This is a genomic window from Pseudomonas sp. MAFF 730105 (assembly GCF_055380705.1).
In genome coordinates, this window is the sequence record NZ_AP018438.1 from 4,502,706 (window position 1) to 4,615,980 (window position 113,275).

A 113,275-nucleotide genomic window follows, 5' to 3' on the forward strand; every position below is an offset into this window, starting at 1 on the left:
CACTGGCCAGCGGCTCGCAGGACGGCGTGCTGGAAATCTGCGTGCGCAAACACAACGGTGGCGTGTGCTCGGAGTTTCTTCACGGCCTGGACATTGGTGCGTCGATCGAAGCGTTTATCCAGCCAAACCCGCAATTTCGTCCGGCGTCGGGCACGCACCCGGTGATCCTGATCGGCGCCGGTACCGGCATCGGCCCCTTGGCCGGTTTCATCCGCAACAACACGGCCCGCCACCCGATGCATTTGTATTGGGGTGGACGCAACCCGGCCTCGGACTTTCTCTATGAGCCGCAGCTCAACCAGTACCTGGCCGACCGCCGCCTGACGGCACTGCGCGCCGCCTTTTCTCAGGTTCAGGACCGCAGCTACGTGCAAGACCGACTGATCAGCGATGCCCTGGCCCTGCGTCGACTGATTGAGAAAGGCGCCCAGGTGCTGGTGTGTGGCAGCCGCGAGATGGCCAAAGGCGTGATGCAAGCCCTCGATGAAGTATTGGCGCCTCTCAATCTGGATGTTCTGACCCTCAAGGCACAAGGACGCTACCGTGAAGACGTCTACTGAGTTGCTGCGCTTCAGCCTGAGCGGCGAAACCATGGGCGCCCGCTACACCGCCCTGTTCTACGCCGGGGCCGGGATCGACACCGACGAAGTGGCACGTCACCTAGCCTGTGCCGTAGCCCGGGTGGACCAGCAAATGTCCACCTGGAAACCCGACTCGGACCTCAACCGCCTCAACGCGGCGCCCGAGCAGCAATGGATTGCCGTGCCACAGGAACTGGCAACAGTGTTGTCTGCGGCACTGCGTGTGAGTCAGCAATCCGGTGGTGCCTTCGACGTCGCGGTGGGTGACTTGGTTAATGCCTGGGGATTCGGCCCCGGAGAACAGACAGTCACAGAGCAGACGCTCGCTACAGTGCCTCCCCCCCGGCTATCAGCCAGCGCCGCGTTGGTGGTTGATCCTTTACGCAAACAGGTGCGCAAACGCGCACCGCTGCAGCTTGATCTGAATGGCATCGCCAAAGGATTTGGCGTCGATGAACTGGCCCGTTGCCTGGACGGTTTTGGTATCACTCGCTACCTCGTCGGCATCGACGGCGAGATGCGCGCCCGGGGCGTCAAACCCGACGGTCAGTGCTGGGTCGTGGCGGTGGAAAAACCTGAACGGGGCGTGCGTGAAGTCATGGGTGTGATGGAACTGGGCGATGCCGCAATCGCGACCTCCGGGGACTACCGACACTGGGTCGACGTGGCCGGTCAAGCCTATGCCCATACCATGAATCCGGCCACCGGCGCGCCGCTGTGCAACAGGCTCGCCGCTGTCACCGTGGTGGCCGCTTCGTGCATGCTCGCTGACGCCTGGGCCACAGCGCTGATGGTGTTGGGTGAAACCGAAGGGCCACGTCTGGCTCAGGAACGCGGGATGGATGCGTTGTTCGTGCTGCGCGACGAACAGCGATTCAAGGAAATATCCATTGTCGGCGGTCGGTTGCAGGCGCAGATTGAAACCCGTCCGATGTGAAACGCTTTGTCGGATCGCTGTTCGCAATGGTGGCTCATGAGGCGTACGTTCTCTTGTCGCCAACGCTCAATGAAACTTTACCCAGCCAGCAACCGCCAGCATTGCCAAACAGATCCAGCGTGAGAAAAGCCAACGCCACACGAGCATCCGCGGAACAAATCCCACACCTCTCACAAAAGCCACACTCATGGCTGCGAACAATGCAGTCGCCAGAGCATGGTCCGGCCTGCCGTCGGGAGCAGCCATCATGGGAGGATAGAGCGTACATGCAAGCATGATTGCTATAGCGATAACCAGACTCGGCAAACGAATCTGTGAGATCGGTTGTGGGTCAGCGACACGCGGCATCATGGCCGTGCCTCCTCGTTGTCACTCGAGGCTCGGCCGACTTCGTTCTCGCCCCACATCGCATTGAGAATAGCCAGTAGCAACGCAAAACCGACACCCAGCATCCAGGCGAAGTACCACATGTTCATGACTCCTTTGCCGGCATTAATAGGCCGAATGTTCGTTGGCTTTGATCTGCGCGATGGTTACCTTGCCCCGCATGACGCGGTAAGCCCAAGAGGTATAAAGCACAATCAGTGGCATGAAGATCAGCGTGGCCCAGAACATGATGGCCAGGCTCAAGTGACTGGAGACGCTGTCCCACACCGTAAGACTCGCTGCAGGCATCGTGGATGACGGCATAACAAACGGAAACATCGATATACCCGCCGTGCTGATAACACCGATGACCGCGAGCGATGATGCGATAAACGCTGAAAGTGTATGCCGCCCCCTCAACAACAAAGCGGCACCTGCTGCGCCACTCAACCCCAGCGCGGGCAGTAACCACAGCAAAGGATAATGGCCATAGTTGGCCATCCAGGCTCCAGCTTCGCGTACCACGGATTTGCCGAGAATGTCAGGTAATCCCGCCGTATCGACCACCGACGTGATGCGATAGCCATCAATCCATTGCAGCCAGATGCCGGCAGCTATAAAGGTACAGACCAGCACGACCGCTGCACCCACCGCGCCTTTGATTGCCCTTGCCTGGATAGCGCCCTCAGTGCGATGTGCCAGATAAGCACCACCTTGCAGGGTAATCATTGCGCTGCTCACAACGCCGGTAAGCAATGCGAAGGGATTGAGCAGTTGCCAGAAATTGCCGGTATACGTCGACACCAGAAAATTGTCGAAGTGGAAAGGTACACCTTGCAGCAGGTTTCCAAACGCAATCCCGAACACCAAGGGTGGCACGGCCCCTCCCACGAAGAGTCCCCAATCCCAGGTGCTACGCCAGGTGGAGTTGTGGATCTTGCTGCGGTAGTCAAAACCCACGGGGCGGAAGAACAACGCCCAGAGGACCAGAATCATCGCCCAATAGAAACCGCTGAACGCTGTGGCATACACCACAGGCCATGCCGCGAACAATGCGCCGCCCGCAGTGATGAACCATACCTGGTTGCCGTCCCAATGCGGACCGACGGTGTTGATGATGACGCGACGCTCCATGTCATTGCGGCCAACAAAAGGCAACAAGGTGCCAACCCCCATATCGTGGCCATCCATGATGGCGAAGCCGATCAGCAGCACACCGACCAGCGCCCACCAGATAATTTTCAGCGTGAAGTAATCAAGCATGGATGAGTTCCTTCAAATGGGCATCGTGAACGTAACGACCGGTACCCAGGCTGCCTGGACCTTGACGGGCAAACTTGACCATCAGGAACACTTCAACCACTAGCAACACGGTGTAGAAAACGATGAATCCCGCCAGCGAGCCATAGAGGTTGTTGACGCTGAGCGTGGATACGCTCATGTGGGTTGGCAGCACGCCGTAGATGGTCCAAGGCTGGCGGCCGTATTCAGCGACGAACCAGCCAAGCTCACAGGCAATCCATGGCGCAGGCAGCATGCAGAGCGCCCAACGCAGTAACCAGCGGCGGCGCGTACAGGTCGATTTCAGGGTGCTCCAGAAGGCCAGTCCGAAGAGCATAAGCATGGCAAAACCGAGACATACCATGATCCTGAACGCCCAGAACATCGGCGTCACGCGCGGCACCGTATCGTTTACAGCCTTTTCGATAATGGCCGGCGTGGCCTGGTTGACGTCCTCGACATACTTCTTGAGCAACAGGCCGAAGCCCAGATCGGCCTGGTATTTCTCGAATGTATTGAGCGCTGCTGAATCGGTGCGATTGGCCCTGACGGCTTCAAGAGCATTGACGGCGGTAATGCCTCGCAGAATTCGAGCGCGGTTCTTTTCTTTAATCTCGTGAATGCCTGGAATCTGCTTGCTGACTGATCGTGTGCCAATGAGTCCCATCAACCAAGGCACTTCGACTTCCCAGTTATTTTTGGACTCGGCTTCATTGATACTGGCCACCAACGTCAGGCCTGCCGGTGCAGGCTTGGTTTCCCACATGGCCTCCATGGCAGCCATTTTTGTTTGCTGTGCCTCACCCACCGTGTAACCAGACTCATCACCCAGTACGATCACACTCAGCACCGATGCCAGGCCAAAGGCTGCCGCCACCCGGAAGCTGCGTTTGGCAAACTCGACATCACGATTCTTGAGCAAATACCAACTGGAAATCGACAGCACAAACATCGAGCCAGTGACGTAACCGGCTGAGACGGTGTGTACGAACTTGGCCTGCGCCACTGGATTGAAAACCACCGCCCAGAAATCAACCACCTCCATGCGCATGGTGATGTAACTGAATTCTGAACCCACCGGGTTCTGCATCCATCCATTGGCGATCAAAATCCACAACGCTGAAAGGTTTGTGCCAATCGCCATCAGCAACGTGACCAGTAAATGGTGCTCTTTCTTCAGACGATCCCAACCAAAGAAGAACAGACCGATCATGGTCGACTCAAGAAAGAACGCCATCAAGCCTTCGATTGCCAGCGGGGCTCCGAAAATATCGCCGACGTAATGCGAGTAGTACGCCCAGTTGGTACCGAACTGAAATTCCAGAGTGATGCCCGTGGTCACCCCCAAGGCAAAGTTGATACCGAACAGCTTGCCCCAGAAACGTGTCATGTCTTTCCAGATGACATTACCGGTCATCACATAGACACTTTCCATGATGACCAGCAGCCAAACCATGCCAACGGTGAGCGGTACAAAAAGAAAATGGTAAAGCGCGGTGGCTGCAAACTGCAGCCGAGACAAATCCACCAGGTGTTCTGAAATCACTTGCTTGCCCCTTGAGTCGTGGTGGGTACGCCGAACCTGTCGCCGATAGTGTTCGAGTCGACGCTAACGCGCGAATCCCGGATGAACAGCCACCACAACACTGTCAGCACCAGTAGTTTGATCACTACTGCCGTGAGCAGATGGCGTCGCAGTCGTTTGTCGGGAATGGTCATGACTATGCAGATAGCACAGGGCATGCCAAGGGCAAGGGGTTGGATTTTATCTTTTTAAAACAGTCAGTTAATCACTAGACCGGTGATACGCGAGATGCCTCGGCAGGGCTAGTACACTGCCAATCTGCCAGGGCTGGCAGTCATTGGCAGTCTTGAGCTTGAACACTCGTTACTAGGCCAGACCTTGCTCTTTCAATCGTCGGTACAACGTCCGTTCGCTAATACCCAGGTGCCTGGCCAGCTCACTGCGAGTACCTTTGAAAGTTGCCAGTTCCTGTGTCAGCGAGTTGCCGTCGAGAGCAGTTGAAGGAGCGGACTGAGCAGACGCCGCCACGGATACCGAGGGCAAATGTACGGAGCGGATCACCCCATCGTCAGCAAACAGACTGGCTCTTTCCAGAACGTTGCGTAATTCACGAATATTGCCGGGCCAGGCGTACCGCTGCAATTGCATCAAAGCATCTGCATCTATCGTCAGTCGGCGCTTGCCTGTACCGGCACGTTGCAGAAATGAATTTACAAGCAGACCAATGTCTTCCACTCGGTTACGCAAGGGCGGTAGTTGAATTGGAAAGGCGCTGATGCGGTAGTACAGGTCCTGTCTGAACTCCCCCTTCTCCATCATCTTTTCCAATGGTTTGTGGGTCGCAGCAATTAACCTGAAATTGGCATGAAGGGTTTCGACACTCCCGACACGGCGATAAGTGCCCGACTCGATCAGGCGCAACAACTTCACTTGCATCGCCAGTGGAACATCGCCAATTTCATCGAGGAACAATGTGCCGCCTTGGGCAGTTTCAACCAGGCCAGGCTTACGCGTGGTGGCACCGGTGAATGCTCCTTTTTCATGGCCGAACAGTTCGCTCTCGAATAACGTTTCGGTCAATCCAGAGCAATCAACGACGACAAAGGGTCCAGTGGCCCGCTCGCTGGTTTCATGTACGGCGCGGGCAAACAGCTCTTTGCCCGTACCGGATTCGCCCAGCAACAGCACTGGCAGCATTGATGGTGCCACCCGCTGCAGCTCCGACAGGGCACGGTTGAAGGCGAGTGAGCAGCCGACAAGCCCCTCATTGCTGGGTCGTGCATAGGCACTGCGGACCAGGGTGAGACGCTCCACGTAGGCAGTAATAACACCGTGCTCATCCAGAATCGGACGCAACTCGACGTCGACATGCTCAGGCCCGCGAGGCGTATGGTGAATGTGCAGGACACGATCCGGTCCGCGCATTTCCTGCGCTTTCTTCATCGGGCAATTCTCACCCGCCTGATCACAAGGTACGTCGTAATGGTGTGAGATTTGATAACACTTATGACCGATAAAGGGTTTGTCAGCGCTGCCAAACTGCCGTTGATAGGCCGTGTTGGCAGCCAGGATGTTGTAGTCCGGATCGAGCACGATCATTGGCTGGGGTTCGTGCTCAAGGAACGAAACCAGTGACTGCACTTGTTCCGAGTGCGGCAGCGATTGGGTTGGTGTGGGCAGGATAGTTTTCATCGTGGCTCCAGAGAGTCACCCCATCCTGTAGTGGCACTGCCACCTCTGTCAACACGGACTGCCAATGGCAGTAAATCCACGTGAAAATGGAAAGAATCAAACCATCCCAATCAAAATAAAAATAAATAAAATCATGTAGATAAATCAAAACCTACAAGAAAACCCTGCCTGGCAGATTTATTGCTGTGTCAGTCCTTAGTGTGAGCGGCTTGGTAAAAGCCCCCTAAGGAGACAGATCATGAGCATAAAACTTCACGTCGAAGGATTCTTCGATTCTGCCACCCATACCGTCAGCTATCTGGTATTGGATGAGACCACCCACCACTGCGCGGTGATCGACAGCGTACTTGATTACGATCCCAAGTCCGGCCATACCGCCACAACGTCTGCCGACAAATTGATTGCGAGAGTGAACGAACTCAATGCGAGGGTCGACTGGATCCTTGAGACCCACGTCCATGCGGACCACCTGACGGCCGCGCCATACCTGAAGGAAAAGCTCGGTGGAAAAATAGGAATCGGTAGCCAGATTTCGACGGTGCAGGAAGTGTTCGGCACGCTGTTCAATACCGGTCGCGGCATGGCCCGCGACGGAAGCCAGTTCGATCACCTATTCGTTGATGACGAACCGTTTGCCATTGGCACGCTGCAATGCCATGCGCTCCATACACCGGGCCATACACCAGCCTGCATGACTTATTTGATCAGCGATGGGACCGAAACGGCCGCATTCGTCGGCGATACCCTGTTTATGCCGGACTACGGTACTGCACGCTGTGACTTTCCCGGGGGCAACGCGCGTACGTTATTCCATTCAATCAACAAGGTGCTGAGTCTGCCGGCCAACACCTTGTTGTACATGTGCCACGACTACCAGCCTGGTGGTCGCGAAGTGCAGTTCGTCAGTACCGTTGCCGACCAGCGCGCCCACAACGTCCATGTGCGTAATGGCATCAGTGAGGAGGAGTTCGTGGCGATGCGCACCAAGCGTGATGCGTCGATGGACATGCCAACACTGATCCTGCCATCCGTTCAGGTCAACATGCGCGCCGGGCACTTGCCTGAGCCTGAGGCGAACGGGACGCGCTACCTGAAAATCCCGCTCAACGCCGCCTGACGTTGCCCCTCCCCCTAAAAAATCAGAAGAAAAATACCCTTGACGGAGACCCTTATGGACATTCGTTGCCTTGCACCTGGACTGTCGGTATCAGAACAGATTTTTCCCAATCAATTGGCAGAACTGAAAGACGCCGGTTTTCGCGCCATCGTGTGTAACCGTCCCGATGGCGAAGGAGGCGACCAACCCCTATTTGCCGAAATCAAACGAGCCGCCCAAGCCCTTGGCCTCGAGGCGCACTACCTTCCCGCGGAATCAGGCAAAGTCACCGACGAGCAAGCTATCGCCTTCGGCAAGCTCCTTGAAACACTGCCAAAACCGGTGTTGGCCTATTGCCGTTCCGGTATGCGCTCGACAACGATGTGGGCGCTGTCACAAGCGGGGCAACAATCCCTGCCCCACATCGTCGAGACCGCCAAAAAAGCCGGGTTCGATATGAAAGGCGTCATTCGCAGGATTGTGAATCAGGGGCGCACGCCGGTCGAAGTCGCTGAGGCGCAGCACACTGTGGTCATCATCGGGGGCGGTGCGGCAGGTATTGCGGCGGCATCCAGCTTGCTGGCACGTGCCCCAGGACTCGACGTTGCCATCATCGACCCGGCAGATGTGCACTACTATCAGCCTGGCTGGACACTTGTCGGCTGTGGCGTCTTCGATGCGCCCCAAACTGCCCGCACGATGGGTACGACCATCCCCCGCGGTGTGCATTGGATCAAGTCGGCGGTCGCCGCTTTTGAACCCGAAAGAAATGCCGTCATTCTTGATGGATGCAGAGTCGTCAAATATGAGCAACTGATCGTCTGCCCTGGCCTGAAGCTCAATTGGCATGCAATCGAGGGGTTGTCGGACACCCTGGGTCGCAACGGCGTGACTTCAAACTACCTGTATCACCTTGCGCCTTATACGTGGGAACTCGTGCAGCAACTGAATGGTGGACGAGCCATCTTCACGCAACCGCCCATGCCAATCAAATGTGCCGGGGCGCCGCAAAAAGCCATGTACCTGTCTGCCGATCATTGGAAGCGTACCGGTGTATTGGATAACATCGAGATCGAGTTTTGCAGCGCCGGCGCGGTGCTGTTCGGCGTTCCCGACTATGTGCCTGCATTGATGGAATACGTCGCGGCCTATGGCATCGACCTGAACTTCGGCAACACCCTCACCAGCGTAAATGGACCCGCACGGACTGCAACGTTCAACTGTGTCAATCCGGATGGCAGCGCCCATCTTGTTAAGCGCGACTTTGATCTCCTGCATGTGGTGCCGCCACAGATTGCGCCGGATTTCGTTCGGATCAGCCCTCTCGCAGACGCGGCTGGCTGGATTGATGTCGACGCTGCCACTCTGCGTCATAAAACCTGGGCAAATATTCACGCACTGGGAGACGCCACCAACTCCAGCAACGCGAAAACCGCGGCAGCAGCACGTAAACAGGCACCAGTCGTTGCCCATAATGTGTTGGCAGCAATGGGGAAAGCGAAAGGCAGCGCCCATTACGACGGGTACGGCTCCTGCCCGCTGACGGTTGAACGCGGCAAGATCGTACTGGCTGAATTCACCTATGGCGGCAAGGTTGCCCCCAGTTTTCCATCCTGGCTGATTGACGGTACCCGGCCATCGAGGCTGGCATGGCTGCTCAAAGAGCGGATTCTTCCACCGCTGTATTGGAAGGGAATGCTCAAGGGCCATGAGTGGATGGCGAAACCTGAGATGGCTGATTTATGAAATCAGGACTGAAGGCAAGGAGACTGGGATGATCGTGGTCTTGCTGCTCGGGCTTACCGTAGGAATCATTCTGGCGCTGACCGGCGCTGGCGGAGGAATACTGGCCGTTCCACTACTGGTGTTCGGCGTCGGGTTGAGCATGGCCGAGGCGGGCCCCATTGGCTTACTGGCTGTCGGTTTAGCTGCGACCCTGGGTGCCGTGATGGGACTCAAGAACGGCACCGTCCGCTATAAAGCGGCGCTGTTGGTGGCAGGCGCGGGGATCGTCTGTTCTCCCCTTGGTCTTTGGCTGGCGCAGCGCACACCTAATCGCCCGTTGACGATCATGTTTGCCTTCGTGCTGATGTACGTTGCGTTTCGGGTCTATCGACGATCCCTCGCGCCCTCCACTGAGTCGAAGCCCTTCGTCACATCCAAACCACCACCTTGTCTGTTGGACGTCAACCGAGGAAAGCTCAACTGGACCGGTCCGTGTGCATGGGCACTCACCGTCTCCGGCATTGTCGCGGGGGGATTGTCTGGATTGCTCGGCGTGGGCGGAGGCTTTGTGATGGTGCCGGCGCTCCAGCGATACACCAATTTGACCCCGCAGTCAGTGCTCGCAACGTCTCTGGCCGTGATCGCGCTGGTTTCGATTTCCGGTGTTGCCGCAAGCTCGGCAGCCGGCCACCTGCAGTGGGCAGTGGCCATTCCGTTTTCCATCGGAGCATTGGCTGGAATGGTGTGCGGACGCCTGATCGCGGCCCGGCTAGCGGGTCCATACTTACAGAAAGGCTTCGCCGTAGTTTCCGTGGTAGTTGCGGTGGCGTTGCTGGTGAAGGCGATTTAGTCATGTGCATAAGCCGCCGTCACGCAAAGCAGGTGTTCTATCGCATCCGGAGCCCCGCAGCATTGGTTGTCATCCAGAACCTCTATCAACAGTTTCGCGCCGGAGAATCCTCATGAATGTCGACTGGCTCAACTTCACACCCTGGTCGTCCCTTGCCGGAGGCGCATTGATTGGCCTGGCCGCCAGTCTATTTGTCGTTGCCAATGGACGTATCGCAGGCATCAGCGGTCTGATCGGCAGCCTTTTGCAGCGCGGGAGCGAGGGGGTGAGTGAGAAAGCTCTTTTTCTCCTGGGCCTGCTCATCGCGCCGCTTATCTGGAGCTTGTTCGCCACGCTGCCACAGATCGAGTTCAAAAGTGGCTGGTTCGGACTGGCCGTCGCCGGTGTATTGGTGGGCATTGGCACACGATACGGGTCAGGTTGCACCAGTGGCCATGGGGTATGCGGCCTATCGCGCCTTTCGCCGCGATCGATGGTCGCCACTGTTTGTTTCATGTTCAGTGGTTTCGCCACAGTGTTTGTCCTGCGTCATCTGCTGGAGGGGTGGACATGATCAAACTGACCGCATTCATTGCTGGCCTGCTGTTCGGCTTGGGTCTGCTTCTGGCAGGCATGGCCAACCCGAGCAAAGTACTCGCTTTCCTGGATCTGGCTGGTGCCTGGGATCCGTCCTTGGCGTTGGTCATGATCGGGGCCATTGGCACAGCCGTTGGCCCGCTAACCTGGGCGCGACAACACACCAGTTCGCTGCTGGGAAGGCCCATGCAGCTACCGATCAAACGTGAATTGGACCGGCGCTTGATTGGCGGGAGCCTGTTGTTCGGCATTGGCTGGGGAATAGCGGGCATCTGCCCTGGCCCCGCAGTCGCAATTCTGCTGACTGGACGCTGGCAGATAATTGTATTCATGTTGGCCATGCTGGCCGGCATGTTGTTGTTTACCGCGCTGGAGACCCGGCGCAGCCATTGATCGGGAGATCGCCATGAAAGCAAACATCGGAACCATTGACCGTGGCCTGCGTATCGTCGTCGGTCTGCTTCTCATTGGCCTCAGTCTATCCGGTGTGATCGGCGTATGGGGCTGGATAGGTTTAGTGCCGCTGGCAACCGGCATTTTCCGTTTCTGCCCCCTCTACGCGTTGCTAGGCATCAAAACCTGTAACCGTCGCTGAACGAAAACCGTTGCACATCAGGTACGCAGCGCTGATCACGGTTCCTTACAAACCGTTGGCAGATCAGCACTGCATTCGTGTATCGAAAAGAGAATTCCATCATGAAATCCCATGTAGAAGCTTTTTTTGACTCCGCTACGTATACCTACAGCTATGTTGTCAGTGACCCAACTACAGGCCGCTGCGCCGTTATCGACTCTGTGCTCGATTACGCCCCCGCATCAGGTCGCACCTCCTGCAAAAGCGCGGAACGTTTAATTACCTATGTGCGCAAGCAGACGCTTACGGTGGATTGGTTACTGGAGACCCATGTACATGCGGACCATCTATCCGCGGCTCAGTATCTAAAGCGCGAGTTGGGCGGCCAACTGGCCATCGGCGATCAGGTCAGCGTGATTCAGAATACTTTTGGTAAGTTGTTCAACGTCGGCAGCGAGTTTGCCACCGATGGTCGTCAATTCGACCGGCTGCTGAAAGACGGTGAGCGCTTTTGGGTCGGAGGAATCGAAGCGCACGCCATCCATACGCCGGGACATACACCGGCCTGCATGACCTATCTAATCGGAGATGCTGGCTTTGTCGGCGACACACTGTTCATGCCTGATTACGGCACGGCCCGATGCGACTTTCCCGGCGGCGATGCGCGAAAACTCTTCCAGTCCATTCAAAAGTTGTTCAAGTTGCCCGACGATACCCGTTTGTTCATGTGCCACGACTACAAGGCCCCGGGTCGAGATGACTACCGCAATGAAACCACCATTGCTGAGCAACGTGCCCACAATATTCATGTGCATGAGGGCACGGGAGAAGCGGATTTCGTAGCTATGCGCCAAGCGCGGGACGCTACGTTGGGCATGCCGACACTTATCCTGCCATCCGTGCAAGTGAACATGCGAGCAGGTCATCTGCCTCCACCTGAAAGCAATGGCACTTGTTACCTGAAAATCCCTCTCAATGTGCTCTGAGAGGTTCGCCCGATGATTGATTCGCTCAGTGCTCAACCAGACGTGGTCATTATCGGCGGGGGGCAATCAGCCCTGGCTACAGCGTATTTTCTGCGCCGCACACCTCTTTCGTTCATCATCCTCGACGCAGAGAATGAACCGGGAGGTGCCTGGCGGCATGGCTGGAACTCGTTGCGTCTATTCTCGCCTGCCACCTGGAGTTCGATACCTGGCTGGATGATGCCCCCCACGCAAGATGGCTACCCTTCACGAAATCATGTGATCGAATACCTCACCCAATACGAACAGCGCTACCATTTCCCGGTGAAGCGTCCGGTTCGGGTCACTTCTGTTGAGCGAACGGAAACTGGCCTGCGGGTACATTCTGACGACAAGCATTGGGATACCAAGGTTGTTGTCAGCGCTACAGGCACCTGGAGCAATCCTTACGTTCCCCACTACCCCAATGCCGAGCTATTCGCCGGTCGGCAGTTGCATTCCGCCCACTATGTCGAAGCACAAGCATTCGCGGGCAAGAAGGTGTTGGTGGTAGGAGGCGGTAATTCAGGGGCACAGATTCTGGCCGAAGTCTCAAAAGTCGCCGAGACCACATGGGTCACTCCCGTTGAACCAATATTCCTGCCTGACGATGTGGATGGACGGGTCCTGTTCGAGCGAGCAACCGAGCGTTGGAAAGCCCAACTGGAGGGGCGTCTCATTGAGCAGCCAGTGGGTGGGCTAGGCGATATTGTCATGGTTGCGCCAGTTGTCGAGGCCCGAGAGCGCAACGTCCTCAAGTCGGTACGACCTTTCAAAAGCTTCACTCGCAACGGAGTTATCTGGGCCGATGGTTCTGAATCTGCGGTAGACGCGGTGATTTGGTGCACCGGATTCAGGCCGGCCTTACAGCACCTGGATTCACTGGGAGTGGTCAACGCCGAAGGCCGCGTTGAAGTCGAAGGCACCCACTCGACCAGAGAGTCAAGGCTATGGCTTGTCGGCTACGGCGAATGGACAGGTTCGGCCTCCGCCACACTGATCGGCGTGACACGAACAGCACGCAGCACAGTCAGTGACATCGTGGCGTTTCTCGTTGATTAGGCCGTCTGAGGGTGGTCGGGACGGAGTGATTCAAACACCTGAGCCCTAGCACCCTATGCTTGAAGGGGTTTATGGCAGCAGTTATAGACATTATGGTAACTCTCCAAAAAGGTCAGCCGTCTATCTGTCTTGGCCCATACAAGTGACGTAAACTCCGCGTCTCAAGATTCAGGACAGCGTGCGTCATGCTTTTCACTTCGTTCGAATTCATATTCGCGTTCCTACCGGTTGCATTTCTGGGTTTTTTTCTGCTCGCACGTTTCTGGGGGCGAGAAGCTGCGGCGATATGGTTGGCAGCGGCATCTTTGTTTTTCTACGGATGGTGGAGCACGACCTATATTGCTCTCTTGCTATCTTCCATCCTGTTTAACTACTGCATTGGGTATCTGATCTGCAAAAATCAGGAAGCAAACATACACGTAGCCAAAACAGCCTTATACGTGGGAATAGTCAGTAACCTGGCCTTGCTTTGCTACTACAAGTACACAAACTTTTTCCTTGGAGAAATCAGCAGACTCACAGGTGCCCACATCCCCTCCCTGAGCTTGATTCTGCCGTTAGGCATTTCGTTTTTCACATTTACACAAATTGCTTTTTTAGTAGATACATGGAAAGGCAAAGCGAAAGAATACAACTTTTCGCACTACATACTGTTTGTAACTTGGTTCCCCCACTTGATAGCCGGTCCGATTCTGCATCACGGACAAATGATGCCCCAGTTCAAAGACCCGGCAATTTACAAACCCAACTCAAGAAACATAGCAATAGGGATCGCCTTATTCGCCGTAGGCCTTGGAAAAAAACTTTTACTTGCAGACCCGATCAGCACCTATGCGGATCCACTATTCCACGCAGCGGCTACTGGACAGGCAATCGGAACAATGGTCGCGTGGGCAGGCGCAATGGCATACACCCTGCAAATCTATTTCGACTTCTCTGGCTACTCCGACATGGCTGTGGGGCTCTCCTTGCTTTTCGGAATACGCTTACCTGTAAACTTTAACTCGCCATACAAAGCCAAGAGCATCATTGAGTTCTGGCGACGCTGGCATATGACGCTATCTCAATTTTTGAGAGACTACCTTTACATCCCATTAGGTGGAAACCGTAAAGGTGAAATTCGTCGCCTCGTGAATTTGTCGCTTACTATGCTACTCGGTGGTCTATGGCACGGTGCGAGTTGGACTTTTATCATTTGGGGAGGGCTCCATGGCGCATACCTATGTGCTAACCATATCTTCCAAAAACTGCCTCGTTCATACTTATCGGAGTTGATTCCTCGATTCGCAACCAATGCGATTTGCGTGGTAATGACATTCGCTGCAGTCATTTTTGCCTGGGTTTTCTTTCGCGCAGAAAACATCCATTCTGCCATCGCGATAGCTCATGCGATGCTAGGTTCTGAACAAGCTGTCTCCTGGGATTCTATTTTCAAAAATCTCAGCTTTATCACCTATGCAAGCTATTTTCTTGTGTCGATGTTTATCATTTGGGCGCTACCTAATATCTATGAGGTCATTGATCTGTTAGAAAATCGAGTTGCCGTTAACGATCAAGAAGGTCAGAGGATAAGCTCCACAGTATGCGTAGCTGCGGCGATGACCTGCGTGGCAATTGTGGTGACCAGCCTGCTTTCCACATTTGGAAACAACACTATCAGCCCTTTTCTGTATTTTCAATTTTGACTATGAACTTGTATAGAAAATTCGTCTTGACAGCGGCCTTAAGCCTAGCCGCTTGCATAGTGGCTTATATTGCACTTTTCTTTTACCAGTTCGGAGCGCCAATCGCATCGGGTTATGACGCCGCCAACTGGATAACTTATAAAGAGCTTGTAGGGAACAACACCGAAGGTAAACGCCTGTTGCTGTTTGGAGATTCAAGCACGGTCTTCGGAGTAAATAGCAAAACCCTGTCAGAAAAGCTCGGCGTCCCTGTTGCCAACTTAGCATTGCATGGAAACCTTCCATTAGACGCCATCACGGAATCAGCCATCAAAAATTCTCGCGCAGGTGACACTGTCGTCCTGGCACCTGTGTGGATATATTATCTCAATGATTACAGAGTCCCCAAGGATTGGATTCTGCGAGAAATGGTTGCATGGTACAGCGATTATTTCTATGGCCTTCCTTTAAAAACAAAATTGAAATATATTTCGGCAATAGATGTCAAAACGCTTTCCGTGAATGTGGATGCAAAATTTCGCAGAGTCGCCATACTGCAAGAATTTCCAAACCGCAGGGCGCTCACAGCCCAAGAAGTTAAAGATCAACACGCTAAAATAGACTGGACCGTCCCGCAACCGTTTTCATACACATTCTTGAACATGAACGAGTATGGGGATATGCAAGGAGCATGTGGTAACCAGCCTGGCGCTACAATAGCCAGCGTTCCAGTCGCCCTGGAACCTAAAGTAAACCCTCAAGTCTTGAAGCTTTTGAAACAAACCGCCCAGAGACTCAACGATAAAGGTGTGAATTTCTATATCATGCCGAGTGTTACAGTTGAGGACGAGCGCTCTGTGCAGCAGTGGTACCACCTAGCGCTGGGAAGTATCATGGACCAAATCAGAAAAGCGGGAATACCAGCCGTGGGTACGCCAGAAGACTTCTTCTTTCCAAAAACAAGCTTTTATGACACGTCTTTCCATATAAACTGCGAATCAACTCCAGAGCGCACATCGAGAATATATAACATCCTCAAGGACGTCTTACATAAAGACACATAACTTTCAGTTTTATCACTGTCTGTCAGGATCTTTCAGGCGTTTGGTAAGGCAAGAGCCCTCATGACTTGCCTTACACTTTAGATATATTGCCATTAGACGTTTACCATTCCCAGGGCATGGGACTTTCTTAGGTAAATGTGATACCCCAAGATCAGCGCCGTCTTCGCGTCACTCACGCATTTCGGCGCTGCCGGCATCGTGGTTGCGTAATAGCGTGTAGCGCCGCCGGTTGGCGCCGGACAGATACGACTGATTCGGATCGCCCTTGTTCCTTCCGCCGAATACCGGTTGAGCCCCGGCCAGATCACACCCCGATGTGGACGAAACCGCGGCCTATAACCGCCCACCTGCATAAGGCATGAAACAGAGCAAAGTGAGCAAGCGAGACAATTACTTCGCAGTGATGAACCCATCACAGAGACCGTCCAGCAACCCTTGGCCGCCTTTTGAGTTGAAGAATTCAGTCGACTGCTTCACCTCCATTTCGTACATGGGGTTTGTAGCGACATCACGGATGTGTTTCGCCATCTCGTCAGTTATGTCCGCTTTCTGTTCTGTCAGGAACTTTTCTAAAGTGATACCTGCTTCTGGATGTTTTTTTGCGCATGCTTGGGTGGATGCGACAGCCATAACCGCAATGGTGTGGTCTGTGACGACGTCCGTGGCAGCCGGAGCTGGAACGGCATAAGCAAGGGCAATCACCGCGATGGCTGCACCACTGCGAACTTTACTTAGAAACATTCAGATCTCCAGATCTCAAGTATTTGGCATTAATGCCAAGACGTATCGGTCAAGCTCGCTGGTTCTTTAGCGATTTGGCCGCGCACCTCCGACGCCACCCGAATGCACTTTCCGCCACGCCCAACGGCGCCGGAACTACTTGAATCCAGCGGGTGGCAAGCCGGTCACAACCGGACAGTGAACATCGCGCTTCAGCGGGTCATCAGGGTGTTGGACCTTTGCGCGCGCAAGTGGCGCGATGAGGAGCGCCGGCCATTACTGAACGTGGTGCCGATGATTTCCCTGCTGGACGAGAAGACGAACAGCCGAAAGCCCTACCCGCTTTCATGGGAAGAGCCGTCGATCCTGTTCACGGAGCTTCCGGCGCACCTTCAGACCATGGCGATGTTCAAGGTCAACACCGGATACCGGAGCAAGAGGTCTGCGGGCTTCAGTGGAACTGGGAGATTGCGTGCCAGCCTGGCATGAAAAACCGAGACGAGCGTCTGGCCGTGATGAACGACGTTGCCAAGTCAGTGATCGAGAAGCAGCGCGGCAAGCATCCGCCCTACGTGTTTCAGTTTGGCAAGCCTGATGGCGAAGGGAATGAAACAACAGTTCACCGCATGAACGACTCTGCCTGGAAAAAGGCTCGGGTTCGGGCTGCGAAGAAGTGGCAGAAGAAAATTCTTGCGGCCGGCTCATGACGGCTTTGCCAGGATCCGCATTCACGACTTGAAGCACACCTTTGGGAAGATTGCGTGCTGCTGGTGTGACTGAGGAAGATCGGAAAGCACTGCTCGGCCACAAGAACGGAAGCCTCGCCAGTCACTACTCAGCGACGGAACCGGATCAGCTCATTGCGGCGGCAAATAAGGTATCAGCAACGGACTCCGGGAGCCGATGTTGACGATTCTGAAGAGGAAGGCAGGATGAAGTCCCGAAAAACTCCCCACCAATGAAAAAGCCCAACTGGCTAGAGTTGGGCTAAGTCATTGAAAAATATGGTCGGGACGGAGTGATTCGAACACTCGACCCCTAGCACCCCATGCTAGTGCGCTACCGGACTGCGCTACGCCCCGACTAGGCGTGAATCTTGTTCCGCGTCTCAGCGGAACGCTCAGGAATATAACGCAAGCTTTTGAAAACTGGAAGTATTTAAAAGCAGAATTTTATTTCTTGAGCACCACCAGCACATCTTCAAGCTCGGCGATCATCTGGCGGATCATCTGTTTGTACTGGGTGGTATCGTCTTTGGCCTCGTCACCGGAGAGGCGCAGGCGCGCGCCGCCGATGGTGAAGCCCTGGTCGTACAGCAGCGCGCGGATCTGCCGGATCATCAACACGTCTTGTCGTTGATAGTACCGGCGGTTTCCGCGGCGCTTGACCGGGTTGAGTTGAGGAAACTCCTGCTCCCAATAGCGCAGCACGTGTGGTTTTACCGCACACAGCTCGCTGACTTCACCAATGGTGAAGTAGCGTTTGCCCGGGATGACGGGTAGCTCGTCGTTATGACTTGGTTCCAGCATAAGCCTCAACTCGGGCCTTCAACTTCTGCCCTGGACGAAAGGTGACCACACGGCGAGCCGTGATCGGGATTTCTTCTCCCGTTTTCGGATTGCGGCCAGGCCGCTGGCGTTTGTCCCGAAGGTCGAAATTGCCGAAACCGGACAATTTGACCTGCTCGTTGTCTTCGAGAGCGTGCCTGATTTCTTCGAAAAACAGTTCGACCAATTCTTTGGCCTCCCGTTTATTCAGGCCCAGCTCCTCATACAGACGTTCCGCCATCTCAGCTTTCGTCAGAGCCCCCATACGTCACTTCCTTAACGTGGCGTTCAACCTGTTTTCGAGCGAGGTGAGGATATTCTGCGTTGCGGTATTCACCTCATCGTCATTAAGAGTGCGCGATGGATGCTGCCAGGTCAAGCCGACTGCAAGGCTTTTTCTATGCGGATCAATGCCTTTACCCTGATACACGTCAAAGAGCCTTAGGTCCGTCAGCCATTCGCCTGCATTTTCACGGATTACGTCCAGTACAGCGCTGGAAGCAACGTCGCGGTCCGCCAGCAACGCCAGGTCACGGCGCACTTCAGGAAAGCGCGATAACTCCTGGAATTTCGGCATTTTCCCCAGTGCCACTTCGGCCAGAACCAGCTCGAAGACGAACACTGGACGATCGAGGCCCAGGGTTTTCGACAGTTCAGGGTGGATGGCGCCGACATAGCCGACTTCACGCCCGTCTCGCTCGATGCGCGCGGTCTGACCCGGATGCAGGGCTGGATGCTTGCCCGGCACGAAGGTGAATGCGTCAAGGGCACCGGCGAAGCCGAGTACCGCTTCCACGTCAGCCTTGACGTCAAAGAAGTCGACGACATCGCGACCTTGCGCCCAGCCTTCCGGCAGGCGGCTGCCGCAGACGACGCCGGCGAGCATCGGCTCCTGCTTCAAGCCGTCCAGTTGGCCAACGAAGCGCAGGCCGCTTTCGAACAGGCGCACGCGGTCCTGCTGACGGTTCAGGTTGTGTTGCAGCGACTTGACCAGGCCTGGCCACAGGGACGAGCGCATGGCCGCCATGTCGTTGGAGATCGGATTGGCCAGCAACAGCGGCTCGACACCCGGGTTGAACAGTTCGGACTGGCGCGGATCGATGAAGCTGTAGGTAATCGCTTCCTGATACCCACGAGCCACCAGCAGGCGGCGCAGCTCCGGCAGGTCGCTGCGGGCTTCAGCCTTGGCCTGTGGGGCCAGGCGAGCCTGCGGGTAGCGAACCGGTAGACGGTTGTAGCCGTACAGGCGGGCCAGCTCTTCGATCAGGTCGACTTCCAGGCTGATGTCAAAACGATGACTTGGCACTTCGACGCGCCACTGCCCTGCTCCATCGGCACTGACATTCAGGCCCAGGGCGCTGAGTAGACGCTCGACTTCGGCGGCGTCCATGTCCATGCCCAGCATCTGGGAAATGCGTTGGGCACGCAGGGTGACCGGTGCGATCTTGGGCAGGTGCTGTTCGCTGACGGTTTCGATGATCGGGCCGGCTTCGCCACCGGTGATTTCCAGCAGCAGGCCGGTGGCGCGCTCCATGGCTTCACGGGCCAGTTGCCAGTCCACGCCGCGCTCGTAGCGGTGCGAGGCATCGGTGTGCAGACCGTAGGAGCGGGCCTTGCCAGCGACGGCGATCTGATCGAAGAACGCGCTTTCGAGGAATACGTCCCGAGTCGACGTGGATACGCCGCTGTGCTCGCCGCCCATCACGCCGGCAATGGCCAGGGCGCGGGAGTGGTCGGCGATCACCAGGGTATCGCTGCGCAGAGTGACTTCCTGGCCGTCGAGCAGGACCAGCTTCTCGCCTTCCTCGGCCATGCGCACGCGGACGCCGCCGTTGATTTCGGCGAGATCGAACGCGTGCAGGGGTTGACCCAGCTCCAGCATCACGTAGTTGGTGATGTCGACGGCAGCGTCGATGCTGCGCACGTCGGCGCGGCGCAGGCGCTCGACCATCCACAACGGCGTCGGCTTCGACAGGTCGACGTTACGGATCACACGGCCCAGGTAACGCGGGCACGCTGTGGGTGCCAGGACCTCGACCGAACGCACTTCGTCATGCGCTGCCGGAACCGGCGCGACTGTCGGGCGAGTCACCGGGGTGTCGTACAAGGCGCCCACTTCCCGGGCCAGACCGGCCAGGGACAGGCAGTCGCCACGGTTCGGCGTCAGGTCGACCTCAATGCTGGCATCGTCCAGGCCCAGGTATTCACGGATGTCCTGGCCCACCGGCGCATCGGCCGGGAGTTCCATCAGGCCATCGTTGCCTTCGCCGATCTGCAGTTCGGCCTGGGAGCACAACATGCCGTTGGACTCGACGCCACGCAGCTTGGCCTTCTTGATCTTGAAGTCGCCCGGCAGCTCGGCACCGATCATCGCAAACGGGATCTTCAGGCCCGGGCGCACGTTTGGCGCGCCGCAGACCACCTGAAAGGTTTCCCCGCCATTGCTGACCTGGCAAACCCGCAATTTGTCAGCGTCCGGGTGTTGTTCGGTGCTCAGCACCTCGCCCACTACCACGCCGCTGAATTCACCGGCGGCCGGCGTCACGCTATCGACCTCAAGACCTGCCATCGACAGGCGAGCAACCAGCTCGTCCCGGCTTACCTGCGGGCTAACCCAGCCGCGCAGCCATTGTTCACTGAATTTCATCCTGCTCTCCTAATAGATTCGTTACGGACCGCGACCTAGCGAAATTGCGCAAGGAACCGCAAGTCGTTGTCGAAGAACAGGCGCAAGTCATTCACACCGTAACGCAGCATGGCCAGACGCTCGACGCCCATGCCGAAAGCAAACCCCGAGAACTCTTCCGGATCGATCCCGGACATACGCAGCACGTTCGGGTGAACCATGCCGCAGCCCATGACTTCCAGCCAGCCAGTCTGCTTGCAGACCCGGCAGCCCTTGCCGCTGCACATCACGCATTCCATGTCGACTTCAGCCGATGGCTCGGTGAATGGGAAGTACGAAGGGCGGAAACGCACGGCCAGCTCTTTCTCGAAGAACACCCGCAGGAACTCTTCGATGGTGCCTTTGAGGTCGGCGAAATTGATGTCGCGATCGACCAGCAGGCCTTCGACCTGGTGGAACATCGGCGAGTGGGTGATATCCGAGTCGCTACGGTACACACGGCCTGGGCAGACGATGCGGATCGGCGGCTTTTTCGATTCCATGGTGCGGACCTGTACCGGCGAGGTATGGGTGCGCAACAGCATGTTCGCGTTGAAATAGAAGGTATCGTGCATCGACCGGGCCGGGTGATGGCCTGGGATGTTGAGCGCTTCGAAGTTGTGGTAGTCGTCTTCGACCTCAGGGCCCTCGGCAATGCCATAGCCGATCCGGGTGAAGAACTGCTCGACGCGTTCCAGGGTCCGGGTCACCGGGTGCAGGCCACCGGAGGTCTGGCCACGGCCAGGCAGGGTCACGTCGATAGACTCGGCGGCGAGCTTGGCAGCCAGATCCGCCTCCTCGAACAACGCCTTGCGCGCATTGAGGACTTCTGTGACACGTTCCTTGGCGACGTTGATCAGCGCACCGACCTGCGGACGCTCTTCGGCCGGCAGGTTCCCCAGGGTCTTCATCACCTGAGTCAACTCGCCCTTCTTGCCAAGGTAGTGAACCCGGATTTGCTCCAGGGCATTGATATCTTCAGCGCTTTGCACAGCCTCTAGTGCTTGAGAGACCAGCGCATCCAGGTTTTCCATGTACAGACTCCAGATACAAAATAGGGGAAGAGCTTTAAGGCTCTTCCCCTATTTATGACGTTTAACACCTGGGCCCACAGAGGTGGACCCCGGTGACTGCCGGGGGTACTTAAGCCAAGGTGGCTTTAGCTTTCTCGACAATCGCAGCAAACGCCGCTTTTTCGTTCACTGCCAGATCAGCCAGAACCTTACGGTCGATCTCGATGGACGCCTTTTTCAGGCCAGCGATCAAACGGCTGTAGGACAGACCGTTGGTACGAGCACCAGCATTGATACGAGCGATCCACAGAGCGCGGAACTGACGTTTTTTCTGACGACGGTCACGGTAGGCGTATTGGCCTGCCTTGATTACGGCTTGCTTGGCAACACGGAATACGCGGGAACGCGCACCGTAGTAGCCTTTAGCAAGTTTCATAATTTTCTTGTGACGCTTACGGGCAATGACGCCACGCTTTACACGAGCCATGAGTTACTTCCTCTATATCTTGATCCAAAAATTAACGAAGGCGCAGCATGCGCTCGACTTTTGCCACGTCAGACGGATGCAGCAAGCTGCTACCGCGCAGTTGACGCTTACGCTTGGTCGACATTTTGGTCAGGATGTGGCTCTTGAAAGCGTGCTTGTGCTTGATGCCGTTAGCAGTTTTCAGAAACCGCTTAGCAGCACCACTTTTGGTTTTCATCTTTGGCATGTTCGGATACTCCGCATTCAGTTGATAAACATAATCGCAAGGCCTGCCGTGCCCTGGTGATTACTTCTTCTTTTTCGGGGCGATGACCATGATCAGCTGGCGTCCTTCCATCTTAGGATGCTGTTCGACCGAACCGTACTCGAGCAGGTCTTGTTCAACCCGCTTGAGGAGTTCCATCCCCAGCTCCTGGTGGGCCATCTCACGGCCGCGGAATCGCAAGGATACCTTGGCCCTGTCCCCGTCACTCAGGAAACGTACCAGGTTGCGCAGTTTTACCTGGTAATCCCCTTCCTCCGTCCCTGGACGAAACTTGATTTCTTTTACCTGAATCTGCTTCTGGTTTTTCTTCGCCGCAGCAATCTGTTTCTTCTTCTCGAAGATCGACTTGCCGTAGTCCATCACCCGGCAAACGGGTGGGACTGCGTCTGCGGAAATTTCCACCAGATCAAGCTTGGCTTCTTCAGCAATACGAAGCGCTTCATCAATCGAGACGATGCCAATCTGCTCGCCGTCAGCGCCAATTAACCGAACCTCGCGTGCCGAGATATTCTCGTTGATCGGGGCCTTCGGTGCAGCTCGTTTATCTTGTCTCATTTCACGCTTAATAATAATTACTCCGAATCTGGGCGACCACGCCGGGAAACCGCTTGCGCGAGGAACTCGGCGAATTCGGCGACGGGCATCGAGCCCAGGTCAGCACCTTCACGAGTACGCACAGCGACAGTCTGCATCTCGACCTCCCGATCTCCAATAACCAAGAGAAAGGGAACCTTGAGCAAAGTATGCTCGCGGATTTTAAAGCCGATCTTTTCATTTCTCAAGTCAGACTTGGCACGAAATCCGCTTTGGTTGAGAGTTTTTTCGACCTCAGCGGCAAAATCTGCCTGTTTATCAGTGATATTCATGATCACTGCCTGGGTCGGCGCCAGCCACGCAGGGAACGCGCCCTCGTAATGCTCGATCAGGATCCCGACGAAACGCTCGAAGGAACCGAGGATCGCACGGTGAAGCATGACCGGGTGCTTGCGACTGTTGTCTTCGGACACGTATTCGGCGCCCAGACGGATCGGCAGGTTGAAATCGAGCTGCAAGGTACCACATTGCCAGACGCGACCTAGACAATCTTTCAGGGAGAATTCGATCTTCGGACCGTAGAAAGCCCCTTCCCCCGGTTGCAGGTCGTATGCAAGGCCCGCGCTATCGAGGGCGGCCGCCAATGCGGCTTCGGCGCGATCCCACAGCTCGTCGGAGCCCACGCGTTTTTCCGGACGAGTGGACAGCTTCATCTCGACTTCGGTGAAGCCGAAGTCGCGGTAGACGTCCATGGTCAGCTTGATGAACGCAGCGGATTCAGCCTGCATCTGCTCTTCGGTGCAGAAGATGTGCGCATCGTCCTGGGTAAATGCACGCACGCGCATGATGCCGTGCAACGCACCCGACGGTTCGTTACGGTGGCACGCACCGAACTCGGCCAGACGCATTGGCAGCTCGCGGTAGCTTTTCAGGCCCTGGTTGAACACCTGCACGTGGCATGGGCAGTTCATCGGCTTGATGGCGTAGTCGCGGTTTTCCGACTGGGTGGTGAACATGTTGTCCGCGTAGTTGGCCCAGTGCCCGGATTTCTCCCACAGGCTGCGGTCCACCACTTGCGGCGTCTTGATCTCCAGGTAGCCGTTTTCACGCTGGACCTGACGCATGTACTGCTCGAGCACCTGGTACATCGTCCAGCCGTTAGGGTGCCAGAACACCATGCCCGGGGACTCTTCCTGGGTATGGAACAGGCCCAGGCGCTTGCCGATCTTGCGGTGATCGCGCTTCTCGGCTTCCTCGATGCGCTGGATGTAGGCCGCCAATTGCTTCTTGTCAGCCCAGGCAGTGCCGTAGACGCGCTGCAACTGCTCGTTCTTCGCGTCGCCACGCCAGTAGGCACCGGACAGCTTGGTCAGCTTGAAGGACTTCAGGAAACGGGTGTTCGGCACGTGCGGACCGCGGCACATGTCGACGTATTCTTCGTGGTAGTACAGGCCCATGGCCTGCTCGTCCGGCATGTCTTCCACCAGACGCAGCTTGTAGTCCTCGCCACGGGCCTTGAAGACTTCAATGACTTCGGCGCGCGGGGTGACTTTCTTGATGACGTCGTAATCTTTCTCGATCAGCTGCTGCATGCGCTGTTCGATAGCGGCCATGTCGTCCGGGGTAAAAGGACGCTCGAAGGCGATGTCGTAATAGAAGCCTTCGTCGATGACCGGCCCGATGACCATCTTCGCGCTCGGGTACAACTGCTTGACCGCATGGCCGACCAGGTGCGCGCAAGAGTGACGAATGATCTCCAGTCCCTCTTCATCCTTGGGGGTGATGATTTGCAGCGTGGCGTCGCTGTCGATGACATCACTGGCATCGACCAGTTTGCCGTTGACCTTGCCGGCCAGGGTGGCCTTGGCCAGGCCAGCACCGATGGATGCGGCGACCTCGGCTACGGATACCGGATGATCGAATGAACGTTGACTGCCGTCGGGAAGAGTAATAGTTGGCATGGCGCCTCCTCTCCTAGTGGTGACCCCTACCAAAGGTCACGTGGGTTGGGATGAGCCAGTACAAGATCCAGTCCAGGCCATTCAATCATGAACGCCTGCCTTACAGCGGCAGGAGCCTTACGGCCAACCGGGAAACCGAACCAGAGTGACTGGGATTCAAATCAGGGTTATTCGAACATTTGCCGCTGCCGGGACCTGTCGTCATCCGGTGCCTGAAAATACCCGAGCCCGGCATGCTAGCACAGATGAACGGTCATCGCCGTGCTCGAATTGCAGCCTGTGGGAGCAAAGCTTGCTCGCGATCAGGTATAACAGCCGACCACAATGTTTCAGGCCCGCCCTACTATCGCGAGCATCGCGAGCAAGCTTTGCTCCCACAGGCCCTGCTCGCACCAAGCGTAAACCCCTGGTTTTTATGCCAGAGTGCTGAACTGAAACGCCCCGCAATACCTCTGATAACAAGACATCGACCCAAAAGGAGCATCCCAGCATGCGTCTGAACACGTTATTGGCAGCAGTCGCCCCCTTCGCCCTGCTACTCCCGCTGACCGCCCACGCCGATTGGCCAAAGGGCGAGCGTGAGAAATACATGGCCCAGTGCACTCAGGCGGCCACACCTCAGATCGGCGCGGCAGCAGCCAAGTCCCACTGCGCCTGTGGCGCCGATGCGATCAAATCCTATCCGGTCGCCGACATCCAGGCCCTGATGGACAACAAGGCGCCCGTGGAATTGCAGCAGAAGGCACTCGGACAGATCGCCAAATGCAAGGCTGATCCCTCGAAGAAAAAATGAGCAAACAGGCCTTTGAAGACCGCCTTGAGCCCATGAAAAACTCCGAATTTGCCTTTTTTCAGACGAATTTTGCAGGTTTTACAGCTTTTTTTATCGCCTTTACACTTGGCTGAAAGCCTTTAAAACCGGGGCTTTCAGCGGGTCAAGGCAGTAAAGAAAAGACGACTGTTCGGCAAACAGCACGTCCGGGGGGCTCCCAAATCGAACATTTCGACTATGATACCCAGGTGTGCCCAGTTGGCCTGAGCAGCACAGCACTACTGAAAATATATGTTTCTTGGAGATACACCATGTCTAATCGCCAAACCGGCACCGTTAAATGGTTCAACGATGAAAAAGGCTTCGGCTTCATCACTCCTCAAGGTGGCGGTGACGACCTGTTCGTACACTTCAAAGCTATCGAAAGCGACGGTTTCAAAAGCCTGAAAGAAGGCCAAACCGTTTCCTTCGTGGCTGAGAAAGGCCAAAAGGGTATGCAAGCTGCACAAGTTCGCCCAGAGTAATTTCTCGGCGCGCTAAAAAAACCCCGTCCATGTGACGGGGTTTTTTATGGGCGGTTGAAAACGGCGGCTCAGCCGCAGTTCACCCGATTGACCACCAGGTTGGCATCGGTATTGAGATTCAGGCGATCGGAGCGGTACTCAAGCGTCACCATGTCGTTGGGCTTGAGGATCCGGGCAATCTGCGCGCCGGACCGGGTGCGGGCCTGTTCCAGCAATTGCGGCGAGGCCTGTTTGCCGATGGCAAATTCGGCGGCCTTTGCTTCGCAGCGGTCGTAATGGGTCTCGGCGGCAACCGGATCAGGGGACGATTCAGCGCTGCTGCAACCGTGCAAGAACCCGGCGGCCAGCAAAATACCCAATGACGCGAGCTTCCAAGGCATGAAGCCTCCTTTCTTTGATCAATAAACAGAGAGCGTGCGACAACCCAAACGAAGCTTGGTTTCAACGGAAGGGCCGCTCTAGCGCTCCCACCTGGAAAACCGGCAGTTTGCCTGAGCCGACACCTCTGGTCAGACATGAATCGTGACTGAATATGTTCGACGCTCAATAAACGTCAATGTAGTCGAAAGGTGGATTCGGCCAATTGTCTTTCAGGGCATTGTAGATCTGCATGACCCAGACCTCGTCACTGGCAGCGACCCGTCCGACATATCCCGAGCCCTTTGCCCACGTTTCGAGCCGAAACAGCAAGCCATCGATGTCGGTCCCCCCACCACACCCGAAGACAGATAGGCGATACCGCCCTTGGTCACGCGCAATTGCGTGTGTTCGTCGTCGCTGGCCGATGCCAGCAACTGGCGAACGGCGTCGAGGGTCAGCCCGTCAGGCGCGTTCAAATCGATCTGCACGGCGAACTCCTTGAACAATTAAAGAAACAAGTGTCGCACAGCCCTTACCCGATGCCTAAGTCGCAGTGCCAAACCCTGGGCAAAAGTGGTTAACTCAACCTACAGACCTCCCAACCCGCGAGTCCTGCCATGAGCATCATCAGCATCGAAGCCACCATCAATGCCAAATGGTCGGAGGGCCACAGCTCCTATAGCCCTGGCAGCCCCGAGGAACTGGCAATCATTGGTATAGAGCTGTTGGTGAAGGAATTGGGCACGGAGGTGGCCCGGAACTTCATCCAGCAAGCATTCGAACGCTACCCGAGCGCCATCGATGCCGTGAAGTGAGGCGACACCAGGAACCGGTGGGAGCCGAGCTTGCTCGCGATGGCGGCGGACCAGCCAACATTATTGTCGACTGAAAATCCTATCGCGAGCAGCTCGCTCCCACGGGTCTTGTGCTTGAGGCGGATTACTTGAGACGAGCCAGACGCTCGGTCAACAGGTCAAAGAAGCCCTGGGCATCGCCGTTTTCCACCCAGAATGCATTCTTGGGCGCCTTCAGGCCGTCGTACCAGTCCACGATGGTCTGCCCGAAGGTCGGTCCCTCGCGGCTGTCCACCACGACATTGACCGAGCGACCGGTGAACAGCTGCGGCTTGAGCAGGTAGGCAATCACCGTCGCGTCATGCACCGGCCCGCCCGACATGCCGTAGTGCTCCATATCGCCCTTGACGTATTCGTTGAGGATATCGCCCACCAGCTTGCTGGCATTGTTGTTCACGGCCGCGATCTGCTTGAGGCGAGCTTCGCTGGTGAGGATCTTGTGGGTCACGTCCAGCGGCAGGTAGGTCAGCTTCACACCGCTTTTGGCGACCACCTCGGCGGCCTGCGGGTCGGCGAACAGATTGAATTCGGCCACCGGCGTGATGTTGCCGCCATTGAAGTGCGCGCCACCCATGACCACCACTTCCTTGATGCCCTGGACGATGTCCGGCTCCTGGATCAGCGCCAGGGCCAGGTTGGTCTGCGGACCGAGCATGGCAATGGTGATGCTGTGGGGTTTGGCCGTCTTGAGGGTGTCGATCAGGTAGTTGACGGCGTTGCCCTTGGCCAACCCTTTTTTCGGCTCATGGACGGTGACACCCGACAGGCCTTCCTTGCCATGGATGTTTTCCGCGTAGATCGGGGTGCGCATCATCGGCTTCGGCGCTCCGGCGTATACCGGCACGTCTTCGCGCCCAGCCCATTCCCGGGCCAGGCGAGCGTTGCGCGAGGTCTTGTCCAGGCGCACGTTGCCCGCAACGGTGGTCAGCGCACGGATCTGCAATTCTTCGGGGGATGCCAGGGCGAACAACAAGGCGACCACGTCGTCGGCCCCGGGATCGGTGTCGATGATCAGATCGATTTTTTCCGCCGCCTGGGCGCTCGTAGCGGTGATCAGTGACAACAGCAGCAGACTCCGGAACAGTTGATGCATTTTCTGAGCATAGCGGTGCATGGTGCACTCCTTGTGCGGGGTTTTAGAAGGTGACTCCAGCAATCAGTACAACGTTGCAGTACGGAGAGCATTCTCCTGTGCGAACAATCGCCCGAGCTTGTCGGCTGAGGACCTTGAATTGCTCATGACTGACCAACTCCCGTGCCCCCATTGCACCTTCGGCCTGCAACGATTCCAGCGTCGACAGGGCCGAGGGTTGCTTATCGAAGATTTCAGTCGCCAACACATGGCTTTCCACCTGCATTTCGCTGAGCACCACTTTCAGGGTACTGACGAAATCGGGAATGCCGTGGGTCAGGGCCAGGTCGATCAACTCGACCCCGGGAGGGACCGGCAGCCCGGCATCACCAATGACCACCTTATCGCCATGACCGAGGGAGGCGATCAGTCGTGAGAGGGCCACATTCAACAAGGGTGTCTTTTTCATGATTGGAAAGCCTGTACTTCCAGCAATGTGGGGATGGAGGGCTGGGCCCCGACACGGGTGACCGACAGCGCCGCGGCGACCTGACCGAAACGAATCGCCTCGACTTCGGTTTTTCCATTGGCCAGGGCCGCCGCGAAGCCACCGACAAAGGTATCCCCCGCCGCCGTGGTGTCCACAGCCTTGACTCGCGGCGCCGGGAAGTGTTCGAAGCTAGAGCCGTTGGCGAACATCAGCCCTTGGGCGCCCAGCGTCACGACCACCTTGCCGGCGCCGGCGGCGATCAACTGCGCCGCGGCCGCTTCGGCGGTTTCCAGGGAGTCCACCGCCAGCCCGCTCAGCATGGCCGCTTCGCTTTCATTGGGAATCAGGTAGTCGACACACGCGTACCAGTCGGCTGGAAGCGCACGGGAAGCCGGTGCCGGGTTGAGAATGACGATCTTGCCCAGCTCGCGGCCGCGCTTGAGTGCATGGCCGACCGTGGCGTCGGGCACTTCGAGCTGGCAGATGATGACATCGGCGTCTCGCAGCGCCTGGTCGAAACCGTCCAGGACCTCAGGCGTGAGGGCACCATTGGCACCGGCGACGATGACAATCGCATTCTGGCTGTTGTCATCGACCACGATCAACGCCACGCCGCTGGCCCCCTCCACGACGCTGACCGCCTGGCAATCGATGCCCTCGGCCAGCAGCGCGCCTCGCAACTCCTGGCCATAGGCATCACTGCCCACGCACCCGACCATGGACACTTGCGCGCCGAGGCGCGCGGCAGCCACCGCCTGGTTGGCGCCCTTGCCCCCCGCAATGGTGGAGAACGACTCGCCGATCAGCGTTTCACCGCCCCGGGGCAGACGCGGCGCGCGCGTCACCAGGTCCATGTTCAGGCTGCCAATTACCACTACTTTTGCAGACATACGTCACTACTCATCCATTCGGTTCAGCGGTACTGGGCGAATGCGCCGGACAGCGGCGCAGTCGACTCTCGCAAGACAATGCTGGGCGTCACGATCCGTTGATCAGTGGCAAGCCCGGGCGCGGCGATCCGCCGCAACAACACTTCCGCCGCCATTTCGCCAAGTTGCAGGATCGATTGCCCCACCGTGGTCAGCGCCGGATAGACATAGCGGCTCATCTGGATATCGTCGAAACCGATGACCGACAGTTCGCTGGGCACCCGCACATTGCGCTCGGCGGCGGCTCGCAGTACACCGATGCCAATCATGTCGTTGGCCGCAAAAATCGCGCTGGGTGGCTGGCGTTCAAGCAACTCGGCTGCGGCGCGGTAACCGCCCGTGCTGGTGAAATCGCTTTCGAGCATACGCTCGACGGGCAGTTCGATCCCCGCCTCTTTCAGCGCACGGCAGTAACCGGCCAGGCGCATCTGCGCCACGCTGGTGTCCGCCGGCCCGCCGATAAAGGCGATATCGTGGTGCCCCAACTCCAGCAGGTGCCGGGTCGCCAGGTACGCGCCATATTCGTGATCGATGCGCACCAGGTCCGCATCGACGCCGTCCAGCCCACGGTCGACGATGACCATGGGCGTGCGCACGCCGGCCAGTCCCTGAGCCAGGCCGGCGTCGCCACCGGCGGAAGCGACGATCAGGCCATCAATGCGTTTTTCCAGCAGCACCCGCAGGTAACTGCGCTGCTTGTCCGGGTTGTCGTCGGAGTTGCACAGGATCACGCAATAACCGTTGCGCTCGCAGTAATCCTCGATCCCCCGGGCCAGTTCGGCAAAGTAAGGGTTGAGGCTGTTGGGCACCAGCAGGCCAATGGTCGCCGTGGTCTTGGCCTTGAGGGAACGGGCTACCGCGCTGGGAACATAGTCGAGGCGCTTGATCGCCGCCTCGACCTTGAGCCGCACCTCTTCGCTGACCGGCCGGGTCTTGTTCACGACATGGGACACCGTCGTATAGGAAATCCCCGCGAGCGCCGCTACATCCTTGATCGTCGCCATGGCTCAGGACCGCCGACTGGCGCGTTGGCTGCGGTAGGTGTCCAGCACCACCGCGACCACGATCACCGCACCGGTAATGATGCGCTTGGTCGGCTCGGTCGCGCCGATCTGCGCCAGGCCCGCCGCCAGCACGGAGATGATCAACACGCCAAAGAAGGTACTGATGACCGAACCGCGCCCGCCCATCAGACTGGTACCACCGATCACCACGGCGGCAATGACCTGCAGCTCGAGCCCGGAACCCGCATTCGGGTCCGCTGCCTCCAGACGGGAAATCTGGAACAGCGCCGCCACACCGGCCAGCAAGCCCATCAGGCTGAATACCAGGATCTTGTAAGGCTTCGGATTGATACCGGCCAGGCGCACCGCTTCTTCGTTGGTGCCGATGCCGATCAGGTAGCGACCGAACACCGTACGGGTCAGAACGGCCTGGGCAATGAAGATCACCAGCAAGGCAATGATGAAGGACGGTGAAATACCGAACGCAATCGGGTTGGACAACCAGGCGAAGGAGTCGCCGATATAAGCCGTCCGGGACCCGGTCATCTGGTACGCGAGGCCGCGGGCCATCTCCAGCACGCCCAGGGAGACGATGAACGATGGAATCCGCCAGGCCACGGTAATCGAACCGGTGACAGTCCCCGCCAGCGCCGCCACGGCCATGCCCAGCAAGGCCGAGGGCCAGACGCTCCAGCCCCAACCGAGCACGGCGACGCTGACCGTCGAGGCCGCCAGCGCCAGCACCGAGCCCACCGACAGGTCGATGCCGCCGATGATCAGGATGAACGTCATGCCGACCGCCAGCACCATGAGGTCGGGAATCTGGTTCGCCAGGGTGCTGAACGTGTCATAGGAAAGGAAGTGGCTGCTCAGGACCGAGAACAGCGCGACCATGGCCAGCAGCGCGCCGGCCAGGCCCAGGTAGGTGCCGAGGCCATAGAAGTTGCCACTCGGCTTGCTGACGGCAGATGCGGTTTTCATGAAAATTCCCTAGGCGCCGCTTCGTTGAGCAACGCGTCACGTTTCTGGTAGCCGGCGAATGCGGCGGCAAGCAAGTCATCCTGGGTCCAGCTGTCGCGCTCGAAGGTGTCGATCAGGCGTCCGGCGGACAGCACGCCGATCCGGTCACAGATCAGCATCAGCTCCCGCAGATCGCTGGACACCACGACCAGCGCCTTGCCCTGGCGGGTCAATTCGCCAAGCAACGCATAGATGTCGAATTTCGCGCCGACGTCGATACCACGGGTGGGCTCGTCGAACAACAGCACCGAACAATCGCGTTCGAGCCAGCGACCGATCACCACCTTTTGCTGATTGCCACCCGACAATTCAGACACCAGCTGTGTCGGGCTGGAACTGCGGATGCGCATGGCATCGATCTGCCGCCGGGCCAGGGACAGTTCGTCGCTGCCGTTGACGATACCGGCACTGGAAATCTCCGGCATGTTACCCAAGGCGATGTTGGCGGCAATGGATTGGGTCAACAACAAGCCCTCGCCCTTGCGATCCTCGGTGATCAAGGCAATGCCATGGGCCACCGCATCGGCCGGCGAGCGTATATTGGCGACGGTGGCGGGTGAACCCAACGCCACGGTCCCGCTGTCGGCCGCATCGGCGCCGAAGATCAGCCGCAGCAGTTCGGTACGCCCTGCCCCGATCAGGCCGGAGATGCCGAATATCTCGCCACTGCGGACTTCGAAGGACACATCGCGGACCTTGTCGGAGCGACTCAGGCCCTTGACGGTCAGTGCCGGCGCGCCGATCTGCCGCGGACCCAGGTCGATGTGCTCGCCCAGCTCCCGACCGACCATCAGCGTCACCAACTGCTCGCTGTTGTAATTGGCCATCGGCTCGACGCAGACCAGGTTACCGTCGCGCAGCACCGCAATGCGCTGGGCGACCCGTGCCAGCTCTTCGAGGCGATGGGAAATATAAATGATCGAAACGCCCCGGGCCTGCAAGCGAGTGATCTGTTCGAACAACATCTCGACCTCACGCGCCGTCAGCATGGCGGTCGGCTCGTCGAGAATCAGCACATGGCAATCGCCAATCAGGTTGCGGGCGATCTCGACCATCTGCTGGTGACCGATGCCCAGCTCGCCGACCAGGGTGTCGGGATCGATTGCATCGAGCCCTACCTGCGCCATGGCTGTCATCGCGGCCTTGCGCAACTGCTTGCGGCTGATCCAGCCGGCACGACTGGGCAGGTTGTCGAGGAACAGGTTCTCAGCCACGGACAGGGTCGGCAGCAGGTTGAGTTCCTGCATGACCATCCGCACGCCCAGCTCTTCGGCCTGGGTACGGCTGCCGGGGCGATAATCCTGTCCCTGGAATTGCATCTGCCCGGTAGTCGGTGTCACCAACCCACCGATGATCTTGGACAGGGTACTTTTACCGGCGCCATTTTCACCGGTCAGTGCCAATACCTCACCACGCATCAACGTCAGGTCGATGTCGGTCAGTACTGGCTGGGCATAGGTTTTACCGATGCCACTGACAGTCAGGACAGCGTTCGGGTCGGAAACGGACATAAAGACTCTCCATGTGCTCGCCCGAATGGGCGAGCACCACTACATCGCCAGGACGATTACTTCGTAACCAGCTCGACCGGCGTTTCGATCACACCGTTGGCGCCGCTGTCGACTTTCTCGCCCTTGAGGATCTTAAGGGCCGTCTCGATACCGAAGACCGCCTGCTTGGCGGCAAACTGGTCGGCGGTCGCCAGGACACGACCATCCTTGAGCATGGGTTTGATGGCGTTGATGTTATCGTAACCGACCACCTGCACCTTGCCTGCCTTGCCGGCGGCACGCACCGCGGAGACCGCGCCCACCGCCATGCTGTCGTTACCGGCCAGCAACGCCTTGATGTTCGGGTATTCGCTGAGCATCGACGCGGCCACCTGGTTGCCCTTGTTGATTTCCCAGTCGCCCGATTGCAGGGAAACGACCTTGACCTGCGCCGCCTCCATTGCATCCTTGAAGCCTGCGGTCCGCGCCTGAGCGTTGGTGGTGGTGGACACACCTTCGATGATGCCGACCTCGTCACCGGCCTTGAGCTGCTTGGCGAGGTATTCACCGACCAGGCGCGCACCCTTGCGGTTGTCGGGGCCTACGAACGGCACGTTGATGTTCTTGCTCTTGACCACGGCGGGGTCGAGTTGGTTGTCGATGTTGATCACCGTGATACCGGCGTCGACGGCTTTCTTGATCACCGGCACCATGGCCTTGGAATCGGCGGGCGCGATGATGAGGGCGTCGACCTTGGACACGATCATCTGCTCGACGATGCGGATCTGGTTGGCGGTGTCGGTTTCATCCTTGATCCCGTTGGAGATCAGGTCGAAATCGGCGGAGTGTTCCTTCTGATAGGCCTTGGCGCCGTCTTCCATGGTCAGGAAGAATTCGTTGGCCAGGGATTTCATGACCAGGGCGACCTTGGGTTTTTCAGCGGTCTGGGCGAATGCCGAGGAGAACGGCAACGCAGTGGATGCGGCCGCGAGCATGGCGACAGCGAGAAGGCGTCCAGCGAATGGCAACTTCATGGGTTCACTCCGATCTTATGATTATTGTGAGCAAATCAGTGCACGGAACGCCGCGCAAACGTTTGCGTGAAGTGAACTATGGTAAGGCTTTGGGGATTTGTCAACGTTGCGGTTGCGTTCACAGGGTCTAGTGATCACGCCACCGCTTCGAACCCATAGCGCTGGACAGCGTACCTGAAGTTACCGCTGTCAGCTTTTCAGTCTTAGCGATAAATAATCATTTTTTCCCACACCAAAACGTCAAAAGCGCTGTCAGACGATTTTCTTGAATTTTAAGCAGTTGCGTAAATGCCTACGGTTAAATACTGTATGCACGTACAGCTTAATAAGGATAATCCTGTGGCCACGCCCTCCGCTGCAACTACCCCCTTAGACTCCTATACAAAACTCGGCCTGCGGGTCTCGAAAATCATCAACGCCCCCACCGCACAAAAAGCCAAGGCAGCCCTGATCTTTCGCCTTCCCGACGAACCCATGGAGGAATGGGAGCGCCTGCTGGAAGAAATCGACGAGAACGACAACGTGACCCTCGCCTATCGCGACGATGGTGGTGTGCAGGTTTTCTGGGTTGTGCCGAAGGAAGATTGAGTCCGATGAAAGTCCGCTGTGTTGCTTTACTGCTTGTGCTCATCGCCACAGGCGCCCAGGCCGGGGCCCCTCGTACCTTCAACGAAGCCAAGAAAGTCGCCTGGAAACTCTACGCCCCGCAATCCACCGAGTTCTATTGCGGCTGCAAGTACACCGGCAATCGCGTCAACCTGGCGGCTTGCGGTTATGTACCGCGCAAGAACGCCAGTCGCGCCGCCCGTATCGAATGGGAACATATCGTTCCGGCGTGGCAGATCGGTCATCAGCGTCAGTGCTGGCAACAAGGCGGGCGCAAGAACTGCACCCGCTACGACCCGGTCTATCAACGGGCCGAAGCCGATCTTCACAACCTGGTGCCCAGCATCGGGGAAGTGAACGGTGATCGGAACAACTTCAGCTTCGGCTGGCTGCCGGTGCAAAAGGGCCAATACGGCTCATGCCTGACCCAGGTGGATTTCAAGGCGAAGAAAGTCATGCCACGGCCGTCCATACGAGGAATGATCGCCCGAACGTATTTCTACATGAGCAAGCAATATGGCCTGCAACTGTCGAAACAGGACCGGCGCCTGTACGAAGCCTGGGACAAGACCTACCCGGTGGAAAGCTGGGAACGCCAACGCAACCAGAGCGTGGCCTGCGTCATGGGGCGTGGTAACGAGTTCGTGGGCCCGGTGGACCTGAAAGCCTGCGGCTGACCTGTATTTGTGAACAGCACAAAGCAACTGTGGGAGCGATCCTGCTCGCGATAGCGGTATGTCAGTCACTTCAGCATCGACTGATTCACCGCTATCGCGAGCAGGCTCGCTCCCACAGGTTTGTTCTATCCGATCATTGAGCCGCCGGGAAATCCACCACCTGCGTCTCGATGTTGCGCTTCTTGGCCCGAACCAGGGCGGCAGTGACCTGCTCCTGCTTGGCCTCGGCCTCGGCCTTGGAGCTGAACGGTCCGACCAGGACCCGCTCCTTGCCATTTTCCCTGACCACGCTCGACATGAAGCTGTGCTCGATCAGCCATCCGGTCAGGTCGCTGATAGCCTGCGGCGTCTCGCCCCGAACCTCGACCCCCCATTGCGGCGCAGCAGCGACTGCCGGTGCGGAGGACGCGGATGGCTTCGGCTTCGGTGCTTCGACCTCACGCCCCTCACCGCATCCCGCCAGCATCAACACCGCGATAACCCAAGCCAATTTGCGCACAACGTTTCCTCTGGAAGACATGAGGGAAAGATTTTAGCACTCACATCCACCAAGAACCCCGCAAACAGTACGCAAAACACGAGAATCCTGCCCGGTCTCTCTGTATAGTCGCACCCTGGGAATTAATGCTGCATCTGCACGTCAGAAAGAGGCACCCACATTGTGCCACTTAGCACTAATCTATAAGCAGTACCGACATCTGCACTGTCTGAATCAGGTGCCCTAATAAAGTAATCAAGGAGAACACCATGCTGATACTCACCCGCAAAGTCGGTGAAAGCATAAACATTGGTGACGACATCACGATCACCATTCTGGGCGTTAGCGGCCAACAGGTCCGTATCGGCATCAATGCCCCGAAAAACGTCGCCGTGCATCGCGAAGAGATCTATCAGCGCATTCAGGCGGGCCTCACTGCCCCCGACAAGCCGCAAACTCCCTGAGCCTTGCAGCAGTCCGTAGCCAGCCCGTTTGCATCATCGCATTGGCTGGCTAAAGATTCGGGCCGTCCGTGCCTCCCTCCGCGTCACCCCGCCCCTGCTTCTGCGTCCACCCCGTGACACCGATATTAATGCCATGACTCGTAGCATGGCTGTCGGACGTTTCGTTTTAATGGTGATGAAGCGGGTGTTCGTGCCAGTCAGCTCATGCTCACGCCCCGGGCCATGCCAGTGGCGGCGACCACCATCAATACCATCAGCAAGGCTTCGATGTGACTGATCCGGGCCAACCGACCGGCTCTTGAAGCATCGACCGTCGCCCCTTTGCCCAGCGCCACCCGCCATTTGATCAAGGTGATCATCGGCACGAGTTCGAGCAGCAGGATCAACAGGAGCAAGGTCATCTTCAGGTGAAACAAGGGTTGATGCAGGTAATAGTCCGTGCCTTTCTCATAGCCGCCGAAAGCGCGCATCCCGCCGGTCACCAGCAGGACCAGGGCCGACAGGCCCCACACGGTATCCGCCATCAATACGTTTCGAACCGCATCCGCACCACCGGCCAAGCGTCGCAGCGCCGTACCGCGCGTGAGCACTGCCCACAAGCCGAGGGCGAACGCCAGGAGATGAATTGCCGCGAGAGACCAATGAGCCAACATGGAAGGTACCCGTCAGAGAGAACGTCGAATCGACCTGACAGTACTAGCTCATAAAAGAAAGATCGGTAGGTTGGACACAAAAAATTGTGGGAGCGAGCTTGCTCGAGATAGCGGTTCAGCACTCAACGAAGGTGTTGATTGATCTGACGCTATCGCGAGCAGGCTCGCTCCCACAGAGATCGGGGATGTACATGGGTGCCGGGTTCACCCGGAACAATGTGGGAGCGAGCCTGCTCGCTCCCACATGAAGGCCTTAGTCAGCCAAGCGCCAGGTTGTCCCGCCCTTCCCGTCTTCCAGCACTACGCCCATGGCGGTGAGCTGGTCGCGGATGCGGTCGGATTCGGCCCAGTCCTTGTTGGCCCGCGCGTTCAGGCGCGCCTGGATCAATGCCTCGACCTCGGCAGCGTCCACACGGCCTTCGGCACCGGCCTGGAGGAAGTCGTCTGCCTCGAGCTGCAACACACCCAGCACGCTGGCCAGTTCCTTCAAGCGTGCCGCCAGGCCCGCCGCTGCATTGAGATCGCTCTCACGCAAGCGGTTGATCTCGCGCACCATCTCGAACAGCACCGCGCACGCTTCCGGCGTACCGAAGTCGTCGTTCATCACCTCGGTAAACCGCGCCACGAATGCCTCGCCACCGGCGGCCGGCACGTTCGGCAGGCCTTTCAACGCATGGTAGAAACGCTCCAGGGCGCCCTTGGCGTCCTTGAGGTTGTCTTCCGAGTAGTTGATGGCGCTGCGGTAGTGACTCGACACCAGCAGGTAACGCACGACCTCGGGGTGGTACTTGTCGAGCACGTCGCGGATGGTGAAGAAGTTGTTCAAGGACTTGGACATCTTCTCGCCGTTGATCCGGATCATGCCGCAATGCATCCACGCGTTGGCGTAGGTCTTGCCGGTGGCTGCTTCGCTCTGGGCGATCTCGTTTTCGTGGTGCGGGAACTCCAGGTCGCTGCCGCCGCCATGAATATCGAAGGTCTCGCCCAGGCAGCAGGTGGACATCACCGAGCATTCGATGTGCCAGCCCGGACGGCCCTTGCCCCACGGCGAATCCCAGCTCGGCTCACCCGGCTTGGCAGCTTTCCACAGTACGAAATCCAGCGGGTCCTGTTTCGACTCGCCGACTTCGATCCGCGCGCCGATGCGCAGGTCTTCGATCTTCTTGCGCGACAGCTTGCCGTAGCCCATGAACTTGCCGACGCGGTAGTACACGTCGCCATTGCCCGGCGCGTAGGCATAACCCTTGTCGATCAGGGTCTGGATCATCGCATGCATGCCAGGGATATGATCGGTGGCCCGCGGCTCCATGTCCGGCTTGAGGATATTGAGGCGCGCCTCATCCTCGTGCATCGCCGCGATCATGCGCTCGGTCAACGCCTCGAACGACTCGCCGTTCTCGTTGGCACGGTTGATGATCTTGTCGTCGATGTCGGTGATGTTGCGTACATACGTCAGGTCATACCCACTGAAACGCAGCCAGCGGGTCACCAGGTCGAAGGCGACCATGCTGCGGCCGTGGCCCAGGTGGCAGAAGTCGTACACGGTCATGCCGCACACGTACATGCGCACCTTGTTGCCATCCAGCGGCTTGAAGACTTCTTTGCTCTTGGTGAGCGTGTTGTAGATCGTAAGCACAGGGTTTCCCTTAAGACTTGATCACTGACCCCAGGAATCGCGCAAGGTCACGGTACGGTTGAATACCGGGCTACCTGGTTTCGAGTCCTTGATATCCGCGCAGAAGTAGCCTTCGCGCTCGAACTGGAAACGGTCCTCCGGCAGTGCGTTGCCCAGCGAGGGTTCGGCACGACAACCAGTAAGCACTTGCAGGGAGTCAGGGTTGATGTTGTCCAGGAAGCTGGCGCTGTCTTCGGCCTTTTCCGGGTTCGGCGAGCGGAACAGGCGATCGTACAGGCGCACTTCGCACTCGACGCTGGCGGCGGCCGGCACCCAGTGGATCACGCCCTTGACCTTGCGACCCTCCGGGTTCTTGCCCAGGGTGTCGGGATCGTACGAGCAACGCAGCTCGACGATATTGCCGTCGGCGTCCTTGATGGCTTCGTCGGCACGGATCACGTAGCTGCCGCGCAAACGCACTTCACCGGCCGGCTCCAGGCGCTTGTAGCCTTTTGGCGGCTCTTCCATGAAGTCTTCACGGTCGATGTAGATTTCCCGGGCGAACGGCAGGACGCGCACGCCCATGTCTTCTTTCGGGTGGCGAGGCAGCTCGAGGTTCTCGACCTGGCCTTCCGGGTAATTGGTGATGACGACCTTCAGCGGACGCAGCACGCACATGGCACGCGGAGCGCTCTGGTCCAGGTCCTCGCGGATGCTGAATTCCAGCATGCCGAAGTCCACCACGCCGTCGGAACGGTTGGTGCCGACCATCTCGCAGAAGTTGCGGATCGATTTCGGCGTATAGCCACGACGACGGAAGCCCGACAGCGTCGACATGCGCGGGTCGTCCCAGCCGTTGACGTGCTTTTCATCCACCAGTTGCTTGAGCTTGCGCTTGCTGGTGATGGTGTAGTTCAGGTTCAGACGGCTGAATTCGTACTGGCGCGGGTTGGCCGGCACCGGCAGGTGCTCGAGGAACCACTCGTACAGCGGACGATGGCTTTCGAACTCCAGGGTGCAGATCGAGTGGGTGATGCCCTCGATGGCGTCCGACTGACCGTGGGTGAAGTCATAGTTCGGGTAGATGCACCACTTGTCACCGGTCTGGTGGTGATGGGCGTGACGGATGCGGTACATGATCGGGTCGCGCAGGTTCATGTTCGGCGAGGCCATGTCGATCTTGGCCCGCAGCACCCGCGCGCCGTCCGGGAACTCGCCGGCGCGCATGCGGGCGAACAGGTCCAGGTTCTCCTCCACGCTGCGATCACGGAACGGGCTGTTCCGGCCCGGCTCGGTCAGGCTGCCACGGTATTCCCTGGCCTGCTCCGGCGTCAGGTCGCAGACATAGGCCTTACCGGCCTTGATCAGCTCGACCGCCCAGTCGTGCAGCTGGTCGAAATACTGCGAGGCATAGCGCACTTCACCGGACCATTGGAAACCCAGCCACTTGACGTCGCTTTCGATCGCGTCGATGTATTCCTGGTCTTCCTTGGCCGGGTTGGTGTCGTCGAAACGCAGGTGCGTGACGCCACCGAACTCCTCGGCCAGGCCGAAGTTCACGCAGATCGACTTGGCGTGGCCGATGTGCAGGTAGCCGTTGGGCTCCGGCGGGAAACGGGTGACGATCTGTGTGTGCTTACCCGAATCCAGGTCCGCCTGGATGATCGGGCGCAGGAAATTGACCGGTACGGCCGGGCCGGTCTTCGAATTCGAGGTAGGGTCGACAGTGGGCTTGCTCATAGGATCCTTGAACTTACAAGTGCGCGGCCGGGTGCGGCCTGATAAATCAAAGCCCGTATCATAGCCGATGCTGTCAAGCCGCTGACAGGCCAGGCCGGCAAACGATTGAATTTAATCGGCCGCCGGGTGAAAAACCGCCTCGAATTTCGTGCCTGGCACGCTAAACTGCCCAACCTGGCCGATTGCAGCCAGACCGGTTGCGGGCTTCCGGGCCCCGAAACCCACGAATTCCTAGAAAGAGTAGTCATCATGAGCAAAGTCAAACTGACCACCAACCACGGCGACATCGTCCTGGAACTGAACGCCGAGAAGGCGCCAAAGACCGTTGCCAACTTCATTGAATACGTCAAGAAGGGTCACTACGAGAACGTCGTGTTCCACCGCGTGATCAAGGGTTTCATGATCCAGGGCGGTGGTTTCGAGCCTGGCATGCAGGAAAAGAAGGACAAGAGCCCGAGCATCCAGAACGAAGCCGACAACGGCCTGCCGAACAAGAAATACTCCATCGCCATGGCGCGCACCATGGATCCGCATTCGGCATCGGCCCAGTTCTTCATCAATGCCAGCGACAACAGCTTCCTCAACCACACTGCCAAGACCGCTCAGGGCTGGGGCTATGCGGTATTCGGTGAAGTGATCGAAGGCCAGGACGTGGTCGACAGGATCGAAGGCGTTGCCACCACCTCCAAGGCCGGCCACCAGGACGTTCCAAAGGATGACGTGATCATCGAGAAAGCCGAGATCATTGAGTGATCCTACTGATTTCAGATTTGCATCTGGAAGAGGAGCGCCCGGATATCACCCGGGCGTTTCTGGATTTACTCGCCACCCGCGCCCGCTCGGCGCAGGCGTTGTACATTCTCGGCGACTTCTTCGAAGCGTGGATCGGTGACGATGCCATGACGCCGTTCCAGCGTTCCATCTGCCAGGCCCTGCGCGAACTCAGCGACAGCGGCACGGCCATTTTCCTGATGCATGGCAATCGCGACTTCATGCTGGGGCAAGCCTTCTGCAAGGCGGCTGGCTGCACCCTGATCAAGGACCCGAGCGTTGTGCAATTCAATGGCGAACCGGTGCTGCTGATGCATGGCGACAGCCTCTGCACCCGCGACGAAGGCTACATGAAGCTGCGGCGCTGGCTGCGCAACCCGGTCACGCTGTTCATCCTGCGCCACCTGCCACTGGGCAGTCGCCAGAAGCTGGCGCGCAAGCTGCGCAGCGAAAGCACGACCCAGGTGCGGATGAAAGCCAACGACATCGTCGACGTCACCCCCGAGGAAATTCCGCGGATCATGCAGCACTATGGCGTGAAGACCCTGATCCACGGCCACACCCACCGCCCCGCTATCCATAAGTTGCAACTCGGCGAACACGCCGCCCGGCGCATCGTGTTGGGGGATTGGGACAAGCAGGGTTGGGCGTTACAGGTGGATGAACAGGGGTTTGCGCTGGCACCGTTTGGGTTTGCCCCACCACCATTGCTGGCAGCCCCCACCGACTGACAGACACAGCCCCCTTGTGGGAGCGACCTGTGGGAGCAAAGCTTGCTCGCGATGACTATCGCCGCCAGCATGGATGTTGACTGACACACCGCTGTCGCGAGCAAGCTTTGCTCCCACAGCGGATTGTGTTTCAGGTCCCGGTCAGTGCCCGCTGGCCGCCGGCCCCGCCTTCGCCGCAAATGGCGGCTTCGCCAGCCACACCAGCACGATCAAGCCCATGAACGCCCAGCCCAGCAGCGTGAAGTAATCCACGGTGGAGAGCATGTACGCCTGGCTGGTCAGAATGTGATCGAGCTGCGCATAGGCCGGCGGGCTCGCGCCGCCGAGCTGGTTGAGCGCCTCGCGGGTGGCCGGGTCGAAGGTGCTGATGCTCTCGCTCAGGTACGCATGGTGCTGGTCCGCCCGGCGGATCCAGATCCAGGTGGTCAGGGACGCGGCAAAGCTGCCCCCCAGGGTCCGCAGGAACGTGGCCAACCCCGCGCCGTCGGCAATCTGGTGCGGCGGCAGGTCGGACATCAGGATGCTCAAGGTCGGCATGAAGAACAGTGCCACCCCGATCCCCATGAACAGCTGCACCAGGGCGATGTGCTGGAAGTCCACTTCGTTGGTAAACCCGGCGCGCATGAAACAGCTCAGGCCGATGGCCAGGAATGCCAAGCCGGCCAGCAGGCGCAGGTCGAATTTATGGGCGTACTTGCCGACGAAGGGTGACATCAACACCGGCAGGATGCCGATGGGCGCCACGGCCAGCCCGGCCCAGGTGGCGGTATAGCCCATCTGCGTCTGTAACCATTGTGGCAGGATCAGGTTGATGCCGAAGAACCCGGCATAGCCGCCCACCAGCACGATGGTGCCGATGCGAAAATTGCGATAGGCAAACAAGCGGAGATTGACCACCGGGTGACGGTCAGTCATTTCCCAGATCACGAACACCGCCAGGGCAACCAGCGAAATCAACGCCCCAATAATGATGAAGTTCGACTCGAACCAATCCAGGTCGTTGCCCTTGTCGAGAATCACCTGGAGCGCGCCGACGCCGATGATCAGTGTGATCAGCCCGACGTAATCCATCGGCTGATAACTGGTCACCACCGGCCGCGCCTTGAGCTGCTGGCGCACCACCATCACCGCGAATACCCCGATGGGCACGTTGATAAAGAAGATCCACGGCCAGCTATAACTGTCGGTAATCCAGCCGCCCAGGATCGGCCCGGCAATCGGCGCCACCACCGTGACCATCGCCAGCAACGCCAGGGCCATCCCCCGCCTGGCGGGCGGATACACCGCAATCAGCAAGGTCTGGGTCATCGGGTACAGCGGCCCGGCCACCAGGCCCTGGAGCACGCGGAAGCCGATCAACTCCGGCATCGACGTGGAAATGCCGCACAGGAACGACGCAAGCACGAACAGCATCGTTGCCCATAAAAACAGCTTCACCTCGCCAAACCGACGGCTCAACCAGCCGGTCAGCGGAAGCGCGATGGCGTTGCTCACCGCGAACGAAGTGATCACCCAGGTACCCTGCTCCGAGCTGACACCCAGGTTGCCGGAAATGGTCGGCAAGGCGACGTTGGCAATGGTGGTGTCGAGCACTTGCATGAACGTCGCCAGCGACAGCCCGATGGTGCTGAGCAACAGGCTGGGCGGCGAGAAAGACGCGTTATTGCTCATTGCGAAATCCTATGAAGCGAAGATGGCAAAGCAGAGGCAAGCCAGGTAAGACCAGCCCCCTGTGGCGAGGGGATTTATCCCCGCTGGGCTGCGCAGCAGCCCCTGGATTGAATGCGTTACCCCTGACACACCGAGTCGCAGGGCTTTGGGGCTGCTGCGCAACCCAGCGGGGATAAATCCCCTCGCCACAAGGTTCTGCTGCAACACTGCCTTAGCGCTGCGCAGTCTTGCTCGCGGCAGCGCTGTTTTCGTGGATCAGGCGCGTGATCATCGCGTCGGCATCGGCCAGTTGGCGGTCATAGACCTGGGTGCTGAACGAGGCTTTCTGCGGAGGTTGCTGGGCCAGGACCGGACCGCTCTGATCCCGCAGGTTGACGCTGACCACGGTGGACAGCCCGACCCGCAACGGATGCTTGGCCAATTCCTGGGCGTTGACATGAATGCGCACCGGCACCCGCTGGACGATCTTGATCCAGTTACCGGTGGCGTTCTGCGCCGGCAGCAAGGCAAACGCGCTGCCCGTTCCCGCGCCGAGGCTGTCGACGGTGCCGCTGTACTTCACATCACTGCCGTAGAGGTCGGTTTCGATCTCTACCGGCTGGCCGATGCGCATCTCACGCAGCTGGGTTTCCTTGAAGTTGGCGTCGATCCACAGCTGATCCAGTGGAATCACGGCCATCAGCGCCGTGCCCGGCTGCACCCGTTGCCCCAGTTGTACGGTGCGCTTGGCGACATAACCGGTGACCGGCGCAATCAACGTGCTGCGGGCGTCGGCCAGGTAGGCCTGGCGCAACTGTGCGGCGGCGGCCTGCACGTCGGGATGGGACGACACCACGGTGTCATCCACCAACGCGCTGGTGGTCTTGAGTTGCTGGCGGGCATTGGCGAGGGCGTTCTGCGCCGAGGTCAGGTCATCCCGGGCGTGGGACAGTTCTTCCTGGGAAATCGCCCCGCCGGCCGCCAGGTTACGGCGTCGGTTGTAGTTCTCCTGGGCCTTCTGCACTTCGGCCTCCTGCGCATTGACCTGCGCACGCATGCCGTCGACATTGCTGTACAACCCACGCACCTGGCGGACCGTACGGGCCAGGTTGGCCTGGGCGCTTTGCAGGCCGACTTCGGCGTCGTTCGGGTCGAACTGCACCAGCACCTGGCCTTCGCGCACCAGGTCGCCATCGTCGGCACCGATGCTCACCACCGTGCCGTTGACCTGTGGCGTGATTTCCACCACGTTGCCGTTCACATAGGCATCGTCAGTGCTTTCGCTCCAGCGGCCGTACAGTTCATGCCAGGCCCAGACACCCAGGCCGGCGAGAATGACGATCACTGCCAGCGCCAGCAGCATCACCTTGCGCTTGCGTGGGTTGTTGTCCTGTTGGTTTTCGGATGCTTGAGTATTTTCTGCGGTGGCCATGACAAATACCTCGAATCAGTTATGCGGCGTGGCGGAAACCGCCGTGGCCGAAGCCAGGGTGTCGGTCTCGAAACCGCCACCGAGGGCTTGCATCAATTGGATCGACAAATCGATCTGCTCGGCGTTCAGGGTCGCCAGTTGGCGCTGGGCCTGGAGCAGTTGCTGCTCGATGCTCAGCACGTCCAGATAATTGCCGATGCCCGAGCCGTAGCGCTGGACCACGGTGTCGTAGGAACTCTGGGCAATATCGGTGGCGTGTTGCTGGGCACCGATCTGCCGGGCGATGTCGCGCACCTGGTTGATGGTGTCGCTGACATCCCCAAGGGCCGTGACCAGGCTCTTGTTGTATTGCGCCACCGCCAGGTCATAGTCGGCATCCCGGGCATCCAGGTCCGCCCGCAGGCGACCGCCGTCGAAAATCGGCAGCGACACCGTCGGCGCCACGTTGAAGAAGCGGCTGGCCGAACCGAACATCGCGTCACCCAACAAGGACTGCACCCCCGCCGCCGCGCTCAGGTTGAGGTTGGGGTAGAAATTGGTCTTGCCGGCTTCGATGCTCTTGCTCGCCGCCTCGACCCGCCAGCGTGCCGCCACCAGGTCCGGGCGACGCCCCAGCAACTCGGCCGGCAGGTTCGACGGCAACGCGACGGCACTGGCTTGCAATACATTGGGCCGAGCGATTTCGTTGCCACGGTCCGGGCCCTTGCCCAGCAGCACTGCCAAGGCGATCTTGGCGCTTTGCAGGCGTTTCTCCGTGTCGATCAGCGTCGCACTCGCGCTGGCTTCCAGGCTCTCGGTCTGTTGGAACTGGTATTCGCTGTCGATCCCGGCAGTGAGACGACGCTTGCTCAGATCAAGCATTTGCCGGGTGCGCTTGAGGTCTTCAGCGGCCAGGTCATGAATGATGTGGGCTTGCCCCAGGTCGCTGTAGGCCCGGGCCACGTCGGCGGCCAGGGTCAACTGCGCGGCCTGGCGGTCAATTTCCGCCGCGCGAGCCTGGCCCAATGCAGCCTCCCAGGCCGCCCGCTGGCCGCCCCAGAGGTCGAAGTTGTAATTGAAATCCACGCTCAGAGAACGCAGGGTGCTGTACGCACCGCCCTGCCCCGCCGGGTCCTGGTCACGGGCCAGCCGCGAACGGCTGACACTGCCGCTGGCATCCAGGGTCGGCAAGCGCGCCGCGTTGGCGGCGTAGGCAGCGGCACTGGCCTGATGCACCCGAGCGCCGGCGATCTGCATGTCCGGGCTGTCGCGCAGGGCTTCACGGATCAGACCGTCGAGTTGCGGGTCGCCCAGGCTGGACCACCAGTCGCTTTTCGGCCATGAAGCCGGCGACAGCTTGACGCCATTGAGGGATTGCCCGGCCTTGAGGTTCTGGGCCTCGAGGCTGACGCCTTCAGTCTTCAGGCCACTGTAGCTGGCACAGCCCGCGAGGCTCATGGCCAGCAGCACCAGGCTCAACCGGGTACGCAAGGTTTTACGCTTCATTTGTCCCCCAGTCGCAACACAGTGATGGGATCACCGGCAGCGAGCAGTATTTTCTTGAGGATCTGTTCGAGGGTCTGCAACTCCTCGCGGCTGATGGCGCCAGCGAGTTGATTCATGGCATCGGCACCGATGTAGGGCAGGCGATCGGCGAGCCCCTGGCCGGCTTCGGTCAGCACCAATCGCACCTGCCTGCGGTCCTCGGCCGAACGCTGGCGAACCAGGAAACCCTTCTGCTCCAGGCGATCGAGCATGCGCGTCATCGAGCCGCTGTCCAGGGACAGGTAACGGCACAGTTCGGCCGGCGTATCGATGCCGTGCTGGGCCATGATGATCAGCACCTTGAACTGCGCAGCCGTAATGCCGACCGGCTCCATGTGCGTGTCGATGATCCGGTCTTTGAGCAGCGCGGCCCGTCCGAGCAGCATGCCGAGGTGACAGTTGTGGAATTCGTCTGGAGTGAAATGCTTCATCAGGACACCGTTTGCTGCCTAGGCAGTGAATGTATGTCGAGATATTACTGCTTAGGCAGCAAATGTCAAACAAATCGTTAGCAGGCTACATAAAAGTCCGACGAACGCAGAAAAACCTGTGTGAGCGAGCCTGCTCGCGATGGCGGTGTGCCAGTCAGTGATGAGTTGACTGATAGACCGCTATCGCGAGCAGGCTCGCTCCCACAGGGGATATGGGGGGGTTAGAAATCGCGCTTGTAGAAGATGTCCAGCGAGCTGGCGACGCCGCTGGCGGCTTCGAGGTAGACCTTTTTGCTGAGCTTGTAGCGCAGGGCGATGGTGTTGGCCGGTTCGAACACCCCTACGCCATAGCGCAGGCTGAGTTTTTCCGACAGGTTGCCGCTGGCGACCACACTGGTGGCGTCGCCACTGCCCTGGGTGTCGAGCTGGAAATCCTTGATGCCCAGATCACTGGCCAGGCTGGTGGTCACCCCCGAACTGCCCATCAAACCCAAGCCCAGTGCCGCCTGGGCGAGCATGTTGTTGTCCTCGCCGGTGGTGCTGAGCGGTCGCCCCAGCACCAGATAGGACAGCGCCTGCTCCTGGCTCATGGCCGGTTCCGAGAAAATTTGCGTGACCGGCTGCTCGGCGCTCCCGCTCAAGCGGATGCCGGCGATCACATCATCGGTCTGGCGAATCGCCTCGATGTCCAGGTAGGGCTGGTCGATGGGTCCGGCGAACAGCAGCCGCGCCCGCCGTACCGTCAGCCGTTGCCCGTAGGCCCGGTAACGACCGTCGTTGAGCCAGAGTTCGCCGCGGGTGTCCATATTGTCACCGATGTGTACCTGGCCCTGGACGTTGGCCGTCAGGCCGAAGCCGGAAAACGCGAGTTTCTCCTGGCCCACGATCACATCGATGTCCATCGCCACGGCCATCGGTGCTTTGCCCTGTTCGGTCTGGTGGCCGACGATCACCGTGTCGTCCGAGACCTTGACGGTGGAGGGCGGCAATTCGCGGACGGTGATCTCGCCCTTGGGCACCAGCACCTTGCCGGCAATCGACAACCGCTCGCCGTGCAGCGTGATGTTGAGATCCGGCGCCATCTCCAGCACCGCATAGGGTTCCACGGTGACCGGCAGTTGCGACCCCTTGAGCGCCAGGTTCATGCTCAAGGCCTCGCCCCAGCCCAAGTTGCCGCTCAGGCTGCCCTGCCCGCTCTTGCCACTTTTCCAACTGCCGTCGAGGCGTACCGTTTCACCGGCGATCATCGCCCGCATCTGCAAGGCTTCGAGGCTGACCGGCAGTTCCGGCCCGGACACCTCGCCATCGCTGAGCACGAGATTGCCGTTGACCTGGGGCGCCAGCAAACCGCCGGACAATGTGCCGCTGCCGTTGAGGTGACCGGTGAGGGTTTCCACCATCGGCACGAACGGCCGGACCACGGACAGGTCCACGCCGGTCAGGCGGAACGAGCCGTTGAGGGGTTTGCTGGCGGGCAGTGGGTTGATCTGTGCCTGCACCATCAGTTCGCCAAGCCGGGCGCCGACAAAATTCAGCTCAGTGTCGATGCGCTTGGGGGTCAGGCGGCTGTCCAGCTTCAGGGTCTGGTAGGGAAAATCCAGCCACTGTTCCTTGTCTCGAATCCGCAGCGTGCCGCCGCTGGCGTCCACCAGAACCCGCCCGTTCGGACCGCTGGCCGGCAGGTCCAACTGCAGATCGGCGTTGAGCCGGCCCTGCCAGGCAAAGTCCTTGGGCATCCACTGGGCGAGGCTTTCAATGGGGAACTGCTGGAGGTGATAGCGCAGCTTCGGTTCCGGCATCAGGCGCTGGTCTTCGCCGCACAGGCTGGCCTGGCCGGAACGCCAACAGTGGGCGCCGAAATTGAGCGTGCCGTTGGCCAGGCGCTCCAGCTTCGCCGGGGCTTGCAGCCGCCAGTCCTGACCGCCGACCTGTAGATCGCCACTGTTCAGGCGCCCGCGCCAGTTGCCTTGATCCAGTGTGCCGTCGAACCCCAAGGCGGTGTTCAGTTGTGGTCCTTGCAGATTCAGGCTGAGTTTCTGCTGCTTGATATCCCCTGACCGCTGACCGTCAGCACGCCCAATGCAGTGTCGCCGGCGCGGATGTCGCTGGCCTTGAGATCGACCTTGCCCCGCTGCGCGCTGTCGAGGGTGGCGTCCAGGTTCAGGCTCTGCAGGCGATTGTTCTGGAAGGCAAGCTGAGTGCCTTGCAGACCGAGCTTGCCTTGGGGAGCCTTGAGGGTCCCGGCCACATCGATACGGCCGTTGAGCTGACCGCGCAGTTGCGGCCAGAGCTGGGCCAGTCGCGCGAGCTTGATGTCGATCTGGCCGGTGAGTTTCTGTTGCAGGCTGGCGCTGCCGTTGATGCGGTTATCCCCCAGGCGGATGTCCAGCGCGCCGAGGTTCCATTGCTCACCGCTGCCGCTGGCCTTGGCCTGGAACAGCGCCGGCTGCCCGCGCAGCTTGCCCTTGAGGTCCAGGTCCGCGTCGAGGTTAAGGGTGTCGTTTTTCAACGACCCTTTGCTGCGCAGTGGTCCGGCCAGGGTGCCGGGCAGTTCGCCGAGCCAGTAGGCCGGGTTGATGGCCGACAGGTCCAGCGCCGTATCCCAGGCAATGCCCTCGGCAAATTGCAGGTCCAGGTGCCCTTCGGCCTTGCCTTGCCCCGCCGCGAGCTGGAGCTGCGGCAAATGGATCTGCGTCAGGTCGCCACTGAACGGGCTGCCCAGGCTGAAGGCCCCCGCGGGGCCGTCCAGCGCGGCCTGGAAATTCCCCAGGTACTGACCGTCGGTGTAAGAGACTTCACCGTTGAAGTTGCGCAATGTCACCTGCGGCTCGTCGATCAGCGGATAGAGGCGATGCCAGGGGAAATCCAGCCAGGCGATTTTCGCGTCGGCACTCAGACCTTCGCGCCAGTCCACCTGCCCGGTCACGTTCAAACTCTGCCGGTCACCGGCGTTCAGGTCCACGCCAGCGATCTGTGCACCACCGGCGTCCACCTTGCCTTGCAGCGACAGCGCCACCGGTCCCTGCTCGGCGGGCAGCGTGGCCTTGCCAAGCAGTTGATAGCCGTTTTTCAGGTCACCTTCACCGGTCAGTTCCAGTTGATTGAGCAGCAGCGTGTCCGGTAGATCGGCGCTGGCCTTGAAGCCGTCGGCGGTGATGCGCACCTTGGCGGGCAGGTTGTCCGCCAACGGTTGCAGCTCGCCGGCCAGCCGACCTTGCAGGTAGCCGCTGCTGTCGGCGTTGACGTTGAGGGTCTTGAGCAGGTCGCCGTCGACGGTCAGGTCCAGCGCCCACGGCGTATCGCCCGGCGCCGGCAAGGTCAACCTCCCCTGGGCTTTCAGCGGCCAGTTGCCTGCGGGTTTCAACAGCCCGGAAAGCTTCAGGCTCAGCTCATCACGCTGCAATTGCACCGAATCGATCTGCAAGCCCGACGCGGTCCAATGGGCAACCAGTTGCAAGCCCTTGAGCTGTTCGCTGCCGTTGAACGTCAGACTGCCGACCTGTACCTCTCCCAACTCGATGGCGACCGGCAAGTCCAGGTCCGGCAAGCTCAGCGGACCACTGCTCGGCGCGTCGACCGAGGGTGGCAGTTGCAGGCTGGCTTTATCTACCTTGAGCTGTTCGATGCACAAGGTCATGCGCGCCAGGCACAGCGGCGACCACGCGAATATCACTCCATCGAGTTCCACGCGGCGGCTGTCCTGCTGCCACAAGAGGTGGTCGGCGCTCCACTGTCCGCCCAACCGCCCCTGGAAGTTTTCCACGCTCAGCCCCGGCACCAGACCCAGCATCCAACGGCTACCCGGCTGCGTGCCCAGCAGGGTGCCCAGTGTCAGCACGACCAATGCCAGCAACGCAGCAAGCACAAGCAGTGTTCTCTTCAAACCACGACTCACAACTCAGGCCCCATGGAAAAGTGCAATCGGATACCGCCCTCGTCGTCCAGTGCATGGGCCAGGTCGAGGCGGATCGGACCGACCGGCGACACCCAGCGCACGCCAACACCCACGCCGGTCTTGAGACTTGGCAGTTCAAGGCTGTTGAAGGCGTTCCCCTGATCGATGAAGGTCGCGACCCGCCATTTTTCCGCAATCGAGTACTGGTATTCGAGGCTGCCGGCGACCATGTAGCGACCGCCGATGCGATCGCCTTCGTTGTTTTCCGGCGACAGGCTCTGATAATCGTAGCCGCGCACGCTCTGGTCGCCGCCGGCGAAAAAACGCAGGGATGGTGGGATGGATTTGTAGCCATTGGTGGCGCTGCCGCCCACCTGGGCCCGAGCCAGCAGACGATGCTTGTCGAACACCGTGGTCAGGCCCTTGACCATGGCCGTGCCGTAGACCACGTTGTTGTCCGACCCCAGCCCCTCCTTGGCAACCTTGGTGTCGAACTGCAAGCGATAACCGTTATGCGGATCGATACGGTTGTCGCTGCGCAGGTACGAATAGCTGACGCCCGGCATCAGCAGCGTGCTCAGGCCCGAATCATCCCCCAGGCGATACTCCTCGCGCTGCCACTTGAGCGATATCACCCGCTGCCAGCCACTGGGCAACTTGCTGTGCCACTCGGGCCCCACGGTCAGCAATTTGCTGAGGCTGTCGGTATCGGCCAGCTCTTCATACTGATAACCACCGGCGTAGCGCAGCTTGTCGGTCAGTGGCGGGTCCAGCGGCACGTCGTACCACAGGCCGACGTTCTGCCGGGGTGCCGACACTTCCGTCTCCCAGCCGTAGCTGTGGCCCTGGGGATTGACCCAGTGACGCGTCCAGTTGGCCTTGGCCCGCGGGCCGACGTCGGTGGAGAACCCCAGGCCCAGGCCCATGGTGCGCGGCTTGCGGGTGTCGAGCTTGACGGCGACCGGGATCACGTTGTCCGTCGCGGCGGTGGGCGCCGCATCCACGCGCACCCCTTCGAAGTACCCGCTCGATTGCAGGGCCTGGTTCAGTTCGGCGATCAACTCGGAGTCGTAGGCCGTACCGGCCTTGAAGGGCACCATACGTCGCAGCAGGTCTTCGTCGAAGGGTGTATCACCCTCGAAACTCACCGCCCCCAGGGTGTAGCGTGGTCCACTGTTGTAGATCAGCTCGATATCGGCGACGCCGGCTTGGGGGTCCACCTGCAGTTTCTGGCTGACGAATCGCCCGCTGAAGAAGCCATAGCGCGAAGCCTGGTTCTGGATCGTCCGCTTGGCGTCTTCGTAGCGGCCATGATTGAGCACCGCGCCCGGCTTGAGGGCGGCGTTGTCGGGTACGCGAAAGGCCTTGAGTGAGGCCGCCGGGCCGTCGATGCGCACGGTGACGTTGCGCAAATGCACCGGCTCGCCGGGGTCGATGCTCAGGATCAGGCGAGGCTGCTTGCCGCCCTTGACCTCGCTGTCGATCCGCGGCTGATAGTAGCCCAGTGCCTGGGCGGCTTTGCGCGCCTGCTCCTCGGCGCCACGACTGAAGCGCAGCAAGGCCTCCTCGTCACGATCACCCAGGCCACCGATGTAACCTTCGACGTTGGCCTTGAGCGCATCATTGGACGGTTTGACCCGTACATCCAATTCACTTTGTGCCAGCACCGCGCAGCTGAGAGACAGCAGGAGCGCGCCACTGGTTATTCGTCCTGGGAATTTCATGGCGCGGATGCTAACACGGGCTTGGAAGCCTGATAGAACCGGACATGTCTCAAAAGTTCGCAGACGGGAGCAGGTTCAGGCCGTTGCGCTTTGCAAAACCTGGGGATTGGGGTGAAAAAACACGTGCTCGCGGATCGGTCCTACCGCAATCTCGCCGATTTCCTCATACCCCTGGCGCTTATAGAACTCCAGGTATCGCGGGTTACCGGTGTCCAGGACCACGCCCTGGGAGTGCTCGTCCACCGCGCACCAGTTGTGCACCGCCTCGAGCAACTGCTCGCCGAAGTGCTTGCCTTGAAACTGTGGATGCACCCCCAGCAGCGGTAGCACATGGACCGCATCCGACGGCAGGCAACCCGTCACAGCCGCGTGGTATTCCAGGTAGCGCCGGGTGCAGCGAAAACCGGTACTCAACACCATGCGCAGGCGCCAGGCCCAGCTTTCGGTGATGCCCAGGCGGCGTTGGGGGGGAGCGATCAGGGCGATACCGATCAGCCGGTCATTGACCAACAAGCCAATGGCGGGCAACTCCTGGAGAAAATGCTGCTTGACCAACTCCCGTACCGTCGCCCTCACCCTCTGCTCGTAACCCGGGCGCTCGGACTCGAACAGGTAGCTGAACGTCGGCTCATGGCGATAGGCCTGGTACAGCAACGAACGGGCTTCGCGGGAATAGCCGCTGTCGAGCATGTGGATATCGGCGATGGCGGTTTCAGGCATGGTGGGGAATCTCCTGGGCGGGCTTGGTGAGGCCTGGGCGGGGGCTTTGTGGGAGCAAGGCTTGCTCCCACAGTTTGCTCCCACAGAGCCCTCGCTACAGGACATTAGCAGTGCATTTGTCCTACTGCCACGCTGGCTCCTCTCCGACATGTCAGCTAGCATCGCAGTTTTGCCAGGACAGCCGACCATGAAGATCGTCTCCTTCAACATCAACGGGCTGCGCGCCCGCCCCCATCAGCTGGCGGCACTGATCGAGAAGCATCAGCCGGACGTGATCGGCCTGCAGGAAACCAAAGTCCACGACGAACAGTTTCCCCTGGCCGAAGTGCAAGCCCTGGGTTACCACGTGCATTACCACGGGCAAAAAGGCCATTACGGCGTCGCCCTGCTCTCCCGCCAGGCGCCGCTGAGTTTGTACAAAGGTTTCGAGGGCGACGATGAAGACGCCCAGCGGCGCTTTATCTGGGGCACGTTCGCCGATGCCAATGGCGTGCCGGTGACCATCATGAACGGCTATTTCCCACAAGGTGAAAGCCGCGATCATCCGACCAAGTTCCCGGCCAAGGAACGTTTCTACAGCGATTTGCAGCACCTGCTGGAAAGCCGCTTCAGCAACGACCAGCCTGTGGTGGTGATGGGCGATGTGAATATCTCCCCGGAAGACTGCGACATCGGCATCGGCCCGGACAACATGAAGCGCTGGCTGAAAACCGGAAAATGCAGCTTCCTGCCGGAAGAGCGCGAGTGGATGGCCCGCCTGAAGAACTGGGGCTTGGTGGACAGCTTCCGTCACCTGAACCCGGACGTCACCGACCGCTTCAGCTGGTTCGACTACCGCAGCCGCGGCTTCGAGGACGAACCCAAGCGCGGCCTGCGCATCGACCTGATCCTGACCTCCCACGGCCTGCTGCCACGGGTCAAGGATGCCGGTGTGGACTATGAACTGCGGGGCATGGAGAAACCTTCGGACCATGCGCCGATCTGGCTGCAATTGAGCTGATCGGCCAAGCAGAAAGGCTCGCCGTTGCGGCGAGCCTTTGGGTCAGAGGGCACCCAGTTGCTTGAACAGGGTCAGGTTGTCCTCGATGTGCCAGTTGGCGACGATTTTGCCTTGCTCCACCTGGTAGATGTCCGTGGCAATGAATTCGACCGCTTGGCCCTGCCCCTTGAGCTGGTCGAAGGTGCCGCTGAAATGGCCACGAAACCGCAGGTGCACCACCACCCTATCCCCCACCACCAGCATTTGCTCCACCGTGCACGTGAGGTCCGGCACCGCCTGGCGGAAGGCACGGGAGGCCAGCAACGGGCCCTCCGGCCCCTGTTTGCGCCCGGCAGGCGGGGTCTTGTCGATGAAGGTCGGCGCCAGCGCTTCCCGGGCAAACGTTTCGTTCCCGGTGTGCCAGAAGGTGTCATATCGCCGGGCCGCCAGGATCGAGGCCGATGCCTGTTCCGCAGACAGGCTCCGGTCGACAATCAGGTTCTGGGGCTCGACCAGCGCATCAGTGGCGGCCGAAGCGCCCAGTGACAGGCCCATGGACAGGAGAAAACCAGCCAGGCGTGGACCGCCGGGTATGGCAAGGGACGAGAAGAGCATGATGGGTTCCTTTCGATAGAAGGACCGGGCGATGAGCCACAGTCAGGGTCAAGACATCAGAGGGTTTCGGCTTCACGGACCGTCAGGGGGCTGGCCAGGGCGTAGCGGGCAATGTCGTCCTTGCGCATGAACGCCACGCCCGGGTGACGCTTGGCGTAACGCAGGAATTCGTCCCAGACCCTGACCATCTGCGGCGTGCCACTGATGCGGTCATGGGCACTGATGGACATCATTCGCCGCCGGGTGCCGGCTTCTTCATAAAGCTGATCGAAATCGAGCTTCACCTGCTCCAGAAACGCCTGGGGGGAGTAATGACGACCTTCGATCAGCACAATGTCGTTATTGCGCAAGGTATAGGGCACCACCACGAAATCCTTGCCATTGACCGACTCGATGAAAGGCTCGTCGCGGCTGACATCGTCGATGTGATAGAGGTAACCCAACTCCTGCAACAACCCCAGGGTATTGGGCCCACGGCGCAACCAATTGCAGTTGTAGCCGGTGACCGGTTGCCCGGTGGCCTCTTGCACCATACGCGCGGCCTCGCGCAAGAAGGTGCGCTCCTCATCGCGACTCATCGCAAACTGCGAACTCCAGCGTGGCCCATGCCCGGCGGCTTCGTGACCGCGGGCCACGATGTCCCGGGCCAGGGACGGATGGCGGCGCGCGGCCTCGCCGATCATGTGAGACGTGACCTTGACGCCATGACGATCCCACAGATCCAACAGCCGTGGGATCCCTTCCCTGTACCCGTAGGCAAACCAGGTATTGGTGGCCGGATCGCTAGGAACGCTGTCCGGAAAATCGACCGGAGGAAACGGACTGTCGGTGCCTTTCGGGGGTTGCCCGCCGGCCTCGAACTGCATGGAAATCGAAATGACCAACCGGGTACTGCCCGGCCAGAAAGCGCCCTTCGCGGCGCCGGAAGTTGCGGCGGGGACACCAGCGTATGCCGGCCCTGGTGCCAGCAAGTCACCGGCGGCCAGCAGCGCGGCCCCGACTCCCGCCTGGGCCAGAAAGGTCCTGCGCTCGGGGTTGTGGATATCAGTGGGTGCCTCGGGAACGGCCATGGCGGACTCCTGGGAAAACGCTGCGGTGTGATCAAGTGGGTGCTAAGGTAGGCCTTGCGGGTTTTCCTGATAATTGAGCCGCTTACGAAAATACATTTCGGAAACTCCGAACAATGTTTCTCAAGAACCTCGAACTGTTTCTACTCATCGTTGAAAAAGGCGGGCTGTCTGCCGCGGGCCGGGAAATGGGGCTGTCCCCGGCTTCGGTCTCGGAACGACTGGCCACGCTGGAAAGCTACTACGGTGCCAGCCTGCTCAATCGCACCACGCGGGCAATCAGCCTGACCGACGAAGGCAGGCTGCTGGTGGAAGGCGCGCGCCGATTGCTGAACGAAGCCGGCGAGCTGCACGCCAATATCCGCAGCGGCACCCAGCACCTCAGCGGGCCGATTCGCTTGAGTGCCCCACAGGATCTGGGACGCCAATACATCGAACCGATCCTGTCGCGCTTTCTCGACGAGCACCCCAACGTCAGCCTCGATTTGAACCTGGGGGACGGCTACGTGGACCTGGTCAGCCAGGGGCTCGATTTCGCCATCCGCTACGGCGCCCTGGCCGACAGTTCGCTACGAGCCAGGCCGCTGGGGGAAAACCGTCGGGTGGTCTGTGCCGCGCCCCGCTACCTGGAACGTCACGGCACGCCCACCCATCCCTCGGAACTGGCCGGGCACGAATGCCTGGTGATGCGCCTGGGCATCAACACCGCGCGGGAATGGACGTTCAGCCGGCACGGCGAGGTTCACCGGGTGATGGTCCAGGGTCGGCGGATCGCCAATGACGGCGGCCTGGTGCGCCAATGGTGCCTGGAGGGGCACGGCATCAGCCTCAAATCGATCTGGGATGTGCGCGACGATCTCAAGAGCGGACGGTTGGTCGAGTTACTGCCGGATTTCACCGCCGGCAGCACCCTGCTGCAGATTGTCTACCCGACAGCCCGCGTCCAGCCCAGCCGCGTGCGCGCGCTGATCGAGCGCCTGGTCAGCGAGCTGGCGGCCACCGAGACGGCCGTTTAAGACGCAATCGCCCTGTCATCTTTCAGACATCTGCCTGACTTATTCTCCCCCGCATCGTCTTGGGTTCTTAGGGTGTCGACATGCGGCAGTGCGTTGCCTGGCTATTGGCGTTATGGCTGCCATTGACGATGGCAACCGAACGCTTGCCCGTTCCGGAAGCCGGCCCGGCCCTGCGCATCCAAGGGTCCAATACCATTGGCGCGATGCTGGGGCCAGCCCTGGCCAGAGGGTTGATGGAGGATCAGGGGCTGCTCAAGGTCAGCAGCGAAATTACCGGCCATGACAACGAGCAGCGTATCGTCGGCCAGACCGCCGATGGCCGGCGGGTGGAGATCGACATCGCCGCCCATGGCTCCAGCACCGGATTCGCCGCCCTCAAGCAGGGCAGCGCCGATCTCGCCGCCGCTTCCCGGCCGATCAAGGACAACGAGCTGAAGGAGCTGCTGCCCCTGGGGGATCTGAAAACTCCTACGGCCGAGCAGGTCATCGCCATTGATGGCCTGGCGATTATCCTTCACCCACGCAACCCGCTGCGTCAGCTGAACACGGTGCAACTGGCAAAGATCTTCAGCGGCGACGCGAAGACCTGGGAGTCGGTGGGCAGCGTCGGCGGACCGATACGGCTTTACGCCCGGGACGACCAGTCCGGCACTTACGACACCTTCAAGGAACTGGTGCTCAACCGCCAGGGCAAACGACTGGACCCCGCCGCCCTGCGCTTCGAATCCAGCGAACAGTTGTCCGATGCCGTCAGCCAGGATCCCCAAGGCATCGGTTTCATCGGTTTGCCCTACGTGCGCCAGGCCAAGGCGCTGGCGATAGCCGACGGCGATTCCCAACCCATGTTGCCGTTGAACAACCTGATTGCCACGGAAGACTACCCGTTGTCCCGGCGCTTGTTCTTCTACCTGCCGCCCCAGGCGAGCACCCCATGGGCCGAGGCGCTGGTGGCGTTCACCCAAAGTGACAAGGGCCAGGCCATCGTCGCGGCGAACGGGTTCATCGCCCAGACCGTGCGGGCCATGGCCGTCACGCCCAATGCGTTGATGCCTGAGGGCTACCAGTCCTTGAGCCGCCACGCCCAACGCCTGACCGTCAACTTCCGCTTCGCCGAAGGCAGCGCCAGCCTCGACAACAAGGCCCGCCAGGACCTGAGCCGCGTGCTCGACTACCTCCGGCAACACGGCAAAACCGAACGGCACGTCACGCTGGTGGGTTTCGGCGACGCCAAGGATGATCCGGCGCGAGCGGACCTGCTGTCCAAGTTGCGGGCCATGGCGGTGCGACGTGAGCTGGTCAGGAACGGCGTGACCCTGCGGGAAGTGCGTGGGTTCGGCGCACTGATGCCGGTGGCGGCCAATAGCGAGGATGAGGGCCGGATCAGGAATCGGCGGGTGGAGGTTTGGGTGTACTGAAATGTTCCAACCGCCCCCTGTGGCGAGGGGATTTATCCCCGCTGGGCTGCGAAGCGGCCCCAAAACCAGCCACCGCGATGCAACAGGATGAACCGTGTCAGCCGATTGGCGACTGCTACGCAGCCGAGCGGGGATAAATCCCCTCGCCACAATAGCCTTGTGTTTACTGGATTCGTTCCGGCGTAGGCCATAACCACATCGCCTTGCGCCATTGCCTACAACTACGCCAGAATCCGCCGGCTTGTGCGCCTTGGGGGCCCGGCTTTATCGTTTTCCGGTCGCTGACGAATCAGCGATCGGGTTTGGTAGCCCAGGTAAACTAAGGCGCACAGCTTCGGCAAATGTCCGTTGACGATTTTCGTCGGCAGATTGTTATGGCGGCTGTGCGCAGGGCACCCTTGTGGTGCGCTGGGTTGCCTTGGTACCCGGTCTACCAACCTGCGTATAGCCGCCACCTAATGTTTGGTAGCAATAGGTTGCGGCTCCATTTACCAAGGAGTTTCAACCATGTTCAAAGTAACCCCCAACCCACCGAACACCGATCCCAACGCATCGGAACTCGACAAAGCCGCCAAGCGCGCCCTCGACTTCTACCTCAAGCCCCACCCGACCGAAACGAAGACCGATCCAGGCCAACTCTTCACCGTGGTCAACGGCGTCGACACCGAGTGCCTGCTCGCCAACCTCAGCGAAACCCTGTCCTCGGCCAACGCCATGGTCAGCGACCTGGCGTTCGAGCTGGATGGCTCGCGGCGGCATGTGGCCCTGGGCATCCAGCAATTGATCGAACTGAGTGGATTGCTGGCGAACCGGGCGCTGGATAACGTCGACCCGCGCTAGCTAATTCCACACACCCCTTTGTGGCGAGGGGACTTTGTGGGAGCAAGGCTTGCCCGCGATACAGACCACCAGGTTCCAAGGTAAATCGAGTGAACTTCATCGCGGGCAAGCCTTGCTCCCACAAAAAATCCCTCGCTCCAGGAACCCGGTGTTTACTGGATTCGTTTCGGTGTAGGCCCCAACTACATCGCCTTGCGCCATTGCCTACAACTACGCCAGAATCCGCCGGCTTGTGCGCCTTGGGGGCCCGGCTTTATCGTTTTCCGGTCGCTGACGAATCAGCGATCGGGTTTGGTAGCCCGGTTTTCCTGGCGCATTGTGCAACCGGGTGCAGGGGACGTTTTTGTCTTCTATTTGATGGTGGTCATGCGTAGGGCGTCCTCGGACGCGCCGGGTGCCAGGTAACCGGTCTACCAACCTTCGTATGGCCGCCACCCTTCGTTTGGTAGCGAGAGAGTGATGGCTCCAATTTAATTACCTGGAGCTTCAACCATGTTCAAAGTAACCCCCAACCCACCGAACACCGATCCCAACGCATCGGAACTCGACAAAGCCGCCAAGCGCGCCCTCGATTTCTACCTCAAGCCCCACCCGACCCAAGCCAAGACCGACCCAGGCCAACTCTTCACCGTGGTCAACGGCGTCGACACCGAGTGCCTGCTCGCCAACCTCAGCGAAACCCTGTCCTCGGCCAACGCCATGGTCAGCGACCTGGCGTTCGAGCTGGACGGCTCGCGGCGGCATGTGGCCCTGGGCATCCAGCAATTGATCGAACTGAGTGGATTGCTGGCGAACCGGGCGCTGGATAACGTCGACCCGCGCTAGCCAATTCCCCCTTTGTGGAGAGGGGACTTTGTGGGAGCAAGGCTTGCCCGCGATACAGGCGCTCGGTTACCCGGTCAATCGCGTGAGCTTCATCGCGGGCAAGCCTTGCTCCCACAGGATTCCTCGCCACAGGGGGTATGCCTTAACCCACTGGGGATTGCCCCTTCACAGGATTTTGCACTGGGTCCTGATGGCTACCGTCCCGCCAACTCCATGATCATCCGCGACAGCAGGTAAACCCGTGGCACGACGCTTTCCACTTCCGCGTATTCCTCGGGCGTATGGATGTTGCCGCCGACGATCCCGAAACCGTCCAGCGTCGGCGTGCCGACCCCGGCCGACAGGCTGGCGTCCGCCGCGCCGCCGCTGCCCTCTTCGGTGAGTTTGCGTCCCAGCTCGCCATAGATGCCCTGGGCCATGGCCATCAGGCGATCCGACTCCGCCGTCTGCGGCATTGGCGGCAGGCCACGTTTCAGGCTGGTGGTGACCTCGGTGTCGGCGATCAGTTTGTCCTGGGACACACGGGCCAGGTCTTTTTCGATACGGTCGAACTCTTCCGGCACAGCGGCCCGCACGTCAGCCTTGGCGGTGGCCTTGTCGGGGATCACGTTGGTGCGGTCGCCCGCGTTGAGCACCGTGAAGTTGATGGTGGTTTTCTTGTCCGCGTCGCCGAGCTTGCCGAGCTGAAGGATCTGGTGCGCCGCTTCCATCGCCGCATTGCGCCCCAGCTCTGGTGCCACACCGGCGTGGGACGCCTTGCCTTTGACCTCCACCAGCGCCGTGGCACTGCCCTTGCGCCACACCACCAGGCCGTCGGCCGGGCGACCCGGTTCCAGGTTGAGGGTCACGTCGTGGGCCTTGGCGGTTTTCTTGATCAGATCGGTGGCGGCGTCCGAGCCGGTTTCTTCGCTGGCGTCGAGCAGGAAGGTGATCTGCGCGTAGTTCTTGAAGTCCAGGTTCTTGAGCACCTTCAACGCATAGATGCCAGCGACGATGCCACCCTTGTCGTCCATTACGCCAGGCCCGTAGGCGCGGCCGTCCTTGATATGAAACGGACGCTCGGCAGCCGAGCCTTCCTTGAACACCGTGTCCATGTGGGCCATCAGCAGGATCTTCGCCTTGCCGGTGCCCTTGAGGGTCGCCAGGATGTGCTGGCTGCCATCGGAATTCGGCACTTTTTCAATGCTGGCGCCCAGCTTCTTCAACTCATCGATGGCAATGTCACCAACCTGGGTCAGCCCCGGCACGTAGCCGGACCCGGAATCGATATTCACCAGTTTTTCGAGCAGTGCCAGGGCCTCGCCTTTGTACTGTTCGGCATCGGCGAGGACCTTTTGATTCGGCTGTGCGAAAGCGGCGGGCGCCAAGGCACCGAGGACCAGGCTCAGGCCGAGACTCACGGCCAGACGGGAGCGCAAAGCGGTAATCATCATGATTCATCCTTGTTCCGTAAAGAAAGACTGCAGGGGCACCCTAACCCGAGCCCATGGGCAACCGCCACCCGAAGGCGGGTGATTTAATTCCTGTAGTCCCCGGCAGATTTTGGCTATACATGACAGGGGTAGCAGCAAACAAGTACCGTCTGCCCCATCGGCCCTGGCTGGCCAAACACATTCCGTTGTCGTTCATGGAGAGAAGGCATGCTGTTGTTGTGGGTGATCCTTGCTGTATTCGTTGTCTGGAGCTGGCTGACCTATCCGAGCATCGGCCAGGTGCTGTTCGACCTGAGCATGGCCGTGGAGACGCGTCTTTCCCGGTTGCACAAGATCACCGTGCCCATCAGCGAAATGACAGTGTCCACCTTGCAAGGCGGACCTTACGAAGCGTCCGGCTGCATCCTGATGCTGCATGGCTACAGTGCCGACAAGAACCTCTGGCTGCGGTTCGCCCGGCCCTTCATTCGTGACTACCGGGTGCTGATCCCCGACCTGCCCGGCCATGGTGATACCGGCTTCAAGGCCGGCGGCGGCTATGACATTCCGACCCAGGCCCGGCGGGTGATCGAGTTGCTCGACGCCTGTGGCCTGGACAAGGTCCATGTGATCGGCAACTCCATGGGCGGTTACCTGGCCGCCTGGCTGGCGGCCACTTCGCCGGAGCGGGTGCTGACCCTGGCGCTGCTCAATCCGGCCGGCGTGACGTCGCCCCAGCCCAGCGACATGGACCGCCAGGTGGCTGCCGGGCGCAACCCATCCCTGATGCGCTCGCGCAGTGATTTCCCACCGTTCTACGCGATGACCATGGACTCACCACCCTGGGTGCCGAAAGTGGTATTGGCAGCGGTGGCCGATAAATACGTCAGGTGCCGGGAGGAACTGGCGGAGATCTATACGGACTTCAACGCCAGCCCGCCAATGGAGCCGCGCCTGGCCGACATACGCGCGCCGTCGCTGCTGCTCTGGGGCCGCCAGGACCGGATGATCGACGTCAGCTGCGTGCCGGTATGGAGCAAGGGGATCGCCGATCTGCGGGTGGAAATCTGGGACGGGCTCGGTCACCTGCCGCCCATAGAAAAACCGGAACGGACAGCGGCGTTGTATCGGGGGTTTCTCAAGGGGTTGGGACAGTGAACGTCCTGTGGGATCAGTCCCTGACAGAATGAAGTCCTGAAGATTCTTCGTTTGCGGGGGCTGGAGAAGGCTGCGATCTTTCGTTCCACTTTCACTCCCAATTCCCACAGCCCGAACCAGGAATTCCCACCATGAGCTTCGTCAGTCCCGACCTGATCCGCCAACGCTTCTCCAGGGCGATGTCCGACATGTACCGCGACGAGGTGCCCCTGTACGGCACGCTGATGAACCTGGTGGAACAGACCAATGCCCAGGTGCTGGTCAACGATCCGCAACTGGCGGAACACCTGGACAGCACCGGCGAACGCGAGCGCCTGGACCTCGAACGCCACGGCGCGATCCGCGTTGGCACGGCTGCGGAGCTGGCGACCCTGAGCCGGCTTTTCGCGGTCATGGGCATGCAGCCGGTGGGCTATTACGACCTCACGCCCGCCGGGGTACCGGTGCATTCCACGGCCTTTCGCGCCGTGCATGAAAGCGCCTTGCAGATCAGCCCGTTCCGGGTGTTCACCTCGTTGCTGCGCCTGGAACTGATCGACAACAGCGAGCTTCGGGCGTTTGCCGAATCGGTGCTGGTCAAACGGCAGATCTTTACGCCCCAAGCCCTTGCGCTCATCGACCTCGCTGAACGCCAGGGTGGCCTGACGCAAGCCCAGGCCGACGACTTCGTCCTGCAAGCCCTGGAAACGTTTCGCTGGCACCACAGCGCCACCGTCACCGCCGAACAGTACCGTCAACTCAGCGCCCAGCACCGCCTGATCGCTGACGTGGTCGCCTTCAAGGGCCCGCACATCAACCACCTGACACCGCGCACCCTGGACATCGACATTGTCCAGGCGCAGATGCCCGTGCATGGCATCACCCCCAAGGCGGTGATCGAAGGCCCGCCCCGCCGCCAGTGTCCGATCCTGTTGCGCCAGACCAGTTTCAAGGCGCTCGACGAACCCGTCGCGTTCACCGACCAGCCCCACGCCCAAGGCAGCCACAGCGCCCGCTTCGGTGAAATCGAACAACGGGGCGCCGCCCTCACGCCCAAGGGTCGTGCGCTCTACGATCAGTTGCTGAATGCGGCGCGGGATGCCTTGGGGGAATTTCCCAACGAGGCCAATGCCGCGCGCTACAACACCTTGATGACCGAACACTTTGCGCCGTTCCCGGACAGCCACGATGAGTTGCGCCGGCAGGCACTGGCGTACTTCCGCTATTTCGTGACGCAAAAGGGCCTGGCCGCCAAAGGCACACTCGAGCCATCGACGTCGCTGGAACACTTGGTTGAACAGCGATACCTGCGCGCCGAACCGCTGGTGTATGAAGATTTCCTGCCGGTCAGCGCCGCCGGTATCTTCCAGTCGAACCTCGGCGATGACGCCCAGAGCCGTTACGCTGGACAATCCAATCGTCAGGCCTTCGAAGCCGCGTTGGGACGAACGACGATCGATGAGCTGGGGCTGTACGCCGAGACGCAACAGCGCTCCATTGATGAGTGCAGGATGGCGTTGGGTTTGTAGAGTGCCCGCTCCTCTGCACGCCTGGAAAAATTCCGTGCTGTGGACTGATTGTGGCGAGGGGATTTATCCCCTCGCCACAAGAGCTTATGGCGCTTTTATTTCTCTGAGCTGACCCGCATCAGGCTGCTTCGCAGGCCGGTGGGAGTGTCTCTGCCACAAGACCGTGACTGGCAAAAAATGCACACCTGCTTTCGCCATGAAACCCATCATTCGAGTCGTTGTGTCTGTGCTCACGGGCTCACAACCGTTGCGCAAGAAATTGCACGACACTGCGCAGGCCATTGCGCACATCGTGTCCAAATGACCGGAGAAACACTCGACAACTGTTGAAAAAACTCAATAACCATTTGAAATAACGAAGTTTTTTAGGCAATGGCATAGCTCTTGATAACCCTTCCGGCACCTCGGACGATCCCGTCCGGGGTCCTTTAGTTATCCAGCAAGGAGAGCATCCATTGGCTACCCCCGCGTACATGTCCATCGAAGGCACCAAACAAGGTCTGATCACCGCCGGCGCGTTTACTGCCGACTCGGTGGGCAACACCTATCAGGAAGGTCATGAAGACCAGGTCATGGTGCAGGGCTTCCAGCATCAGGTCATCATCCCGCGCGATCCACAGTCCGGCCAGCCAACCGGCCAACGCGTGCATAAACCGCTGGTCATCACCAAGGTCTTCGACAAGGCCTCGCCGCTGTTGCTGGCGGCCCTGACCTGCGGCGAACGCCTGACCAAAGTTGAAATCCAGTGGTATCGCACTTCTGCTGCCGGCACCCAGGAGCATTACTACACCACTACATTGGAAGACGCGATCATCGTCGATATCAAGGACTACATGCTCAACTGCCAAGACCCGGCGAACGCACACTTTACCCATCTGGAAGATGTGCATTTCACCTATCGCAAGATTACTTGGACTCACGAAGTCAGCGGAACGTCGGGCTCCGATGATTGGCGCTCGCCGGTTGCCGGGTAATACCGGGACAGCCGTTCATGCATCGGCCGGCTCGGCTGGTCGATGTGGATAAGTATGAGGAAGTTTTCAGACGGTGTTCGCCCAGTGTGACGGCCTCGGCATTCCATGCACTGGTAAAGAGCCAGACACTGGGCGAACGGGCTCAATCATAGTGGAACTTTCGAGCCGTGTCCGCCAGCTGTTATAAATAATTATTCACTATTGAGTTATTTTTTTATTGGCAGCCAATACGCACTCATCCATTCAATTAATCGTTTGACTGACTTTCAGAACTTGGATCCCATCAATAGCTCTACACCTGTTAGATGAATGCAACAGCTCAGTACAACTATCCCCCCAACAAAAGCCATGTAACGCGTTACATCAGCCTGACAATAGTTATACATCGCCGTTCTTATTGGACCGAGATGACGGACTCGCGGGATAGCGTCCGGCTTTTTGCGCATCGGTCTCGCCCGCTCCGGGGTTACCCTCCTGCTGCTTGCGCTTAGCCGGATCGTTCGGACGCAGGGCATCGTTATCGCGCTCCACTTCGCCAGGCAGCGCCGGTTCGTCGGGGTTCTGAGTGGTGTGATCGGGGTTGTCCTTCATGGCTACTCCTGGCGTGTTCGGGCTCACAGATCAGGCATCGGGGTCGGCGACTTCTTCGGCGACGTTGGCGTCCGGGGAGCGCTGGTGCAGTTGTTCGGCCCGGGCCTTGAGCTCCTGCCACTGCGCCAGGTCGATAGCCCCTTGGCCGAACAGGTCGTTGGCCACCTGCATCAACTCGGTGAAATGAGCGTCAGGCGACTGCTGCCAATAGGCCTTGTCGTCGAACAATCGCTGCCAATCGGCCAGCGCCGGGGGTTTGAGGTCGTCGCTCATGACGGGCTCCTATCAGGCCTTGTCCGGGCATTCATAACGTATGAGGGAGCCGCTCCCCGGGAGTTCCGACGATCTCAATAACCGGTCATTTCCAGGTAACCGCTCCCTCCCTGGCTGCCGCTCACTTGCACCGGCCCTTCCCAATAGGGAATGCGCAGGGCCATCCAGGCATTGGGGTTCAGGGCGCGAGTGGTGATCTCGACCTGCTTGCCGGGGATGTTGATGGACCAGCGAACCGGCATCGAGCGTCCGGCGACCTGGGCCGTGTCCAGCGGCACCAGCTCGATGTCGGCGGCGTGCAGGGGTTGCGCTTGGCCCTGGGCATCAATCCAGGTGCCGGTGAGATACGGCGACCCTTCCTTGTGACGCATGCGGTAGAGCATCACATGCTCGCCACTGTCCAGATGCAGGGAGAACCAGTCCCATCCAGTCTGGTTCGCGGTCAGCGGTTGGCTGCTCCATTCGCGATCAAGCCAGGCCGAGCCACTGACCGTATAACGCTGACCGTCGATTTCCAGCTGACCACTGGCCTGGAAGAACGGCTGGCTGTAGTAGTACGACGCCTGCCCCTGTTCGGATTTCTGGCTAAAGCCTTTGTCGCCCTGCAAGACAAGCGGACGGGCCGACGTGAGCCGCAGCTCATAGCCAAAGTGTGGGTCGCGGGCCTTCAGTTGCATGTCGGCCAACGGGTCGGTGCCGCTCGCTTGGGTCGTGAATTGCCAATCGTCGATCCAGGCCTCGAAGGGCACCGCCCGCACCCCGGCCTGCCCCACCCCGCCCCGGGCGTAGCGCTCGGCGGCATGATGGACTGTCGCAGAGGTGACCGCGGCGTGACCGAGCCAGATCGTTTGGTTGCGCCAGCCATCCGCTTGGGGCCCGGCGCTCAAGGCGCTGCGAAACAGCGTCCACTGCACACCAAATTCATGCCCCTCGGCATCCTTGAGATTGGCGGTGACATACCACCATTCGATGCGATAGCCCTGGTGAACGCCGTGATCCGCAGGAAAGCCGAACACCCGTCCCGGCACTACCGGTGTGAAGGCAACGGCCTCGCCCCCCAGGCCGGCAAAGCCTTTTGGAGGTTCCGCCGGTTTGTCACAACCGCTGAGCAGCGCCAACAGCAGCAGGCCGATCCTGATTCTCATGAGCGGTCCTCCTGGGAAAAGCGCCTGAGCAGATCCGCAGGCTGGGTGCGGTACAAGGCGTACAGCGGCCAGGCGGACGCCAGCAACGTGGCGAACATCGCCAACGCCAGCAGTTGCGCCAGTTGCACCGGGAACACCCGCAACGGCAAGCGCCAACCGAACGCCTGCACATTGATCACCGCATCCAGGCACCAGGCCAGGGCGACACCCAGCGGCACGGCCAGCACCAGGGTCAGCAGCGACAGCAGCCAGGTCTGGCCAAGGTTGAGCAGCATCAGTTGCCGACGTGTCACGCCCAACGCCCACAGCGGCGCCAACTGGCCGAGGCGGCTCTGGCTCTGGGTCAGCAGGCTGATGAACAGCGCTACCCCAGCCACGGCCAGCGTCAGGCCGTTCAGCGCGGCGGTGGCGGCAAAGGTGCGTTCGAACACCTGGGTCGACCAGCCCTTGAGCCGGGCCTGATCGACGATCCGGCTGTCGTCCAGGTCGAATCGGCTTTGCAGCGCCGCCAGCAGTGTCGGCATGGCGGACGGCTCGATCCGCAGGTTGAAGCGATACGGCGTCAGTTGCGGCCAATGGACGAGCAGGTGGTCGGCATTGACCAGCACGTGGCCCTTGGGATTGCCGTAGTCGGCGTAGATCCCGACGATACGCGGCGTCCATGGCCCTTGCGGGGTCGGCAGGGTGAGTTGATCGCCAACCCGAACCTTGAGGCGGCGAGCCAACTGTTCGCTGAGCATCAGCGTGTCGGCGGCGGCCAGTTGTTCCCAGGGTCTGTCGGCGGATTCCAACAGCGGCCAATGCTGGCGATAGAGGGGGTGATCGATGACGCCGAAGACATCCGTCGGCCAGCCTTGCAGCGGCACCGAGACTTGCCAGTTGGGCAGTATGGCGGTCACGGTCGATTGCTGTTTGAGCCAGGCGTGCAGCTCGCCGGCCTGGGCCGGGGTCTGCGGGCTGACGTACAGTTCCGCGGTCAGGCGCTGTTCGAGCCAGTGGGTGAAGGTCAGGCGGAAACCTGCGGTCATGCTGCCGGCACCGATGTTTGCCGCCAACGCCAGCAACAAGGCCATCAACGCCAGGCTCAACATCGGCAGTTGTTGCCGGCAGTCGGCGAGAAACCATTGTCCGAGCACGGAACGGCTGCGACGCAGCAACAGGTTCAGCGCACGATTGAGCACCACCGGCAAGGCCAGGGCCGCGCCCAGCAGCAAGGCCGTCATCAGGACAAAACCGCTGGCCAGGCTGTCGCCCCGAATCAACGCAAACACGGCAATCAGCGCCGCCAATGTCGCCACCCAGCCCTGACGGCGCAACCAGCGCGCATGGGCCTGGTGCCAAGCCTGGGGGTTGGCCAGCGCCAGCAACGGCAAGCGCGCCGCCCGCAGCAAACTGTCGGCGCCGGCCAGCAGCGCGCCGAGCAGGCTCAGGCCAACCCCGCTCAGCCACCACCACGGGCTGAGATTCAATTGCCCGGGCACCTCGGCGCCGTACAACCCTCGCAGGCTCGCCGCGACATCCGGCAACAGCAGACTCGCCAGCCAATAGCCGCTCAGTACCCCGGCAACGCCGCCCAACAACGCCAGTGCCCCCAGCTCGACCGTCAGACTGGTGACCAGCATCCGCGCACTGACGCCGCACGCTCGCAGGGTTCTCAGCAAACTGCGGCGTTGTTCCAGGGCCAGGCCGATCGCCGCATGAACAATGAACAACCCCACCACAAACGACAGGAAGCCCAGGGCATCGAGGTTCAGGTGAAAGCTTTCGGTCAGGCGCGACAGATTGTTTTCTTCATCGGCGCGCTTGAACTGCAAACGACCGTTGAACGGCTCGGGCAACGCCGCGGTGAATGTGGCGGGCAGTAGCAATCGCGACAACCGCTCCGGCAGCCCGAGCACTTGCTGGGCGAAGCCGATGTCCATCAGCAGCATGCCCGGCGCCATGTCCGCCTGGGTGTGCAGGGCCGGCAAGGTGTGTCCATCGGTGGTCAGAGGCCGGTCGCCCTCACCCAGTCCCAAGGCATGCAGGGTTTGCGGAGCGATCCAGGTACGGCCGGGTTCGGTGAAAAACGCCACCACCTCGCTCATCTCCCGCGCCTGCCCCGCCAGCGCCGCACCGGGGGCAGCGACACCGGTTCGATGCCCATCAGTTGCAGGCGCTGGTCTTCACGCCCCTTGAGCGTCACCCTGGCCTGCAACACCGGCGACACCGGCCAACCCTGGCGGCGCAGATCGACAAACCATTGCTGGGGGAAAGTACCGCCGCCGGGGGCACTGAGGCTGGCCTGGGGTTCGCCGCCAATGAGCCGGCTGGCCCGGGCGTAACTGTCCCGGGCCTGACTGTTCAAGGCTTGCACACCGGTCAGCAGGCTGGTGGCGAGCCAGAGGCCGGTCAATACACTGAAAAACTGCACCGGGTGCAGGCGCCAATGGCTGAGCAAGGCCTTGAGGGTCTGGCGAAAGATCATCAATCCTGGCCCACCTGCGCCAACCGCCCACCGTGCAACACCACGCGTTCAGCCAGACGGGCCGCCACCCGTGGACTGTGGGTGACCATCAGCAGGCTGGTGGAACTGCCGTCCAACAGCTCCAGCAACAGGTGCAGCACTTCATCGCTGGTGGCTTCGTCGAGGCTGCCGGTGGGTTCGTCGGCCAGCAGCAAAGGCGGACGCGAGGCCAGCGCCCTGCCCAAGGCAACCCGTTGCTGCTGGCCGCCGGAAAGCTGTTCGGGATAACGTCGCAGCAGGTCCCCAAGCCCGAGTCGCTGTATCAGATGGGTCTGCCAGGCAGGGTCATGACGACCACACAATCGCGCCTGGAACCCCAGGTTGTCTTCGACCGACAAGCTGCTGATGAGGTTGAACTGCTGGAACACCAGGCCAATTTCCGTTCGCCGCCAACTCGCCAACTGGCTTTCGCTCATGCCGTCGAGCCGGTACTCGCCACAGCGGATGCTGCCGCGATCAACCTTATCCAGCCCGGCGACCAAGTGCAGCAGCGTACTTTTGCCGCTGCCGGATTCTCCCATCAGCGCCAGGCTGCTGCCCGGCGCCAGGGTCAGGTCGACGCCTTGCAGCACCGGCAACGGGCCCTGAGGAGTGACGTAGCTTTTGAACACATCGCGGACTTCAAGCATGGAAAGGCTCGGATGAGACACAGTGAGGCTCAGGATAACGGAGTTGAGTACAGACCCTATCGCTGGATCTGCGCAAGGGCAGTAACCGCTTGTCAGCATGAAGCGATATTGGATCCGATAATCTTGTGCGGAACCTATTTTCAGCTATTAATCAATCAGTAATTCACGCCGCTTCCAGGCTGTCGGCGAAACCGTCATGAATATGACGACCCTTGACGATCTCGCATTCAAGGACGATCACCGACATGTCTCACAGCGACTATCGCCACGATATCGACGGGCTTCGCGCCGTTGCAGTCTTCGCCGTGCTCATCCATCACCTCAACACCAACCTGCTCCCGGGCGGGTTCGTGGGCGTCGACATTTTCTTCGTCATCTCGGGTTTTCTGATCACCTCCCAGGTATTTTCCGAGATCAAGCACAACCGCTTTTCGGTGAAGCGTTTTTATCAGCGGCGCATCAACCGCATTGTTCCCGCATTGGTAGCGGTATTGCTGGCGAGCGTGATCGCCGGAGCTGTCATCCTTTCTCCGGCCGACCTGACCCGGTTCAACGTCAGTGCACTGTTCTCCCTGCTGGGGGTTTCGAATATCTACATCTGGGTGAAGTACGGAAATTACTTCGCGGCGGACGCCAGCGAGGCCCCGTTGTTGCACACCTGGTCGCTGGGTATTGAAGAACAGTTCTATGTGATCTGGCCACTGCTCATCCTGGCGATTCATCGGCTGGCGCCGCGTTATGTGCTGGCCGTGCTGGGGGTGGGCATTATCGCGGCGACTGCTTTTTCTGAGTACGCCACGAACGTCTTCGTCACCGCCTCCTACTATCTGCTGCCCACGCGCTTTTTCGAGTTGATGGTGGGCGGGGTGCTGGGCATTTATCTGTATCGGCCAAGGCCGCTCGACAAGCGGGCAGCCTTGGGTTTCGCGTTGGTAGGGGCCGGGTTGATCGGTTTTTCCTTGTTTGCCCTGAGCCCCGACGCCCCGTTCCCCGGCCTCAATGCCTTGATGCCTTGCCTGGGCGCTGCGCTGCTGATTCTGGCCGGCAGTGCAGGCGTTCAGTCTCGCTTGTTGAACAACCGGCCCATGGTCTTCATCGGCCTGATCTCCTACTCGCTTTATCTATGGCACTGGCCATTGATTGCCTATCTGAATTACCTGGGCATTGCCATTACCCTTCCCGTGGGGATTTCACTGTTGGGGTGTCGATCGCCCTGTCCTGGTGTTCCTGGCGCTATATCGAACGCCCCTTTCGACGGACCGGAGCACAATTACCGTTTGCACACGTATTCACTCGACGATTCATCGCTCCGGCCCTTGGGCTCGCCGTGCTGGCTGCGCTGAGCCTGCAGTTGCACGGTTTTCCCCAGCGCTTTGCGCCTGAAGTGGCGGCGCTCGAGGCAATGACTCTGGTCGAACCGAACAAACTTCGCAGCGACTGCCACATGCCCAATGCGCAATACGACACCGAGCCCAACCCCCATTGTCGACTTGGAGCACACAAGGAGCAGATAGACGGGATCATGGTCGGTGACTCGTTCGCCAACCATTTCACCGGCATGGTGGATATCCTGGCCGAACCCAACGGCGTCGAGCTGATGGATTACACCCTGGATGGCTGCCCGCCAATCTTCAGCTACACCGCTCAGGTATCGACGGTGTATGCCGCCCATTGCATGGAACGTAACAGACGCGTGCTCAGCCTGATCGAGCAGAATCATTACCCTTACGTCGTGCTGGCCGGGGCCTGGCCGAAAGACGCAGCCGCCGCCGATAGGGTCGAAGCCAGCATCAAGCGAGTGGCGGCCAACACAGACCAGGTGATCGTGATCCTCAGTAACCAGAACATCGACAAAGCCGCGACCTGTCCCGTGCGCCGCTTGATGTTCGGCATCGATCGCCGATGCTCGGCCCAACTGGATATAACTGCACCTTACTGGGCAGGGATACGCGTCAGGTTGCCCCAGGTACGTTTTATCGACCCCAATCAAGTGATCTGCCCTGCGGGACTGTGCAGCCCGATCATCGACGGGCAAATGCTCTATCGCGATGACGCGCACTTGAACGATGGGGGGTCGCGCTTCATTGGCCGCACGTTGCTCGACCAGGGCTTCTCACTTCTCCACGACCCCACCCACCCCGGAACGATCGCCGCAACAAGATAGGCTGTCACAAGGGATTGGTGGTGGGCATGGATGGTGTGTCCACCCAAGATCAGGGGGTGGGAGCGAGCCTGCTCGCGATGGCGGCGGCACCGGCAAATCGATGCAAGCTGATCCACCGCTATCGCGAGCAGGCTCGCTCCCACAGGGGATTAGCGGTGGGCATGGATGGTGTGTTCACCCAAGATCAGGGGGTGGGAGCGAGCCTGCTCGCGATGGCGGCGACACCCGCAAATCGATGCAAGCTGATCCACCGCTATCGCGAGCAGGCTCGCTCCCACAGGGGATTGGCGGTGGGCAGGGATAGTGTGTACACCCAGATCAGGGTGGGAGCGAGCCTGCTCGCGATGGCGGCGGCACCGGCAAATCGATGCAAGCTGATCCACCGCTATCGCGAGCAGGCTCGCTCCCACAGGGGATTGGCGGTGGGCAGGGATAGTGTGTACACCCAGATCAGGGTGGGAGCGAGCCTGCTCGCGATGGCGGCGGCACAGTCAACATCTGTGCAAGCTGACCCACCCTTCAGTGCCCTGCTGCCATTTCAGCCTGGACCGGTTTGGGGGTCACGATGCTGTTCAGGTCAATGTGTTTCCAGGCCGGTTTGGCACCCAGGCGAGCATTGAATCGGTAGTTGAAGGTGAAGTCGTCTTCGGTCGGTTGGTCCAGGGATTTTCCATACAGGGCTTCAACTCCCGCACGGTCATAGCCCATCAGCTGCAACAGCGTCGGGAAGATGTTGTAGTGGCTGGAGCGGTCCTTGTTCCTGGCCCAGGCCTCGCGCCAGTCGAGCGTCTGCAGGTGGCTACCCTGGATCACCACCAATGGCACCAGTCCCTCTTCCTCCGCCGGGTCGCCGCCGCAATGGGTGTTGAGTCCCGGGTTACCGCGTTCATGCAGGTCCTGGCCATGGTCTGACGTGTAGATCAGCACGGCATTGGCCAAGGAGGCCTGGCTGAAGAGCCGCCGGAAAAACTCGCCGACGTTCCACAGCAGCGTGTTCTGGTAGGCGTTGCGGTAGAGCACCCAGTCATCCTTCTGGCCATTGAAACCGTCACGCCGGCCGGTGTCGGCCACGTCCTGATACTGCCCACGCGGCAAAGCAGGACGGTAGCTCATGAAATCGTCGGGGTATTTGTCGTGCACCGGGAAATGCGCGCCGACCTTGTTGATGACCACCAACTCCGGCTGGTCATCGCCGAGCAACTCGATCAGCTTGTCTGCCGCCGCCATGTCGCGGTCGCGCACGCTGGTCTGATCGAATTGGACAAACACATCGATGTCCTTTTTCTCCAGATCGGTCATCAGGTTCTGCAAGTTGCCACCCGTGCGCTGGGCGTCGATGTAGACGGTGCGCAAGCCCGCGCCCTTGGCGTACTGCCAGATCGAAGGCTGGGTGCTGTTGATACGCATGTAGTCGGCGCGGGTGCCGCCATAGCGCAGGGTGACGTTGGTGTCGGCACTGCAATTGGCAATGGACGCCGCATAGCCGAAGTTGAAAATATCCACCCCGGATGGCGGTGTCTTGAGCCCGGTGTGTACGCCCGACGGCGTGTTGATATCCAGGTAGTTGCCGGAGATGCTTTCATCGATGATCAGTACGATGTCGTGCCCGATCGGCGGCGTTTGCCGCACCAGGCGCACCGGCTCCCGGGGGCCGACCGTGTTGTGCAAGGACTCATAGGCGAACAAGTTCAAATAGGCCAGCGGCGTGTACATAGCCGGTAGCCCGCGGGCGCCCTCACCTGCCCGCACAAAGAGCACGCCGCTGAGCAACAGCACGCCCAATAGCGGCGCGGCAACGGGCAGATAACCGGGCAACGGTATCCGTCGGCGAGGCTTGAGGCCGATCCCCAACAACAGCAACAGCCCAGCGACCACCGCATGAATGACCACCTCGCGATACTGCCAGGCCGCCTCCTGGATAAAACCACCGGAATACACCATTGACACGAACTGGCTGTAGGTCAGGTAACTGTCGGTCACCCGGGTGTACACCTCGAAGAACACCGCCGACGCAAACATCGCCAGTGCGAACAGGTGCCGTACCAGGGTTTGACGGATATAGGCGGTCATCCACAACGCCGCTACCAACGCCACGAACATCGCGACGAACAACACCGTCGCAAAGCCAATACCCAGCGCCGCCAGACGGTCAAGGTAATAGTCATATCCCCTGATCAGGTACAGCGCCAGCAGCAATTCCTTGAGGTATCGGGCCATCTCTTTCTCGACGCAATCGTGACGTTCGCAAAGGGCTCTGTTCCTGGACACTAGCAGCGGCTTTCAAAAGCGCAAGAAAGGCAATGAATCAAACACGCGTCAAAAAAAAGTTAGCCCAAAAATGACACGAAAAGCCCTAAAAAAAATGAAAAACCTATGGATAAATACCGTTCATCGATTTTTTTGACGCGCCTTCAAGCCTTTAAAACCGGCACTTTTCCAAGACTGTCAATAACTTGATATCAAAAGGCCAAACGCTTTCTAGTTTTGCCAACAGTGACAACTGTCATTTTGCTGACACGCTTTTCTGAGGCTGCGCTATACCCCCTAAACAGTTTCATCCGAGTTACATAAAAACGATTTACGAGGCACGCCAGAATGGACGTGAGCGTATTTGGGACGGGGTATGTTGGGTTGATCCAGGCGGCGGCGTTAGCCGACGTCGGGCATCGTGTGTTGTGCATCGACATCGACCCGAACAAGATCCGGCAACTGCAGCAAGCGGTCCCCCCGATCAGCGAACCGGGGCTCTCCGGATTACTCGAAGACAACATCAAGGCCGGGCGCCTGTCGTTCAGTTCCCAGGCCAGCGATGCGGTCAACCATGGCGAACTTATCTTCATCGCCGTCGGCACCCCCGCCGATGAAGATGGCTCGGCAGACTTGAGCCATGTACTGGCGGTGACTCGGCAGATCGCCGACTTCATGGACAGCGATCGCACCTTGATCATCAAGTCCACCGTGCCAGTGGGCACCGCCGACAAGGTGGCCGAATGCGCTCGCCAGGCGCTGGCCCGACGGGGCCTGAAACGGCTGAACGTGCGGGTGGTGTCCAACCCCGAATTTCTCAAGGAAGGCAGCGCCCTGGCCGATTGCATGCGCCCCGACCGGATCATCGTCGGCACCGCCGACTCCCTGGCCCGCGACCAGATGAGCGAACTCTACGCCCCCTTCTGCCGCAACCACGAAAAACTGATGTTCATGGATAACCGCAGCGCCGAACTGACCAAGTACGCCGCCAACGCCATGCTCGCCACCCGCATCAGTTTCATGAACGAACTGGCCAACCTCACCGAACGGCTGGGTGCCGACATCGAAGCGGTGCGCAAGGGCATCGGCTCGGACCCACGCATCGGTTATCACTTCATCTATCCCGGCTGTGGCTTCGGCGGCTCGTGCTTCCCCAAGGACCTGCGGGCCCTGCTGCACACCGCCGAACAAAGTGGCATGCCGCTGCACCTGCTGCGCAGCGTCACCGACGTCAACGACCGCCAGCGGCACATTCTGTTCGAGAAGCTCGCCAAACAGTTTCCCGATGGCCTGGCCGGTAAATCGATTGCTGTCTGGGGCCTGGCCTTCAAGCCCAACACCGACGACATGCGCGAAGCGCCCAGTCGCTACCTGATGGAAGCACTATGGCGCGAAGGCGCTCGCGTCCAGGCCTACGACCCGGAAGCCATGTCTGAATGCCGGCGGCTCTACGGCTACCGCAAGGACCTGAACCTGTGCGCCACTCGCGACGACACCCTGGAAGACGCCGACGCGCTGGTGATCTGCACCGAGTGGAAGAACTTCCGCGTGGTGGATTTCGACCTGCTGGCCAGCAAACTGCGCGCCCGGGTCATCATTGACGGCCGTAACCTGTACAACCCGGACCAACTCGCTGCCGCCGGGCTGCTGTATCGCGGCATCGGGCTACGGCACACCGTGCCGGACGGCTCGGCACCAGGGCCGCAAGCGTGAATATCCTGGTGACCGGCGCGGCCGGTTTCATCGGCGCTCACTGCGTGCGGCGACTGCTGCGCGACGGTCATCGGGTGTGCGGGCTGGACAATTTCAACGACTACTACGACCCCCAGCTCAAGCATGACCGCATCGCCTGGGTGAAGGCCCAGGCCGGTGACTTCCCCCTGGTACGGCTGGACCTGACCGACGCCGGCGCCCTCGATGACCTGTTCCAATCGTACCGCCCGGACGTGGTGATCCACCTCGCTGCACAGGCGGGGGTGCGCTACTCCCTGGAGAACCCACGGGCCTACGTCGACAGCAACCTCACCGGGTTCCTGAACATCCTCGAAAGCTGCCGCAGTCACCCGCTCAGGCACCTGATCTACGCCTCTTCCAGCTCGGTGTATGGCGCCAACCCGCGCACGCCTTATTCAGAACGGGACAACGTCGACCATCCGCTGTCGCTGTACGCCGCCAGCAAAAAAGCCAACGAGCTGATGGCCCACAGCTACAGCCACCTGTTCGGCATCCCTTGCACCGGCCTGCGCTTTTTTACCGTGTATGGCCCCTGGGGCCGGCCGGACATGTCGCCGATCCAGTTCGCCCGCGCCATCGCCGAAGGCCGGGTGCTGCAGTTGTTCAATCATGGCGAGCACCAGCGTGATTTCACTTACATCGACGACATCGTCGAAAGCATCGCCCGGCTGATCGAACGTCCGCCCCGCGTCACTGCCGCACGGGATCTGGACCCCTCGGACCCGTCCACCAGCCGCGCGCCCTGGCGCATCTACAACATCGGCGGGCAACACCCCGTGGCTCTGCGGACCTACGTTGCGCTACTGGAAAAACACCTGGGGCTGACCGCCCGTGTCGAACTGCTGCCCCTGCAACCGGGGGATGTGCTCAACACCTGCGCCGACGCCAGCGACCTGGCACGGGCCACCGGCTTCCAGCCACGCATCGAACTGGACGAAGGCCTGGGCCGCTTCATCGACTGGTTCCTCGATTACTACGCGCTGCCTGCTGCCCGCCCGCCGCTCGCGGCTGAACTTGCAGACGAAACCCAGCGGAGGAGTCTATGACCCGTCATGAGCAATCCCTTCCGATCAACACCCCCTGCGACAAGCGTGTCGACCCCGAACACCGCAGGCGCCTGGACGCGGCCATCCACCGGCAAGGCCGTGGCTGGCTGACCGGCCGCGACGGTGGTCGACCGTGGACGGTCTCGCGGACCAACCGGGTGGTGGCCTGCATCGGTGCCCTGGTCCTTCTGGTCCTGCTCTGCCCGCTGCTGCTGGGCCTGGCCGTGCTGGTCAAGTTCTCCAGCCCCGGACCGGTGCTGTTCGTGCAGAAGCGCACCGGCTACCGCGGCCGCGTCTTCGGCATGTACAAGTTCCGCACCATGGTCGCCAATGCCGAGGCCCTCAAGGAGTCGCTGCGCCACCTCAACAAACACGGTGCCGACGCCATCGACTTCAAGATCGACAACGACCCGCGTATCACCCCCATCGGCCGGTTCCTGCGACGCAGCAGCCTCGACGAACTGCCGAACCTGATCAATGTGGTGACCGGCGACATGCGCCTGGTGGGCCCGCGCCCAACCTCGTTCAACGCCTATCGCTACAAGGACAACCATCTTGTGCGCCTGAGCATTTACCCCGGCCTGACCGGCCTGTGGCAGATCTCCGGGCGCAGCAATATCGACTTCGACCAGCGCGTGGAACTGGACCTCAGCTACATCGCCGAGCAGAGCCTGTTGTTGGATTTGAAGATCCTGATGATTACCCCCTTCAAAGTTTTCAGCGGCCACGGAGCGAGTTAAATGGACGGTTCAACGAATATCCTGAGCATCGCAAGCCCGAGCGAGACCAACCTGACCTCGACCGTGCTCGACCCTTCCCTGCGGATCCTGCTTCTGACGTCCGCAAACACCGGCACCGGGACCAGCACCAGCGCCATGGCACTGGCCGCTCAACTGGCGCAGATGAGCAGCGGCCGCGTATTGCTGGTGGACGCCAGCCAGTCACCGCGCAACCTCAGCCAGCAACTGGGGCTGCAAAAGGAGCGCGGCTTCAGCGACCTGCTGTTCAACCACCTCACCCCGCCCCTGTTGCAGGACTGCGTGGTGCAAACCTCCAGCCTGCCCTTCGACGTGCTGCCCATCGGCCGCCTGGGGCGCAATGCCGAACGGCTCAATCCCGAACAACTGCGACATCTGTTCAGGCACCTGGCCGCGCAGTACCGCTTCGTGGTGATCGACGCCGACGCCGTGTATGCGGCCTCCGACACCCTGGTCATGAGCGCCCAGGTGGATGGCGTGGTGCTGGTGGTACGTGGTGAAGACACCCGCTGGGAAGTGGCCCAGGCCACCCGCCAGCGCCTGGCCCAGGCCGGCGCGAAAGTGGTGGGCAGCGTGTTCAACCGGCGCAAGTACTACATGCCCAAATGGCTCTACAACAACCTGTAAGCGTGCAGAAGGATGACGAGATGAACGCCAAGATGCTTGTCCTGCTGTTGCTGCCGCTTGCCGGCTGCTCCAGCACCAGCGATACCCGATCGATGCCGGTGCAGATCCTCACGGCCGCACCGGCCAACGCCCAGGCCACCGACATGCCCAAGGTCGAACAGACCCTGCGGCCCCAGGATGTGCTCGATGTGATCTTCCACATCGGCACCACCAGTCCCCAGGCTTATCGCGTGCAACCGGGCGACCAGGTGGCCCTGAACTTCACCGCCGCCAGCCAGCTCAACGGCTCGCAACTGGTCATGCCCGACGGCAGTATCGAACTGCCGGGAGCCAATACGTCGGTGAAAGTCGCCGGCATGACCACCGACGAAGCGCGCCTGGCGGTGCAACGGGCCTACGACCAGAAAATGCTGTTCCAGCCCAATCGCAACCAGTTGACGGTGCTGGTGACCAGCCCGCTGTCCAACGAGACGAACCTGCGCAACACCTTGACCCACCCGGCCACCGGCATGAGTCGGGAAATCATCGTGGGCCGGGATGGCTACGCCAGCTTCCCGGAAATCGGCTCGGTGCCGTTGCAAGGAATGACCGTCACCCAGTTGGAGACCTTCCTCAACGAGCGCTATGCCCAACTGCCCGGCCACATGACCGTGGACGTGCTGCTCAAGTCCACCGCTGGTAATGAAATCTATGTCCTCGGTGAAGTGGCCCAACCCGGTTCCTACCCGATCCGTCGGCCGATCTCCGTGCTCGAGGCACTGACCCTTGCCCGGGGCACGAACGTCAAGGCAAGGCTCGACTCGGTGGTGATCATGCGTCGCAACGGCAACCAGGTCGAAGCCCGTCACTACGACGTGGAAAAAGCCCTGAGCGGCGATGCCTCGCAAATTGCCTACCTACAACCGGAAGACATGCTCTTCGTGCCCAAGACCAAGCTTGCCAGCGCCGGCGAACTCGCCAGGCAACTGGCTGACGTGGTGCTGTTCCAGGGCGTGGGGCTCAGCTTCGGCTACCGCCTCGACAACAAAGGCAGCAACAGCAACTGAGCCAGGTGATCGATCATGAATCCCAAGGAAAACTATCTGCATGAGTTCTTCAGGATCTTCTTCGCCAACAAGCAGTGGGTGAAGCGCATCTTCCTGATCTTCGCCGTGATTGCCCTGGCGCTGCCATTGGTGCTCAAACAGAGCTTCGATATCACCGCCCAGGTGATCGTACAGTCGAAAAAACTCTCACAAGGCGACGCCACCACGTCGCTGAACCAGGAAAACGCCACCTTCATTCCGCCGTCCCTGGCGGACATGGAAACCGAGAGCAATATCCTGCGTTCGCCGGCGCTGATCCGGCAGACCATCAGTACCCTGCGCGACCAGGGCGAGTACAACCCCAGCCCCGGCATCTTCAACAGATGGGTCAGTGAACCGTTCAAGCGCTACGTCACCACGCCGCTGCGCGAGTACGTGATCAACCCGCTGCGCGATGGCCTCGGACTGGAGGTCGATCCGGTGCGCGACACCGTGCTCGATACGCTGACTGACGAAGCCGTCGACAACCTCAAGATCGAGACCCTACCCGGCTCCAACGTCATCTCCATCGTCTACAGCTTCGGTGATCCGCAGCAAGGCACTCGGTTCGTGGCGCAACTGCTGCAGAACTACCTCTCCAGTCGCCAGGAGCTGCAATCGATCGAGTTGCCGCAGGCCTTCTATGAGCAGAAGAAAAGCCAATACCAGAGTCGCCTCGACGGCCTGGAAGGTACCCGGCTGGCCTTGCTTGAAGGCGTCGGGTCGGCTGATCCGAAGGAGGAAATCACCTTCCGCCTGAACGCCATCAACACTGAAGAGCAGGCCTTGAACCTGTACCAGGATCGCCTGCTGCAAAGCCAACGCTGGCTCGACTATCTCAAGACCAGTCTGGCGGCGGCGAACAGCTCGCGGTTCAACGACTACACCTTTCCCTTCACCTTCACCACCACCGTGGACAACATCGCCTTCGAAGACCGGGAGATCAAACAGTTGGGTGAGCAACTGACCGGCCAGGTCAGCCGCTACATGAACGACCTGGCGATCTTCCAACCCGGCAGCGAACCGATGCTGCTGGCCCGGGAACAGATCGTGCGCACCCGTCAACAATTCCTGAAGGTGGTGAACAACCGAATCCAGGAACGCACCACCGACCTGGCGGTGGTCAGCTCGGTGATCGATCAGAAGGTCCAGCGCATCGCCGCGTTCAAGGGGCGTATCCACCAGTTGCAGGAAACCCAGAGCAAGCTGCAGCAGATGGACACCGAGATCAACGCCCTGCATGCGGCGTTCTCCACCTACGCCCAACGGTTCGCCGAAGCCAGCACCGCCCGTTCGCTGGACAACGACCTGTCCAACGCCCGCGTGCTCAGCCCGCCCTTCGAACCGACCGCCGCGGCCTTTCCCAAGCCGATGCTGATTATCCCGTTCGGCCTGTTCAGCGGCCTGCTGCTGGCAATTGCCCTGGTCTACGTGCGTGAGTTCTTCGACCATCGCTTCAAGCACCCAGCGCAGATCAGCCAGCAACTGGACGTACCGGTGCTGCTGGTGATCAACGAGCAGTCCCCCGACCAGATCAACCCGCATCGCAACTGGAGCCTGCCCAGCCTTGTCCATTGGGTGCGCAATTGAACGCGCCGTTCGGCCCGTCCCACCGCAGCAGCCCCCTGCCGATCATTCATTTGCTCGACAGCGGTGGCTTCTACGGGGCCGAGCGGATGCTGCTCGATCATTGCCTGGCGACTCCGGGGCAGCACCAGGTGCTGTTCCTCGCGGCGCCGCCGACCTTGATCGCGCGCTTTCGCCAGGCCGGGGTCGATTGCCATCACTGCGGGAGCTGGGCCGAGCTGTTGCAACACCTGCGCCAACGGCGCAGCGAGCAACCTTTGCTCAACACCCACAACTTCAAGGGGCTGCTGTTCGGCTGGGCCGCGGCCACGTTGCTGCGCCTGCCACTGGTCATCACCCAGCACGGGTTCACGCCGCGCAGCCCGAAACAGCGTTTCTACACCTGGCTGAGCCTGCAATTGTGCCGCACGGCGTCGGTCAAGCGCGTGGTCTGCGTGGCAGAGAGCATCGCGGTGCTGCATCGCCAGGCCAGCGTGCGGGCGGAAAAAGTCGCCGTGATCCCCAACGGTTTGCCGACGCCCACGGCACCAGTGGCCCACCGCGATGACGGCCAGCGCTGGCGGGTCGGCTACGTCGGCCGCCTGAGTAGCGAGAAAGGCCCGGACCTGTTCCTCGACGCCCTGATCCCCCTGTGCCAGCGGCATCCGTCGCTGCACGCGGTGATGCTCGGTGACGGCCCGGAACGTCAGGCCCTGCTCAAGCGCATCAACGATGCCGGACTACCCACGCGTATCGAACTGCCCGGGTACCAGACCGACATGAACGCCTGGTGGAGCCGCCTCGACGCGTTGGTGATCAGTTCGCGCACCGAAGGCACGCCGATGATTCTGCTCGAGGCCATGCAAGCCGGGGTACCGGTGGTGGCATTCGGCGTCGGCGGCATTCCCGATGTGGTACAGGACCGTCACAACGGATTGCTCGCCACACCTGCCGACAGCGCCGAACTGGCCCGGCAGATCGAAACGCTGTTCAGCGAACCGCCCCTGGCGCAGATCCTGGCCGATAACGCACGCCGCACCCAACAGGACCGCTACGACCTGCGCACGCTGGCCGAACGCTGGTCGCAGCTCTACATCCGTACGGCACGGGAGGCTCGTCCATGATTGTCCCTCTCTCGATTGTCAGCCTGCTGGGGCTGGTTTGCCTGGCCTTGCTGGCCAGCCCTTATCCGTTCCTGGCGCCGGGGGCGGTGCTGGGCCTGGTGGGTGTCGCCTTGCTCTATCGCAAACCCGGCTGGGGCCTGTTGGGCATCGCTGCGCTGGTCCCGTTCGAAGGGCTGTTCAAGGACAACCCGCTCTCTGGCAGCAAATTCTTCGGTCTGGCACTGATACTGATACTGATGCTGCAACTGGCCCTGCACCAGATTCCGGGCACGCGCCTGCGCAGCAATATCTGGCGGCCGCTGATCGGCTTCATGATGCTGTATAGCCTGAGCCTTTACCTGTCGGACAGCCTGGAACTGTCGATGACCCATTTTCGCGAACTGAGCGTGGGGTTGATCCTGTTCGTCATCACCCTGCTGATCGGCCGCGAACTGAACCTCGACCTGTTCTGCCGCCTGATGACGCTGAGTGTCAGCACCACCTGCGTGATGGCGATGTTTTCCGCCAAATATCAGGACCAGGGCCGCGCCTCGGGCCTGCTGGAGGACCCGAACGCCTTCGCCCTGCTGATCGCCTTTACCATGCCACTGGCGTTGCTGCTGGTGGTGCGCGGGCCGAACCTGCTGCACCGGTTGTTCTGGATGGGTTGTTTGGCGCTGCTGCTGGGTGGCATGACCAAGACTGAATCGCGTTCGGGGCTGGTGGTGCTCCTGCTCAGCCTGGCGATCGGGCTGTATCACTATCGCGCGCAATTGCCGCGCATCCGTCCACGGCACCTGGGGTTCGCCATGCTCGGGTTGGCGCTCCTGGTTCCCCTGGCAGTCGCCGTGATGCCAGCCGGCTACGTCGCACGTATCCAGTCGTTGAGCATTCTCAGTGCCGGCGTCAATGCCCACAAGGATGAATCCCTCGGCCGGCGTGCTTCGTACATCGTGGTCGGCAGTCAGATGATCCGCGAAAACCCGGTGCTCGGCACCGGCCCCGGCACCTTCCCGCTGCACTATGCGCCCACCGGCTACGCCAAGGCGTTCTCGGCCAATCGCAAGCTGGGGGACCTGTATCGCCGGGCCCATAACACCTACCTGGAAATCTTCAGTGAAATCGGCATCCCGGGCGGGCTGATGTTCGTCGGCATGCTGGGCCTGGGCCTGTACAACCTGCTGCAGGCCCGCCGGATCTGGCTCGAACGCCGGGACTGGGCACAGGCGGATCTGTTGACGCACCTGGGCATGAGCTTCCTGTCGCTGATGCTGTTCCTGATGTTCCTCAGTGCGCCGAACCACAAGCTGCTGTGGATCATGCTCGCCTTGACCTCCGTGTTGCGCCAGGAGGCCGAACAGGCAACGCCGCAGGAGGCGCGCCCATGAACCGGGTCAGCATCGTGATCCCGATGTACAACGAAGCCCGGCACATCGGCCGTACCTTGCTGGCGGCCCAGGAAGCTGCCCGCCAGGCGCAGTTGGAATGCGAGCTGATCGTGGTGGACAACGGCTCCGACGATCATGGCCCGCGCATCGCCAATGAACTGGGCGCGCGGGTGTTGATCGTGCCCGGTGTGCACATCGGTGCCCTGCGCAACCGCGGCGCGGCGGTGGCCCATGGCGATTGGCTGGCGTTCATCGACGCCGACATCGAGATGCCGGCCAACTGGCTCAAGCTGCTGTTGGAGCTGGAGGGTCATCAAGGCGATGTACTGGGCCTGGACCTCGACACGCCCCGCCAGGCGCCTTGGTTCGCCGAAGCCTGGCAGCGCCGCAGCCAGCGTCCCGGCTCCCATCGCCTGCACCGGGTGCAGTGGCTGCCCAGCGCCAACCTGTTGATGCGTCGCTCATGGTTCGAGCGGGTCGGCGGTTTCGACGAAGCCCTGCGCACCGGCGAGGACAAGGACTTCTCCCTGCGCCTGCGCCAGATCGACGCGCAACTGTTGCTGGTCAACGAATGCGTGGCCTTGCATTGGGGTTACGAAGGCAGTTGGCGCGAGTGGATAAGCAAGGAACTGTGGCGCCAGGGCAGTCATCTGCAACTGCTGCGCAGCCACGGTCCGAGCTTGCGCCTGCTGCGTTTCCCGGTGCTGTCCATCGCGACCTGGGGGCTGGATCTGCTGGCACTGGTCGCCTTGCTCCAGGGTCAGTTGCGCCTGGCGTCGCTGCTGTTGCTGATCACCACGCTTGCGCCCTTGTTCCTCAGCCTACGCCAGAGTCGTCGCGATCCGCGCTTGACCTTGCAACTGTGGGCCTTGCACGGGGTGCGCCTGCACCTGACCGGTGCAGCGTTGCTGCTCAACCTCTGTCATTGGAACGTCAGGAGACCTGCCCGTGGCTGAATTCATTTATTGGACCTGCCTGTTGCTGCCGGTGTATGCCTACCTCGGTTACCCACTCATGCTCGGCCTGCTGACACCGCTGTTTCCGGTCCGGCGCTACGGCAAGGCACTGCCGATGGACATCAGCATCGTCATCGCCGCCCACAACGAAGCACGACACATCGAAGACAAACTGCGTACCTTGCTCGCCCAGGATTATCAGGCGCGCTCGCTGCAGATCATCCTCGCCAGCGACGGCTCCAGCGACGACACAGTGGTCTGCGCGCGCAAGGTGATCGACCCGCGCATCACGGTGCTCGACCTGCCCCGCCAGGGCAAGGCCGCGGCCCTCAATACCGGCGTGGCCCACAGCAGCGGTGAGATCCTGGTCTTTACTGACGCCGATAACCAATGGAGCCACGACACCCTCGGCCATTTGCTCGCCCCGCTGGGTGATCCAGAGGTCGGCGCCTGTGCCGGACACATGGAAATCCCCGTGCCGGGCAAGGGCCTGAGCCTGGGCGACAGCCTGTATCGGCACTACGAGGGCTGGCTGCGGCGGGTGGAAAGCCGCACCGACTGCATGGTTTCGGCCGATGGCGCGCTGCTGGCCCTGCGCCGGGAGCTGTTCGAGCCGATCCCGGCCCAGGTCAACGATGATTTCTTCCTCAGCACCTGCGCACCAGCCGCCGGCAAATCCATCGTCTATGCACCGAAGGCCCGGGTGATCGACCAGGGGGTGGACGAGGCCGACAAGCAGTTTCGTCGGCGCCAGCGGGTCACCGTCGGTGGCTTGCAAAGCCTGGCCCAACGCCGGGCACTGCTCAATCCGCTGCGGCATGGCCTGTACGCCATCGGCCTGATCAGCCACAAGCTGATCCGCCGCCTGGCGCCGGTGTTGCTGCTGCCACTGCTGCTCAGCAACCTCTGGTTGTGGAGCGACCAAGGGTTCTATCGCCTGAGCCTGGCAGCCCAAGTGCTCGGCTACGCCATGGCACTGCTTGGCCTGCTGGATATGCACCACCGCTTGCCCCGGCCCTTTCGCCTGGCGGCGTTCGTGCTGGTGACGCTCGCGGGCATGAGCATCGGCCTGTGGCAGTTCCTGCGGGGCCGGCGCTACAGCCAATGGAATCCCGAGCAGAACCGCTGAGGAGGTGGCGAATGTCGATCAAACAAGTCTTCAAGCTCACCGGCGGCTGGTTGTATCTGAACACGGCCCTGGGCCGCGGCCCGCTGCGGGGGGCCGGCGTGATCCTGATGCTGCACCGGGTGCTGAGCAACGACCGCGCCGCCGAACTGCCCCATCGCAACGAATTGTGCGTGGGGCCGGAAGCCTTCGAACACTTGCTGATCTGGCTGCAACGGCATTTCGAATGCGTGCCCCTGATGACCTTGCTGCTGGCCGACCCCGCCACCGTTCCGGACCGTCCGCGGGTGGCCCTGACCTTCGACGACGGCTGGCGCGATAACGCCATGAATGCCTTTCCCCTGCTGCGCCAATACCAGGTGCCGGCGAGTATTTTCCTGTCCACCGACTTCATCGGCAGCCGCCAGCACTTCTGGTGGGAAAGCATCGGCGAAACCCTGTGGGGCAGCCACGGCCAGGTGGCGCGGCTGGCGCTGATCGAACACTTGCAACAGGCCGGACGGCCGTTGCCGGTGATGCTCGACGACCTGGATGACGAACGCCGCAGCCTGTCGTTGTTGCACTATCTGCAAAGCCTCAAAACCCTTGATCCGCAAATCCTGAGCGACCTCACTGACACCTGCCCCCCTGGTGCCCAGCCCCAGGCGCTGGACTGGACCCAAGTGCGCATGCTCGAAGATTCAGGCCTGGTGCGCTTCGGCCCCCACGGGGCCAGCCACGCGATCCTCACCCAGCTCAACGACCAGCGCCTGCATGAAGAACTGAGTCGCAGCCGGATAGCCATGGAAAACGCCTGTGCTCAACCCTTGCCGGTGTATTGCTACCCCAATGGCGATAACGACGAACGCGTGCGCCACCAAGTGGCGGCCCACGGTTTCTCGTTCGCCCTGGGGACCGAGGCCGGGCTGTATCGCAATGACGGCGACCCTTTGAACCTGCCGCGCTTCGGTGTCAGTCAACGCAACGCCCAGCACCCCGAACTGCTGGCTTGGCGCATTCGTCGAGGAGCACGTCCATGAGCCGCGCGCATTACCTCAAACACCTGGTGCTGAGCATGGGCACACGCCTGGCGATGATCGGCCTGCGCCTGCTGCGCAACGTATTGCTGGCGCGCATCCTGGGCCCCAGCGAACGCGGGCTGTTCGCCCTGCTCAGCACCCTGCCGGACCTGATCAGCGCCGCCACCAGCGGTGGCTTGAACTCAGCCGTGGGCTATCAGGCGGCGCAGCAGCGTTCGATGGGGCTGCTGCTCAGCCAGGTGCTGGTGTTCGGCTGCCTGCTGGCCGGGCTGTTGACCTTCTTGGTGGTGGCGCTGGCGCGGGTGTTCGGTGCGGAGCTGGACATCACCATGCAATTGGGTCTGCTGGCCTGGCTGCTGTTGCTCGCCGTGCCGTTGAGTGTGCTCAAGAGCGGCCTGCTGACGCTGCACAATGCCTCAGGCGGCGTAGGCGGCTTCAATGCCTTGCGCCTGATGGAATCCCTGGTGCCGCTGTTGCTGTTCCTGGCGCTGTTCTGGATGTGGAAAGACGCGGCCCTGGAAGCGGCATTGATCAGTTGGTTGACGGGCCTGAGCCTGGTAGTACTGGCCGGTTGGGTCTGGTTGCGGCGGGGTCACGATGTGTCGTTGCAATGGAACAGCGCCACTCAGGGCGAGCTGCTGCGCTACGGCGCCCGCAGCCATCCGGACCTGTTGTTCCAGCAAGTGATTCTGCGCTCGGACTACCTGTTCATCGGCGCCCTGCTGGGCAGCGCCGCCCTGGGTCACTACGCCATGGCCAGCGCCGCCGCCGAGCTGCTGCTGATCGTGCCGGAGGCCGTGACCACACCCCTGATGAAACGCCTGTTGCAACAGGACCACGACATGCAGCGCCTGACACCCCTGGCCCTGCGTCTGACCGCCACGGTGATGCTCGGTGCGTGCCTGGGCATGGCGCTGATCGGCGAATGGTTGATCGTGACCCTGTTCGGCGTGGCCTACCAACCGGCTTATCCGGCCTTGCTGGCGCTGCTGCCGGGGCTGTTCGGGCTGTGCTATGCGAGCATCCTGCGTCTGGACCTGCTGGGCAAGAACCGGCCCGGCACGGTATCGCTGCTGATGGGTGTGGGGGCGTTGTTGAACCTGGCGTTGAACGTGCTGTTGATACCTCGCTACGGCATCGTCGGTGCCGCCGCCGCGTCTTCCATCGCTTACCTGGGGGTGACCCTGGCGTTGCTGGCGATGTATTGCCGTCTCAGCGGCGTGGCGCTGTGGCAGACGTTGATCATCCTGCCCAGCGACCTGTTGCCGATGCGGCAGATGCTGATGGGGAAATCGGCATGAGCTTCGTCGCCCCTCAGTCCGCCATCGCGAGCAGGCTCGCTCCCACAGGGATCTCACCGAACCCTGTGGGAGCGAGCTTGCTCGCGAAAGCGGCGGCTCGGCCTGTACAGATGCTGGATTTGACGACCCCTTCGCGAGCAAGCCCGCTCCCACAGGGGCCTGGTGTCGATCACAGTATCCGCGGCCGATGCAGGGTGGGAGCGAGCCTGCTCGCGATGGGGTCGGCGCGGTGCTGGATAATGGCTGCTGCATGCCTATGGGCCCTGGCACTTCCGGCCCATGGCGCCTCCATGTCCTGGACCGGCATCCGCGACGGCAGCCTGTACCTGCAGACCGACCGGCCGGACCGGGTGACCGTGCGCTGGGTACCGGCCTGGCAGGCCAACGCCAATTCGGAACACCTGTACCTGCTCGACGGTCAGGGGCGCCTGGTAGGGAAACGCTTGATCAAGAAGGTCCAGGAGCGTGGCGAACAGCAGTGGCCTTTGTTGCCGGGAGCCGCCAGCTATCGCCTGGAAATTCCCGGCTACAGTTTCCGCCGCTACTCCGTCGAACACGACGCCCATACCCGGGCGCTGTTCGCCCCGGCCAAGGTGCATTTCAGTGCCGAAACCCACGACGGCGATGAGTTGTATTTCAAGGTCGCCCCCGGCGAACAGGCCGTGCTGGCGGGCAAGCTCCATGGCGGCGTGCGCAACCTGCGAGCCCAGCGCGTCGCCGATGGCAAACAGGTGCAGTTGAACCTCAAGCCGTATCCGGTCTATGGGCAGTTCGATCGAGTCGCCCTGCCCGTCGCCAATGTCGAGCAAACCTGGCGCCTGCAATTGCAGGGCAACGGCAAGGCGGCATTCTGGCTGGATGGCACGGCGAACCTGTTCGCCCAAAACCCAGAGCATCTGCAACCGCTGCGCCAGGACCCGGGGCAGGCGCGCCTGAAACTCTATGACGATGTCCTGGGAACAACCCCGAAACTGGGGGTCTACCTGCCCTACGTCATGCCCCCGCCATCGGCCTACCCGGTGATCGAAGCCCTCAAGCCCCAGGCCGCCAGCTATTACAGTCTGGTCGACATCACTGCAGACAAGCCCGACTATGAAAATCAGTTTCGGCGCCTGTACCAGGACCGTTTCGGCATCACCCGGGACATCACCTTGCTGGCCGGTAGCGCACGCAAGGCCGATCTGCGGGCAGATCGGGTCAGCAACAGCGGCTTGCAGGCCTGGCTCACGGCGACTCGCGCCCTTGGTGGCAAAGGCATTCATTACCTGGGTTTCGCCGATGAGCCGAACCTCAACTACGCCGATTTCGCCAGCTACCAGCAAGTGTTCGAGAGCATGGCCAATCAGGTCCGCGCCCTGCCCGCCAACGCACGAGCAGGTGTGCGCATTGCCATTCCCGCCAGCTCACGATTCACCAACGGTCCCCTGGCCGATGACGCTGCCGACAAACGCGGGATCGATTGGGCGCGACGCCTGCTGGCCAAATACGATGACCAGATCGACGCCTTGGCCTGGCATGAATGGATGATCCGCGACCTGCTCGCCACCCGTGTGTACCGCCACAGCGTGCGTCAGGCCGCCCGCCTGGTGGGCCTGGATAACAACGGACGACCACGCAAGGCCCTGCTGCTGGACCAGACCAACATGTCCAGCGGCTCGAGCCTGAGCCCCTACGATCAGGAAACCCACTACGCCGCCCTGTGGTGGACGTCCGTGGTCATCAATGCCTCCGCTGACGGCTGGCTGGACATGCTCAACTGGTTCATGCTCGCCGATGAACCCGAGTACCCCAAGGGCATGGTGCGGGTGCTGGACAACCAGCGCTTCGAACTCAAGCCGGTGGGTCTGGCCCAGCAGTTCATCCAACAGCATTGGCTCAATCAGGTGCTACGCCTGGATAACGACGCCTTCGAAGTCGACGTGCTGGCAATGGCCACCGACGCGAGGCGCAGCCTGCTGGGCGTGAACAAAAGCACGCGCCCGCAACAGGTCAGCCTGGACGGCGCGTCCTGCCCCCACGCGCAGGCAGAGCTGGTGTATTTCGGCCCCGACAACCAAAGCCGCAGCGCCCCGTTCAACTGCGAGGCCGGGCAGATCCGGTTTCTCTTGCCAGGAGAAACCGTGTTTGCCCTCGGCTGGACCGCCCTCTCTTTCCCCCAACCCGCCACCCGTCAGGAGGCACCATGAGCGTTCTGCAAGCATTACGTGATGGCATTCAGAAAAAGGGCCTGCGCTCCGTTCTCAAACTGCTGTTCAGGCGCTACGTGTTTTTCCACACCCGACTGGTGTGGTTGGAGCACGATGTGCGGACCCCACTCCCCCCGCATAACCTCAAGCCCTACCCACCGATGCGCCTGGAGTTCATCACGGTCAGCAATGCCGATGCCTTTGCCCGGCACTTCGGCGACCGCGTCGAAACCATGCGCGAGCTGGCGGCCGAAGGCTACATAGGCTTGATGTACCTGGATGCTCAGGGCGATACCGTGGGTTTCGCCTGGGCCAGTACACGGGACTATTTCGACCGCCATTTCTATCGCTGCAATTTTCCGATCAAGCCTGGCGAGTATTTTCAGTTCGGTGGCGAGGCGATCCGTGAGTACTGGGGTACCACTATCTCGGCAGACATGCAGTTGGAAGTGTGGAAAGTCATGGCGGACCACGGTTGCAACACCATGGTCGATGTCTGCGATCTGCAAAACATCCAGGCGATCAAGATGCACCTGCGCATGGGATTCCAGGAGCGCGGCAAGCTCACCCACGTGTATCGCCTGTTCGGTCGCTGGCGGTTTTTCCGCGACACGTTCTACCGCGGCTCGGTACTGGACGCTTTTCGTAAACCGACCCCGCCGCGTGCATCGGCTGCCCCAGCTTGATGTCCATGGCGATTCAACCCCATCGCGAGCAAGCTCGTGATGGGGTCTTTCCCCAACCCGCCCCTCGCCAGGAGGCACCATGAACGTTCTGCAAAAATTGCGTGATCAAATTCGGAAGAAAGGTCTGCGCGCCGTTCTGAATCAGCTGTGCAGACACTACCTGTATTTCCACGAACAGTTGGTGTGGATGGAACGCGATCTGGTCAGTCCGATACGGCCCAACAACCTCAGGCCCTATACGCCGTTGCGCCGGGAAATCATTACCCCCCGTAATGCCGATGCCTTCGCCACGTACTTTGGCGATCGCGTCGAGACCATGCGTGAACTGGCTGCCGAAGGCCACACCGGGCTCATGTACCTGGACGACAAGGGCGACACCGTCGCTTTCATCTGGGGCAGCAAACGGGACTATTTCGACCGCCATTTCTTTCGCTGCTGGTTCCCGGTCAAACCGGGTGAATTCTTCGAGTTCGGCGGTGAGCTGTACCGCGCTTACTGGGGGACCCAGCTATCGGTGGATTTCCAGCTGGATCTGTGGAAAGCCATGGCCGAGCAGGGTTGCAACAAAGTGGTCGACGTCTTCGAGCTGCGCAACATTCCAGCCGTCAAGCTGCACCTGCGCATGGACTATCAGGAGCGCGGCCAGATCACCCATATGTATTGCTTGTTCGGCCGCTGGCGGTTCTTCCGTGACACGTTTTACACCGGCTCGGTCCTGGACTCTTTCCGTAAACCGGCCAAACCGGTTCCATCCACTGCGGCGGCCTGACGTTCATGACCATCCGGTTCCAATGGTGTCGCTCCCTGGGCGCGGCAAGCTTTCCTGTATCAGCTTATGAACAGCTGCGAACCCTGGTGGCCGATACGACGCCGTTCAACACCCTGGCCTGGCTGCAAGCGGCAGAGCTGGCGCTGCAGCCCGACCAGGAGCTGCATGTGCTGCTGGGCTGGCAGGATCAGGCGCTCAACCTGTGCCTGCCCCTGGTGTCTACGCGCGAACGCATCTGCGGGCTGCGGTTTCGGGTGCTGCGTCACCTGGGCTATCCACTGGCCGACCGCATCGCCTTGCTGGTGCACCTGGACGCCGACGCCATGGGCCAGGCATTGATGCAGATCCGTCAGCAACTGCCCCATGCATTGCTACAGTTGAATGAAGTGACCGAACCGGTGGGTGAAGAAAGCGTCCTCAGTGCTTGGATGGCATTGAGTTCCACCGGAGAACGGCGGTTGAGTTGTCGGGTGCCGGTGCATCTGATCAGCGACAGCGACCATCAGGAAATTTCCGGCGATCCGCGCTACAAGCTGCGCCGGGCGCGCAAGCGGATCGCCGCGTGCGGTGCCCGCATCCAACGGCTAACACCGGATGCCATCGGTATGGGACCGCTGCTACGAACCCTCGCCGAAGTCGAGACGGCCAGTTGGAAAGGTGAAGAAGGTGTCGGCATCTTCTCCGACCCCATGCGCCGACAGTGGATGAATCACGCCTTCACAGCCCTCGCCGCCGAAGACCTGGTGCGGGTGGTGATGCTGGAATTGGATGGGCACTGCATCAGCTATCGCCTCGGCCTGTTGGAGCAGGGACGCTTGTACGACTACAACCTGGCATTCCTGCCGGAGCACGCCGACCTGGGCAGCGGCCGGGTGCTGCTCGAAGAGTGGATTCGCTGGGGGTTGGATGACAACTGGCACTGGATCGATGCATCCCGGGTCAGCCTGGAAAACTCCAGCCATCAATTGCATGAGCGCATGACCGGACAACTGGAACACTGGCGTTGGAGCTTTTATTCATGGCAACCCGGTGGCCTGGTTCTGGGACTGGCGCTACGGCTATGGAAGAGTCTCAAGCCGTGGCTCGGCAAGCGCCCGCGCCGACAAAACACAACGGCTGTTTCTTCACCCAATCCCAAAAGCAAGGAGAGCGATCATGCCTAGCGAGGTCATAATCAACGCTGACGACTTCGGACTCAGCCTCAGCGACAACGCAGTCATTCAATCGGCCTTCGAGGCAGGGGTCATCAGTTCCGCCACCCTGATGGTCAATACCGCGGGTTTCGAGCAGGCCTGCAAGATGGCCCGGCACCCCATGCTCCGCGGGCGTATTGGCTTGCACTTCAACATTACTCATGGCTTGCCGCTGAGTCCGTCGATTGCAGCGAGCCGCACATTTTGTGACGCAAACGGTGAATTCAGGTTGAGCCTGTCGCGTCATGCCCTGCGTCTGGGCGCGAAGGACCTGGCCGCGGTGCAGGAGGAGCTCCAAGCCCAGTGGCAACGTTGCCTGGACTACGGCGTGCGACCCAGCCACCTCGATTCCCACAACCATGTGCACAACATCTGGCCCATCGGCGAAGTCTTGGCCCGCTTCGCCGCCAGGCAAGGCGTGCCCGTACGCCTGGCACGCAACCTGGGGGCCAACCTGAACCTGCCCAAACGCATTTTCAAAACCTTGTTCAACCGGCGCTTGCGCAACCTCAGCGGCGCCACGGCCGACTATGTCTGCACGCCGGCCGACCTGCAACACGCAGCACCACCGGACCACGGCGCTCTCGAAGTGGTTGTGCATCCGCTGCACCTCGAAGGGGACTTTGGCGACGACAGCCTGGAAGCCGGGTGTTCCTTGACCGAGGTGTTGCGCAAGCGCCTGGAGGGGGTGCCCAAGGTGCCTTATGGCGGGGCGAGACAGCGGTTTGTGTTGACTGAGCTTGAGGATGTGCGTGGCTAAGTGGTTCGTGTGGCTGATTCGGGTACTCAAATCAACCATACCGGCCACTCGTCAGAAACTGGCAGCCATGCAAAATCCCGCCATCCTGCGAGAGGATCTGTTAAAACGCATCTTTGTGTCTTGAGTAGCGAGTCGCTTCGATGCCTTCATCTTTACTCCCTCGCCGTCGGCGCCGCTGGTTCGCCTATTTGTGCATGGCTGCGATGGTGGTCGGTTTGCCGGCGGGCTGTGCGGTGTTGAAGCACAAGGAGCGGGAGCTGGTGTTTCGCATCGAGCCGGGGACGGCGAGCTGGTTCAGCGGCCTTCCGAGCAGCGTGCAGGAGTTCGACCTCAAGCCCAAAAGCTTCAAGGCCGGGGAAAATATCCATGGGTGGTGGTGGCCGGCGGAACGTAAGAACGCGCCAGCGATCCTGTATTTGCACGGGGTGCGCTGGAACCTGACTGGCCAGTTGTTCCGCATCCAGCAACTGCGCGCCCTGGGCTTTTCGGTGCTGGCGATCGATTACCGTGGTTTCGGCAAGAGCCATGGCGACCTGCCGTCCGAGGCCAGCGTCTACGAGGATGCGCGGATTGCCTGGGAGCGGCTTGAAGCGTTGCAGCCGGACCCGGCCCTGCGACTGATCTACGGTCACTCCCTGGGCGGCGCCGTCGCGGTGGACCTCGCCGCCGAACTCGGCCAGAAGGCTGCGAAAGACGGCAGCGCCGTGCCGGCCCGAGGCTTGATCATCGAGTCCACGTTCACCTCGCTGGGCGACGTGGCGACCGCCATGGCGGACACCTCCCTGCCTGTGCGCTGGCTGCTGTCGCAGAAGTTCGACTCCATCGACAAGATCCCCGAAATCAACATGCCGCTACTGGTGGTGCATGGCGCGGCGGACAACTACGTTCCGCCGCGCTTCAGCGAGCAACTGTTCAAGGCGGCCCATGAGCCGAAGCACCTGTTGCTGGTGCCTGGAGGAACGCACAACAACAGCATGAGCCTGGCCGGCAAGAACTATCGGCAGGCGCTGGATACACTGATGAAAGCCACCCCCACCCCCATGGCCGGAGGTCCCCAGGCCAGCAAGGTCAAGGCAGGCTGATGACATCGCTGTAACCCTGACTGTGGCAGGGTGGTGGGTCTGTTGGCCTTGATGTTGGATGGGCCGGCGTCATCGCGAGCAGGCTCGCTCCCACAGGGTTTGGTGGTGTGCCTGGGGTTGTGGGCCTCCACAATCCAGTGTTGGAGCGAGCCTGCTCGCGATGGCGGTGGGTCTGTTGGTCTTGGTGTTGGATGGGCTGATGTCATCGCGGGCAAGCCAGGCTCCCACAGGGCTTGGCGGTGTGCCTGAGGTTGTGGGCCTCCAAAATCCAGTGTGGGAGCGAGCCTGCTCGCGATGGCGGTGGGTCTGTTGGCCTTGATGTTGGATGGGCCGGCGTTATCGCGGGCAAGCCAGGCTCCCACAGGGCTTGGCGGTGTGCCTGAGGTTGTGGGCCTCCACAATCCAGTGTGGGAGCGAGCCTGCTCGCGATGGCGGTGGGTCTGTTGGCCTTGATGTTGGATGGGCCGGCGTCATCGCGAGCAGGCTCGCTCCCACAGGGTTTGGTGGTGTGTCTGGGGTTGTGGGCCGCGCAATCCGGTGTGGGAGCGAGCCTGCTCGCGATGGCGGTGGGTCTGTTGGCCTTGATGTTGGATGGGCCGGCGTCATCGCGAGCAGGCTCGCTCCCACAGGGTTCGGTGGTGTGTCTGGGGTTGTGGGCCGCGCAATCCGGTGTGGGAGCGAGCCTGCTCGCGATGGCGGTGGGTCTGTTGGCCTTGGTGTCGGATGGGCTGATGTCATCGCGGGCAAGCCAGGCTCCCACAGGGTTTGGTGGTGTGTCTGGAGGTTGTGGGCTTCTTTTCATGGCTCAAAAAAAACGGCACCTTTCGGTGCCGTTCATTTATTGCAGGGCGCTTACTTGCGGGCTGCTTCCCACGATTTCAGCAGTTCGGCGTAGCTCACGGTTTCGCCTTTAGGCTTCTCGTTCGCCAGTTTCGGCTTCGGTGCGCCCGGTTGGTCGAACCAGTACTGCGCGTCGCGTTCCGGGTTCATTTTCGGCGCGCAGGTGGCCTGGGCCTTGGAGCGTTCCAGACGGGTCATGATCGCGTCCTGATCCTTCGCCAGGCCGTCGAGTGCCTGCTGCGGAGTCTTCTCGCCGCTGGCCGCTTCGGCGATGTGGCTCCACCACAGCTGCGCCAGACGCGGATAGTCCGGCACGTTGGTCCCGGTCGGGGTCCACTGCACGCGGGCCGGGCTGCGGTAGAACTCCACCAGGCCACCCAGTTTCGGCGCCAGGTCGGTCATCGCCTGCGAGTTGATGTCCGACTCACGAATCGGCGTCAGGCCGACGATGGTTTTCTTCAGCGACACGGTTTTCGACGTCACGAACTGCGCGTACAGCCAGGCCGCGAGTTTCTGCTTCTCAGGCGTGGACTTCATGAAGGTCCAGGAACCCACGTCCTGATACCCCAGCTTCATGCCCTGTTCCCAGTACGGACCGCGCGGCGACGGAGCCATGCGCCACTTCGGCGTGCCGTCCGCGTTGACCACGGGCAGGCCTGGCTTGGTCATGTCGGCGGTGAACGCGGTGTACCAGAAAATCTGCTGGGCGATGTTGCCTTGGGCCGGCACCGGGCCGGACTCGGAGAAGGTCATGCCCGCCGCTTCCGGTGGCGCGTACTTCTTCAGCCAATCCACGTATTTGGTGGTGGCGAACACGGCCGCAGGACCATTGGTATCACCGCCACGGGTCACGCTGGAACCGACCGGATGGCAGTCCTCGACGCGGATGCCCCACTCGTCCACCGGCAAGCCGTTGGGCAGGCCTTTGTCGCCGCCACCAGCCATGGAGAACCAGGCATCAGTGAAGCGCCAGCCTAGGGACGGGTCTTTCTTGCCGTAGTCCATGTGGCCATAGACGCGCTTGCCGTCGATCTCCTTGACGTCTTCGGAGAAGAACTTGGCGATGTCTTCATAGGCCGACCAGTTCACCGGTACGCCCAGCTCGTAGCCGTACTTCTCCTTGAACTTGGCCTTCAGGTCCGGACGTTCGAACCAGTCGGCGCGGAACCAGTAGAGGTTGGCGAATTGCTGGTCGGGCAGTTGATAGAGCTTGCCGTCCGGCGCGGTGGTGAACGACGTACCGATGAAGTCCTTGATGTCCAGGGTCGGCGAAGTGAAGTTCTTGCCCTCATTGGCCATCAGGTCAGTGATCGATTCGGTCTTGCCGTAGCGGAAGTGCGTACCGATGAGGTCCGAGTCGTTGACCCAGCCGTCATAGATATTCTTGTCCGACTGCATCACCGTCTGCATCTTTTCCACCACGTCGCCTTCTTGCAGCAGGTCGTGGGTCAACTGGATCCCGGTGATTTCGGTGAAGGCCTTGGCCAGTACCTTGGACTCGTATTCGTGGGTGGTGAGGGTTTCCGACACCACGTTGATCTTCATGCCACGAAACGGCTCGGCGGCCTTGATGAACCACTTGAGTTCTTCGAGCTGCTGCTCGGCTGTCAAGGTTGACGGCTTGAATTCACTGCCGATCCATTTTTTAGCGGCGTCTTCATAGGCGTCAGCCCAGGCCACAGCGCTCAACCCGCTGAGTGCCAGTGCGGCTGCCAATGAAACGCTATGTCGCAGCTTATTGTTTTTATTGAACATAGAGACCTCCTGTTTGGGTTTAAGAGCCTGATCGTCGAATATGCGCGACTAGCCCCACCGCATCACTGCCAACAGCCACACCCAAGACAACGCGAACGCTATCCAGATGCTCCAGTCGGTGGCGCCGATTACCAGCAGATGCAGGTAGGCGCTACCGAGAAGACCGATAAACAACCGATCGCCACGGGTCGTGGTAATCGGCAGGAAACCACGCCGAGGGATGCTCGGCGAACGCAACTCCCAAGTGGTCATGCCTACCAGGAACAAGGCGATAACCCCAAAAAATACCGCCGTGGGGACGGTCCAGTTCATCCATTCCATCATCGACTCCTCAGACCCGACCCAGGGCAAAGCCCTTGGCCACGTGGTTGCGAACGAACCAGATCACCAGCATGCCCGGCAGGATGGTCAACACCCCAGCCGCCGCCAGCACCCCCCAGTCGATACCCGAGGCCGACACCGTGCGGGTCATCACCGCCGCGATCGGCTTGGCATTGACCGAGGTGAGCGTGCGAGCCAGCAACAGTTCGACCCAGGAAAACATGAAGCAGAAGAACGCCGTCACGCCGATGCCGGAGCCGATCAACGGGATGAAGATCTTGACGAAGAACTTGGGGAAACTGTAGCCGTCAATGTAGGCGGTCTCGTCAATTTCTTTCGGCACCCCGGACATGAAGCCTTCGAGGATCCACACCGCCAACGGCACGTTGAACAGGCAGTGGGCCAGGGCCACGGCGATATGGGTGTCGAACAGCCCGATGGACGAATACAGCTGGAAGAACGGCAACAGAAACACCGCCGGCGGCGCCATGCGGTTGGTCAGCAGCCAGAAGAACAGGTGCTTGTCCCCCAGGAACCGATAACGCGAGAAGGCATAAGCAGCGGGCAACGCCACGCTCAGGGAAATCACCGTGTTCAGGCTCACGTAGTAGAGCGAGTTCAGGTAACCGGTGTACCAGCTCGGGTCGGTGAAGATCACCTTGTAGTTATGGAAGGTGAAATCCTGTGGCCACAAGGTCAGGCTGCCGAGGATTTCAGTGTTGCTCTTGAACGACATGTTCAGCAGCCAGTAGATGGGCACCAGCAGGAACAGGATGTAGAGCAGCAACGGGATCAGCTTCTTATTGCTCATCGTGCAGGCCTCAACGGTTGGCGTCGGAGTGAGTCATGGCGGTGTAGAACAGCCACGACACCAACAGAATGATCAGGAAGTACACCAGGGAAAACGCGGCCGCCGGCCCCAGGTCGAATTGACCGATGGCCATCTGCGTCAGGGTCTGGCTCAGGAACGTGGTGGCGTTACCCGGCCCGCCACCGGTGAGCACGAACGGTTCGGTGTAGATCATGAAACTGTCCATGAAGCGCAGCATCACCGCGATCAGCAGCACGCTCTTCATCTTCGGCAACTGAATGTGCCGGAACACCGCCCAGTTGGACGCCCGATCGATCCGTGCCGCCTGGTAGTACACATCCGGGATCGCCCGCAGCCCGGAGTAGCACAGCAGCGCCACCAGCGAGGTCCAGTGCCAGACGTCCATCACCAGCACCGTCACCCAGGCGTCCATGGTGTTGGCCGCATAGTTGTAATTGATGCCCAGGGCGTTGAGGGTCGATCCGAGCAGACCAATGTCGGCGCGGCCGAAAATCTGCCAGATGGTGCCGACCACGTTCCACGGGATCAGCAGCGGAATCGCCAGGATGATCAACACCAGGGACGACCATTTGCCCTTGGTCGGCATGGTCAGGGCGATGGCGATGCCCAGGGGGATTTCGATCAACAGCACGCAGGCCGAATAGATGAACTGGCGCAGCAGCGAGTCGTGCAACCGTGGGTCCATCAGCACTTGCTTGTACCAGTCGGCACCGACGAAGTAGCGGCTGGACTGGTCGAAGATGTCCTGCACCGAATAGTTGACCACGGTCATCATCGGGATCACCGCACTGAAGGCCACCAGCAGGAACACCGGCAACACCAGCCACCAGGCCTTGTTGTTCTGCACCTTGTTCATGGCTGCACCTCACTCGACGATTCCAGCAAATATTCATCGGCGTACACCATCAGCCATTGGGCCGGGAAGCTGATATACGCTGTACCTTCCGGCACCGGTTTGTCTTCGGCCAGGCGCACCTTGAGCGGCGCACCGTCGAGGTTGAGCGTCAGGATCTTGTAGGTGCCCAGGTCTTCGACGTGTGTCACCTCGGCCCGCATCGCGTCGTCGTAGGGACCTTCCCAGACGTGGACGAATTCGGGGCGAATGCCGACTTTCAGGGTTTTGCCTTCAGCCTCGGCCACACGCTTCTGCAAAGTTTCGGACAGCGGCAAATGGGTCGAGCCGAAACCGACACCGCCAGGCTGCGCGGTGACCTCGATCAGGTTCATCCCCGGGCTGCCGATGAAGTAGCCGACAAAGGTGTGGCTCGGGCGCTCGAACAAGTCCCGGGGCGTGCCGAACTGCACGATCTGGCCGCCGTACATCACCGCGATCTTGTCGGCGAAGGTGGAGGCTTCCAACTGGTCGTGGGTGACGTAGACCATGGTGATGTTGAACTGCTCGTGGATCTGCTTGAGCTTGCGCCGCAGCTTCCATTTCAGGTGCGGGTCGATCACCGTCAGCGGTTCGTCGAACAGGATCGCCGACACGTCATCGCGTACCAGCCCACGGCCCATGGAGACTTTCTGCTTTTCATCGGCGGTGAGGTTGCGGGCCTTCTTGTCCAGCAGGTTCTGCAGGTCGAGGACCTCGGCGATTTCCTGAACCTTGGTGTGGACTTTCGCTTCGGCCATGCCCTGGTTGCGCAGCGGGAACGCCAGGTTGTCGAACACCGTCATGGTGTCGTAGACCACCGGGAACTGGAACACCTGGGCGATGTTGCGCCGTTCCGGGCTCAGGTCGTTGACGACTTTGTTGTCGAACTTCACCTGGCCCTCGGAGGGGCTGAGCAATCCGGAAATGATGTTGAGCAAGGTGGATTTCCCGCACCCCGAAGGCCCGAGCAACGCATAGGCGCCGCCCTGCTCCCAGACGTGGTTCATCTCGCGGATCGCGTAATCCTCGGGGCCCGCCGGAGTGCTGGTGTAGCTGTGGGCGAGGTTCTGCAAATGAATTTCAGCCATCAGGCAACCCTCGCAATACGCTGGCCCGGGGCCTGAACCAACTTGCCCTGGGCGTCGAAGACAAACAGTTTGTGGGTCGGGATGTAGATGCGGATCGGCGCATCCACGTCGTACTCATGCACACCGGGCAGGTGCAGCACCAACAGGAAGTGTTCGTTGCGCACGTGCAGGAAGGTCTCCGAGCCACTGATCTCGGCCACTTCGACGGTCACCGCCAGTTCCAGGTCGTCGTCGTTGCTCGGCACCAGCGAGATGTGGCTGGGGCGCACACCGAAACGGAATTCCCCCTCGCCCACCGGGCGCAGGTCGACGTTCAGCGGGAAGTGCACGAAATTGGCGAAGCTCACTTCATTACCGGCAATACGTCCCGGCATGAGGTTGATGGGGGGCTCGGAAAACAGCTCGGCGGCCAGCACGGTTTGCGGCTGGTGATAAACCGAGGCCGCCTTGCCGCTCTGGATCACCCGGCCTTCATGCAGAATCGTGGTCGTGCCACCCAGGGCCAACGCTTCGTTGGGCTCGGTGGTGGCATAGACAGCAATGGTGTGGCGGGCCTGAAACAGTTCGCGCATTTCCTGGCGAAGCTCTTCACGCAGCTTGTAGTCCAGGTTCACCAGCGGCTCGTCGAACAGGATCAGCTCGGCATCCTTGACCAGCGCGCGGGCCATGGCGGTCCGCTGCTGCTGACCGCCGGAGAGCTCCAATGGATGGCGCTTCAAGAACTTTTCGATCCGCAGCATCTTCGCGGTTTCCAGCACCTTGCTCTGGATCACCTCGTTGGAGACACCGGCCTGGCGCAAGGGCGAGGCGATGTTTTCGAAAACGGTCATGGTCGGGTAGTTGATGAACTGCTGATAGACCATCGACACGTTACGCAACCGCACCGGACGATTCGTCACGTCGACGCCGTTCATCAGGATGCGACCGCTGTCGGGCTTGTCCAGGCCGGCCATCAGGCGCATGAGGCTGGTCTTGCCGGACAATGTGCGGCCCAACAGAACGTTGAAGGATCCGGGTTCGAAATTCAGGTTGGCATCGTCGATCCAGGTCTGGCCCTCGACGGTGCGACAAATATGCTCAAGCGTTAATGACATGGCTCGGCCTTTTTATTTTTGGGAGTCAAGCGACCGAAGGTTAAAAGCGAAAGCCGTGCCAGAAATCTCATCCCGCTGAATTTATTGGGTTTTACCGATTTCCGTCGGAAAAATACGTTCACGGATGAACACAAGTGAACAAGCAAAGCTGAACAACTGAACAATTCGCCGGTTGACAATGAACAATTCTGAACAACAATGAATGAACGTTTTCTTGGGTTGGACGGTCTCCTGTGTGGGAGCGAGCCTGCTCGCGATAGCGGTCTATCGGCAACATGGGTGCAGCTGATCCGACGCTATCGCGAGCGGGCTCGCTCCCACACAGGATTTGCGTTCTACCTGGCAATCGGGGCTTGCCCCAGCACAAGGAGTCTGTGCGAAACTCACCACAACAATAAAAACAGCTTCTGCGAGAGTGTCCCATGGCCGCACCAGCTCCTGCCTTGTCCCACGACGCCATCATCCAGGCCTCCTGGTCCCGCTGCCGTGCCTTCGGCCTGAATCACCAGAGCGCACCGACCTTCGACCCGTTGCCCGCCGAAGGCATCGCCCAGTTACTGGAAAGCCAGCATTCTCTGGTGCAGACCACCCACCAGGAAGTCCTGCCGTACTACGAGAACATCCTCAGCAACTCCAATTGCCTGATCATGCTGGCCGACAACCAGGGGCAGGTGCTGACCTCCTGGGGTACCCAGCGTTTCATCGAGCCGAAACTGGCCCACGGCTTCAGCGCCGGAGCGAGCTGGATGGAGCGGTGCACCGGCACCAACGCCATTGGCACCGCATTGGCCTGCGAGCAGGCGGTGCACATTGAACACGATGAACACTTCCTCAAGGCCAACCGCTTCATGACCGGCTCCGCCGCACCGATTTTCGATGCCGAGCGCAAGGTCATCGCGGTGCTGGACGTGTCCAGCGACAGCTACTTGCCGCCCTCCCACACCCTGGGCATGGTCAAGATGATGAGCCAGACCGTGGAGAACCGGCTGATCCTCAACCTGTTCCGCGGTGAACACTTTCAGCTGACCTTCAACACCGGATTGAACAACCTCGACAGCCAATGGGCCGGACTGCTGATTTTCGACGAGAGCGGCCAGGTACTGTCCGCCAACCGCCGGGCCGACAACCTGCTGGGCCTGAGCCTGTCACGGGTCAGTATCGAAAGCCTGTTCAAGGTCTCGCTGCTGGAACTGCTGAACCAACCCGACGGCCTGCCGTTCTCCCTGCAAGCAGCCGGGCGCAATCGTTTCCAGTGCATGCTCAAGCGCCCGAACCAAGTGTCGATCAAGCCACGCGTCTTCACCGAACCGGCGCCCTCGCCCGCCCCTGCTCCCGCCGCCCACGTCATCAGCCTCAATACGCTGCACTTTGGTGACAGCCGCGTGGAAAAGGCCGTGCGCCAGGCCGAACGTTTGCTGGAAAAAGACATTCCGCTGCTGATCCACGGCGAGACAGGTGTCGGCAAGGAAGTGTTCGTCAAGGCCTTGCACCAAGCCAGCTCCCGCTGCAAGCAGCCGTTCATTGCGGTCAACTGCGCGGCCATTCCGGCCGAGCTGGTGGAATCGGAATTGTTCGGTTACGAAAAAGGCGCTTTCACCGGCGCCAACCAGAAGGGCAGCATCGGCCTGATCCGCAAGGCCGACCGCGGCACGCTGTTCCTTGACGAGATCGGCGACATGCCCCTGCCGACCCAGGCCCGCTTGCTGCGGGTATTGCAGGAGCGTTGCGTGCAACCGGTGGGCAGCGCCGTGCTGTTCCCGGTGGACATCCGCATCATCTCCGCCACCAACCGCTCGCTGCGCGAACAGGTGCAACTGGGCCGTTTCCGCGAAGATCTGTACTACCGCATCGGCGGCCTGACCCTGGAACTGCCGCCCCTGCGCGAGCGCAGCGACAAACAGGCGCTGTTCAAACGCCTTTGGGAACATCATCGCGAGCCGACCCAATGGGCCGGCCTGAGCCGCGAGGTGCAGGAACTGTTCGAGCGTCATCCGTGGCCGGGCAACCTGCGACAAGTCAGCAGCGTGCTGCAAGTGGCCTTGGCGATGGCCGAGGAACAGCCGATCCGCCCGGAACACCTGCCGGATGATTTCTTCGTGGACCTGGAGATGGACCCGGTGGACACACCGGAGCCGCTGTCGGTGGACTTGAACGATGCCGAAGACCTGAACCGCCAATTGCAGGCGGTGGGCGGAAACATCTCGCACCTGGCCCGTCGGCTCGGGGTCAGCCGCAATACCTTGTACAAACGTCTGCGGCAGCTTGAAAACTGAGGGCGTAGCAGCCTGCCAACAGGCCGCTACGCCGGGTTCAACCGAGCCTCAATCGAACGCACCGTTCAGCACTTCGTAAATGATGCCACTGGCAATCGCCACCAGGATCAGGTCCGTGCCCACCTGCCGCCACTCGTAGCCATCGTAGTGCGGCAACCGCCCCAACAGGCGCCCGTCCAACTTCTTGGCGATACCGGGCGGCATCGGCTTGCCCCGAGCAAGGTTTTTCTGGATGCCCGGCGGCAGCGCCGGACCCGGGCTCCAATAATCACGGTAACCGCCGATTACACCGATGACATCACCCCGGTCGATGCTCGGACCGTTGCGCCAGTCGCCGCCACCGCCACCGCCACCGCCACCGCCGTGAGCGTTGCCCTTGCCACCCTGGTTACCAGAGTTGCCTTGACCGCCCTTGTTGCCTTGCCCTCCTTTGCCCTGTCCGTGACCCGGCCCCTGGTCGAACTGAGCATTTCCCTTGCCGTTACCCGGATCCGCAACGACCATTTCAGGCCCCGCCACCAAGGCGAAGCAAGTCACCACTGCAATCAACGAGCGCGATTTGAACATGATGGCTCTCACTAAAAAAGGGAAGATCCCTGCACATAGGGACGCATAGGATGATATTAGTTCCACATCGCGTTCCCCGCCGCTAACGGACCTGACAAACGCTATCAAGGAGTTCCATGCGCAAGGATTACCTGGCCTTCTTCAGCTCATTGTTCCTCTCCCGACTGGCCGACCAGATCCTGCTGTTCATCGTCCCGTTGATCGTGTTCCAGACCACCAACAGCGTCTCCTGGGCGGGCCTGGCCTTCTTCGTCGAATCCCTGCCGCGCTATTTGTCGTTCCCGATCTGCGGCGCGTTGTGCGACAAGTTCCCGCCCATCCGTATCCTGCACATCAGCCAGGTCTACCGCGCCGTGGCGTGCATCGCCGCCACGGCGCTCTACGGGATCTTTGGCGGCCTCTACTGGATCATCGCCCTCTCGGCCTTGTGCGGCGTGCTAACCACCCAAGGCATCATGGCCCGCGAAGTCGTGCTGCCTTACATCTTCAAGCACTACACCTATACCAAGACCCTGTCCTACTCGCAGATCGCCGACCAGAGCGGACTGGTGCTGGGTCCATTGATCGCTGCGCTGATGCTGGAAGTATGGGCGTGGCATTGGGTAGTACTGGCGATTGCCGCGCTGTTCCTGCTGGCGGACCTGGCCATGCGGTACTGGCAGCGCACCAGCTCGGTCACCCTGGAAACGTTCGAGCAACATCACGATCTCTGGCTGAACCCGCTACGCATCGCTTTCAGCCATATCCGCAACCTGACGGAACTGAAGAAGATCATCAGCCTGGCGATCGGCGTCAATCTGATCATAGGCGTCACCCTGGCCACTTCGGCGGCCATGGTCATCGGCCAGTACAGCGCCGGCAAGGACTATTACGCCGGGTTGCAGGCCGCTGGCGCCGTGACCACCATCGTCATCCTGTTCCTCCTGGCACGGGTCTCGCTGCCCTTGAAATGGCTGGGTGCCCTGTCGTACACGTTGATCGCCACAGGCGCTTTCATCACCGCCCTCAGTCCAAACGCCTGGGGTTACGTGGTGGGTTTCCTCCTGGTCGTCGGCTTCGACAAAATGTTCAACGTCTACATGCGCAGCATTCGCCAGCAAGTCATCCCGCCCCAGGACTTCGGCAAGACCGTCGGCGTTATCACGTTGCTCAACAACCTGTCACAACCGCTGGCGGGCCTATTGGTCGCGCTGCTGGCCGCGCCGATCGGATTGCAAAAGGTAATTCTGCTGCTGGCGTTGGCGACCGGCCTGATCGGCCTCGGGGTGATGGTGGCCTATCGAAGCCCGAGACCTCGATCAACACGCTTCGGCGCGGATACCGACTGAGAAATGTCACGCAATTAGGGCGACGTTCAACTCGACTGGCACCGCCGGGGTATCAGCCCGTTGCGATGACGTGAAATGCATTATTAATGACTTATTGTTGAGGCATGGTTGGAACGTCACTGGCGTCCGACTCTCCATTCGTCGCCTGTAGGACGTGGCCGGCCCTGCCGGGCCACGTCTGGCTTAGGGTTTGCAGCAATTGCCGTAGCCGCCAGGAAGACGACATTCTGACGCTGCGGCAACTCAATCACGCTTGGTCAGCCACCGGAGATGTACCGTGTCAACTCTCAATGAAATCGCAGCGAACCACGCGAGAATGGCAAAGGCAAAGGAAGAGGAATTGATACGGCTGAGTGCACTTCACGTTCAAGTAGTCGGCAGTTTTGAAATTACGCCGATTGAGGCGAAGCAACAGATGCCGCTGCACTTCATGGCTGGCGTACAGGAACATTCATTCGGGGAGACCGCAGCCCTGAGCTTCTGACCTGAGTGACATTAATTTATCGCCCGCCTGTAAGCGGGCGATTTGCATCTCAGAACTGCCTCACCAGCGCTGCCGCCACTATGCCCGCCGCAATCGCCGGCAACGGTTTCTTCAGGACCAGCATGACAACTGCCGTGGTGAGCAAGGCCAGGCGTGCGCCGTCATCCCCCTTGACCGCCATCGGTGCCAGGACCGCCACCAATACCGAGCCCGACATGGCGGTGATGAACTGCTGCACCCGATAGTTGATCGGCACGAACGACATCACGAAAACCCCGCCCCAGCGAGTCGCCAATGTCACGAGTGCCATGATCAGGATGATGACCAGCGTGCCATACCCCGCCGTTGCGATATTCATTGTTTTTTCTCCATCCACAACGCGCCCAACAGCCCTCCCGCCAAAGCCCCCACGACGACATGACTGTTAGCCGGTAAGTACCAGTAAGCCATCAGCGAAGAGCAGGCCGCGACGGTCCAGATGATGAACATGCGCGGGTTCTTCTTCCCGCCCACCACCATCGCCAACAGGAAACACCCCATCACCATGTCGAGCCCGAAACTGACGGGATTCTGGATGGCGCTGCCAAAATGCAGGCCCAGCCAACTGCCCAGGATCCAGGCGGCCCACAGCGCAATACCACCCCCGAACAACAACCCGAACCCCGGTTTGCCGCCGTTGAACGCTTGCATCGCCATGGCCCAGTTGGCGTCCGAGACCACCAGCATCACACCGTAGCGCTTGGCCACCGGCAACTCCCGCAGCCACGGGTAGAGCGTCGCGCCCATCAACAGATGCCGGGCGTTGATGGCGAACACGGTGATGATCAGTGGCACCACGGGCACCTGTTCGCCCCACAGATCCAGCGCGGCAAATTGTGAAGCGCCGGCAAAAACCAGCGTGCTCATGAGTACGGCCGACGTATCACTCAAGCCCGTTTGCGCAGCCGCCAGGCCGAAAGCGACCCCGAATACGACGACGAACAGAGAGATCGGCATCAACTGCCTGAAGCCGTCGTAGATGTGCTCGCGCTTCAACTCATGCAGAGGGGGTTCAACGTTTGACAAGACAGCGCCTCGTTCAGGGATCGACTTAAAAGGAACCAGTATGCGAGCCGAAGACAACTTCCGAAAAGCACATAATTCGAAGAGGCCCTATTCGATAACCTCATACCTCAGTGAACGCGTTCATATCGAAGACGCTTGTCTGACGCTAAGATTGCCGCGCGGTCCATCAGTCCCCGCGTCGAGTATCCCTGGAGAACGAGTGAGGTGGCATGAGTACGCTTGAGAAAGCCATAGCGATTTCCGCACGGGCCCATGAAGGGCAAACCGATAAGGGTGGCGCGCCTTACATCCTGCACCCGCTGAAAGTCATGTTGCGCCTGTCGCATCACGACGAACGTATCGTGGCGGTGCTGCATGACGTGGTCGAAGACACCCGCGTGACGCTCGCAGACCTGCGCAACGAAGGTTTCAGCGAGGCGATTCTGGCCGCCATCGATTCCCTTACCAAGCGCGAAGGCGAGACCTATCAGGCCTTCATCGAACGGGCTGCCCGAGATCCACTGGCGCCTCGGGTGAAGCTGGCCGACCTTGCGGAAAACAGTGATTTGTCACGGATAGACAGCCCGAGCCAGAAGGATCTGGAGCGGGTTGAAAAATATCGGAAGGCCGCTGAGTACCTGACGGCTTTGGCCGAAGATACGCAGGGATAGCGAGAAACAGGTGCCAGGAAGGCCCTGGCTTATTTGCCAGGGCCTTGTGCCCGAGCTACATCACACCTGCGTAAACGTACCGACGCCGCTACCGGAGAACTCTCCGTCGAAATCAGGTGGAGACTGCTGGGGATTGACCAGCACGGCCTGCAAGCGGGTCCCATCGGAGATGAACACTTTGATCTTGCCAGCGCTTATCAACAGCTGCAGTGTCAATTGCACCCCGATGAGACTCACGGCATCAGGCGCTGTACCCAGCAGGTACAGATTGGAGGTATTCAAATGGGTGCCCGTGCCGGTCGCATGACCTGAAAATCGCACCCGGATGCCTTGTTGAGGAGCATCTGGGCCAATCATGGCGGACAAAGCCGTGATCTGAATCGTTTCGGTGTGGGACCCGTCAATGCTGTCGCCACTTTCGAAGCGGAAGTAGCCACAAATGCCCTGTTGGGATCCGACCCCAGCCAGGGAATGAGGATGAACGTTCTGTTCTTGCAGCCGTTTGACTTCCAGGTCATAAGCCGCTTGAGACTGTTTTTTAAGCGCGTCGACTTGGTCAGGTGCGATGTCCTGAAGAGACAGATTCATAGCTAAAATCCCTTTTGAGATACCTGGAGACAATCCGCCTCTCTCGGTCGGCGCCTTCCAGGCGCGGTTTCTATGATGCTACGCAATGCTCGACTTGAGCCGCTCCTTTAAATCATAAACAGGAAGCGCATACAACTTTTACGCGACCCCCTCACAACAACGGACAAGTACCAATGACGCCATAATCCGGGCTGGAAGAGATGATTTCTACAGCCCAGCCCTGGGCAAAGACCAACTCGTTCTGCTCAACGAGGGCGAGGATTTCCGGGCAGAGTTTGTTGGCGTCTTCTGACGACCCGTCTATGACGATATTGACCGTACGATGCTCGGCCGAGAACTCGGAAGCCTGGGTCAAGGCATCCAGGCCGTCCAGCATCTTGCAGAGCAACGACGCGTTTTCTTCGGACTCGTCTCCCCCACTGCTGTAGGCAGATTGAACAGTCATGGCCATCAGCAGAAAAAACGCACCCGCTATAAACCTGTTTCTCACAGCCATGCTTCCTGGATTTTGGTGAAGGAATGTTAATGCACGAACAGGACATCGATAAATTGCAAAGGATCAAGACACCGGGCTCATTTATGCGAGAGAACTCGCTCCCGCTGGGCCGCACAGCAACCCCAAGGCAATCTGGCTACTTATGGGCAGGTTCGGTATTGAAAGCGGTATACGGTAGGAACAATGTGTCGGCAACCAGGCTGAACGGCAGGTCAATGAGCGCCACCGGCAACAACACACGGAGCACGCCAGCATTTTCCTCAGTGGCCCCCTTGATCACCTCGATATCCGTGGAAGATCCGCAATAGGGATGAGCACCACAACGCGGGTGATCATCAAAGGTTTCGGCAAGCGTCGAACATCCGGTCAGGAGCATGACGGTGATCGCGCCCAGAAAAAACTTCATATGGAGCACTCCAAAAATACGGCGGGTGTTGGGCAACAAGCCCAAGTGACCGGAGGAACCGGAAGAGGTACGGATTGAATTATGCGATCCGTCCACCTCTCCGGTAATACCCGCCACGCTACTGGAAGTCCCACTCCTCTGCTGGAACCAGTTGGCAGAACGGTCCATCCAGCGTCGCATTGTGATGAGCCACAATGTCTTCAGCGCTCATGACAGGTGAGTCCGAGGTGGTATGACCGTCGGCCACGAGTACTGCATCAAAGCCAAGATCGCGAGCGGCTCGACAGGTGCTGTCCACGCAATATTGAGTCTTCATGCCCGTGACCACTACACCCGTCACACCGCGAGATCGCAGCTCACCCATCAGGTCGGTCTTCTCGAAAGCATTAGGCCGCCGCTTCTCAAACACCACTTCTGTACCCTGCAGTTCCAGTTCTTGCGCAATGTTCGTCAGCGGGCTGCCTGCTTCGATGGGAGAACCCTCAGGCCCGATGTGCCGAGCCAGAAAAACAGGAGCGCCAGCGCGGCGTGCCTTCGTCATCAGGGCATTGATGGTTTTCAACAAAGCCTCACAGCGCCATGGCTTTTCCGGGCCATGGACAAGTCCAACCTGGACATCAAGTATCAGCAGTGCGTACATGGGTGCATCTCCTTGCGTTTGAGCCACCGACACAAGGCCATAAAAAAGGCCCTGTCCATCGCTGGCGGGCCTTTGAAGTTCGTCTACTGATCGTTCACGACACCTCGCACGCTCCGCTTTCAGAGGTCGTGGTGGTGGTCGTCGAGGTGAGGCGATTAGTCGTCATGCAGTGAAGCTAGCAGCATCACTAAGAGCGAGCAAGCCAGGCATCGCGTCAGGCTCAAGGAGTATTGGCGCTGGATGCGGCATTATGATCGGGCTGGGCCGACAACGGTACATCGAACACTCGATCAAACCCCCATTGAAAAACCAGCGAATAGAAAAAGAAAAACACAAACAGCCCCAGGTTGGTGATCAATGCCAGCCAAAGGCTGATACTCAGCCATGCGCCAATCACGGGAGTCAGAATCAGCGTCAATCCGCCCTCGAATCCCAGGGAGTGCAGCAAGCGTCGTCGCCAACTGCGATGGCGATGGTACTGGCGGCGCTCCCACCATTCGAACAGGCCGTTGAACAGCATGTTCCAGGCCAGCGCCACGGCGGAAATCACCAATGACAGCTGGGTCGAATAGACCAAACCTTGACCGTAGGTGAGCGCCAGGGCCGGTGCCACGAACAGCACGGCGCCAGCCTCGTAGAGAATCGCCTGGAGAATCTTGCGGGGGTGCCTTGCATCGTGGCTCTCTCGGATTGGTGTGAGAAGACCACAGCCTGGCGAGTTGAGCGCCCACGCACAATTGAGCTAAATTGAGCCACGCTCAACCTGAGTCATCCATCCCCATGTTCGCCAAACTGCCCCTCACCGCCTTGCGCGGCTTCGAGTCTGCCGCAAGGCTGGGGAGCTTCAAGGCAGCGGCCCAGGAACTGAACATCAGCCCGGCGGCGATCTCCCATCAGGTCAAAAGTCTTGAGGGCTTCCTTGGCGTGCAACTGTTCGAGCGCTCCAGCCAGAACGTGCGCCTGAGCGCCGACGGCGAGCGCCTTCACCCGCACATCCACCGGGCCCTGCTCGATATCCAACATGGCCTGCAAATGCTGTCGCCAACGTGTGCTGCGCAGTCCCTGGTGGTGAGCACCACGCCGGCGTTCGCCAGCCTGTGGCTGATACCCCGGCTTGGGGATTTTCATCGGTTGCACCCGGATATCGACGTCGGCCTGCACAGCAGCAACGACGTAGTGGACCTCCAGCGTGACGCAAGCATCGACTTGGCGATCCGCGCCTTGTTCATGCCTGAGCCACAGCTGATCGAACAACCTTTGTTGGATGAGTACTTCGGCGTCTATTGCCGCCCCGGCTGGCAACCGCCCGAAGAGAACTCACCTGTCGAGCTGATCGACGTACCGTTGTTGAGCCACTCAAGCGTCGCAGTCGACTGGCCAACCTGGTGCGCCGCGGCAGGCACCCAGAGCTGGCTGGATAACGCGCGCTTGCGACGTTATGACGAGGAACAGCATGCGCTGCAGGCCGCCATCGCCGGGCATGGGCTGGTGCTCGCCAGTAACGTGTTGGTTGCTGAAGCGGTTGCGCGGGGGCAACTGGTTGGCTATCGCCCTGAGGTGAATCTGCCGGGGGCACGGTATAGCGTGGTATGCGTGCCGGGGCGGGAGCGGCAGGCGGCGGTGCGGGTATTTAGGGAGTGGTTGGTGGAGCAGACTATGGGCTGAGCATTGGGTGCTCATGCTTGTTCATCTAAAACGACAGTGTTTTTTATCGAAGGAGCATCAATCAGCGTTAGGGAGTGCTTTTCCTCCTGGCGCAGAGGCAGCAGTGGGATGAGGGATATAAATCGCCGAAACCAGAGGTGCGTTCTTCAGGCATACCCAACCGCTTTCTCCAGCATCTCCAGCGATGAGATAACTCGTATTGATTTCCACCAGGAGCCACCCACCGCGCCGCGCCCATTTTGCGGAGTTAGCCGCAACAGAAGTGAACTCCGGCAACTTCACCTGGGGTATCCCTGGCTGAGAGCCACCCACCTGACTGATCATTTGTTGCACGGTCGGTGCTCCACATGCCGCATTGGCCGGTTCCCCTCCCGCGCTCTTGGTAGTGACCGCAGCCTCGCAACCTGTGGCGCTCCCTCCTCGGACCAGCTTCACATTGATGTGTTTGCCAGTCCTTATCGCACTCGCAATCACATCGGTCTTCGTGACGACGCCATTGAGAGCGCTGACAATTCCGCTTTCATCATTTGGAGCGAGTGTGCTGCTGGAAGCCATGTCTATTCTCCTCGTCCGTGAATGCGCCGGATGAATATCCGGGCAGAAACGCTGAGTATAGATAGATATGAAGTATTCCCAAGGTGAGCGACGACGGGGACGTGCTGCAGCAAACGAGCCCCACCTGATCACGACCTGTGCACTGTTGGATGCGAAGGGATTGGTTGAGACAAAAGC

General features: G+C 60.3%; 109 protein-coding genes, 1 tRNA gene and 4 pseudogenes (1 of these 114 running past the window's edge). 54 read left to right on the forward strand and 60 right to left on the reverse strand.

Annotated elements, in window-relative coordinates; all coding sequences use genetic code 11:
- On the forward strand, positions 1 to 560 hold the 3' portion of the coding sequence (locus PCOSP_RS19245; protein WP_464709320.1) for a PepSY domain-containing protein. The gene continues 1,621 nt to the left of window position 1, outside the view; 560 of the gene's 2,181 nt are visible here — the last part of the coding sequence; its start codon lies off the left edge, out of view; it ends in the stop codon at positions 558 to 560.
- Positions 544 to 1,518 carry an FAD:protein FMN transferase gene (locus PCOSP_RS19250; RefSeq protein ID WP_464709322.1) on the forward strand — a complete coding sequence of 325 codons (975 nt, stop codon included), beginning with the start codon at positions 544 to 546 and terminating at the stop codon, positions 1,516 to 1,518. The genes PCOSP_RS19245 and PCOSP_RS19250 overlap by 17 nt, the downstream gene beginning before the upstream one ends.
- A gap of 66 nt (positions 1,519 to 1,584) precedes the next feature.
- Here the strand turns inward: PCOSP_RS19250 and PCOSP_RS19255 are convergent, their stop codons facing one another.
- The 6 genes from PCOSP_RS19255 to PCOSP_RS19280 all read right to left on the reverse strand — a co-directional run bounded on the left by PCOSP_RS19255 (position 1,585) and on the right by PCOSP_RS19280 (position 6,382).
- A complete protein-coding gene (locus PCOSP_RS19255; RefSeq protein ID WP_139643920.1) occupies positions 1,585 to 1,869 on the reverse strand; it encodes a cyd operon YbgE family protein in 285 nt (94 codons plus the stop codon).
- A complete protein-coding gene (gene cydX / locus PCOSP_RS19260) occupies positions 1,866 to 1,988 on the reverse strand; it encodes a cytochrome bd-I oxidase subunit CydX (protein ID WP_139643924.1) in 123 nt (40 codons plus the stop codon). Before cydX ends, PCOSP_RS19255 begins: the two co-directional genes overlap by 4 nt.
- 22 nt (positions 1,989 to 2,010) lie before the next feature.
- The gene (gene cydB, locus PCOSP_RS19265) at positions 2,011 to 3,147 is read right to left on the reverse strand and encodes a cytochrome d ubiquinol oxidase subunit II (RefSeq protein WP_464709323.1); all 1,137 of its coding nucleotides are present in this window, start codon (positions 3,145 to 3,147) and stop codon (positions 2,011 to 2,013) included.
- Positions 3,140 to 4,711, reverse strand: coding sequence for a cytochrome ubiquinol oxidase subunit I (locus PCOSP_RS19270; protein WP_464709324.1), 1,572 nt, complete (start codon positions 4,709 to 4,711; stop codon positions 3,140 to 3,142). Before PCOSP_RS19270 ends, cydB begins: the two co-directional genes overlap by 8 nt.
- On the reverse strand, positions 4,708 to 4,908 hold the full coding sequence (gene cydP / locus PCOSP_RS19275; protein ID WP_464709325.1) for a cytochrome oxidase putative small subunit CydP: 201 nt from the start codon (positions 4,906 to 4,908) through the stop codon (positions 4,708 to 4,710). Before cydP ends, PCOSP_RS19270 begins: the two co-directional genes overlap by 4 nt.
- A 148-nt stretch (positions 4,909 to 5,056) precedes the next feature.
- Positions 5,057 to 6,382, reverse strand: coding sequence for a sigma-54 interaction domain-containing protein (locus PCOSP_RS19280; RefSeq protein ID WP_464709326.1), 1,326 nt, complete (start codon positions 6,380 to 6,382; stop codon positions 5,057 to 5,059).
- 238 nt (positions 6,383 to 6,620) lie between these two features.
- On the opposite strand from PCOSP_RS19280, the gene PCOSP_RS19285 reads away from it, so the two are divergent.
- The 10 genes from PCOSP_RS19285 (at position 6,621) to PCOSP_RS19330 (ending at position 15,997) form a co-directional block, all read left to right on the forward strand.
- Positions 6,621 to 7,499 carry an MBL fold metallo-hydrolase gene (locus PCOSP_RS19285; protein WP_139643935.1) on the forward strand — a complete coding sequence of 293 codons (879 nt, stop codon included), beginning with the start codon at positions 6,621 to 6,623 and terminating at the stop codon, positions 7,497 to 7,499.
- Positions 7,500 to 7,553: 54 nt separating this feature from the next.
- Positions 7,554 to 9,224 carry a bifunctional protein tyrosine phosphatase family protein/NAD(P)/FAD-dependent oxidoreductase gene (locus PCOSP_RS19290; RefSeq protein ID WP_464709327.1) on the forward strand — a complete coding sequence of 557 codons (1,671 nt, stop codon included), beginning with the start codon at positions 7,554 to 7,556 and terminating at the stop codon, positions 9,222 to 9,224.
- A gap of 28 nt (positions 9,225 to 9,252) precedes the next feature.
- The gene (locus PCOSP_RS19295; protein WP_139643942.1) at positions 9,253 to 10,053 is read left to right on the forward strand and encodes a sulfite exporter TauE/SafE family protein; all 801 of its coding nucleotides are present in this window, start codon (positions 9,253 to 9,255) and stop codon (positions 10,051 to 10,053) included.
- Between the two features lie 112 nt (positions 10,054 to 10,165).
- Complete coding sequence (locus tag PCOSP_RS19300; protein WP_139643945.1) at positions 10,166 to 10,606, forward strand: YeeE/YedE family protein; 441 nt, start codon at positions 10,166 to 10,168, stop codon at positions 10,604 to 10,606.
- On the forward strand, positions 10,603 to 11,022 hold the full coding sequence (locus tag PCOSP_RS19305; protein WP_139643948.1) for a DUF6691 family protein: 420 nt from the start codon (positions 10,603 to 10,605) through the stop codon (positions 11,020 to 11,022). The genes PCOSP_RS19300 and PCOSP_RS19305 overlap by 4 nt, the downstream gene beginning before the upstream one ends.
- Positions 11,023 to 11,035: 13 nt before the next feature.
- A complete protein-coding gene (locus PCOSP_RS19310) occupies positions 11,036 to 11,224 on the forward strand; it encodes a YgaP family membrane protein (protein WP_464709329.1) in 189 nt (62 codons plus the stop codon).
- Between the two features lie 101 nt (positions 11,225 to 11,325).
- A complete protein-coding gene (locus PCOSP_RS19315) occupies positions 11,326 to 12,189 on the forward strand; it encodes an MBL fold metallo-hydrolase (RefSeq protein ID WP_464709330.1) in 864 nt (287 codons plus the stop codon).
- Between the two features lie 12 nt (positions 12,190 to 12,201).
- Positions 12,202 to 13,269 carry an ArsO family NAD(P)H-dependent flavin-containing monooxygenase gene (locus tag PCOSP_RS19320; protein WP_464709332.1) on the forward strand — a complete coding sequence of 356 codons (1,068 nt, stop codon included), beginning with the start codon at positions 12,202 to 12,204 and terminating at the stop codon, positions 13,267 to 13,269.
- Between the two features lie 185 nt (positions 13,270 to 13,454).
- Complete coding sequence (locus tag PCOSP_RS19325) at positions 13,455 to 14,954, forward strand: MBOAT family O-acyltransferase (protein WP_464709333.1); 1,500 nt, start codon at positions 13,455 to 13,457, stop codon at positions 14,952 to 14,954.
- Positions 14,955 to 14,980: 26 nt separating this feature from the next.
- The gene (locus tag PCOSP_RS19330) at positions 14,981 to 15,997 is read left to right on the forward strand and encodes a hypothetical protein (RefSeq protein WP_464709334.1); all 1,017 of its coding nucleotides are present in this window, start codon (positions 14,981 to 14,983) and stop codon (positions 15,995 to 15,997) included.
- 390 nt (positions 15,998 to 16,387) lie between these two features.
- Here PCOSP_RS19330 and PCOSP_RS19335 read toward each other — a convergent pair whose 3' ends face one another.
- A complete protein-coding gene (locus tag PCOSP_RS19335) occupies positions 16,388 to 16,738 on the reverse strand; it encodes a hypothetical protein (protein ID WP_139643963.1) in 351 nt (116 codons plus the stop codon).
- A 168-nt stretch (positions 16,739 to 16,906) separates the two neighbouring features.
- Here PCOSP_RS19335 and PCOSP_RS19340 point away from each other — a divergent pair.
- Positions 16,907 to 17,653 (forward strand): annotated as a pseudogene (locus PCOSP_RS19340) (tyrosine-type recombinase/integrase); the annotation flags it as partial.
- A 69-nt stretch (positions 17,654 to 17,722) separates the two neighbouring features.
- Here the strand turns inward: PCOSP_RS19340 and PCOSP_RS19345 are convergent.
- The 9 genes from PCOSP_RS19345 to thrS form a co-directional block, all read right to left on the reverse strand.
- A tRNA-Pro gene (locus PCOSP_RS19345) sits at positions 17,723 to 17,799 on the reverse strand.
- Positions 17,800 to 17,889: 90 nt separating this feature from the next.
- Positions 17,890 to 18,246: a MerR family transcriptional regulator gene (locus PCOSP_RS19350; RefSeq protein WP_003179985.1), complete on the reverse strand. Its 357-nt coding sequence runs from the start codon at positions 18,244 to 18,246 to the stop codon at positions 17,890 to 17,892.
- Entirely contained in the window at positions 18,227 to 18,529 is a 303-nt protein-coding gene (gene ihfA / locus PCOSP_RS19355) for an integration host factor subunit alpha (RefSeq protein WP_002553164.1), read from the reverse strand. The genes PCOSP_RS19350 and ihfA overlap by 20 nt, the downstream gene beginning before the upstream one ends.
- Before the next feature lie 3 nt (positions 18,530 to 18,532).
- Positions 18,533 to 20,911 (reverse strand): phenylalanine--tRNA ligase subunit beta, encoded by a 2,379-nt coding sequence (pheT, locus tag PCOSP_RS19360; protein ID WP_139644395.1) that lies wholly within the window; start codon positions 20,909 to 20,911, stop codon positions 18,533 to 18,535.
- Between the two features lie 35 nt (positions 20,912 to 20,946).
- On the reverse strand, positions 20,947 to 21,963 hold the full coding sequence (gene pheS / locus PCOSP_RS19365) for a phenylalanine--tRNA ligase subunit alpha (RefSeq protein WP_139644397.1): 1,017 nt from the start codon (positions 21,961 to 21,963) through the stop codon (positions 20,947 to 20,949).
- A 109-nt stretch (positions 21,964 to 22,072) separates the two neighbouring features.
- Positions 22,073 to 22,429 carry a 50S ribosomal protein L20 gene (gene rplT / locus PCOSP_RS19370; RefSeq protein WP_024779372.1) on the reverse strand — a complete coding sequence of 119 codons (357 nt, stop codon included), beginning with the start codon at positions 22,427 to 22,429 and terminating at the stop codon, positions 22,073 to 22,075.
- A 31-nt stretch (positions 22,430 to 22,460) separates the two neighbouring features.
- A complete protein-coding gene (rpmI, locus tag PCOSP_RS19375; protein WP_002553160.1) occupies positions 22,461 to 22,655 on the reverse strand; it encodes a 50S ribosomal protein L35 in 195 nt (64 codons plus the stop codon).
- A gap of 60 nt (positions 22,656 to 22,715) precedes the next feature.
- A complete protein-coding gene (infC, locus tag PCOSP_RS19380) occupies positions 22,716 to 23,267 on the reverse strand; it encodes a translation initiation factor IF-3 (RefSeq protein WP_169432615.1) in 552 nt (183 codons plus the stop codon).
- Positions 23,267 to 25,189 carry a threonine--tRNA ligase gene (gene thrS, locus PCOSP_RS19385; protein WP_024779373.1) on the reverse strand — a complete coding sequence of 641 codons (1,923 nt, stop codon included), beginning with the start codon at positions 25,187 to 25,189 and terminating at the stop codon, positions 23,267 to 23,269. Before thrS ends, infC begins: the two co-directional genes overlap by 1 nt.
- Positions 25,190 to 25,679: 490 nt before the next feature.
- Between thrS and PCOSP_RS19390 the strand changes: the two genes are divergently transcribed.
- Together PCOSP_RS19390 and PCOSP_RS19395 are read left to right on the forward strand one after the other, a co-directional pair.
- Positions 25,680 to 25,982: a hypothetical protein gene (locus tag PCOSP_RS19390; RefSeq protein ID WP_464709336.1), complete on the forward strand. Its 303-nt coding sequence runs from the start codon at positions 25,680 to 25,682 to the stop codon at positions 25,980 to 25,982.
- A 290-nt stretch (positions 25,983 to 26,272) separates the two neighbouring features.
- Complete coding sequence (locus PCOSP_RS19395) at positions 26,273 to 26,485, forward strand: cold-shock protein (protein ID WP_003179963.1); 213 nt, start codon at positions 26,273 to 26,275, stop codon at positions 26,483 to 26,485.
- Between the two features lie 68 nt (positions 26,486 to 26,553).
- Here PCOSP_RS19395 and PCOSP_RS19400 read toward each other — a convergent pair whose 3' ends face one another.
- Both PCOSP_RS19400 and PCOSP_RS19405 read right to left on the reverse strand, forming a co-directional pair.
- On the reverse strand, positions 26,554 to 26,865 hold the full coding sequence (locus tag PCOSP_RS19400) for an I78 family peptidase inhibitor (protein WP_139644401.1): 312 nt from the start codon (positions 26,863 to 26,865) through the stop codon (positions 26,554 to 26,556).
- A gap of 163 nt (positions 26,866 to 27,028) precedes the next feature.
- Positions 27,029 to 27,333 (reverse strand): annotated as a pseudogene (locus PCOSP_RS19405) (hypothetical protein).
- Between the two features lie 129 nt (positions 27,334 to 27,462).
- On the opposite strand from PCOSP_RS19405, the gene PCOSP_RS19410 reads away from it, so the two are divergent.
- Complete coding sequence (locus PCOSP_RS19410; RefSeq protein ID WP_139644405.1) at positions 27,463 to 27,660, forward strand: hypothetical protein; 198 nt, start codon at positions 27,463 to 27,465, stop codon at positions 27,658 to 27,660.
- Positions 27,661 to 27,784: 124 nt separating this feature from the next.
- Here the strand turns inward: PCOSP_RS19410 and PCOSP_RS19415 are convergent, their stop codons facing one another.
- The 7 genes from PCOSP_RS19415 to PCOSP_RS19445 are packed head-to-tail and all read right to left on the reverse strand — an operon-like array spanning position 27,785 to position 34,738.
- Positions 27,785 to 28,813 (reverse strand): nucleoside hydrolase, encoded by a 1,029-nt coding sequence (locus tag PCOSP_RS19415; RefSeq protein WP_139644407.1) that lies wholly within the window; start codon positions 28,811 to 28,813, stop codon positions 27,785 to 27,787.
- Positions 28,814 to 28,835: 22 nt separating this feature from the next.
- Entirely contained in the window at positions 28,836 to 29,240 is a 405-nt protein-coding gene (rbsD, locus tag PCOSP_RS19420; RefSeq protein WP_139644409.1) for a D-ribose pyranase, read from the reverse strand.
- Complete coding sequence (rbsK, locus tag PCOSP_RS19425) at positions 29,237 to 30,151, reverse strand: ribokinase (RefSeq protein ID WP_464709337.1); 915 nt, start codon at positions 30,149 to 30,151, stop codon at positions 29,237 to 29,239. Before rbsK ends, rbsD begins: the two co-directional genes overlap by 4 nt.
- A 23-nt stretch (positions 30,152 to 30,174) precedes the next feature.
- Entirely contained in the window at positions 30,175 to 31,194 is a 1,020-nt protein-coding gene (locus PCOSP_RS19430) for a LacI family DNA-binding transcriptional regulator (protein ID WP_175362044.1), read from the reverse strand.
- 3 nt (positions 31,195 to 31,197) lie between these two features.
- The gene (locus PCOSP_RS19435; RefSeq protein ID WP_041024377.1) at positions 31,198 to 32,175 is read right to left on the reverse strand and encodes an ABC transporter permease; all 978 of its coding nucleotides are present in this window, start codon (positions 32,173 to 32,175) and stop codon (positions 31,198 to 31,200) included.
- A complete protein-coding gene (locus PCOSP_RS19440) occupies positions 32,172 to 33,725 on the reverse strand; it encodes a sugar ABC transporter ATP-binding protein (protein ID WP_139644415.1) in 1,554 nt (517 codons plus the stop codon). The genes PCOSP_RS19435 and PCOSP_RS19440 overlap by 4 nt, the downstream gene beginning before the upstream one ends.
- Before the next feature lie 56 nt (positions 33,726 to 33,781).
- On the reverse strand, positions 33,782 to 34,738 hold the full coding sequence (locus tag PCOSP_RS19445) for a sugar ABC transporter substrate-binding protein (RefSeq protein WP_041024379.1): 957 nt from the start codon (positions 34,736 to 34,738) through the stop codon (positions 33,782 to 33,784).
- Positions 34,739 to 35,026: 288 nt separating this feature from the next.
- On the opposite strand from PCOSP_RS19445, the gene PCOSP_RS19450 reads away from it, so the two are divergent.
- A complete protein-coding gene (locus PCOSP_RS19450) occupies positions 35,027 to 35,326 on the forward strand; it encodes a DUF1654 domain-containing protein (protein ID WP_052126365.1) in 300 nt (99 codons plus the stop codon).
- Between the two features lie 5 nt (positions 35,327 to 35,331).
- A complete protein-coding gene (locus PCOSP_RS19455) occupies positions 35,332 to 36,021 on the forward strand; it encodes an endonuclease (protein ID WP_047700657.1) in 690 nt (229 codons plus the stop codon).
- A 133-nt stretch (positions 36,022 to 36,154) separates the two neighbouring features.
- On the opposite strand, the gene PCOSP_RS19460 is transcribed toward PCOSP_RS19455, so the two are convergent.
- Positions 36,155 to 36,520, reverse strand: coding sequence for an SPOR domain-containing protein (locus PCOSP_RS19460; protein ID WP_464709339.1), 366 nt, complete (start codon positions 36,518 to 36,520; stop codon positions 36,155 to 36,157).
- A 248-nt stretch (positions 36,521 to 36,768) separates the two neighbouring features.
- On the opposite strand from PCOSP_RS19460, the gene csrA reads away from it, so the two are divergent.
- A complete protein-coding gene (gene csrA / locus PCOSP_RS19465; protein ID WP_003179932.1) occupies positions 36,769 to 36,963 on the forward strand; it encodes a carbon storage regulator CsrA in 195 nt (64 codons plus the stop codon).
- A gap of 197 nt (positions 36,964 to 37,160) precedes the next feature.
- Here csrA and PCOSP_RS19470 read toward each other — a convergent pair whose 3' ends face one another.
- The 3 genes from PCOSP_RS19470 to PCOSP_RS19480 form a co-directional block, all read right to left on the reverse strand.
- Positions 37,161 to 37,616, reverse strand: a complete 456-nt coding sequence (locus PCOSP_RS19470; protein WP_175362041.1) for a DUF2214 family protein — start codon at positions 37,614 to 37,616, stop codon at positions 37,161 to 37,163.
- A gap of 253 nt (positions 37,617 to 37,869) precedes the next feature.
- On the reverse strand, positions 37,870 to 39,252 hold the full coding sequence (gene cysS / locus PCOSP_RS19475; protein WP_175362040.1) for a cysteine--tRNA ligase: 1,383 nt from the start codon (positions 39,250 to 39,252) through the stop codon (positions 37,870 to 37,872).
- A 21-nt stretch (positions 39,253 to 39,273) separates the two neighbouring features.
- Positions 39,274 to 40,971 carry a glutamine--tRNA ligase/YqeY domain fusion protein gene (locus PCOSP_RS19480; RefSeq protein ID WP_139644424.1) on the reverse strand — a complete coding sequence of 566 codons (1,698 nt, stop codon included), beginning with the start codon at positions 40,969 to 40,971 and terminating at the stop codon, positions 39,274 to 39,276.
- A 249-nt stretch (positions 40,972 to 41,220) separates the two neighbouring features.
- On the opposite strand from PCOSP_RS19480, the gene PCOSP_RS19485 reads away from it, so the two are divergent.
- Entirely contained in the window at positions 41,221 to 41,724 is a 504-nt protein-coding gene (locus PCOSP_RS19485) for a peptidylprolyl isomerase (protein ID WP_464709341.1), read from the forward strand.
- Complete coding sequence (locus PCOSP_RS19490) at positions 41,721 to 42,473, forward strand: UDP-2,3-diacylglucosamine diphosphatase (RefSeq protein ID WP_175362038.1); 753 nt, start codon at positions 41,721 to 41,723, stop codon at positions 42,471 to 42,473. Before PCOSP_RS19485 ends, PCOSP_RS19490 begins: the two co-directional genes overlap by 4 nt.
- A gap of 141 nt (positions 42,474 to 42,614) precedes the next feature.
- On the opposite strand, the gene PCOSP_RS19495 is transcribed toward PCOSP_RS19490, so the two are convergent.
- The 7 genes and pseudogenes from PCOSP_RS19495 to PCOSP_RS19525 all read right to left on the reverse strand — a co-directional run bounded on the left by PCOSP_RS19495 (position 42,615) and on the right by PCOSP_RS19525 (position 53,849).
- On the reverse strand, positions 42,615 to 44,144 hold the full coding sequence (locus PCOSP_RS19495; protein ID WP_139644426.1) for a DHA2 family efflux MFS transporter permease subunit: 1,530 nt from the start codon (positions 44,142 to 44,144) through the stop codon (positions 42,615 to 42,617).
- Positions 44,145 to 44,355: 211 nt separating this feature from the next.
- Positions 44,356 to 45,555 carry an HlyD/EmrA/EmrK family protein gene (locus PCOSP_RS19500; protein WP_139644428.1) on the reverse strand — a complete coding sequence of 400 codons (1,200 nt, stop codon included), beginning with the start codon at positions 45,553 to 45,555 and terminating at the stop codon, positions 44,356 to 44,358.
- 15 nt (positions 45,556 to 45,570) lie between these two features.
- The gene (locus PCOSP_RS19505; RefSeq protein WP_464709343.1) at positions 45,571 to 47,040 is read right to left on the reverse strand and encodes an efflux transporter outer membrane subunit; all 1,470 of its coding nucleotides are present in this window, start codon (positions 47,038 to 47,040) and stop codon (positions 45,571 to 45,573) included.
- Positions 47,037 to 47,510 (reverse strand): MarR family winged helix-turn-helix transcriptional regulator, encoded by a 474-nt coding sequence (locus PCOSP_RS19510; RefSeq protein ID WP_041022605.1) that lies wholly within the window; start codon positions 47,508 to 47,510, stop codon positions 47,037 to 47,039. Before PCOSP_RS19510 ends, PCOSP_RS19505 begins: the two co-directional genes overlap by 4 nt.
- 221 nt (positions 47,511 to 47,731) lie before the next feature.
- A pseudogene (locus PCOSP_RS19515) lies at positions 47,732 to 51,405 on the reverse strand (translocation/assembly module TamB domain-containing protein).
- The gene (locus PCOSP_RS19520; protein ID WP_464709344.1) at positions 51,402 to 53,129 is read right to left on the reverse strand and encodes an autotransporter assembly complex protein TamA; all 1,728 of its coding nucleotides are present in this window, start codon (positions 53,127 to 53,129) and stop codon (positions 51,402 to 51,404) included. The pseudogene PCOSP_RS19515 and the gene PCOSP_RS19520 overlap by 4 nt, the downstream one beginning before the upstream one ends.
- A 75-nt stretch (positions 53,130 to 53,204) precedes the next feature.
- Complete coding sequence (locus tag PCOSP_RS19525; RefSeq protein ID WP_139644436.1) at positions 53,205 to 53,849, reverse strand: GNAT family N-acetyltransferase; 645 nt, start codon at positions 53,847 to 53,849, stop codon at positions 53,205 to 53,207.
- Positions 53,850 to 54,036: 187 nt separating this feature from the next.
- Here PCOSP_RS19525 and xthA point away from each other — a divergent pair, with 187 nt between their 5' ends.
- Positions 54,037 to 54,849, forward strand: a complete 813-nt coding sequence (gene xthA / locus PCOSP_RS19530) for an exodeoxyribonuclease III (protein WP_464709345.1) — start codon at positions 54,037 to 54,039, stop codon at positions 54,847 to 54,849.
- 42 nt (positions 54,850 to 54,891) lie between these two features.
- On the opposite strand, the gene PCOSP_RS19535 is transcribed toward xthA, so the two are convergent.
- Together PCOSP_RS19535 and PCOSP_RS19540 are read right to left on the reverse strand one after the other, a co-directional pair.
- A complete protein-coding gene (locus PCOSP_RS19535) occupies positions 54,892 to 55,443 on the reverse strand; it encodes an ester cyclase (protein WP_175362033.1) in 552 nt (183 codons plus the stop codon).
- A 56-nt stretch (positions 55,444 to 55,499) separates the two neighbouring features.
- Positions 55,500 to 56,513, reverse strand: a complete 1,014-nt coding sequence (locus PCOSP_RS19540; protein WP_464709346.1) for a polysaccharide deacetylase family protein — start codon at positions 56,511 to 56,513, stop codon at positions 55,500 to 55,502.
- Positions 56,514 to 56,626: 113 nt separating this feature from the next.
- On the opposite strand from PCOSP_RS19540, the gene PCOSP_RS19545 reads away from it, so the two are divergent.
- The 4 genes from PCOSP_RS19545 (at position 56,627) to PCOSP_RS19560 (ending at position 60,606) form a co-directional block, all read left to right on the forward strand.
- A complete protein-coding gene (locus PCOSP_RS19545) occupies positions 56,627 to 57,526 on the forward strand; it encodes a LysR family transcriptional regulator (protein WP_464709347.1) in 900 nt (299 codons plus the stop codon).
- 80 nt (positions 57,527 to 57,606) lie between these two features.
- Positions 57,607 to 58,941 (forward strand): substrate-binding domain-containing protein, encoded by a 1,335-nt coding sequence (locus PCOSP_RS19550; protein WP_464709348.1) that lies wholly within the window; start codon positions 57,607 to 57,609, stop codon positions 58,939 to 58,941.
- Positions 58,942 to 59,448: 507 nt separating this feature from the next.
- Complete coding sequence (locus PCOSP_RS19555) at positions 59,449 to 59,781, forward strand: DUF6124 family protein (RefSeq protein WP_464709349.1); 333 nt, start codon at positions 59,449 to 59,451, stop codon at positions 59,779 to 59,781.
- Positions 59,782 to 60,273: 492 nt separating this feature from the next.
- Positions 60,274 to 60,606, forward strand: coding sequence for a DUF6124 family protein (locus tag PCOSP_RS19560; protein WP_464709351.1), 333 nt, complete (start codon positions 60,274 to 60,276; stop codon positions 60,604 to 60,606).
- A 194-nt stretch (positions 60,607 to 60,800) separates the two neighbouring features.
- Here the strand turns inward: PCOSP_RS19560 and PCOSP_RS19565 are convergent, their stop codons facing one another.
- Positions 60,801 to 62,039, reverse strand: a complete 1,239-nt coding sequence (locus tag PCOSP_RS19565) for a M20/M25/M40 family metallo-hydrolase (protein WP_464709352.1) — start codon at positions 62,037 to 62,039, stop codon at positions 60,801 to 60,803.
- Positions 62,040 to 62,246: 207 nt separating this feature from the next.
- Here PCOSP_RS19565 and PCOSP_RS19570 point away from each other — a divergent pair, with 207 nt between their 5' ends.
- The 3 genes from PCOSP_RS19570 to PCOSP_RS19580 all read left to right on the forward strand — a co-directional run bounded on the left by PCOSP_RS19570 (position 62,247) and on the right by PCOSP_RS19580 (position 65,658).
- Positions 62,247 to 63,176 (forward strand): alpha/beta fold hydrolase, encoded by a 930-nt coding sequence (locus PCOSP_RS19570; protein WP_175385627.1) that lies wholly within the window; start codon positions 62,247 to 62,249, stop codon positions 63,174 to 63,176.
- A gap of 131 nt (positions 63,177 to 63,307) precedes the next feature.
- A complete protein-coding gene (hglS, locus tag PCOSP_RS19575) occupies positions 63,308 to 64,684 on the forward strand; it encodes a 2-oxoadipate dioxygenase/decarboxylase HglS (RefSeq protein ID WP_464709353.1) in 1,377 nt (458 codons plus the stop codon).
- A gap of 455 nt (positions 64,685 to 65,139) precedes the next feature.
- Positions 65,140 to 65,658: an Hcp family type VI secretion system effector gene (locus PCOSP_RS19580; protein WP_041022074.1), complete on the forward strand. Its 519-nt coding sequence runs from the start codon at positions 65,140 to 65,142 to the stop codon at positions 65,656 to 65,658.
- 378 nt (positions 65,659 to 66,036) lie between these two features.
- Here the strand turns inward: PCOSP_RS19580 and PCOSP_RS19585 are convergent, their stop codons facing one another.
- The 5 genes and pseudogenes from PCOSP_RS19585 to PCOSP_RS19605 all read right to left on the reverse strand — a co-directional run bounded on the left by PCOSP_RS19585 (position 66,037) and on the right by PCOSP_RS19605 (position 70,802).
- A complete protein-coding gene (locus PCOSP_RS19585; RefSeq protein ID WP_464709354.1) occupies positions 66,037 to 66,249 on the reverse strand; it encodes a hypothetical protein in 213 nt (70 codons plus the stop codon).
- 30 nt (positions 66,250 to 66,279) lie between these two features.
- The gene (locus PCOSP_RS19590; RefSeq protein WP_041022076.1) at positions 66,280 to 66,522 is read right to left on the reverse strand and encodes a hypothetical protein; all 243 of its coding nucleotides are present in this window, start codon (positions 66,520 to 66,522) and stop codon (positions 66,280 to 66,282) included.
- Positions 66,523 to 66,596: 74 nt separating this feature from the next.
- A complete protein-coding gene (locus PCOSP_RS19595; protein WP_464709355.1) occupies positions 66,597 to 67,667 on the reverse strand; it encodes a lipocalin-like domain-containing protein in 1,071 nt (356 codons plus the stop codon).
- A pseudogene (locus tag PCOSP_RS19600) lies at positions 67,664 to 70,137 on the reverse strand (ABC transporter permease). Before PCOSP_RS19600 ends, PCOSP_RS19595 begins: the two are co-directional and overlap by 4 nt.
- Positions 70,134 to 70,802 carry an ABC transporter ATP-binding protein gene (locus PCOSP_RS19605; RefSeq protein WP_464709356.1) on the reverse strand — a complete coding sequence of 223 codons (669 nt, stop codon included), beginning with the start codon at positions 70,800 to 70,802 and terminating at the stop codon, positions 70,134 to 70,136. The pseudogene PCOSP_RS19600 and the gene PCOSP_RS19605 overlap by 4 nt, the downstream one beginning before the upstream one ends.
- A 245-nt stretch (positions 70,803 to 71,047) precedes the next feature.
- On the opposite strand from PCOSP_RS19605, the gene PCOSP_RS19610 reads away from it, so the two are divergent.
- On the forward strand, positions 71,048 to 72,145 hold the full coding sequence (locus PCOSP_RS19610) for an acyltransferase family protein (RefSeq protein WP_464709357.1): 1,098 nt from the start codon (positions 71,048 to 71,050) through the stop codon (positions 72,143 to 72,145).
- A complete protein-coding gene (locus PCOSP_RS19615) occupies positions 72,130 to 72,966 on the forward strand; it encodes an SGNH hydrolase domain-containing protein (protein WP_464709358.1) in 837 nt (278 codons plus the stop codon). The genes PCOSP_RS19610 and PCOSP_RS19615 overlap by 16 nt, the downstream gene beginning before the upstream one ends.
- Positions 72,967 to 73,485: 519 nt before the next feature.
- On the opposite strand, the gene PCOSP_RS19620 is transcribed toward PCOSP_RS19615, so the two are convergent.
- The gene (locus tag PCOSP_RS19620; protein ID WP_464709359.1) at positions 73,486 to 75,183 is read right to left on the reverse strand and encodes a sulfatase-like hydrolase/transferase; all 1,698 of its coding nucleotides are present in this window, start codon (positions 75,181 to 75,183) and stop codon (positions 73,486 to 73,488) included.
- A 378-nt stretch (positions 75,184 to 75,561) separates the two neighbouring features.
- Here PCOSP_RS19620 and PCOSP_RS19625 point away from each other — a divergent pair, with 378 nt between their 5' ends.
- The 18 genes from PCOSP_RS19625 to PCOSP_RS19710 all read left to right on the forward strand — a co-directional run bounded on the left by PCOSP_RS19625 (position 75,562) and on the right by PCOSP_RS19710 (position 95,577).
- Complete coding sequence (locus tag PCOSP_RS19625) at positions 75,562 to 76,926, forward strand: UDP-glucose dehydrogenase family protein (protein ID WP_139644470.1); 1,365 nt, start codon at positions 75,562 to 75,564, stop codon at positions 76,924 to 76,926.
- Entirely contained in the window at positions 76,923 to 77,993 is a 1,071-nt protein-coding gene (locus PCOSP_RS19630) for an NAD-dependent epimerase (RefSeq protein ID WP_139644472.1), read from the forward strand. Before PCOSP_RS19625 ends, PCOSP_RS19630 begins: the two co-directional genes overlap by 4 nt.
- Positions 77,990 to 78,733: a sugar transferase gene (locus PCOSP_RS19635; protein WP_139644475.1), complete on the forward strand. Its 744-nt coding sequence runs from the start codon at positions 77,990 to 77,992 to the stop codon at positions 78,731 to 78,733. Before PCOSP_RS19630 ends, PCOSP_RS19635 begins: the two co-directional genes overlap by 4 nt.
- A complete protein-coding gene (locus PCOSP_RS19640) occupies positions 78,734 to 79,378 on the forward strand; it encodes a CpsD/CapB family tyrosine-protein kinase (protein ID WP_139644477.1) in 645 nt (214 codons plus the stop codon).
- A 20-nt stretch (positions 79,379 to 79,398) separates the two neighbouring features.
- Positions 79,399 to 80,424 (forward strand): polysaccharide biosynthesis/export family protein, encoded by a 1,026-nt coding sequence (locus PCOSP_RS19645; protein ID WP_139644478.1) that lies wholly within the window; start codon positions 79,399 to 79,401, stop codon positions 80,422 to 80,424.
- A gap of 15 nt (positions 80,425 to 80,439) precedes the next feature.
- Positions 80,440 to 82,032 carry a GumC family protein gene (locus tag PCOSP_RS19650; protein ID WP_464709361.1) on the forward strand — a complete coding sequence of 531 codons (1,593 nt, stop codon included), beginning with the start codon at positions 80,440 to 80,442 and terminating at the stop codon, positions 82,030 to 82,032.
- Positions 82,029 to 83,132 (forward strand): glycosyltransferase family 4 protein, encoded by a 1,104-nt coding sequence (locus tag PCOSP_RS19655; protein WP_175362021.1) that lies wholly within the window; start codon positions 82,029 to 82,031, stop codon positions 83,130 to 83,132. The genes PCOSP_RS19650 and PCOSP_RS19655 overlap by 4 nt, the downstream gene beginning before the upstream one ends.
- Entirely contained in the window at positions 83,129 to 84,499 is a 1,371-nt protein-coding gene (locus PCOSP_RS19660) for an O-antigen ligase family protein (protein WP_139644484.1), read from the forward strand. The genes PCOSP_RS19655 and PCOSP_RS19660 overlap by 4 nt, the downstream gene beginning before the upstream one ends.
- Positions 84,496 to 85,455 (forward strand): glycosyltransferase, encoded by a 960-nt coding sequence (locus PCOSP_RS19665; protein WP_139644486.1) that lies wholly within the window; start codon positions 84,496 to 84,498, stop codon positions 85,453 to 85,455. Before PCOSP_RS19660 ends, PCOSP_RS19665 begins: the two co-directional genes overlap by 4 nt.
- Positions 85,448 to 86,584 (forward strand): glycosyltransferase family 2 protein, encoded by a 1,137-nt coding sequence (locus tag PCOSP_RS19670; protein WP_139644489.1) that lies wholly within the window; start codon positions 85,448 to 85,450, stop codon positions 86,582 to 86,584. The genes PCOSP_RS19665 and PCOSP_RS19670 overlap by 8 nt, the downstream gene beginning before the upstream one ends.
- Positions 86,585 to 86,595: 11 nt before the next feature.
- The gene (locus tag PCOSP_RS19675; protein ID WP_139644491.1) at positions 86,596 to 87,600 is read left to right on the forward strand and encodes a polysaccharide deacetylase family protein; all 1,005 of its coding nucleotides are present in this window, start codon (positions 86,596 to 86,598) and stop codon (positions 87,598 to 87,600) included.
- Positions 87,597 to 88,901 carry a lipopolysaccharide biosynthesis protein gene (locus PCOSP_RS19680; RefSeq protein ID WP_139644493.1) on the forward strand — a complete coding sequence of 435 codons (1,305 nt, stop codon included), beginning with the start codon at positions 87,597 to 87,599 and terminating at the stop codon, positions 88,899 to 88,901. The genes PCOSP_RS19675 and PCOSP_RS19680 overlap by 4 nt, the downstream gene beginning before the upstream one ends.
- Before the next feature lie 239 nt (positions 88,902 to 89,140).
- Positions 89,141 to 91,087, forward strand: coding sequence for a hypothetical protein (locus PCOSP_RS19685; RefSeq protein ID WP_464709362.1), 1,947 nt, complete (start codon positions 89,141 to 89,143; stop codon positions 91,085 to 91,087).
- On the forward strand, positions 91,084 to 91,773 hold the full coding sequence (locus PCOSP_RS19690) for a GNAT family N-acetyltransferase (RefSeq protein ID WP_175385636.1): 690 nt from the start codon (positions 91,084 to 91,086) through the stop codon (positions 91,771 to 91,773). The genes PCOSP_RS19685 and PCOSP_RS19690 overlap by 4 nt, the downstream gene beginning before the upstream one ends.
- 79 nt (positions 91,774 to 91,852) lie before the next feature.
- Positions 91,853 to 92,542: an N-acetyltransferase gene (locus tag PCOSP_RS19695; RefSeq protein ID WP_175362016.1), complete on the forward strand. Its 690-nt coding sequence runs from the start codon at positions 91,853 to 91,855 to the stop codon at positions 92,540 to 92,542.
- Positions 92,543 to 92,547: 5 nt separating this feature from the next.
- Positions 92,548 to 93,705: a GNAT family N-acetyltransferase gene (locus PCOSP_RS19700; RefSeq protein ID WP_464709363.1), complete on the forward strand. Its 1,158-nt coding sequence runs from the start codon at positions 92,548 to 92,550 to the stop codon at positions 93,703 to 93,705.
- The gene (locus tag PCOSP_RS19705) at positions 93,698 to 94,495 is read left to right on the forward strand and encodes a ChbG/HpnK family deacetylase (protein WP_139644503.1); all 798 of its coding nucleotides are present in this window, start codon (positions 93,698 to 93,700) and stop codon (positions 94,493 to 94,495) included. The genes PCOSP_RS19700 and PCOSP_RS19705 overlap by 8 nt, the downstream gene beginning before the upstream one ends.
- 140 nt (positions 94,496 to 94,635) lie before the next feature.
- Entirely contained in the window at positions 94,636 to 95,577 is a 942-nt protein-coding gene (locus tag PCOSP_RS19710) for an alpha/beta hydrolase (RefSeq protein WP_464709364.1), read from the forward strand.
- A gap of 852 nt (positions 95,578 to 96,429) precedes the next feature.
- Here PCOSP_RS19710 and PCOSP_RS19715 read toward each other — a convergent pair.
- Genes PCOSP_RS19715 through PCOSP_RS19740 form a run of 6 tightly spaced genes read right to left on the reverse strand, consistent with a single transcriptional unit; the run spans position 96,430 to position 102,381 of the window.
- Positions 96,430 to 98,172, reverse strand: a complete 1,743-nt coding sequence (locus PCOSP_RS19715) for an ABC transporter substrate-binding protein (RefSeq protein WP_139644509.1) — start codon at positions 98,170 to 98,172, stop codon at positions 96,430 to 96,432.
- A gap of 48 nt (positions 98,173 to 98,220) precedes the next feature.
- Complete coding sequence (locus tag PCOSP_RS19720) at positions 98,221 to 98,493, reverse strand: DUF2160 domain-containing protein (RefSeq protein ID WP_139644512.1); 273 nt, start codon at positions 98,491 to 98,493, stop codon at positions 98,221 to 98,223.
- A gap of 10 nt (positions 98,494 to 98,503) precedes the next feature.
- On the reverse strand, positions 98,504 to 99,304 hold the full coding sequence (locus PCOSP_RS19725) for a carbohydrate ABC transporter permease (RefSeq protein ID WP_139644514.1): 801 nt from the start codon (positions 99,302 to 99,304) through the stop codon (positions 98,504 to 98,506).
- Positions 99,305 to 99,314: 10 nt separating this feature from the next.
- On the reverse strand, positions 99,315 to 100,181 hold the full coding sequence (locus PCOSP_RS19730) for a carbohydrate ABC transporter permease (RefSeq protein WP_041023710.1): 867 nt from the start codon (positions 100,179 to 100,181) through the stop codon (positions 99,315 to 99,317).
- The gene (locus PCOSP_RS19735; protein ID WP_139644516.1) at positions 100,178 to 101,287 is read right to left on the reverse strand and encodes an ABC transporter ATP-binding protein; all 1,110 of its coding nucleotides are present in this window, start codon (positions 101,285 to 101,287) and stop codon (positions 100,178 to 100,180) included. Before PCOSP_RS19735 ends, PCOSP_RS19730 begins: the two co-directional genes overlap by 4 nt.
- Positions 101,287 to 102,381, reverse strand: coding sequence for an ABC transporter ATP-binding protein (locus tag PCOSP_RS19740; RefSeq protein WP_041023712.1), 1,095 nt, complete (start codon positions 102,379 to 102,381; stop codon positions 101,287 to 101,289). Before PCOSP_RS19740 ends, PCOSP_RS19735 begins: the two co-directional genes overlap by 1 nt.
- Positions 102,382 to 102,803: 422 nt before the next feature.
- On the opposite strand from PCOSP_RS19740, the gene PCOSP_RS19745 reads away from it, so the two are divergent.
- Complete coding sequence (locus PCOSP_RS19745; protein WP_464709365.1) at positions 102,804 to 104,654, forward strand: sigma-54-dependent Fis family transcriptional regulator; 1,851 nt, start codon at positions 102,804 to 102,806, stop codon at positions 104,652 to 104,654.
- Between the two features lie 48 nt (positions 104,655 to 104,702).
- Here PCOSP_RS19745 and PCOSP_RS19750 read toward each other — a convergent pair whose 3' ends face one another.
- On the reverse strand, positions 104,703 to 105,221 hold the full coding sequence (locus PCOSP_RS19750; protein WP_464709367.1) for an anti-virulence regulator CigR family protein: 519 nt from the start codon (positions 105,219 to 105,221) through the stop codon (positions 104,703 to 104,705).
- Between the two features lie 116 nt (positions 105,222 to 105,337).
- On the opposite strand from PCOSP_RS19750, the gene PCOSP_RS19755 reads away from it, so the two are divergent.
- Positions 105,338 to 106,549 carry an MFS transporter gene (locus PCOSP_RS19755; protein ID WP_175385640.1) on the forward strand — a complete coding sequence of 404 codons (1,212 nt, stop codon included), beginning with the start codon at positions 105,338 to 105,340 and terminating at the stop codon, positions 106,547 to 106,549.
- Between the two features lie 277 nt (positions 106,550 to 106,826).
- Positions 106,827 to 107,033 carry a hypothetical protein gene (locus tag PCOSP_RS19760; protein ID WP_139644523.1) on the forward strand — a complete coding sequence of 69 codons (207 nt, stop codon included), beginning with the start codon at positions 106,827 to 106,829 and terminating at the stop codon, positions 107,031 to 107,033.
- A gap of 49 nt (positions 107,034 to 107,082) precedes the next feature.
- Here the strand turns inward: PCOSP_RS19760 and PCOSP_RS19765 are convergent, their stop codons facing one another.
- Together PCOSP_RS19765 and PCOSP_RS19770 are read right to left on the reverse strand one after the other, a co-directional pair.
- Entirely contained in the window at positions 107,083 to 107,391 is a 309-nt protein-coding gene (locus tag PCOSP_RS19765) for an AzlD family protein (RefSeq protein ID WP_464709368.1), read from the reverse strand.
- Entirely contained in the window at positions 107,388 to 108,098 is a 711-nt protein-coding gene (locus tag PCOSP_RS19770; protein ID WP_464709369.1) for an AzlC family ABC transporter permease, read from the reverse strand. Before PCOSP_RS19770 ends, PCOSP_RS19765 begins: the two co-directional genes overlap by 4 nt.
- Positions 108,099 to 108,307: 209 nt before the next feature.
- Between PCOSP_RS19770 and PCOSP_RS19775 the strand changes: the two genes are divergently transcribed.
- Positions 108,308 to 108,748: a GTP pyrophosphokinase gene (locus PCOSP_RS19775; protein WP_464709371.1), complete on the forward strand. Its 441-nt coding sequence runs from the start codon at positions 108,308 to 108,310 to the stop codon at positions 108,746 to 108,748.
- A gap of 60 nt (positions 108,749 to 108,808) precedes the next feature.
- Here PCOSP_RS19775 and PCOSP_RS19780 read toward each other — a convergent pair whose 3' ends face one another.
- The 5 genes from PCOSP_RS19780 to PCOSP_RS19800 form a co-directional block, all read right to left on the reverse strand.
- Positions 108,809 to 109,336, reverse strand: coding sequence for a hypothetical protein (locus tag PCOSP_RS19780; protein ID WP_139644543.1), 528 nt, complete (start codon positions 109,334 to 109,336; stop codon positions 108,809 to 108,811).
- A 151-nt stretch (positions 109,337 to 109,487) separates the two neighbouring features.
- Positions 109,488 to 109,781: a hypothetical protein gene (locus PCOSP_RS19785; protein ID WP_464709372.1), complete on the reverse strand. Its 294-nt coding sequence runs from the start codon at positions 109,779 to 109,781 to the stop codon at positions 109,488 to 109,490.
- A gap of 187 nt (positions 109,782 to 109,968) precedes the next feature.
- Positions 109,969 to 110,238: a YceK/YidQ family lipoprotein gene (locus PCOSP_RS19790; protein WP_139644547.1), complete on the reverse strand. Its 270-nt coding sequence runs from the start codon at positions 110,236 to 110,238 to the stop codon at positions 109,969 to 109,971.
- 118 nt (positions 110,239 to 110,356) lie between these two features.
- Positions 110,357 to 110,878, reverse strand: coding sequence for a cysteine hydrolase family protein (locus PCOSP_RS19795; RefSeq protein ID WP_464709373.1), 522 nt, complete (start codon positions 110,876 to 110,878; stop codon positions 110,357 to 110,359).
- 220 nt (positions 110,879 to 111,098) lie between these two features.
- Positions 111,099 to 111,569 carry a PACE efflux transporter gene (locus PCOSP_RS19800; RefSeq protein ID WP_464711972.1) on the reverse strand — a complete coding sequence of 157 codons (471 nt, stop codon included), beginning with the start codon at positions 111,567 to 111,569 and terminating at the stop codon, positions 111,099 to 111,101.
- Positions 111,570 to 111,658: 89 nt separating this feature from the next.
- Between PCOSP_RS19800 and PCOSP_RS19805 the strand changes: the two genes are divergently transcribed.
- Entirely contained in the window at positions 111,659 to 112,543 is an 885-nt protein-coding gene (locus PCOSP_RS19805; protein ID WP_464709374.1) for a LysR substrate-binding domain-containing protein, read from the forward strand.
- Positions 112,544 to 112,600: 57 nt separating this feature from the next.
- Here the strand turns inward: PCOSP_RS19805 and PCOSP_RS19810 are convergent, their stop codons facing one another.
- The gene (locus tag PCOSP_RS19810; protein ID WP_464709375.1) at positions 112,601 to 113,098 is read right to left on the reverse strand and encodes a DUF4765 family protein; all 498 of its coding nucleotides are present in this window, start codon (positions 113,096 to 113,098) and stop codon (positions 112,601 to 112,603) included.
- Positions 113,099 to 113,275 lie beyond the last annotated feature (177 nt).

Coding starts and splice junctions, on each gene's coding strand:
- PCOSP_RS19255 (WP_139643920.1), bottom strand. CDS start 1,869: ATGATGCCGCGTGTCGCTGACCCACAACCGATCTCACAGATTCGTTTG.
- cydX (WP_139643924.1), bottom strand. CDS start 1,988: ATGTGGTACTTCGCCTGGATGCTGGGTGTCGGTTTTGCGTTGCTACTG.
- cydB (WP_464709323.1), bottom strand. CDS start 3,147: ATGCTTGATTACTTCACGCTGAAAATTATCTGGTGGGCGCTGGTCGGT.
- cydP (WP_464709325.1), bottom strand. CDS start 4,908: ATGCCCTGTGCTATCTGCATAGTCATGACCATTCCCGACAAACGACTG.
- PCOSP_RS19280 (WP_464709326.1), bottom strand. CDS start 6,382: ATGAAAACTATCCTGCCCACACCAACCCAATCGCTGCCGCACTCGGAA.
- PCOSP_RS19285 (WP_139643935.1), top strand. CDS start 6,621: ATGAGCATAAAACTTCACGTCGAAGGATTCTTCGATTCTGCCACCCAT.
- PCOSP_RS19290 (WP_464709327.1), top strand. CDS start 7,554: ATGGACATTCGTTGCCTTGCACCTGGACTGTCGGTATCAGAACAGATT.
- PCOSP_RS19295 (WP_139643942.1), top strand. CDS start 9,253: ATGATCGTGGTCTTGCTGCTCGGGCTTACCGTAGGAATCATTCTGGCG.
- PCOSP_RS19300 (WP_139643945.1), top strand. CDS start 10,166: ATGAATGTCGACTGGCTCAACTTCACACCCTGGTCGTCCCTTGCCGGA.
- PCOSP_RS19305 (WP_139643948.1), top strand. CDS start 10,603: ATGATCAAACTGACCGCATTCATTGCTGGCCTGCTGTTCGGCTTGGGT.
- PCOSP_RS19310 (WP_464709329.1), top strand. CDS start 11,036: ATGAAAGCAAACATCGGAACCATTGACCGTGGCCTGCGTATCGTCGTC.
- PCOSP_RS19315 (WP_464709330.1), top strand. CDS start 11,326: ATGAAATCCCATGTAGAAGCTTTTTTTGACTCCGCTACGTATACCTAC.
- PCOSP_RS19320 (WP_464709332.1), top strand. CDS start 12,202: ATGATTGATTCGCTCAGTGCTCAACCAGACGTGGTCATTATCGGCGGG.
- PCOSP_RS19325 (WP_464709333.1), top strand. CDS start 13,455: ATGCTTTTCACTTCGTTCGAATTCATATTCGCGTTCCTACCGGTTGCA.
- PCOSP_RS19335 (WP_139643963.1), bottom strand. CDS start 16,738: ATGTTTCTAAGTAAAGTTCGCAGTGGTGCAGCCATCGCGGTGATTGCC.
- PCOSP_RS19350 (WP_003179985.1), bottom strand. CDS start 18,246: ATGCTGGAACCAAGTCATAACGACGAGCTACCCGTCATCCCGGGCAAA.
- ihfA (WP_002553164.1), bottom strand. CDS start 18,529: ATGGGGGCTCTGACGAAAGCTGAGATGGCGGAACGTCTGTATGAGGAG.
- pheT (WP_139644395.1), bottom strand. CDS start 20,911: ATGAAATTCAGTGAACAATGGCTGCGCGGCTGGGTTAGCCCGCAGGTA.
- pheS (WP_139644397.1), bottom strand. CDS start 21,963: ATGGAAAACCTGGATGCGCTGGTCTCTCAAGCACTAGAGGCTGTGCAA.
- rplT (WP_024779372.1), bottom strand. CDS start 22,429: ATGGCTCGTGTAAAGCGTGGCGTCATTGCCCGTAAGCGTCACAAGAAA.
- rpmI (WP_002553160.1), bottom strand. CDS start 22,655: ATGCCAAAGATGAAAACCAAAAGTGGTGCTGCTAAGCGGTTTCTGAAA.
- thrS (WP_024779373.1), bottom strand. CDS start 25,189: ATGCCAACTATTACTCTTCCCGACGGCAGTCAACGTTCATTCGATCAT.
- PCOSP_RS19390 (WP_464709336.1), top strand. CDS start 25,680: ATGCGTCTGAACACGTTATTGGCAGCAGTCGCCCCCTTCGCCCTGCTA.
- PCOSP_RS19395 (WP_003179963.1), top strand. CDS start 26,273: ATGTCTAATCGCCAAACCGGCACCGTTAAATGGTTCAACGATGAAAAA.
- PCOSP_RS19400 (WP_139644401.1), bottom strand. CDS start 26,865: ATGCCTTGGAAGCTCGCGTCATTGGGTATTTTGCTGGCCGCCGGGTTC.
- PCOSP_RS19410 (WP_139644405.1), top strand. CDS start 27,463: ATGAGCATCATCAGCATCGAAGCCACCATCAATGCCAAATGGTCGGAG.
- PCOSP_RS19415 (WP_139644407.1), bottom strand. CDS start 28,813: ATGCACCGCTATGCTCAGAAAATGCATCAACTGTTCCGGAGTCTGCTG.
- rbsD (WP_139644409.1), bottom strand. CDS start 29,240: ATGAAAAAGACACCCTTGTTGAATGTGGCCCTCTCACGACTGATCGCC.
- rbsK (WP_464709337.1), bottom strand. CDS start 30,151: ATGTCTGCAAAAGTAGTGGTAATTGGCAGCCTGAACATGGACCTGGTG.
- PCOSP_RS19430 (WP_175362044.1), bottom strand. CDS start 31,194: ATGGCGACGATCAAGGATGTAGCGGCGCTCGCGGGGATTTCCTATACG.
- PCOSP_RS19435 (WP_041024377.1), bottom strand. CDS start 32,175: ATGAAAACCGCATCTGCCGTCAGCAAGCCGAGTGGCAACTTCTATGGC.
- PCOSP_RS19440 (WP_139644415.1), bottom strand. CDS start 33,725: ATGTCCGTTTCCGACCCGAACGCTGTCCTGACTGTCAGTGGCATCGGT.
- PCOSP_RS19445 (WP_041024379.1), bottom strand. CDS start 34,738: ATGAAGTTGCCATTCGCTGGACGCCTTCTCGCTGTCGCCATGCTCGCG.
- PCOSP_RS19450 (WP_052126365.1), top strand. CDS start 35,027: ATGCCTACGGTTAAATACTGTATGCACGTACAGCTTAATAAGGATAAT.
- PCOSP_RS19455 (WP_047700657.1), top strand. CDS start 35,332: ATGAAAGTCCGCTGTGTTGCTTTACTGCTTGTGCTCATCGCCACAGGC.
- csrA (WP_003179932.1), top strand. CDS start 36,769: ATGCTGATACTCACCCGCAAAGTCGGTGAAAGCATAAACATTGGTGAC.
- PCOSP_RS19470 (WP_175362041.1), bottom strand. CDS start 37,616: ATGTTGGCTCATTGGTCTCTCGCGGCAATTCATCTCCTGGCGTTCGCC.
- PCOSP_RS19480 (WP_139644424.1), bottom strand. CDS start 40,971: ATGAGCAAGCCCACTGTCGACCCTACCTCGAATTCGAAGACCGGCCCG.
- PCOSP_RS19485 (WP_464709341.1), top strand. CDS start 41,221: ATGAGCAAAGTCAAACTGACCACCAACCACGGCGACATCGTCCTGGAA.
- PCOSP_RS19495 (WP_139644426.1), bottom strand. CDS start 44,144: ATGAGCAATAACGCGTCTTTCTCGCCGCCCAGCCTGTTGCTCAGCACC.
- PCOSP_RS19500 (WP_139644428.1), bottom strand. CDS start 45,555: ATGGCCACCGCAGAAAATACTCAAGCATCCGAAAACCAACAGGACAAC.
- PCOSP_RS19505 (WP_464709343.1), bottom strand. CDS start 47,040: ATGAAGCGTAAAACCTTGCGTACCCGGTTGAGCCTGGTGCTGCTGGCC.
- PCOSP_RS19510 (WP_041022605.1), bottom strand. CDS start 47,510: ATGAAGCATTTCACTCCAGACGAATTCCACAACTGTCACCTCGGCATG.
- PCOSP_RS19520 (WP_464709344.1), bottom strand. CDS start 53,129: ATGAAATTCCCAGGACGAATAACCAGTGGCGCGCTCCTGCTGTCTCTC.
- PCOSP_RS19525 (WP_139644436.1), bottom strand. CDS start 53,849: ATGCCTGAAACCGCCATCGCCGATATCCACATGCTCGACAGCGGCTAT.
- xthA (WP_464709345.1), top strand. CDS start 54,037: ATGAAGATCGTCTCCTTCAACATCAACGGGCTGCGCGCCCGCCCCCAT.
- PCOSP_RS19535 (WP_175362033.1), bottom strand. CDS start 55,443: ATGCTCTTCTCGTCCCTTGCCATACCCGGCGGTCCACGCCTGGCTGGT.
- PCOSP_RS19540 (WP_464709346.1), bottom strand. CDS start 56,513: ATGGCCGTTCCCGAGGCACCCACTGATATCCACAACCCCGAGCGCAGG.
- PCOSP_RS19545 (WP_464709347.1), top strand. CDS start 56,627: ATGTTTCTCAAGAACCTCGAACTGTTTCTACTCATCGTTGAAAAAGGC.
- PCOSP_RS19550 (WP_464709348.1), top strand. CDS start 57,607: ATGCGGCAGTGCGTTGCCTGGCTATTGGCGTTATGGCTGCCATTGACG.
- PCOSP_RS19555 (WP_464709349.1), top strand. CDS start 59,449: ATGTTCAAAGTAACCCCCAACCCACCGAACACCGATCCCAACGCATCG.
- PCOSP_RS19560 (WP_464709351.1), top strand. CDS start 60,274: ATGTTCAAAGTAACCCCCAACCCACCGAACACCGATCCCAACGCATCG.
- PCOSP_RS19565 (WP_464709352.1), bottom strand. CDS start 62,039: ATGATGATTACCGCTTTGCGCTCCCGTCTGGCCGTGAGTCTCGGCCTG.
- PCOSP_RS19570 (WP_175385627.1), top strand. CDS start 62,247: ATGCTGTTGTTGTGGGTGATCCTTGCTGTATTCGTTGTCTGGAGCTGG.
- hglS (WP_464709353.1), top strand. CDS start 63,308: ATGAGCTTCGTCAGTCCCGACCTGATCCGCCAACGCTTCTCCAGGGCG.
- PCOSP_RS19585 (WP_464709354.1), bottom strand. CDS start 66,249: ATGAAGGACAACCCCGATCACACCACTCAGAACCCCGACGAACCGGCG.
- PCOSP_RS19590 (WP_041022076.1), bottom strand. CDS start 66,522: ATGAGCGACGACCTCAAACCCCCGGCGCTGGCCGATTGGCAGCGATTG.
- PCOSP_RS19595 (WP_464709355.1), bottom strand. CDS start 67,667: ATGAGAATCAGGATCGGCCTGCTGCTGTTGGCGCTGCTCAGCGGTTGT.
- PCOSP_RS19605 (WP_464709356.1), bottom strand. CDS start 70,802: ATGCTTGAAGTCCGCGATGTGTTCAAAAGCTACGTCACTCCTCAGGGC.
- PCOSP_RS19610 (WP_464709357.1), top strand. CDS start 71,048: ATGTCTCACAGCGACTATCGCCACGATATCGACGGGCTTCGCGCCGTT.
- PCOSP_RS19620 (WP_464709359.1), bottom strand. CDS start 75,183: ATGGCCCGATACCTCAAGGAATTGCTGCTGGCGCTGTACCTGATCAGG.
- PCOSP_RS19625 (WP_139644470.1), top strand. CDS start 75,562: ATGGACGTGAGCGTATTTGGGACGGGGTATGTTGGGTTGATCCAGGCG.
- PCOSP_RS19635 (WP_139644475.1), top strand. CDS start 77,990: ATGACCCGTCATGAGCAATCCCTTCCGATCAACACCCCCTGCGACAAG.
- PCOSP_RS19640 (WP_139644477.1), top strand. CDS start 78,734: ATGGACGGTTCAACGAATATCCTGAGCATCGCAAGCCCGAGCGAGACC.
- PCOSP_RS19645 (WP_139644478.1), top strand. CDS start 79,399: ATGAACGCCAAGATGCTTGTCCTGCTGTTGCTGCCGCTTGCCGGCTGC.
- PCOSP_RS19650 (WP_464709361.1), top strand. CDS start 80,440: ATGAATCCCAAGGAAAACTATCTGCATGAGTTCTTCAGGATCTTCTTC.
- PCOSP_RS19660 (WP_139644484.1), top strand. CDS start 83,129: ATGATTGTCCCTCTCTCGATTGTCAGCCTGCTGGGGCTGGTTTGCCTG.
- PCOSP_RS19665 (WP_139644486.1), top strand. CDS start 84,496: ATGAACCGGGTCAGCATCGTGATCCCGATGTACAACGAAGCCCGGCAC.
- PCOSP_RS19675 (WP_139644491.1), top strand. CDS start 86,596: ATGTCGATCAAACAAGTCTTCAAGCTCACCGGCGGCTGGTTGTATCTG.
- PCOSP_RS19680 (WP_139644493.1), top strand. CDS start 87,597: ATGAGCCGCGCGCATTACCTCAAACACCTGGTGCTGAGCATGGGCACA.
- PCOSP_RS19685 (WP_464709362.1), top strand. CDS start 89,141: ATGGCTGCTGCATGCCTATGGGCCCTGGCACTTCCGGCCCATGGCGCC.
- PCOSP_RS19690 (WP_175385636.1), top strand. CDS start 91,084: ATGAGCGTTCTGCAAGCATTACGTGATGGCATTCAGAAAAAGGGCCTG.
- PCOSP_RS19695 (WP_175362016.1), top strand. CDS start 91,853: ATGAACGTTCTGCAAAAATTGCGTGATCAAATTCGGAAGAAAGGTCTG.
- PCOSP_RS19700 (WP_464709363.1), top strand. CDS start 92,548: ATGACCATCCGGTTCCAATGGTGTCGCTCCCTGGGCGCGGCAAGCTTT.
- PCOSP_RS19705 (WP_139644503.1), top strand. CDS start 93,698: ATGCCTAGCGAGGTCATAATCAACGCTGACGACTTCGGACTCAGCCTC.
- PCOSP_RS19710 (WP_464709364.1), top strand. CDS start 94,636: ATGCCTTCATCTTTACTCCCTCGCCGTCGGCGCCGCTGGTTCGCCTAT.
- PCOSP_RS19715 (WP_139644509.1), bottom strand. CDS start 98,172: ATGTTCAATAAAAACAATAAGCTGCGACATAGCGTTTCATTGGCAGCC.
- PCOSP_RS19720 (WP_139644512.1), bottom strand. CDS start 98,493: ATGGAATGGATGAACTGGACCGTCCCCACGGCGGTATTTTTTGGGGTT.
- PCOSP_RS19725 (WP_139644514.1), bottom strand. CDS start 99,304: ATGAGCAATAAGAAGCTGATCCCGTTGCTGCTCTACATCCTGTTCCTG.
- PCOSP_RS19730 (WP_041023710.1), bottom strand. CDS start 100,181: ATGAACAAGGTGCAGAACAACAAGGCCTGGTGGCTGGTGTTGCCGGTG.
- PCOSP_RS19735 (WP_139644516.1), bottom strand. CDS start 101,287: ATGGCTGAAATTCATTTGCAGAACCTCGCCCACAGCTACACCAGCACT.
- PCOSP_RS19740 (WP_041023712.1), bottom strand. CDS start 102,381: ATGTCATTAACGCTTGAGCATATTTGTCGCACCGTCGAGGGCCAGACC.
- PCOSP_RS19745 (WP_464709365.1), top strand. CDS start 102,804: ATGGCCGCACCAGCTCCTGCCTTGTCCCACGACGCCATCATCCAGGCC.
- PCOSP_RS19750 (WP_464709367.1), bottom strand. CDS start 105,221: ATGTTCAAATCGCGCTCGTTGATTGCAGTGGTGACTTGCTTCGCCTTG.
- PCOSP_RS19755 (WP_175385640.1), top strand. CDS start 105,338: ATGCGCAAGGATTACCTGGCCTTCTTCAGCTCATTGTTCCTCTCCCGA.
- PCOSP_RS19765 (WP_464709368.1), bottom strand. CDS start 107,391: ATGAATATCGCAACGGCGGGGTATGGCACGCTGGTCATCATCCTGATC.
- PCOSP_RS19775 (WP_464709371.1), top strand. CDS start 108,308: ATGAGTACGCTTGAGAAAGCCATAGCGATTTCCGCACGGGCCCATGAA.
- PCOSP_RS19780 (WP_139644543.1), bottom strand. CDS start 109,336: ATGAATCTGTCTCTTCAGGACATCGCACCTGACCAAGTCGACGCGCTT.
- PCOSP_RS19785 (WP_464709372.1), bottom strand. CDS start 109,781: ATGACTGTTCAATCTGCCTACAGCAGTGGGGGAGACGAGTCCGAAGAA.
- PCOSP_RS19790 (WP_139644547.1), bottom strand. CDS start 110,238: ATGAAGTTTTTTCTGGGCGCGATCACCGTCATGCTCCTGACCGGATGT.
- PCOSP_RS19795 (WP_464709373.1), bottom strand. CDS start 110,878: ATGTACGCACTGCTGATACTTGATGTCCAGGTTGGACTTGTCCATGGC.
- PCOSP_RS19805 (WP_464709374.1), top strand. CDS start 111,659: ATGTTCGCCAAACTGCCCCTCACCGCCTTGCGCGGCTTCGAGTCTGCC.
- PCOSP_RS19810 (WP_464709375.1), bottom strand. CDS start 113,098: ATGGCTTCCAGCAGCACACTCGCTCCAAATGATGAAAGCGGAATTGTC.